This window comes from Paenibacillus sp. FA6, assembly GCF_051550225.1.
Lineage (GTDB): Bacteria > Bacillota > Bacilli > Paenibacillales > Paenibacillaceae > Paenibacillus_AQ.
In genome coordinates this window covers 2,133,841-2,249,183 of the sequence record NZ_CP188820.1, presented here as the reverse complement: position 1 = coordinate 2,249,183, position 115,343 = coordinate 2,133,841, and the positions used below count along the sequence as shown (strand labels likewise).

The 115,343-nt window shown below is 40.9% G+C and carries 110 protein-coding genes and 4 pseudogenes (2 of these 114 only partly in view); 96 read left to right on the top strand and 18 right to left on the bottom strand.

What is annotated here, in order from left to right; genetic code table 11:
* The 6 genes and pseudogenes from ACP8HI_RS10490 to ACP8HI_RS10465 form a co-directional block, all read left to right on the top strand.
* Positions 1–473, top strand: partial view of an aminoglycoside phosphotransferase family protein gene (locus tag ACP8HI_RS10490; protein ID WP_438351028.1) — the 3' portion only. 544 nt of this gene lie to the left of the window's left edge; the window shows 473 of its 1,017 coding nt (coding positions 545–1,017); its start codon lies beyond the left edge, outside the window; it ends in the stop codon at positions 471–473.
* Between the two features lie 530 nt (positions 474–1,003).
* Complete coding sequence (locus tag ACP8HI_RS10485) at positions 1,004–1,549, top strand: sigma-70 family RNA polymerase sigma factor (RefSeq protein ID WP_438351027.1); 546 nt, start codon at positions 1,004–1,006, stop codon at positions 1,547–1,549.
* Positions 1,542–2,837: a DUF4179 domain-containing protein gene (locus tag ACP8HI_RS10480; protein ID WP_438351026.1), complete on the top strand. Its 1,296-nt coding sequence runs from the start codon at positions 1,542–1,544 to the stop codon at positions 2,835–2,837. Before ACP8HI_RS10485 ends, ACP8HI_RS10480 begins: the two co-directional genes overlap by 8 nt.
* Before the next feature lie 224 nt (positions 2,838–3,061).
* A complete protein-coding gene (locus tag ACP8HI_RS10475; protein WP_438351025.1) occupies positions 3,062–3,484 on the top strand; it encodes a GNAT family N-acetyltransferase in 423 nt (140 codons plus the stop codon).
* A gap of 108 nt (positions 3,485–3,592) precedes the next feature.
* Entirely contained in the window at positions 3,593–4,477 is an 885-nt protein-coding gene (locus tag ACP8HI_RS10470; protein ID WP_438351024.1) for a GNAT family N-acetyltransferase, read from the top strand.
* Between the two features lie 26 nt (positions 4,478–4,503).
* A pseudogene (locus ACP8HI_RS10465) lies at positions 4,504–4,880 on the top strand (helix-turn-helix transcriptional regulator); the annotation flags it as partial.
* A 369-nt stretch (positions 4,881–5,249) separates the two neighbouring features.
* Here ACP8HI_RS10465 and ACP8HI_RS10460 read toward each other — a convergent pair.
* Positions 5,250–6,335, bottom strand: a complete 1,086-nt coding sequence (locus ACP8HI_RS10460) for a helix-turn-helix transcriptional regulator (RefSeq protein WP_438351023.1) — start codon at positions 6,333–6,335, stop codon at positions 5,250–5,252.
* A 278-nt stretch (positions 6,336–6,613) separates the two neighbouring features.
* Between ACP8HI_RS10460 and ACP8HI_RS10455 the strand changes: the two genes are divergently transcribed.
* The gene (locus ACP8HI_RS10455) at positions 6,614–7,324 is read left to right on the top strand and encodes a class I SAM-dependent methyltransferase (RefSeq protein WP_438351022.1); all 711 of its coding nucleotides are present in this window, start codon (positions 6,614–6,616) and stop codon (positions 7,322–7,324) included.
* A gap of 67 nt (positions 7,325–7,391) precedes the next feature.
* Positions 7,392–8,489, top strand: coding sequence for a saccharopine dehydrogenase family protein (locus tag ACP8HI_RS10450; RefSeq protein WP_438351021.1), 1,098 nt, complete (start codon positions 7,392–7,394; stop codon positions 8,487–8,489).
* Positions 8,490–8,824: 335 nt separating this feature from the next.
* On the opposite strand, the gene ACP8HI_RS10445 is transcribed toward ACP8HI_RS10450, so the two are convergent.
* The 3 genes from ACP8HI_RS10445 to ACP8HI_RS10435 all read right to left on the bottom strand — a co-directional run bounded on the left by ACP8HI_RS10445 (position 8,825) and on the right by ACP8HI_RS10435 (position 11,307).
* Positions 8,825–9,028 carry a YolD-like family protein gene (locus ACP8HI_RS10445; protein WP_438351020.1) on the bottom strand — a complete coding sequence of 68 codons (204 nt, stop codon included), beginning with the start codon at positions 9,026–9,028 and terminating at the stop codon, positions 8,825–8,827.
* A gap of 100 nt (positions 9,029–9,128) precedes the next feature.
* The gene (locus ACP8HI_RS10440) at positions 9,129–9,656 is read right to left on the bottom strand and encodes a hypothetical protein (RefSeq protein WP_438351019.1); all 528 of its coding nucleotides are present in this window, start codon (positions 9,654–9,656) and stop codon (positions 9,129–9,131) included.
* A gap of 388 nt (positions 9,657–10,044) precedes the next feature.
* Positions 10,045–11,307, bottom strand: coding sequence for a glycosyltransferase family 4 protein (locus ACP8HI_RS10435; protein WP_438351018.1), 1,263 nt, complete (start codon positions 11,305–11,307; stop codon positions 10,045–10,047).
* Between the two features lie 158 nt (positions 11,308–11,465).
* Between ACP8HI_RS10435 and ACP8HI_RS10430 the strand changes: the two are divergent.
* Positions 11,466–12,070: pseudogene (locus tag ACP8HI_RS10430) on the top strand (hypothetical protein); the annotation flags it as partial.
* 229 nt (positions 12,071–12,299) lie between these two features.
* Here ACP8HI_RS10430 and ACP8HI_RS10425 read toward each other — a convergent pair.
* Positions 12,300–12,434 (bottom strand): annotated as a pseudogene (locus ACP8HI_RS10425) (LysE family translocator); the annotation flags it as partial.
* 332 nt (positions 12,435–12,766) lie between these two features.
* On the opposite strand from ACP8HI_RS10425, the gene ACP8HI_RS10420 reads away from it, so the two are divergent.
* From ACP8HI_RS10420 to hcp, 13 genes are all read left to right on the top strand, one after another.
* Positions 12,767–13,708, top strand: coding sequence for a ketopantoate reductase family protein (locus ACP8HI_RS10420; protein ID WP_438351017.1), 942 nt, complete (start codon positions 12,767–12,769; stop codon positions 13,706–13,708).
* A 113-nt stretch (positions 13,709–13,821) separates the two neighbouring features.
* The gene (locus tag ACP8HI_RS10415; RefSeq protein WP_438351016.1) at positions 13,822–14,097 is read left to right on the top strand and encodes an ArsR/SmtB family transcription factor; all 276 of its coding nucleotides are present in this window, start codon (positions 13,822–13,824) and stop codon (positions 14,095–14,097) included.
* A 65-nt stretch (positions 14,098–14,162) separates the two neighbouring features.
* Positions 14,163–14,381 (top strand): hypothetical protein, encoded by a 219-nt coding sequence (locus tag ACP8HI_RS10410; RefSeq protein WP_438351015.1) that lies wholly within the window; start codon positions 14,163–14,165, stop codon positions 14,379–14,381.
* A gap of 586 nt (positions 14,382–14,967) precedes the next feature.
* On the top strand, positions 14,968–15,255 hold the full coding sequence (locus ACP8HI_RS10405) for a DUF6809 family protein (protein ID WP_438351014.1): 288 nt from the start codon (positions 14,968–14,970) through the stop codon (positions 15,253–15,255).
* A gap of 854 nt (positions 15,256–16,109) precedes the next feature.
* Positions 16,110–16,325: a hypothetical protein gene (locus ACP8HI_RS10400; protein WP_438351013.1), complete on the top strand. Its 216-nt coding sequence runs from the start codon at positions 16,110–16,112 to the stop codon at positions 16,323–16,325.
* A gap of 465 nt (positions 16,326–16,790) precedes the next feature.
* Positions 16,791–18,245 (top strand): hypothetical protein, encoded by a 1,455-nt coding sequence (locus tag ACP8HI_RS10395; protein ID WP_438351012.1) that lies wholly within the window; start codon positions 16,791–16,793, stop codon positions 18,243–18,245.
* A 410-nt stretch (positions 18,246–18,655) separates the two neighbouring features.
* Complete coding sequence (locus ACP8HI_RS10390; protein WP_438351011.1) at positions 18,656–18,838, top strand: hypothetical protein; 183 nt, start codon at positions 18,656–18,658, stop codon at positions 18,836–18,838.
* Positions 18,839–18,876: 38 nt separating this feature from the next.
* Positions 18,877–19,128, top strand: coding sequence for a hypothetical protein (locus tag ACP8HI_RS10385; RefSeq protein ID WP_438351010.1), 252 nt, complete (start codon positions 18,877–18,879; stop codon positions 19,126–19,128).
* 177 nt (positions 19,129–19,305) lie between these two features.
* Complete coding sequence (locus tag ACP8HI_RS10380; protein ID WP_438351009.1) at positions 19,306–19,551, top strand: hypothetical protein; 246 nt, start codon at positions 19,306–19,308, stop codon at positions 19,549–19,551.
* A gap of 250 nt (positions 19,552–19,801) precedes the next feature.
* Entirely contained in the window at positions 19,802–20,311 is a 510-nt protein-coding gene (locus ACP8HI_RS10375) for a hypothetical protein (protein WP_438351008.1), read from the top strand.
* A gap of 116 nt (positions 20,312–20,427) precedes the next feature.
* The gene (locus ACP8HI_RS10370) at positions 20,428–21,351 is read left to right on the top strand and encodes an NAD(P)-dependent alcohol dehydrogenase (RefSeq protein WP_438351007.1); all 924 of its coding nucleotides are present in this window, start codon (positions 20,428–20,430) and stop codon (positions 21,349–21,351) included.
* Between the two features lie 46 nt (positions 21,352–21,397).
* Complete coding sequence (locus tag ACP8HI_RS10365; RefSeq protein ID WP_438351006.1) at positions 21,398–21,589, top strand: hypothetical protein; 192 nt, start codon at positions 21,398–21,400, stop codon at positions 21,587–21,589.
* A gap of 177 nt (positions 21,590–21,766) precedes the next feature.
* The gene (hcp, locus tag ACP8HI_RS10360) at positions 21,767–23,059 is read left to right on the top strand and encodes a hydroxylamine reductase (RefSeq protein WP_438351005.1); all 1,293 of its coding nucleotides are present in this window, start codon (positions 21,767–21,769) and stop codon (positions 23,057–23,059) included.
* A 447-nt stretch (positions 23,060–23,506) separates the two neighbouring features.
* Here hcp and ACP8HI_RS10355 read toward each other — a convergent pair whose 3' ends face one another.
* Positions 23,507–23,959 carry a VOC family protein gene (locus ACP8HI_RS10355; protein ID WP_438351004.1) on the bottom strand — a complete coding sequence of 151 codons (453 nt, stop codon included), beginning with the start codon at positions 23,957–23,959 and terminating at the stop codon, positions 23,507–23,509.
* 653 nt (positions 23,960–24,612) lie between these two features.
* Here ACP8HI_RS10355 and ACP8HI_RS10350 point away from each other — a divergent pair.
* Both ACP8HI_RS10350 and ACP8HI_RS10345 read left to right on the top strand, forming a co-directional pair.
* Complete coding sequence (locus ACP8HI_RS10350) at positions 24,613–25,815, top strand: IS110 family transposase (protein ID WP_438351776.1); 1,203 nt, start codon at positions 24,613–24,615, stop codon at positions 25,813–25,815.
* Positions 25,816–26,203: 388 nt separating this feature from the next.
* Positions 26,204–27,421: an IS110 family transposase gene (locus ACP8HI_RS10345; protein ID WP_438351003.1), complete on the top strand. Its 1,218-nt coding sequence runs from the start codon at positions 26,204–26,206 to the stop codon at positions 27,419–27,421.
* Positions 27,422–27,554: 133 nt separating this feature from the next.
* Here the strand turns inward: ACP8HI_RS10345 and ACP8HI_RS10340 are convergent, their stop codons facing one another.
* Positions 27,555–28,112, bottom strand: a complete 558-nt coding sequence (locus ACP8HI_RS10340) for an AAA family ATPase (protein ID WP_438351002.1) — start codon at positions 28,110–28,112, stop codon at positions 27,555–27,557.
* Positions 28,113–28,767: 655 nt separating this feature from the next.
* Between ACP8HI_RS10340 and ACP8HI_RS10335 the strand changes: the two genes are divergently transcribed.
* The 4 genes and pseudogenes from ACP8HI_RS10335 to ACP8HI_RS10320 all read left to right on the top strand — a co-directional run bounded on the left by ACP8HI_RS10335 (position 28,768) and on the right by ACP8HI_RS10320 (position 34,882).
* The gene (locus tag ACP8HI_RS10335; RefSeq protein ID WP_438351775.1) at positions 28,768–30,006 is read left to right on the top strand and encodes an RICIN domain-containing protein; all 1,239 of its coding nucleotides are present in this window, start codon (positions 28,768–28,770) and stop codon (positions 30,004–30,006) included.
* Positions 30,007–30,353: 347 nt separating this feature from the next.
* Positions 30,354–30,437, top strand: a pseudogene (locus ACP8HI_RS10330) (DUF255 domain-containing protein); the annotation flags it as partial.
* 412 nt (positions 30,438–30,849) lie between these two features.
* On the top strand, positions 30,850–34,020 hold the full coding sequence (locus tag ACP8HI_RS10325) for a GNAT family N-acetyltransferase (RefSeq protein ID WP_438351001.1): 3,171 nt from the start codon (positions 30,850–30,852) through the stop codon (positions 34,018–34,020).
* Entirely contained in the window at positions 34,007–34,882 is an 876-nt protein-coding gene (locus ACP8HI_RS10320) for an amidohydrolase family protein (protein ID WP_438351000.1), read from the top strand. Before ACP8HI_RS10325 ends, ACP8HI_RS10320 begins: the two co-directional genes overlap by 14 nt.
* A 162-nt stretch (positions 34,883–35,044) precedes the next feature.
* Here ACP8HI_RS10320 and ACP8HI_RS10315 read toward each other — a convergent pair whose 3' ends face one another.
* Positions 35,045–35,491 carry an Rrf2 family transcriptional regulator gene (locus ACP8HI_RS10315; protein WP_438350999.1) on the bottom strand — a complete coding sequence of 149 codons (447 nt, stop codon included), beginning with the start codon at positions 35,489–35,491 and terminating at the stop codon, positions 35,045–35,047.
* Between the two features lie 216 nt (positions 35,492–35,707).
* Between ACP8HI_RS10315 and ACP8HI_RS10310 the strand changes: the two genes are divergently transcribed.
* The 16 genes from ACP8HI_RS10310 (at position 35,708) to ACP8HI_RS10235 (ending at position 50,811) form a co-directional block, all read left to right on the top strand.
* Positions 35,708–36,574, top strand: a complete 867-nt coding sequence (locus ACP8HI_RS10310; RefSeq protein WP_438350998.1) for an SDR family oxidoreductase — start codon at positions 35,708–35,710, stop codon at positions 36,572–36,574.
* 199 nt (positions 36,575–36,773) lie between these two features.
* Positions 36,774–37,514, top strand: coding sequence for an AAA family ATPase (locus ACP8HI_RS10305; protein ID WP_438350997.1), 741 nt, complete (start codon positions 36,774–36,776; stop codon positions 37,512–37,514).
* A gap of 711 nt (positions 37,515–38,225) precedes the next feature.
* A complete protein-coding gene (locus tag ACP8HI_RS10300; protein WP_438350996.1) occupies positions 38,226–39,233 on the top strand; it encodes a zinc-dependent alcohol dehydrogenase in 1,008 nt (335 codons plus the stop codon).
* 13 nt (positions 39,234–39,246) lie between these two features.
* Positions 39,247–40,074, top strand: a complete 828-nt coding sequence (locus ACP8HI_RS10295) for a sugar phosphate isomerase/epimerase family protein (RefSeq protein WP_438350995.1) — start codon at positions 39,247–39,249, stop codon at positions 40,072–40,074.
* A gap of 72 nt (positions 40,075–40,146) precedes the next feature.
* Positions 40,147–41,007 carry a sugar phosphate isomerase/epimerase family protein gene (locus ACP8HI_RS10290; RefSeq protein ID WP_438350994.1) on the top strand — a complete coding sequence of 287 codons (861 nt, stop codon included), beginning with the start codon at positions 40,147–40,149 and terminating at the stop codon, positions 41,005–41,007.
* A 46-nt stretch (positions 41,008–41,053) separates the two neighbouring features.
* Positions 41,054–41,956: an AraC family transcriptional regulator gene (locus ACP8HI_RS10285; protein WP_438350993.1), complete on the top strand. Its 903-nt coding sequence runs from the start codon at positions 41,054–41,056 to the stop codon at positions 41,954–41,956.
* Positions 41,957–42,299: 343 nt separating this feature from the next.
* Positions 42,300–43,304, top strand: coding sequence for a phosphotransferase enzyme family protein (locus ACP8HI_RS10280; protein ID WP_438351774.1), 1,005 nt, complete (start codon positions 42,300–42,302; stop codon positions 43,302–43,304).
* Positions 43,305–43,415: 111 nt separating this feature from the next.
* Positions 43,416–43,874, top strand: a complete 459-nt coding sequence (gene nikR, locus ACP8HI_RS10275; RefSeq protein ID WP_438350992.1) for a nickel-responsive transcriptional regulator NikR — start codon at positions 43,416–43,418, stop codon at positions 43,872–43,874.
* Between the two features lie 147 nt (positions 43,875–44,021).
* The gene (locus tag ACP8HI_RS10270) at positions 44,022–45,641 is read left to right on the top strand and encodes an ABC transporter substrate-binding protein (protein WP_438351773.1); all 1,620 of its coding nucleotides are present in this window, start codon (positions 44,022–44,024) and stop codon (positions 45,639–45,641) included.
* A gap of 15 nt (positions 45,642–45,656) precedes the next feature.
* Positions 45,657–46,652: an ABC transporter permease gene (locus ACP8HI_RS10265; protein WP_438351772.1), complete on the top strand. Its 996-nt coding sequence runs from the start codon at positions 45,657–45,659 to the stop codon at positions 46,650–46,652.
* Complete coding sequence (locus ACP8HI_RS10260) at positions 46,649–47,473, top strand: ABC transporter permease (RefSeq protein WP_438350991.1); 825 nt, start codon at positions 46,649–46,651, stop codon at positions 47,471–47,473. The genes ACP8HI_RS10265 and ACP8HI_RS10260 overlap by 4 nt, the downstream gene beginning before the upstream one ends.
* 280 nt (positions 47,474–47,753) lie before the next feature.
* Entirely contained in the window at positions 47,754–48,677 is a 924-nt protein-coding gene (locus ACP8HI_RS10255; RefSeq protein ID WP_438350990.1) for an ABC transporter ATP-binding protein, read from the top strand.
* Positions 48,667–49,275 carry an ABC transporter ATP-binding protein gene (locus ACP8HI_RS10250; RefSeq protein WP_438350989.1) on the top strand — a complete coding sequence of 203 codons (609 nt, stop codon included), beginning with the start codon at positions 48,667–48,669 and terminating at the stop codon, positions 49,273–49,275. The genes ACP8HI_RS10255 and ACP8HI_RS10250 overlap by 11 nt, the downstream gene beginning before the upstream one ends.
* A gap of 78 nt (positions 49,276–49,353) precedes the next feature.
* On the top strand, positions 49,354–49,938 hold the full coding sequence (locus tag ACP8HI_RS10245) for a CGNR zinc finger domain-containing protein (RefSeq protein WP_438351771.1): 585 nt from the start codon (positions 49,354–49,356) through the stop codon (positions 49,936–49,938).
* 121 nt (positions 49,939–50,059) lie between these two features.
* Complete coding sequence (locus ACP8HI_RS10240; protein WP_438350988.1) at positions 50,060–50,614, top strand: HPP family protein; 555 nt, start codon at positions 50,060–50,062, stop codon at positions 50,612–50,614.
* A 26-nt stretch (positions 50,615–50,640) separates the two neighbouring features.
* Entirely contained in the window at positions 50,641–50,811 is a 171-nt protein-coding gene (locus ACP8HI_RS10235) for a hypothetical protein (RefSeq protein ID WP_438350987.1), read from the top strand.
* An 84-nt stretch (positions 50,812–50,895) separates the two neighbouring features.
* Here ACP8HI_RS10235 and ACP8HI_RS10230 read toward each other — a convergent pair whose 3' ends face one another.
* The 3 genes from ACP8HI_RS10230 to ACP8HI_RS10220 all read right to left on the bottom strand — a co-directional run bounded on the left by ACP8HI_RS10230 (position 50,896) and on the right by ACP8HI_RS10220 (position 52,408).
* Positions 50,896–51,177, bottom strand: a complete 282-nt coding sequence (locus ACP8HI_RS10230; RefSeq protein WP_438350986.1) for a YxcD family protein — start codon at positions 51,175–51,177, stop codon at positions 50,896–50,898.
* A gap of 5 nt (positions 51,178–51,182) precedes the next feature.
* The gene (locus ACP8HI_RS10225) at positions 51,183–51,617 is read right to left on the bottom strand and encodes a hypothetical protein (protein ID WP_438350985.1); all 435 of its coding nucleotides are present in this window, start codon (positions 51,615–51,617) and stop codon (positions 51,183–51,185) included.
* Between the two features lie 224 nt (positions 51,618–51,841).
* Positions 51,842–52,408, bottom strand: a complete 567-nt coding sequence (locus ACP8HI_RS10220) for a beta-class carbonic anhydrase (protein ID WP_438350984.1) — start codon at positions 52,406–52,408, stop codon at positions 51,842–51,844.
* 116 nt (positions 52,409–52,524) lie between these two features.
* On the opposite strand from ACP8HI_RS10220, the gene ACP8HI_RS10215 reads away from it, so the two are divergent.
* The 20 genes from ACP8HI_RS10215 (at position 52,525) to glnA (ending at position 77,026) form a co-directional block, all read left to right on the top strand.
* The gene (locus tag ACP8HI_RS10215; RefSeq protein ID WP_438350983.1) at positions 52,525–54,042 is read left to right on the top strand and encodes a carboxypeptidase M32; all 1,518 of its coding nucleotides are present in this window, start codon (positions 52,525–52,527) and stop codon (positions 54,040–54,042) included.
* A gap of 181 nt (positions 54,043–54,223) precedes the next feature.
* Entirely contained in the window at positions 54,224–55,234 is a 1,011-nt protein-coding gene (locus ACP8HI_RS10210) for an ABC transporter substrate-binding protein (RefSeq protein WP_438350982.1), read from the top strand.
* A 30-nt stretch (positions 55,235–55,264) separates the two neighbouring features.
* The gene (locus ACP8HI_RS10205) at positions 55,265–56,038 is read left to right on the top strand and encodes an ABC transporter ATP-binding protein (protein ID WP_438350981.1); all 774 of its coding nucleotides are present in this window, start codon (positions 55,265–55,267) and stop codon (positions 56,036–56,038) included.
* 19 nt (positions 56,039–56,057) lie between these two features.
* Entirely contained in the window at positions 56,058–56,900 is an 843-nt protein-coding gene (locus ACP8HI_RS10200) for an ABC transporter permease (protein WP_438350980.1), read from the top strand.
* 109 nt (positions 56,901–57,009) lie between these two features.
* The gene (locus ACP8HI_RS10195; protein WP_438350979.1) at positions 57,010–57,972 is read left to right on the top strand and encodes an aromatic acid exporter family protein; all 963 of its coding nucleotides are present in this window, start codon (positions 57,010–57,012) and stop codon (positions 57,970–57,972) included.
* A gap of 135 nt (positions 57,973–58,107) precedes the next feature.
* The gene (locus ACP8HI_RS10190; RefSeq protein ID WP_438350978.1) at positions 58,108–58,659 is read left to right on the top strand and encodes an outer spore coat protein CotE; all 552 of its coding nucleotides are present in this window, start codon (positions 58,108–58,110) and stop codon (positions 58,657–58,659) included.
* Between the two features lie 137 nt (positions 58,660–58,796).
* Positions 58,797–60,035, top strand: a complete 1,239-nt coding sequence (locus ACP8HI_RS10185; protein WP_438350977.1) for a putative amidoligase domain-containing protein — start codon at positions 58,797–58,799, stop codon at positions 60,033–60,035.
* Between the two features lie 36 nt (positions 60,036–60,071).
* Entirely contained in the window at positions 60,072–62,792 is a 2,721-nt protein-coding gene (gene mutS, locus ACP8HI_RS10180; protein WP_438350976.1) for a DNA mismatch repair protein MutS, read from the top strand.
* Positions 62,793–63,083: 291 nt separating this feature from the next.
* A complete protein-coding gene (gene mutL / locus ACP8HI_RS10175; RefSeq protein WP_438350975.1) occupies positions 63,084–64,985 on the top strand; it encodes a DNA mismatch repair endonuclease MutL in 1,902 nt (633 codons plus the stop codon).
* A gap of 49 nt (positions 64,986–65,034) precedes the next feature.
* The gene (locus tag ACP8HI_RS10170) at positions 65,035–65,814 is read left to right on the top strand and encodes a class I SAM-dependent methyltransferase (protein WP_438350974.1); all 780 of its coding nucleotides are present in this window, start codon (positions 65,035–65,037) and stop codon (positions 65,812–65,814) included.
* Entirely contained in the window at positions 65,804–66,763 is a 960-nt protein-coding gene (gene miaA / locus ACP8HI_RS10165; protein WP_438350973.1) for a tRNA (adenosine(37)-N6)-dimethylallyltransferase MiaA, read from the top strand. The genes ACP8HI_RS10170 and miaA overlap by 11 nt, the downstream gene beginning before the upstream one ends.
* Positions 66,764–66,803: 40 nt before the next feature.
* Positions 66,804–67,043 carry an RNA chaperone Hfq gene (gene hfq / locus ACP8HI_RS10160; RefSeq protein ID WP_438350972.1) on the top strand — a complete coding sequence of 80 codons (240 nt, stop codon included), beginning with the start codon at positions 66,804–66,806 and terminating at the stop codon, positions 67,041–67,043.
* Between the two features lie 122 nt (positions 67,044–67,165).
* The gene (locus ACP8HI_RS10155; protein ID WP_438350971.1) at positions 67,166–69,724 is read left to right on the top strand and encodes a PBP1A family penicillin-binding protein; all 2,559 of its coding nucleotides are present in this window, start codon (positions 67,166–67,168) and stop codon (positions 69,722–69,724) included.
* Positions 69,725–70,163: 439 nt separating this feature from the next.
* Positions 70,164–70,721 carry a DUF402 domain-containing protein gene (locus tag ACP8HI_RS10150; RefSeq protein WP_438350970.1) on the top strand — a complete coding sequence of 186 codons (558 nt, stop codon included), beginning with the start codon at positions 70,164–70,166 and terminating at the stop codon, positions 70,719–70,721.
* Positions 70,718–71,377: a YdcF family protein gene (locus ACP8HI_RS10145; RefSeq protein ID WP_438350969.1), complete on the top strand. Its 660-nt coding sequence runs from the start codon at positions 70,718–70,720 to the stop codon at positions 71,375–71,377. The genes ACP8HI_RS10150 and ACP8HI_RS10145 overlap by 4 nt, the downstream gene beginning before the upstream one ends.
* A 55-nt stretch (positions 71,378–71,432) precedes the next feature.
* Positions 71,433–72,407: an AAA family ATPase gene (locus tag ACP8HI_RS10140; RefSeq protein WP_438350968.1), complete on the top strand. Its 975-nt coding sequence runs from the start codon at positions 71,433–71,435 to the stop codon at positions 72,405–72,407.
* A gap of 28 nt (positions 72,408–72,435) precedes the next feature.
* On the top strand, positions 72,436–73,731 hold the full coding sequence (gene hflX, locus ACP8HI_RS10135; RefSeq protein ID WP_438350967.1) for a GTPase HflX: 1,296 nt from the start codon (positions 72,436–72,438) through the stop codon (positions 73,729–73,731).
* A gap of 45 nt (positions 73,732–73,776) precedes the next feature.
* The gene (locus tag ACP8HI_RS10130; RefSeq protein WP_438350966.1) at positions 73,777–75,030 is read left to right on the top strand and encodes an aminotransferase class I/II-fold pyridoxal phosphate-dependent enzyme; all 1,254 of its coding nucleotides are present in this window, start codon (positions 73,777–73,779) and stop codon (positions 75,028–75,030) included.
* Between the two features lie 80 nt (positions 75,031–75,110).
* Complete coding sequence (locus tag ACP8HI_RS10125; RefSeq protein ID WP_438350965.1) at positions 75,111–75,521, top strand: MerR family transcriptional regulator; 411 nt, start codon at positions 75,111–75,113, stop codon at positions 75,519–75,521.
* A 176-nt stretch (positions 75,522–75,697) separates the two neighbouring features.
* Positions 75,698–77,026 (top strand): type I glutamate--ammonia ligase, encoded by a 1,329-nt coding sequence (gene glnA, locus ACP8HI_RS10120; RefSeq protein ID WP_438351770.1) that lies wholly within the window; start codon positions 75,698–75,700, stop codon positions 77,024–77,026.
* Between the two features lie 153 nt (positions 77,027–77,179).
* Here the strand turns inward: glnA and ACP8HI_RS10115 are convergent, their stop codons facing one another.
* From ACP8HI_RS10115 to lexA, 3 genes are all read right to left on the bottom strand, one after another.
* Positions 77,180–77,554: a hypothetical protein gene (locus tag ACP8HI_RS10115; protein ID WP_438350964.1), complete on the bottom strand. Its 375-nt coding sequence runs from the start codon at positions 77,552–77,554 to the stop codon at positions 77,180–77,182.
* Positions 77,555–77,953: 399 nt separating this feature from the next.
* The gene (locus ACP8HI_RS10110; RefSeq protein WP_438350963.1) at positions 77,954–78,643 is read right to left on the bottom strand and encodes a pentapeptide repeat-containing protein; all 690 of its coding nucleotides are present in this window, start codon (positions 78,641–78,643) and stop codon (positions 77,954–77,956) included.
* Positions 78,644–78,744: 101 nt separating this feature from the next.
* Positions 78,745–79,371, bottom strand: a complete 627-nt coding sequence (gene lexA / locus ACP8HI_RS10105; protein ID WP_438350962.1) for a transcriptional repressor LexA — start codon at positions 79,369–79,371, stop codon at positions 78,745–78,747.
* A gap of 255 nt (positions 79,372–79,626) precedes the next feature.
* On the opposite strand from lexA, the gene ACP8HI_RS10100 reads away from it, so the two are divergent.
* From ACP8HI_RS10100 to ACP8HI_RS09975, 26 genes are all read left to right on the top strand, one after another.
* A complete protein-coding gene (locus ACP8HI_RS10100; protein ID WP_438350961.1) occupies positions 79,627–79,914 on the top strand; it encodes a LysM peptidoglycan-binding domain-containing protein in 288 nt (95 codons plus the stop codon).
* Between the two features lie 100 nt (positions 79,915–80,014).
* Positions 80,015–80,215, top strand: coding sequence for a DUF896 domain-containing protein (locus tag ACP8HI_RS10095; protein ID WP_438350960.1), 201 nt, complete (start codon positions 80,015–80,017; stop codon positions 80,213–80,215).
* Positions 80,216–80,242: 27 nt separating this feature from the next.
* Positions 80,243–80,773 carry a hypothetical protein gene (locus ACP8HI_RS10090; protein ID WP_438350959.1) on the top strand — a complete coding sequence of 177 codons (531 nt, stop codon included), beginning with the start codon at positions 80,243–80,245 and terminating at the stop codon, positions 80,771–80,773.
* 23 nt (positions 80,774–80,796) lie between these two features.
* The gene (locus ACP8HI_RS10085; protein WP_438350958.1) at positions 80,797–81,591 is read left to right on the top strand and encodes an HAD family hydrolase; all 795 of its coding nucleotides are present in this window, start codon (positions 80,797–80,799) and stop codon (positions 81,589–81,591) included.
* 141 nt (positions 81,592–81,732) lie between these two features.
* On the top strand, positions 81,733–82,149 hold the full coding sequence (locus ACP8HI_RS10080; protein WP_438350957.1) for a FixH family protein: 417 nt from the start codon (positions 81,733–81,735) through the stop codon (positions 82,147–82,149).
* A gap of 350 nt (positions 82,150–82,499) precedes the next feature.
* On the top strand, positions 82,500–85,892 hold the full coding sequence (gene metH / locus ACP8HI_RS10075; protein WP_438351769.1) for a methionine synthase: 3,393 nt from the start codon (positions 82,500–82,502) through the stop codon (positions 85,890–85,892).
* A gap of 279 nt (positions 85,893–86,171) precedes the next feature.
* The gene (gene rnz, locus ACP8HI_RS10070) at positions 86,172–87,101 is read left to right on the top strand and encodes a ribonuclease Z (protein WP_438350956.1); all 930 of its coding nucleotides are present in this window, start codon (positions 86,172–86,174) and stop codon (positions 87,099–87,101) included.
* A gap of 236 nt (positions 87,102–87,337) precedes the next feature.
* Entirely contained in the window at positions 87,338–88,141 is an 804-nt protein-coding gene (locus tag ACP8HI_RS10065; protein WP_438350955.1) for a TIGR01457 family HAD-type hydrolase, read from the top strand.
* 17 nt (positions 88,142–88,158) lie between these two features.
* Positions 88,159–88,968 (top strand): Fpg/Nei family DNA glycosylase, encoded by an 810-nt coding sequence (locus tag ACP8HI_RS10060; protein ID WP_438350954.1) that lies wholly within the window; start codon positions 88,159–88,161, stop codon positions 88,966–88,968.
* A complete protein-coding gene (locus ACP8HI_RS10055) occupies positions 88,958–89,320 on the top strand; it encodes a cyclic-phosphate processing receiver domain-containing protein (RefSeq protein WP_438350953.1) in 363 nt (120 codons plus the stop codon). The genes ACP8HI_RS10060 and ACP8HI_RS10055 overlap by 11 nt, the downstream gene beginning before the upstream one ends.
* A complete protein-coding gene (locus ACP8HI_RS10050; RefSeq protein ID WP_438350952.1) occupies positions 89,317–89,637 on the top strand; it encodes a thioredoxin domain-containing protein in 321 nt (106 codons plus the stop codon). The genes ACP8HI_RS10055 and ACP8HI_RS10050 overlap by 4 nt, the downstream gene beginning before the upstream one ends.
* Positions 89,634–90,407, top strand: coding sequence for an ABC transporter ATP-binding protein (locus ACP8HI_RS10045; RefSeq protein WP_438350951.1), 774 nt, complete (start codon positions 89,634–89,636; stop codon positions 90,405–90,407). The genes ACP8HI_RS10050 and ACP8HI_RS10045 overlap by 4 nt, the downstream gene beginning before the upstream one ends.
* Before the next feature lie 6 nt (positions 90,408–90,413).
* Entirely contained in the window at positions 90,414–91,472 is a 1,059-nt protein-coding gene (locus ACP8HI_RS10040) for an SAM-dependent methyltransferase (RefSeq protein ID WP_438350950.1), read from the top strand.
* Positions 91,473–91,718: 246 nt separating this feature from the next.
* A complete protein-coding gene (locus ACP8HI_RS10035; protein ID WP_438350949.1) occupies positions 91,719–93,215 on the top strand; it encodes a protein kinase domain-containing protein in 1,497 nt (498 codons plus the stop codon).
* 78 nt (positions 93,216–93,293) lie between these two features.
* A complete protein-coding gene (locus tag ACP8HI_RS10030) occupies positions 93,294–94,142 on the top strand; it encodes a hypothetical protein (protein ID WP_438350948.1) in 849 nt (282 codons plus the stop codon).
* A 62-nt stretch (positions 94,143–94,204) separates the two neighbouring features.
* Positions 94,205–95,161, top strand: a complete 957-nt coding sequence (locus ACP8HI_RS10025; protein ID WP_438350947.1) for an SAF domain-containing protein — start codon at positions 94,205–94,207, stop codon at positions 95,159–95,161.
* Between the two features lie 16 nt (positions 95,162–95,177).
* The gene (locus ACP8HI_RS10020; protein ID WP_438350946.1) at positions 95,178–95,876 is read left to right on the top strand and encodes a hypothetical protein; all 699 of its coding nucleotides are present in this window, start codon (positions 95,178–95,180) and stop codon (positions 95,874–95,876) included.
* Positions 95,877–95,878: 2 nt separating this feature from the next.
* Entirely contained in the window at positions 95,879–96,709 is an 831-nt protein-coding gene (locus ACP8HI_RS10015) for a chromosome partitioning protein ParA (protein WP_438350945.1), read from the top strand.
* A gap of 7 nt (positions 96,710–96,716) precedes the next feature.
* Entirely contained in the window at positions 96,717–98,600 is a 1,884-nt protein-coding gene (locus tag ACP8HI_RS10010) for a pilus assembly protein CpaF (RefSeq protein ID WP_438350944.1), read from the top strand.
* Positions 98,601–98,606: 6 nt separating this feature from the next.
* The gene (locus ACP8HI_RS10005) at positions 98,607–100,700 is read left to right on the top strand and encodes a hypothetical protein (RefSeq protein WP_438350943.1); all 2,094 of its coding nucleotides are present in this window, start codon (positions 98,607–98,609) and stop codon (positions 100,698–100,700) included.
* Positions 100,701–100,739: 39 nt separating this feature from the next.
* Positions 100,740–101,222: an ABC transporter permease gene (locus ACP8HI_RS10000; RefSeq protein WP_438350942.1), complete on the top strand. Its 483-nt coding sequence runs from the start codon at positions 100,740–100,742 to the stop codon at positions 101,220–101,222.
* A 66-nt stretch (positions 101,223–101,288) separates the two neighbouring features.
* Positions 101,289–101,684, top strand: a complete 396-nt coding sequence (locus ACP8HI_RS09995; protein WP_438350941.1) for a hypothetical protein — start codon at positions 101,289–101,291, stop codon at positions 101,682–101,684.
* A gap of 15 nt (positions 101,685–101,699) precedes the next feature.
* Entirely contained in the window at positions 101,700–102,251 is a 552-nt protein-coding gene (locus tag ACP8HI_RS09990; RefSeq protein WP_438350940.1) for a hypothetical protein, read from the top strand.
* A complete protein-coding gene (locus ACP8HI_RS09985; protein ID WP_438350939.1) occupies positions 102,235–103,227 on the top strand; it encodes a hypothetical protein in 993 nt (330 codons plus the stop codon). The genes ACP8HI_RS09990 and ACP8HI_RS09985 overlap by 17 nt, the downstream gene beginning before the upstream one ends.
* A gap of 80 nt (positions 103,228–103,307) precedes the next feature.
* Positions 103,308–104,579, top strand: coding sequence for an S-layer homology domain-containing protein (locus tag ACP8HI_RS09980; RefSeq protein WP_438350938.1), 1,272 nt, complete (start codon positions 103,308–103,310; stop codon positions 104,577–104,579).
* A 19-nt stretch (positions 104,580–104,598) separates the two neighbouring features.
* On the top strand, positions 104,599–107,946 hold the full coding sequence (locus ACP8HI_RS09975; RefSeq protein WP_438350937.1) for a DUF5704 domain-containing protein: 3,348 nt from the start codon (positions 104,599–104,601) through the stop codon (positions 107,944–107,946).
* Between the two features lie 303 nt (positions 107,947–108,249).
* Here ACP8HI_RS09975 and ACP8HI_RS09970 read toward each other — a convergent pair whose 3' ends face one another.
* Positions 108,250–108,453, bottom strand: a complete 204-nt coding sequence (locus ACP8HI_RS09970; RefSeq protein ID WP_438350936.1) for a hypothetical protein — start codon at positions 108,451–108,453, stop codon at positions 108,250–108,252.
* A gap of 197 nt (positions 108,454–108,650) precedes the next feature.
* Between ACP8HI_RS09970 and ACP8HI_RS09965 the strand changes: the two genes are divergently transcribed.
* From ACP8HI_RS09965 to ACP8HI_RS09950, 4 genes are all read left to right on the top strand, one after another.
* Positions 108,651–109,301 (top strand): hypothetical protein, encoded by a 651-nt coding sequence (locus ACP8HI_RS09965; protein WP_438350935.1) that lies wholly within the window; start codon positions 108,651–108,653, stop codon positions 109,299–109,301.
* A 1-nt stretch (position 109,302) separates the two neighbouring features.
* Positions 109,303–109,476, top strand: a complete 174-nt coding sequence (locus ACP8HI_RS09960) for a YvrJ family protein (protein ID WP_438350934.1) — start codon at positions 109,303–109,305, stop codon at positions 109,474–109,476.
* On the top strand, positions 109,473–109,712 hold the full coding sequence (locus ACP8HI_RS09955; RefSeq protein WP_438350933.1) for a helix-turn-helix domain-containing protein: 240 nt from the start codon (positions 109,473–109,475) through the stop codon (positions 109,710–109,712). The genes ACP8HI_RS09960 and ACP8HI_RS09955 overlap by 4 nt, the downstream gene beginning before the upstream one ends.
* Before the next feature lie 400 nt (positions 109,713–110,112).
* On the top strand, positions 110,113–110,592 hold the full coding sequence (locus ACP8HI_RS09950) for a cell wall hydrolase (protein ID WP_438350932.1): 480 nt from the start codon (positions 110,113–110,115) through the stop codon (positions 110,590–110,592).
* A gap of 71 nt (positions 110,593–110,663) precedes the next feature.
* Here the strand turns inward: ACP8HI_RS09950 and ACP8HI_RS09945 are convergent, their stop codons facing one another.
* Positions 110,664–111,368, bottom strand: coding sequence for a hypothetical protein (locus ACP8HI_RS09945; protein WP_438350931.1), 705 nt, complete (start codon positions 111,366–111,368; stop codon positions 110,664–110,666).
* 484 nt (positions 111,369–111,852) lie between these two features.
* Here ACP8HI_RS09945 and ACP8HI_RS09940 point away from each other — a divergent pair, with 484 nt between their 5' ends.
* Together ACP8HI_RS09940 and ACP8HI_RS09935 are read left to right on the top strand one after the other, a co-directional pair.
* Positions 111,853–113,406, top strand: coding sequence for an ABC-F family ATP-binding cassette domain-containing protein (locus ACP8HI_RS09940; protein ID WP_438350930.1), 1,554 nt, complete (start codon positions 111,853–111,855; stop codon positions 113,404–113,406).
* Between the two features lie 136 nt (positions 113,407–113,542).
* Complete coding sequence (locus tag ACP8HI_RS09935; RefSeq protein WP_438350929.1) at positions 113,543–114,226, top strand: response regulator transcription factor; 684 nt, start codon at positions 113,543–113,545, stop codon at positions 114,224–114,226.
* 85 nt (positions 114,227–114,311) lie between these two features.
* Here the strand turns inward: ACP8HI_RS09935 and ACP8HI_RS09930 are convergent, their stop codons facing one another.
* Positions 114,312–114,821 (bottom strand): C40 family peptidase, encoded by a 510-nt coding sequence (locus ACP8HI_RS09930; protein WP_438350928.1) that lies wholly within the window; start codon positions 114,819–114,821, stop codon positions 114,312–114,314.
* Positions 114,822–115,090: 269 nt separating this feature from the next.
* A protein-coding gene (locus ACP8HI_RS09925; protein WP_438350927.1) for a thiamine diphosphokinase crosses the window boundary here: on the bottom strand, positions 115,091–115,343 show its final stretch. 389 nt of this gene lie beyond the right edge of the window; only the last 253 of its 642 coding nucleotides appear in the window; its start codon lies beyond the right edge, outside the window — the gene reads right to left on this strand; the stop codon is at positions 115,091–115,093.

Sequence of the window (115,343 nt, the reverse complement as noted above, 5' to 3'; positions counted from 1 at the left end):
ATGATTACATACGCTCCGATGACTGCGACATTCCGAAGCACCTGTGTAAAATGCTCATAGACATAGATAACAATGCGGACGAAATATTCAGTCGCATTGAAAAGCTACCAATAGTGCTTTGCCACAGAGATTTTTGGGTGGCAAACATATTCTATTCGGACGGTAAAATCGTACTTATCGATTGGGATACCGCCGGATGGGGGTACATGGGAGAGGATATTGCGAGTTTATTAACGGATGAAGCGGACGTCTGTCATATGATTGAATACTACCAAAAATGCATTCCGGCGTATTACAGGGGTTTTTCGGAATATGCTGATGTATCCCATATCTCAGATCATTGTATCTATGAACTAATCCTTGTTATGTTCGGATACAGGCTTGTGGAGTGGTATAAATTCGCTGAGTCGCCCGAAGATAAATCAATGCACCTTAATACCTTGCAAAAAATCCATGAGATGAGAAATATGTAGATGAATATAACTATTGATCCATTAGATGTAAACAGAGATTAGCTGATATACTTAAGGCTGATGAAGATACAAAGTTGACGCTGACCATACAACACATGTGGAGTGCGTTATAAGGATATATTGGGGGATTGAATAATGAGAAATTTAAATCCACCTATATTGCGTTGCAGGACTTTCTCTATAATTTCACTACCATTACTAGGAGGAACACAAATGTCTAGAACGTATTCACGTACGTATATTGAGAATGTCAAGCTTAATTTTTGAAGCGGTGGGATTTGATAGAAGAACACAACATCGATTTTGTGTTAGACCGAAAACGGGGACGATTGATGAATTTGTTTCAGGAAAATGGATGAAGCTACGTAATTTTATAATAAAAGGTTGAGTCTGGAGAAATGAAGTGTACTGGAATAATGAAGGTGTAATTCATAAGAATTATGCCTTTTTCCCATGTTGAAATAAAGTTATTGTAGGGAAATGAACTTTTTGCCATGATCATTACTCTTATAGGGGAGAGAGGTGAAGGAATGAATGTAGCAAGATTGGTGAGAAAGGCGAAAAAGGGAAATAAAGAAGCATTACTTCAGTTAATTATGGCTGAGAAAGATGTCTTCTATAAGCTTGCTCTCACCTATATGGGGAATACGCATGATGCGATGGATGCAATGGAGGACATGATTGTCATACTGTATGACAAGATCGATCAACTCAAGAAAGAAGAATCCTTTTATAGCTGGAGTAAAACCATTCTGGTGAATAATTGTAAAAGCTTACTTCTAAAGCGAAAAAAACTGGTGTTATTAGATGATTGGCATGCTGTTGATGAAGGGGAATTAGGTCATGCGTTGACTGGTGATCCTTATCGCAATGTGGATCAACAAATGGATATCCAAGCCTTATTAGTACACGTAAATGAGCATCAGAAAGAAGCGATCCAATTAAAATATTTGCATGATCTCGATTACCAAACGATAGCTGACATGACAAATGTTTCGATTGGGACCGTTAAATCAAGGGTTTTTCAAGGCTTGAAAAGGCTAAGAGATCATGATAGGGGTGATGTTGATGAATAACGATAATGTCGAGAAACGGTTATATGAAGAAAAGATGTGTATGGAATCCATAACGGCACCAGAAGAATTAGAAATGAGATTAAGAAATGCTCTACATTCGGCTGCACCTAAAAGAGCGAAACGAATAGCGCCGATGTGGAAAGTTGCAGCGGTCGCCTTATTGTTCATGGTCGTCGTTGGGAATAATTATTATGCCTTCGCCTATTATAGCAAGAAGATACTTGGATTTGACGAAGTGATTCAGGGTACTTTACAACAACTAAATGATAAAGGTATGGGACAAATCGTTGACAAGAGGACTACGCTAGTGGACGGAACAGAACTTATCATTGAAGGAATGATGTCAGATGCTAATCAGTTGATCATGTATTACACATTAACGAATCCCAATGGACTAGAAGAGCGCAATGGTGACCTTTTTAGACCTTCAAGAATAAGCGGGTTTTTAACGAACACTAATGTAAAATCCGGTACGACGATAATAGATGAGGATCATACCGAGATCAAAGGAACGATATCTTTTGGGCCCGTGAGTCCTTTTGCCAAAAAAATAACGTTATTCTATTGGCAGCAACTAGAGAACAAGCAGATGAGCGAAGAAAGTATTTCTCTTCCTTATCATCCAGATGAAGTGATGCAAACTCAGATTAAACAGTCGATCAATAAGAAGGTTAAAGTCGATAAAGGCACCATAACATTCAAGTCAATAACAGCTACACCAACAATGACGATGATCAAAGGTTCGCTCAATGTTGAGAACTTTGATAGAGTCCCTTCAGCGTTACAAGGAATAGAATTAATTGCAAATGGGACTCCTATTGAGATAATAGGCAGCGGAAGTCAATCCTCATCGAGTGGGAGAACATTTGACATTCGTTATGATTCATTGCCAGAGCAGCTTGATTCACTGGAACTAGTCATCAAAGAGTTGGTCGGATATCAAAAGCTAGATGAAAAGATTTCACTCGCTTCCATTGGTGATGAGCCGTTTGCGCTTGAGGGTAAAGAATTATGGGTGAAGAATGTATCAACAACTTCAGAGGGAGTTGAAATAACGATCGCTACAGATGATGATGTCATGCTTGATGGTGTGTCTATAGAAGCGGGACACGAGATAACACCTTTAAATACGACAGTAAAACAAAATAATGTGAAGCAAGCAGATGGTAGATTAGTGAAGGAACGTACCATGCTATTTGATAGCACTGTGGAGCCTGAGTATCTTATAATAGAAGGTATGCATTATATGAAAGCATATAATGAAAGGATTGAGATAGCTGTTGATTAGTAGATTATGCAAGAGCTTTCAAGGTAAGGTACATTATAGCCTTAAGGGGATTTATATTACTTTCTATGAGCTTGGGGATCGAGAATTCAACAAATAAGCAGGCGTTAAGCTAACGGGCAGGATAGTAAAATTGGTACAATAAATTTTTATATAATTGGACCTTTATTTAGTCCATTTTTGGGGCTAAAGTATATATAAGAACACAAGTAAAGGTGAGGATCTATATGCCTGTAATAATTACTAAGACAGATGAAGAAATACTTACAACCTATACTTTAATGAAACAGTTACGCCCCCATCTTGAAGAAGAAACTTATTTGAGCAAAATCAGGAAGTTACAGTTAGAATACGGTTATAAGTTAATCGTTATTTTTGAAAGTGGAAAAGCAAAGGCAGCAGCTGGTTACAGAATTTGTGATTCCTTAGCTTGGGGAAAGTATTTGTATGTTGATGATCTAATCACCGATCAAGAAAGTCGTTCAAGTGGATATGCGAAACAATTGTTCGACTGGTTAGATGAGGAATTGAAAAAGAATCAATGTGTTGGAATGCACTTGGATTCAGGGGTTCAAAGACATGATGCTCATCGCTTTTATCTAAATAGGAAAATGAACATCATTTGCCATCATTTTGAAAAATCCTATTGATCAGTTACGTGTTCAGCTAACGAGCAGGATAACGTAATAAATGTGCTTAGAAATTGCGGTGAAATATCACAAGTGACTTGCCTTTAAAAATTGAAAGGGAGAATACCAGTGGAAAAACTGTTAATAGAACCCTATATACCCGAAAGGGATAAAGTTGGGATCAGAGCCATGCTGTGTGGAAAGGAACAGTTTGACGAAATGTTTCAAAAGAGCGAAAGAATGTTCTCTGACGGTATATTTGTTGTTCGTTATAACGGCGTAACAGTAGCCTTTCTCTCAATTGATGGTTTTAAGAGAAAAGCTGAGACAACGATATTCGTTAGCAAGGAATACAGAAGAATGGGTATTGGTACTGCACTTATTGCAAAGGCGGATAAATTACTTTCTCAAAACGAGGCAGTAGAACGTTCGATGGGTGCATGTTTAGATGGCGACCGTTCTTCTCTGCAATTTTTATATAAGAACGGTTTTTATATAAGTTATTCATCTTACATCATGGAGCGTGAAGGTGAACCTCTTCCTGAAAGTCATACTTCTATCAGGCAATATGAAGATGATGATTATCTTATATTTCATAGTATTAGCGAAATAGCTTTTTACAAAATGCACGAACGTGTAGGTATTCTTCCGTCTTACTATTTCCCACCCAATGAAAGGGAGCGGAAGAGTTTTGTGGAAGACAGAAACAATAGATTCGTGATGCTTATCGACAGTGAAATAGTGGGAGTCGGAGTTATTGACGGCAGTGAACTAAGTCATATATCAGTTCACCCAGATATTCAATCACGTGGATACGGTAGAGCTTTTGTTTCATTTCTTGTAAATGAAATTATGCGTAGGGGTGAAAAAATCGTAAACCTCGGGGTTGTCAAAGGCAATCCTGCGAAAAAATTGTATGAGAGTCTTGGCTTCAAAGAAAAGTCTTTATACCATTGGCTAACAAAATATTATAAACCGGACACCCGATTGAGCAGACCACCAAGTGATATATGATGAAATAACTCGCTGAACGGGACGCGATAGTGCTTGAACTACAGCGTGAAAAAGTGTTGCGACCCGAGGATTTGGCCGCTACATTTGAAACAAGCGTTAGAACAATCTATAGGGATATTCAGGCTTTGAGTGAAGCAGGCGTATCCGTGATAGGGGCACCGGGACAGGGTTACTCCTTAATGGAGAGGTTTTCCTACCACCAGTTAGTCTCACGGTGGAAGAAGCTGTGACGTTACTCATTGGGACAGATTTTATCGAGCAATGGTTTGATGCCGACTATGGCAATAAGTCTCGAACTTCTAGAGGGAAGATAGAAGCTATCCTGCCGGAACCGATTCGCAGTGAATCATCACGGATTTGCAAGAGCTTTCGTTTGTTTACATCCGCTGAAGATGTAGAACGAATACTAGTGAAGGCAGCCTGAGGAATTGCTGCATCGGGTTAGAAACGAACTGGAAAAAACGTTGAAACGCTACTGACATGATGGTGTCAGTAGCGTTTTTGTATACTTAGATAAAAAGATGAGTAAGGGCGATGATAAATGATGCCTACAGCTCGCTACGGTCATTTTGAGATTGGCAGGGAGGACTTTCTGACGATTGCCAGTGCGATGCTGAACAATGAGCAGATAAAATGTTTTTAAAATAGATAGCACGGTGAATCGTACCACGAATCTTTACCGATAAGGATCAGATCCCCGGACGGTCACTCCCACCGATACATACCGTGAGCCGATCAGAGATGGCTACCATTGTTCCATTTCCGCACTCTATTAAAAAATAGGCGTCTTGTTGAATCGAGAGAATAAATGCCAAATGAGCTCTCTTCGACTCGTTACTCCTGTTTTAGAAAAAATTGATTTTAGATGGTCCTGAACGGTATAGGCAGTAATATGGAGCGAAAGAGCGAGCTCTCGAGTAGAAAATCCCCCTACGATTCCGGCGAGAATTTGCTTTTCGCGTTCTGACAGCCCATAGGCTTCTGAGATGAGAGGCAACGTATCAGACGGTTTGGACGGCTCGAACCAGACGGCTAACTGCACATTAGCGGATGCACCCTTAAGCTGGCTGGCTTGAATCGTCAGAAAAGGACCATCTGGAATACGAATACATACCTTGGCCATGAAGGCTGGCTCCTTCGCTGCATCTGTATTCGACAATGCACGGGAGCATACGGCTCGAATCGGTCTTGGTAGAGTATGGCTCTCAATGCACTCCCATTTCTGTAGCAAGTTTACCCAGTAATTCGCGGCTGCATTGGAAGAAAGCGTAATAAACTGGTCGGAGAGAACCAATATTCCAGACTCTACCTCCCTAAATAATGACTTCTCAATAGGTAATGCCAAGCTCCTTTTACGTAAATTAAAGGCTATCGATGGGACAAGGGACGAAATAAATTTGCGCTCATCCTCATTGAATAAAGGACCGTCATAGTAGCGGAATAACGTCAAATATCCCCAACACGCCCCCTGGTACATTAAAGCAGCCCGCATTTCATCTTTAAATCCAGCTGGTTGCAGCACATTCCGATAGCGAGGGCTTCGCTCCAAATGGCCTTCTGTCGCTCCACTTAATGTAGCTACCGAATCGACTGCTTTTACCAATTGTTCGTAATGATTGAAATCCTCATGCAGGTATTCATATTCGAACAAGCTGTGATGTATCGCCTCTATGCCTTCTTCCGTGATAGCACCTGTTGAGAGCAGTGTCTGCGGATCCACAGCAGTACAGCATGCACCATCAAACGGCACAGCCTTGCGCAGATTTTCAATTAATACGGATCTGTAATCCCATGATGTGATAACATCCTGCTCGACTGTCACCATTTTTTGTTTGATGACATTCATATGTGTGTTCATATTCAGTCGGTCTCCTAGTGTTTCATCTATGTATTATCGCTAAGAATCCCATATTTGTGGGATGGTCATTACGTACCTAATCTTTATAATTGAGAATGATTCTTAATACAGTTTACAAGATCGCTCGACTTTTTGGAAGAGGCAGGCGGGACATGCAAACTCTGTTACTTCTTTTATGGCGTAAGAAGAAACCAACCGTGCTGCTGATTGTAACGCACGATCAGGCTGCAGCAAATGACAGATGCTTAAGTATTCCATAAAGATGAGGAGCCAGGAGAATGAATGACATAAATCACCCCATGAGCTGGGATCACCCGGATGTATACCGGTACGAAGAAACCATTTCTTTAAAAATACCTGGCTATCATAATCTGTACGATATGACGGATCGTCTGATGACTGCACAGCTGCAAAGTACTCATCATCCTGCTGAGTTACTCGTTATCGGGGCAGGCGGAGGACAAGAGATAATGACATTAGGCAGCAGACACGAAGGATGGATATTCACAGGCATCGATCCTTCTGCACGTATGCTGGAAATCGCTGAGCTGCGGGTAGAGAAAGAAGCGCTCAGTCAACAAGTGTCGTTCATCAATGGAACGATTGAACAGCTTCCACTAGACCATTTGTTTGATGGTGCAACCTGTTTGCTAGTGCTTCATTTTGTAAAAGGGCTGCGGCAAAAAAGGGGTTTACTCCATCAAATAGCCCAGCGCCTAAAACCTGGATCGCCCCTATTTCTGGCTTCGATAAACGGGGAACCGAGCACATCCGCTTTTGCGGTCCAAATGGAAGCGTGGAAAATCCATATGATGGAGAAAGGTATCTCACTTCAGGAATGGGAGCGTTTTGCGGCTTCCATCGATAACGAATCTGATCCAATTCCGGCTGAGACTGTAATGGAACTGTTGGCCGAAGTGGGATTCACCCAAGCAACGAGATATTTCGGTGCCTATTTAATTGATGCCTATTTTGCCGTGAAAAGTTAGCGAATATGAATAAATCGATGAATTTTGTTTTTTCCAACCGAACAATGTGAGAAGGAGGCTTAAATGGATGAAAAATAAAATAATTGTAGTAGGCGGATATGGCCATGTGGGAAAAAAAATATGTAAGGAATTGGGCGATAAATATGCTGGATACGTGTATGCAGCGGGCAGAAATCTAAAACATGCAGAGCAGTTTAGCCGAGAGATTAATGGCAAAGTCAAACCATTGCAATTGGATATCCAGCAAGGATTCGATACAGGCTTTCTGAATCAAGTGAAGCTCGTCATCATGTGTCTGGATCAGTCAGACACCGCTTTCGTCCGGAGTTGCCTTCAGAGCGGGACGCATTATGTGGATATCTCAGCGAACGGTCTATTTCTGGATCAAGTGGAACAATGGCGGACAGAAGCTGAGGTGAACTTCGCAACAGCCGTTCTGAGCGTCGGGCTTGCTCCGGGATTGACAAATTTGCTGGCACTCCAAGCGCGTACGCTGTTGGATCAAGTTAATGCCATTGAACTATCTATTATGCTTGGTTTGGGGGATCAACACGGAAAAGCAGCTATTGAATGGACCGTCGATAATCTAAGCTCTAGTTTCCAAGTCACTGAGAACAACCGCATGGTGACCGTTGACAGTTTTACAGACGGTAGGAATGTCGACTTCGGTGCAGATTTGGGGCGTAAAAAGGCATACCGGTTTCCTTTTTCGGATCAACAAACGATTGCCCGGACACTTAATGTGCCATCTGTTTCCACGCGCCTCTGCTTTGACTCGGCAATAGCGACCGGATTCATGGGGGGGATGCGGGTAACAGGAGCATTCCGCTGTTTAAAGGTAAATTGGATCCGCAATGTTATTGTCCAAGGCTTTGGTAAGCTTCATTTCGGTGTAGACAAGTTTGCCGTAAAAGTCGAGGCACGGGGAAGAAAGGGAGGAAAGGGAGGAAAGGAGGCAATTGTCGAGTGCTTGCTACAAGGAAAAGATCAATCGAAGATGACAGCCAAAGTCGCTGTAGCTGTAGCGGATGCCCTTTACCGCGAAGTGTTCAAACATGGTGTTTATCATATTGACCAGTTGTTTGATCTGAGAAGTATGCAAGACTGGTTGCAGCATGAAGCTTCTATTGAAATACGCATTAATGGTATTCCTTATATTTCATAGGTAAGCGGATGCCAATATATTAAAGGATTAATGTTGACTTGATGATTCATTGGAAGCTATGCAGAGGTACAAAGAACTCTGGATATGAGTCTGTTCATGAGCCAGTATATATGAAAGTCAGAAGTAAGATTAATTGATTTATTGGATTAGAAAAAAAAAGGATCTTAATCACCTTTTTTTTGGATTAATCTATATGAGCTTTTTGAACAGGCTCTATTTATAGAGATGGTATTTAATTATATTCCAAAATGGTAGATTAATGTTGTAGAATAAAGGCTAAATTGAGTATTTTTAACTATTATAAACATAGCCTGTGGCGCATATCTGGCCACAGGCTATATTTGTTGTTTAACAGTGCCACAAATGTTATTAAATCGCTTGTTGTTGTAGTAATCTACTTGTATTGGTCTATGATCGTTCCAGGAACACATGAGAATTGTATTCAACTCTTCAAGACGATCATCTTCTAAAACTGGCTGCTTTATATCAACTTGTTCAGAAACCCCTTGTTGTAACATTTCTTTGTATTCTGGCATCATAAGGGAAGTCCATTTTTTATGGGCACGATCATGTATCAATTGCTATCCCAGATCTTATCCTATTCAGAACAAACAATTTAAAAAGTTAACATAATCGAGATTAGATAATTGTTTGTACTGTAATTTCACCAAGGTATCGCCCTGTGTTTGGTGGTGTATATGGCAATGTTACAGGCGCTATTGCTATTGCATCTACTGTGATACGTGCAGTGGTTGCTAATAGAGCAACCGCAATTAAGGCGTCTCCTGAAGCAATTTCAACATTTTGGGGATTTCCACCATTTGAATCAGCAAATAATGGAACAGTCAGTACAACAATCCCTAATACATTTAGGGCTTCTAGAGTAGCAGTTACAGTGACAGTCTGATTACCTGCAAATGCATAATTAACAGAAATTGGCAAAATTAATGAGACAACTGGAAGTGGGACGTTAAAAATACTTCGAAATGTAACTATTTGTCCAGATGCATTATTGGGTGACCATATATAAGCGTCATTTCCATCAATCAATGGTGTTGATGGAGTTGTTAAAACTGCAGGTGTAGGAAGAGTACCCGGTGCTGCTGCAGTATCTGTTATTACCTGAGTATTAGCAGGGGTTGTAAAGGCTTGTAAAGCAATTGGCATTTGTATTACCTCCTATTAAATGTGTTATGTCAACTGGCAACATTCCATATACTATGCACTCAATCATCCTTTGATTGGACAAAATAATTAAAGATTAAAAAAAATCGGAAGAAACATAAAGTCAAAAATAGATAACAAATAATTTTCTTGCGTTAACATGCTCGTTTAATGGTCAGCCTAACCTATATTTATAATGTCTAACACTATATTATTTCTAAAACATGAGTAATTCAGATTTAGAACTTTAGGCAGCGATATGCTTCAAGTCACATTTTGCGACAGGTCCGATTTTCGATTCTCTCTAGGTTGCTTGAATTATCTCACCGATCCATGTGAAAAAGGGTTCTAATAATCTTAGAAAACCGTGTGTGCAAAAAAAAAGAAATATTTACTGAATGTAATCAGTTAAGACATTCTCCTCGACCATTCTTTTTTTAGAAATAGCGTTTTTGTAAACATTCACCACTTTTTTAACTCCTGAATCTAGAGACCAATGAGTCATACCCCAGTTTTTAGCATTGGAACCCAGCTCTTTTCTGTATGTTTTATTTTCTAGCAATATATCTAAATTGTTACATAATTTTTTTATATCTCCCGCTGGTGATATTAACCCTGTAACTCCATGCTCCACCATCTCAGGCAATCCCCCTGCATCACTAACAATCACAGGCTTTCCAGTAATTTGTGCTTCTATTACAGATAAAGGTTGGTTTTCGAGGAGGCTCGGAAGGACAAAAATATCCGAATTAGACAACATTTGAGGTATATCATCCCGTTTTCCAAAGAAGAAAATGTCGTCTCCTAACCCTAATTCCTTACTTTGGACTTGTAACTCTGCTTGCTTTTCGCCCTCTCCAACAATCCAACACACCCAGTCATTGCGAATTTCTTTTAATTGGATGAGAGCGGATATTAGATGGTGAACACCTTTAAGCTCAACAAGTCTCCCTGTATAAAGGATGACTTTCTTATCGACTGGACGGTCAACTGGACGTTGAAGTTGAATAGAGGATTTCTCGTTCATTCGTTTCAGGAAAGTCTTCGTGTCGTATCCATAGTGTAATACTTTGAGCTGTTCAGCAGGAACATGAAACTCATTCGTTAAAATATTTTTTAACCATTCATTTGCTACGATCGTAAAATTAGCGGATGTAGCTCCGACATATTCAAGTTTATCAAAATATGCCTGTGACATATAAGAAGTAGGGGACGTATTTAATTGAAGCCGCATCTCATGAGCTACACACCCATGAAGGGTAGCTACTAATGCGGGTCCTTTAGGTTTAATTCGATTCAGGCATGCAGTTGAAATGACATCTTGTGTATGGATCACATCATACTTTTCCAAGCCTAAATAGGAAGCAGCTAACTCATAAATACGACTTTCAATTTCACAATATTTCACCACTGGATCTGCATAATTCGCCGGAAAGGGTTGTTCGTTTAGTTTTTCGTTTACTAGAGGAAGCAGTTGACCTCTTTCTACCTTACGATGTTCATTTACAATGTAAACATAATTATTACCCTCACCGTAACCAAGTAAATCCACTTCGTGACCTAGAGACTCAAGTTTTTTTTTGAGTTGCCCCATATAATTCCATACTCCACCTACATGTGGAATAATCCAAAACGTAGCAAGCAGGATTTTCATATATATCTCCCTCTGTTATTACTTAGATATTTTCGATCCTATGTTCTCTTTACATAAGTATTAAGGCCACACAACTATGGTATAGACGGCTATCTTTAATGAAAAGAAATATTTTTAGCTATTGTTTGGGATTACATCATAATCTTTCAATTGACAGGACCAATTCCAACTTTAATACGCAGGAGGAACTGCTACGGCAGACAGAGGGAAGGGTCATTAATATCTATACCTACTCGCAAATGCTACCTGCTCACGGTTATCCGGCGCTCAAGAAGTACGGGCATATTCACCGCTTTTTCGTCATTGCAGGCTGCGACGCACCGGGCTCAGGTGGCAATTATTACAGTGAGTTAGCGACATCCTTGCCGAACGATACAGTCATTTTAACCACTTCTTGTGGGGAATTTCGCTTTAACGATGTAGATTATGGCACCGTGGGAGACACGGACATTCCGCGTTATATTGACCTTGGACAATGCAATAATTCCGGTTCTACTGTAAAAATTGCTCTGGTCTTGGCTGATACTTTTGAATGTACCGTGAACGAACTGCCCGTCAGCATCGTACTGTCATGGTTTGAGCAAAAAGCGGTCGCCATCCTGTTGGGCTTGTTCAGCCTCGGCATTCAGGACATCCGCATCGACCGAAGCCGCCTAAGTTCATTTCGTCCGGTGTGCTGGATGTTCTGGAACCCCTCGTTAGTGTCTTTTTACCTTCCAATAAGGATATATACCAGATTCGTTTATCTGAATATCGAAACTAATCGATTTGAAGTTATGATAATATCTGCCCAATTGGCTGGTAAATTTCAACACGGGGTAATCAGGATCTATCACACCTAGCGGATAATACATTGTATCACCCTCACGCCAAATCATTTCTTTGGAGGTCGTATCTTCGAGCACTTCCATCGTTCTAGTCAGAATAACGCCTAAGAAATGCTTTGGGTTATTTTCCTTGAACTGCGTCACACTCATTGAAGACGTATTCGTTATCGTGGATCCGCATACATACTCCATTGCCTTTTTTGCACCAAAATGATGCATGGAAGATAAAATAACAATATTGGTAGGCCCGGGTGTAAATGTAACAACAACGCAATAGATGAAAAAGGATGTTAAATTCATAATGACCTCCTGTAAAAGCAGTCACATGAATATCCACCTAATATCTTAAATGCTTATAGTATATTATTGCAGCGAGGGAAAAACAGGTTTGATGGGATGTTCACGTGAATCAAAGATATAGAAACTCCTCCGGAGTAATGCTGATAGGAGTTTTTTTGTTGTGTATTTTAAAGTTTACAATAATAAATTGACAATAAAGACCTTATAATATAAAATACAATTCGAAGGTTATCGAAACGTGATATTAACAATGAATTAGGTTTTGATAGTTGGTTAACGAGGAGATCGCGGAAACAGCAACATTCAAAAAAGTGAAAACAGGAGGCAATCGAATGAGAGTATTGGTTTATGGTGCCGGGGTCTTGGGAAGTTATCTTGCCCATGTGTTGGTGCAGGGCGGCAATGACGTGACTATGCTGGCAAGAGGACGGCGGGTGGATGAATTGCAGAATGACGGACTTGTGATTCGTCATTATTTTCAGCTTCGTACTACGGTTGATAAGGTGAATGTGATCAGTGAGTTGCAGCCGGAGGACATCTTTGACCTTATTTTTGTAGTGATGAAATATCCGGATTTCCAAGCAGTACTACCTGCTCTTGCGGCGAATCACAGCAGACATGTGGTTATTGCGGGAAATAATGCGAGTCCCGCTGAGATGTTAAGTTATTTGGAGGGTAACAGTCCTGTGGAGAAAAAGGTAGCGTTCGCTTTTCAGAACAGCGCTGGATGGAGGGAGAATGGCCGGATAATCAGTGTGCGTGCTCCAAAGGTGCAAATGGCAGTCGGTGGTCTGGGCGAAGAGCTATCCTGGCGATCGGTGATCGACCAAGCTTTTGTTAAGACCAAATATAAACTGACTTATTATAAGGATATGGATGAGTGGCTGAAAAGTCATATGATTATGATTTTGCCTTTGAATCTCATCACTCCTGCCAGTGGCGGCAATCTGCGCCAAGCCGCAGGTAACAAGAAGCTGCTGAATCAAGTCATTGATGCTATAGATGAAGGACATCGGGTATTAGAATCACTTGGATATACGGTTACGCCTGCAAGTCAATCCCAATTGGCCCGGGATAAGCGGAAGCTGCTCTACATAGGGCTGAAAGTTATATTGGCAACCCCTCCTGGTAGAATTCTACTCAGTGATAAGGCGGTGTCCGCTGAAGAGATGTCGGCGCTGCACCATGCGTTTAATGAGTTGAAACAGCGTGCGAATATTTCGACACCTAACTGGGATAAGCTTGCAAGTTATGCCTCGTATTTGCAGATCTGATTGCAGTGGCTTTTTCCAATTGACATGAACTCCTCAGTAAGCTAAAATTATTTGATAATTATCGAATAATGATATTGTTTGATTGGGGTTGCTCAATAGTGGATATCAAAAAAATGGCAAAAATCTTCAAAGCTCTTTCGAATGAGAATCGGTTAGAATTATATTTGAAAATCGCGGAGTCCCATGAGGCCAGCTTTGAAGCGGGTGGTGGACTTTGTGTGGCTGATATCGTGTCCTGCCTGAATATTGGTGCACCAACCGTTTCGCATCATATCAAAGAATTGGTCAATGCAGAACTCGTGACCACAGAGAAAAAAGGGAAGTTCTTGATATGTAAAGTTAATGAACACCTTGTTGCTGAAATTACGGAAATATTGGCTTTGCAGTAGTGTGAATAATAATTAATTTAGGCGGTTTTTCGGTTGTATAATTCGATAATTTGCAAAGTGTGGAAGTGAACGAATCAAAACCGAAAACCAAAAAGGGATTTGGAGATCACTTTCGGGTGTTAGATCGTCTAATCTCCGGTACCCCCTATGGAGCGAACTACACTCTTGTGACATTAGATACGGGTACGGGAGATATTTTTCAGGCAATCTCGGTTAGTTTGATATTTATGTGTGTAGTGCTTGCTTCCGCGTACAGTGTATTTAGAAGATCTGAGATTAAGTAGATGAAGGGCTGGTGAGCGCGTTGATCATTGCAGTTAGCATGTGGGCTTTTTTGGTTATTGTGCTCGGCCAGTATATCACCTTTCTCCAGCTGTAATTTCGCAATATTAACCGGATTTTTGAGCGTTTCTATACTGCCAATAAAGCAAAGAGCAGAACAACAGATCTGAGTTTGGACATTGTCAGGCTTTAGTCGAGCAGTTAGGCGGAAGCACAAGTGGCTACATAGAAGACGGATTCCTAGAGATAAGAGTTGAACTCCCGGAAGCTAGTTCCGATTTTAATCCAGCAGCCAATGAACACTAATAATGTATGGTCATTATAATATGAGAATTGTGAAATTCAAAAAGCCAATATATCCGAGCCCTTTAACAAAATGGGTTTGAGTATTTTGGCTTTCATTGTTTATAAATAAGATTAAAAGGGATTTGCGATAAGCGCTCTTATATATTGATATCTTCTGAGTATAAAAGTCCTATGCGAAAATCGCATAAATATCAATATGCGCTATTATATGGAGTAAACTAGGTATGAGTTTAGGAATACTTTTGAAAAAAATCGCTATTCATACGTGAAATGGGAGATCTTATGAAAAGTATCTTGGAGGAAATATATTACGGGAACTGGCGCCCAGATGAATCTATAAAGTCTACCGATCACAGATCCCGACAGATTATTCAGAAAATCAGTGACTCCATGACAGAATACAATAAGAATTTATCGAAACATGATTTTGAACAACTTGAAAAGTTGTTAGACTGCGTAGGCGAGTTGAATTCCATGCACGCTGCAGCAGCGTTCGCCAACGGCTATCGAACGGGGGCTTTAATGATGATCGAAGTATTTAGTGGAGAGAAGGAATCTACTGACGAGTAGGTGGTAAAACCTGTGGTGGATAGAAACTCGTTGGAGGAATAAAACCAATACAGATTGTCATCAAGGTGAAATGAAGGAAGAGGTGTATGAAGCTCCTATAGATTAGATTGAAGTGGAAACGGAAAATGAGCGGAGACTAATGATTGATGAGATCTTAGAGTTAAGGAATATTCTAAAGGGTTGCCTTATTGCTATGAAATTCATTGATTAGGAGAAACGCAATAAATTTATTATCTGATTTTAATGGAAATAAACAGAAGATATACTCTAAAAGTGTATTATTTGAAGGATATCATCTACCAGGTTATTAGACCGAACTTGTCAATTTTCGCAGGAAGATATGAGTGTTTTGTAGAAATATATCACTATGAAGTTGAGAGGCCTATATAGACGAATAGACCAATATTCTTAGTTATTAAACTACTATAGTACTAGTGAATTTATTTTAAAGAAATGAAGAGGGGGGGATTTGCGAATAATGAGGCTACGTATAAAAATTTTCCTTGCACAAAGAAGCAGTATATTAAAAGTTGAAGAAACAAATATTCGTGCTGGCTAATCGTTATATCTCTTAGATCCGACATTCATCGACGTAAGATATTTAAGTGATATAGTAATACATTCAAAAGGAAGTGCTTTAATTAATAATAATATCTTTTTAAGTAATAACGTACATGGTAAGCATGTTATAGATTATTTCAGTGGTGAGCTAAAAGAAAGTCTGACTATTACTGTCAAGAAGAGAAAGATAATTGGTCTTGTTGAAGAGGTAGATTTCTTTAATTCGAGTAGCCACTTTATTTGTAATTTCATTTAGGGCTATATTCGAATAATTGATAAAAAAATACATCTCAATGAAACCCATGCTTAGTTTGACTGGAAACTTTAGAGATAATATGGTTGCAATGATAAATGACTTGCAGATTGTTCTGAAAATATCAAGAGCCGATCCATTATTAAATGAAAAGACTGAAGTAAAACAAATATTTAAAGGTAATGGATTTAAAGACAAAAATAATATAATTTATTCGGATTTTTTGTGTAAATTTTCACAGATAGGAGTATTTTAAATGCTCATGGGGGGGCTGACAATTACAACGTCGAATTGTTAAACGACAATTTACAACCCAATCATTTGATATTAATTAATTTGAAAGTGGTAATTTCCTATTACTCGTTGAAAATATTAATCATGATTTAAAGGAAAATATTGATGTCATTCCATATCGGATTATTTACAAAATAGAATAAAGTTCTTAAGCGGAACTTAGGAACAGATAGTACCACCACTGGTTATGCATGCTTCAGCGATTGAACTCGACTCGGTTACCCAACTCGTTCTTCTGGATGGGCTGGAGGCCTTGTTCTGTGTAATATCCATTTGTCAGGATTAACCAATAATATCCGTGCATGCATCGGTCATTATTGGTATAGTTAATAAAACTACTGAAAATAAACATTTGAAGTTTTGAAGTGAGTATCATAGATCTTTGAATGATCAAATTGAATGAAAAACAACAAGTAGAGGTGTCTTAATGGCAGAACAAATATTACAACCTGACAAAATTACAAATGGTATTATTACTGCGATGTTGGAGAACAGTTGGCACAAAAATACTGGAAATAGTATCGTAAGTATTCAGGAATTAAGAGGGCTTCATGAATCTTTATTATCATACAAGAACAAGATCAATTTTGGTGAAGTCGCTGAAAATATTTATGTGCCCTCCATCAATGAACCAGCATTAGAAGTGAAGTTAGTTGAAGGTATAAATGATTTTATAGCAAATAATAAGAAATCGAATGAAAGTAAGCGGGAGTATGTAACCCTGTTTGATAAGCAAGGCTTTATTATAGATGACGGTATTCATGGGTCGGCATTCGGAAAATATAAATATATTTATCGTTCCAAGGGACATCGGATCATCTGGTTTGAAACAGGAGAAATTGAGTATTACTCAGTATATTCCACATTAGATGGTACCGGGTTTTCTTATGTATGTGAGAGTGTTGGCGAGAGAATTAATCTTAATAAACAAGTTAGCAATCTCAAAGCTGGGGGAGCTATTGATCCGGTAATTCAGTGTCATGATTTAATTCGTTTGTTAACCTGTTTTTCAGCTCAATACAATAGAGATTATACCTTGGAATACTTATTAGATCCACCCGATGTGAGGAAAATATCTGACTTTTCCTTACAACTTCAAGAGGAAATTTGGAATTCGATTTTGGCTCTTGCTAAGGAAGCGATAACGATTAAAGAAGGTTCCCAACGTAGAATGTCGCTTCTCAGATATTGTATTGCACTAATGGATTCAATGGAAATTGAACCGAAAGCCAATCAAGTATTAGGTTTGTTTGAGTTTTATATTGAACGGAAATCCCCAATCGATGAACTAAATCTTTCGGAGTTTATGAGGATGATGAATGGGATGGAAACTTCTAAAACGGTATCGATAAAAGCAGATACATATATACAGAGATTGCAGAATATTAACCCAGGTAAACAGCAAGCTTATGAGTATGAAGAATGTATTTCCGATTCAATTACTGTGATTTTTGATGGATTTCTGCGTAATGGAAAGAATCAAACCAATATAAATGATGGACAGAAGCGAGTGGATATGGTTTTTGAAAATGTCGGAGGACCTGGTTTTTTCCAGGAGCTGCGAGAAGTCTATGATATATATTGTCCAAAGATTATAGTTGAATTTAAAAATTATAACAAGGATCCATCAAATATAGATATAGATCAGTTGGCCGGTAGATTTAATAAACGTATCGGAGAGTTCGGAATCTTAATATGTCGACATGTGAACAATAAAGAAGCGCTTTGGAATAGATGTATCGAATTGTCCAAAAATGGAAGAGGGTGGATTGTTGTTCTTGAAGACGTGGATATTATTAATTTACTGCAACTTAGAGAAGCAAATAAAAACAACGAAATAAGCGCATTTATGAACATTCTATTTGATAAACTTGTTTACTAACTAGACGGAAAATGAATGGTAAATTACGACCAGCTTTACTCTATTCTCATTTGACAGACCCGGACCTTATTAAAGAAGATCATGATATTGGGTAAGGGTAGTGTCTAACGGGATATTACAAGGCTGGGGTAAAGTCAGAATAAATTCAAAGGATAGCGAGATATACCAGAAGATCAACCTTTATCCTCTTTTTAATTATTAGGTAATTCCACCTGATTATGAGTTTAGCATTACATCCCGAATAAGCATTCCTAACCTCATACAAGGTACCTTGGATACGTATGTAAAAGAACGAAATTTAAACCCTCTAGGCCTGAAGATGCGTCTTGAAGAAATCAGACGATCTTTATTTGATTATCGGGAGCAACGTGTACATCCACTGAAGGATGACAAAGTGCTAACGGCATGGAATGGACATTGAAGATTATGCATACCTGATGTGGGGATTGATTGAGCTGTATGAAGCGACAGGAGATGCAAAGTACTTGCAGCGGTCACTACAATTAAAGGATATCTTGGTGCAAGATATCTGGGATGAAGAACAAGGAGGATTCTTCTTCAGTAGTAAGCATGGTGAAGAGATGCCGACCTGAAATAAGGAAATTTATGATGTGGCCTTGCCGTCTGGCAATTGAGTTGGAGCATTACAACTCATAAAATAGCAGGAATTACACAAGATGAAAAGTTACAAGCCATCGCTGATCGTCAATTTCAAGTTTTTGCCGGAGTTGTTGAACAGTATCCGGTAGGCCATGCAATGTTTCTACTGGCTGCATTACAACCTTTCCAATGTGGGAAGCAAATCGTACTAAGTGGAAAGGCTAATGATGCACTCTATGATTGCATCTACCCAACAGGCTTATCTCCCATGGTTCATCTTTGATTATTAACTGGAAAAGACAAGAAAGGAACGCTCTCCAGACATTGTTGCCACATCTAGAGGGTAAAGGGGCTATTAACGGAATGGATGTAATCCCTTGAAATGAAAGATGTTTAATCTTTTCTTGACTTCTAGTTTAATAATTCTATAATTTTACTAACACTACTAGGAGGAACACATATGTCTAGAACTTATTCACGTACGTATATTGAGAATGTGAAACTTGAAATGATGAATAGATTGGGATTAAAGCAGGTGTTTTATAAGGAACAAATAGGTGATAGCTTAATTTTTGAAGCGGTGGGATTTGATAGAGGAACAGAACATCGATTTTGTGTTAGACCGAAAACAGGAACGATTGATGAATTTGTTTCAGGTAAATGGATGAATGTACGCAATTTTATAATTAAAAGTAGAAAAAATTAGTCTTTCTGTATTACTAATCTCAAAAATAAATACAGAACCACCAAACTGGTTAGAGCGTATTACGATCTAATGAAGGTGTAATTCATAAGAATTACGCCTTTTTTCCATTTTAAAATATAATTATTTTAGGGAAAATGAACCTTTTACTATGAACATTACTCTTATAGGGGAGAGAGGTAAAGGGATGAATGTAGTTCGATTGGTAAAAAAAGAAAAAAGGTGAAATAAAGAAGCATTACTTCAATTAATAATGGCTGAGAAAGATGCCTTCTATAAGCTTGCTCTCACCTATATGGGGAATACGCATGATGCGATGGAGGACATGATTGTCATACCATATGAGAAGGTCGATCGGCTCAAGGTCATGGTTCTACAAGCGGTTGCAATGCATATGCATAGTGAAAAGTTCAAGACTGTTCAAATCCTAGTTGAAACGCTGGCGATGATCGAGTCTGGAGGCTTCATCCGGATCTTCGTAGATGAGGGGATTCCAATGTATAGGTTATTGATCGAAGCAGTTAATCATGGAACTAGGCAGGATTATCTAAGTAAATTGCTAGCTGTAATTGAAACTGAGGCGCGGAAAAGTGAATCCAAATCTGATCAGCGCTTAGCTACTCCCCTTATTGAGCCACTGAGCGAGCGGCATTTCCTAGCACTCAGTACGGTTAAAGGGCACAACCGAATGATCTTTGATAAACTGCAGGTCGGACGACGCACTGAAGCTGTAGCAAGTGCCCGAAAGTTAGCCCTGTTGTAAACCCTCTTTCCTCATAAAAAGCATAATCATTTCTAAAACAACAATACTTTAGTATCTATATTTCAATGACATGATAAAGGTAAACTAATTGTAAATTGGAGTTTAGGAGGCAACTTATGAAAGCGATGGTATGTACAAAATACGGATCAGCGGATGTTCTTCAACTCAAAGAGATTGAAAAACCTACTCCCAAGGCCAATGAATTGCTGGTAAAGGTCCATGCCACGACCGTATCAGCGGGGGATTTAAGAGTTCGAAGTTTCAATAGTCCTATCTTATTATGGATACCTATGCGATTAGTTTTAGGCCTTCGAAAACCTAGAAAACCTATTCTTGGAGTGGAGTTAGCAGGAGAAGTTGAAGCCATTGGTAAAGAAGTGAAACGATTCAAGAAAGGGGACCAGATTATTTCATTAACCGGGATGAATTTTGGTGCTCATGCCGAGTATACATGTCTACCTGAAGATGGATTGATGGCAATCAAACCGGCCAATGTATCCTATGAGGCAGCCGCTTCCATTCTTTACGGGGCAACTACTGCATTGTATTTTCTTAGAAAAGGAAATATCCAGAAGCGACAAAAAATTCTTATCTATGGAGCTTCAGGAACGGTAGGGACTTTCGCTATACAGCTTGCCAAGTACTTTGAGGCAGAAGTTACCGGGGTATGCAGTACCACAAATTTAGAATTGGTGAAATCTCTGGGGGCCGACAAGGTAATTGATTATACGAAAGAGGATTTTACAAATAAAGGAGAAAATTATGATATCATCTTTGATGCTGTTGGGAAAAACTCGAAATCAAATTGCAAGAAAGCACTAACTCCGAACGGATCCTACGTGACAGTTGATGGGCAAGGAATTGCAAAGGTACGTATTGAAGATATCATTTTCCTTAAAGAGCTTATGGAGACAGGGGAAATAACATCAGTCATTGATAGATGCTATTTGTTAGAACAAATTGCCGAGGCTCACAAGTATGTCGAAAAAGGACACAAAAAGGGAAGTGTAGTCATAACGATGGGACATGATCGTTGTTAACCTCGATTGTTTAGGATTGTAAATGAAAATACACGAGGATCATCTCATGTCATTAATAGATGTTACAAACCTATCGTTTCCGTCAAAGAATATCTCGGATTATGGATGGTATAACGGGACTGGACAGATTGAAGAGCAATTGAAACAACAGGCAAATGCGATTGATGCAATCCAAGGAGGAAGTGAAACGGATCGCAACATTGCAAATGTGACCAATCGCGATGTGGATATTCGTTGATTCCATCGTTAGTGTTGTTGTAGATGTATTAACCATACCAATCTTTCAAGCTTAGATCAGGGGGCGCAATGGTTAAATGACAATTCATAGTTTGTGATTGTAAACACAATCTTATATTTGTACCTCTGTTACGCTGTGAATAACAACAAAAATACCTGTTATATGGAGGATATGGATATGTTTTGTTACCAGTGTGAACAGACACCGAATGGTGGGTGTACCATAGTTGGCGTGTGTGGCAAGAATGAAACGATAGCGAGCTTGCAGGATACGATGATTTTTGCGTTAAAAGGGATTGCAGCCTATGCTACACATGCTAGGCAGTTAGGATATAGCGATCCGGAAGTGGATCGGATCACCCACGAAGCCTTGTACATGACCTTGACCAATTCCAACTTTAATACGCAAGAGCATCTGGAGATGGCCATGAAGGTCGGAGATGCAGCGGTTCGGATCATGGATGTGCTAGATCGTGCGCATACAAATCGTTTTGGTATTCCGCAGCCGATTACAGTCAGTCAGAACAAAATTGAAGGTCAATGTATTGTGGTGACAGGACATAATTTGTATGCGTTGGAGGAATTGCTACGGCAGACAGAGGGAAAGGGCATCAACGTCTATACCCACTCGGAAATGCTACCTGCCCACGGTTATCCGGCGTTGAAGAAGTATGAGCATTTGAAAGGCAACATCGGCAAAGCATGGTATGATCAGCGCAGACTGTTCGAGCGGTTTCCCGGTGCGATTCTTGCAACGACGAACTGTGTAATGCCGATTAAAGGAACGTATGCAGATCGCTTTTTCTCTTATGAAGTAGCGGGGCTAGAAGGTGTCGCGAAGATTATGGATGACGATTTCTCTCCACTAATTGATCGTGCTTTATCGCTACCTGCGGCAGATGTAGAGTCAGGGGAGGTACTCACGACTGGGTACCACCATGAGACCGTGATCGGACTCGCTCCTGAGATCATTCAGGCCGTCAAAGCCGGGCATATCCGTCGCTTTTTCGTCATTGCAGGGTGTGACGCACCGGGCCCAGGCGGCAATTATTACCGTGAGTTAGCGACATCCTTGCCGAACGATACTGTCATTTTAACCACTTCTTGTGGGAAATTCCGCTTTAATGACGTAGATTATGGCACGGTGGGAGATACGGGCATTCCGCGTTATATTGACCTTGGACAATGCAACAATTCCGGTTCTACTGTAAAAATTGCTCTGGCCTTGGCTGATGCTTTTGAATGTACCGTGAACGAACTGCCCATCAGCATCGTGTTGTCTTGGTTCGAGCAAAAAGCAGTTGCAATCTTGCTAGGCTTGTTCAGCCTCGGTATTCAGGACATCCGCATTGGACCGAAGCCACCTGAGTTCATCTCGCCCGGCGTGCTGGATGTTCTGGTAGAGACTTTTGGATTGAAGTTGATTACTACAGCCGAAGAGGATATGAACGCGATATTGGGGCTGTCCTAAGGGGGTACAGTATTTGAACGTGAAGCATAATAATCAATAATAACTAGGTACTGGATATAATGATACACATTTTATCTATTATAAAAAAGGATAGAGAATCAGATGTTATCTGATGACTCTATCCCTTTTTTTCTCTTGATTTATAATTACATTATGAATTGGTAATATTGTCTTCGAAGAAAACAATGTCTTAAGCTGTCACTCTTTTGAACTATCGTTCACCGTTAGCTTAATCATCGTTGCAATCGAGTTTAACTCCACCAGCCAGGGTCCGAGTTCCATTTCTCGAAAAGTTTCTGGGACCGAGGGTCGCCCAGAAGACCCGGAGCGTGAATGCGGTGCTTATATGATGCACCCGACTTCTTCGAGATACTTTCACACTGCTTTTCTGTTTCTATTTTTACTCTAGTAATGTATATTTCACTTATGTCTTCTTTTAAACTTCACTTATTTATTACCGAGTTGTTCCGCCAAACCGATTAGAAGTCCTTCATTTCCACGAATGTAGCAGAGCCGATACGAGTCCTCGTACTGAACCACTTCGCCAACGAGCTGAGCACCATACTTAGTGAGTCTAGATACCATTTCGTCAATGTCTTCAACGGTGAACATGACGCGTAGATAACCGAGGGAATTTACAGGAGCAGTTCGGTGATCTGATATTGTAGGTGGGGTGAGAAATCGCGAAAGTTCAAGTCGGCTGTGGCCATCTGGGGTAACCATCATAGCAATCTCTACACACTGTGAACCCAGCCCGGTTACGCGATCAGCCCATTCACCTTCGACAGTAGCTCGCCCTTCGAGCTTCAAGCCAATCTCCTCGAAGAAAGAGATTGCGTCATCAAGGGATTCTACAACGATGCCAACATTGTCCATTCTTAGTAATTTGCTTTTTGCCATAGTTTTATCTCCTTATGTGTACAAATTTATTACCTGATCATCTTCATATTTATTCTATCAAGAATTACTAACTCCTTCCAAACGATTAACATCTTGTCACAGTTCATGATAACAAAGATAAGTCACAGTATAGTAAAATGTGGAATTTGGTTTTCGGATATGTCATATTAACTTGTATTCTACGAAATTCAATTCGTAATTACCGTAATAAGATCGTTTTACGCAATGAAATTACGTAGATACCCCTTTTCTAAACTCCTAATATTTTTATACTTTAACAATTCGGAGTTACGATATTATCTCCTGCTTATTATTTTTGATCATTAAACTAACCTGCCCGTTTGTTCAATTGAAAAGAGGAGCTACCAAATAGGAAGCTCCTCCGCTATCGTGTCCCGTCGTATTATGAGGTTAGCCAGTTTTTACTGGTTGACCTCTTTTTGTTAAGTGGTGTAATAAAATAGTAGCCGGGGTTGAACGTTCGTGTCCCTGGGAACACATCCCGTCGCTAAAACTGTTCACCCCCTACTTGTAGAAACCATGTTTTGGCTGGTTGAGACCTAGATCTCGCATCACGTGCGATGCTGTGGAACTGCAAGCAGATGTCATAGGGGTTACCGGCAACCATACAATCAGAGAGGATGAAGAATATGATGCATCCAGTCATTGGTCTGGATATTTCAAAAGGTCAAAGCGAAGGTCAAGCATTCTTAAATAAAGGGCAACCTTACGGTAAAAGCTTCTCCTTTCTTCATACGCAGGAAGGGCTAGAGGAGTTATTCAACATGGTCAAGACCCTTCAAACGGATACTGGGGTTTCTCCTGCTGTCATTTTAGAATCAACAGGACATTATCACGAAGCAGTCATTCAGTTCCTTAAAGAACAAGAAATCCAATTCATTGTTGTGAATCCACTCATTTCTCATCAAGCGAAGAAATCTAGTCTACGCAAGGTGAAAACAGACGCGGTAGATGCCTACCAGCTCTGTGAACTGTATTACAAAGAGGAGTTCGAGGTTCACAAACAGAGGGACATTCAGCTCTTAGATCTTCGTCATTTAACGAGGCAGTTTGAGTCCATCACGGATATGTATGTTCAAGCTAAATTGCAATTCCAAGCCGTCTTAGATCAAGTCTTTCCGGAATATCGAGGTATCTTCGGTGATCTCTATTCTAGAATTTCACTGCTTCTGTTAAAGGAATTTCCCACGTCCGAGATCATTATAAAATCTGGAGAAGCCAAGCTCACGGATCGAATTGCATGTCTTTGCCCAAGCCGTTCTGACCGTTGGGCAGAAGAAAAGGCATCGCTCATTATGGTTGCAGCGATTAGCAATCCCTTTCAGAAAATAACGTATCAGAGCCACCTCATTAGCCTTAATTTATACGTGGATTTACTGCTTCAGTATCAAGTGCATCTAGCCTATTTGGAAGAGCAGATTGATGCCCTTGCTACTGTAGTAGAAGAATATTCAATTATCCAATCGATTCCCGGTATTGGCAATAAAATCGCGGCAACGGTTTTATCTGAAATCGGGGAAATCCATCGGTTTAATCATCCGAAGAAGCTAGTCGCCTTTGCAGGTATTGATCCGAGTGTATATTCATCCGGAAAATTTACGGCAACGACAAATCGAATCACGAAACGTGGCTCCAAACGACTACGGCATACCTTGTATCTTGCTGTTTTGTGCGGGATTAGACGTTCTGGAAGCAAGAAGTTAAGAGCATTCTATGATAAGAAACGTAGTGAGGGAAAACCCTACCGAGTAGCAATCATTGCTTGCATGAACAAGCTACTCCATTGGATTTTTGCCGTTTTGACACGTAAAGAACCTTTTTTAGATATTGTCTAGAATCCAAAACAATCATCTAGAAGAAAAGCCTTCCAGCAAAAATAGGAAGGTTATTACGCATGCCCTTTTAGTATAACGCTAGAGCTAAAAAAATTTAAGAGAAATATATTGACAAGATATTAGCTGGTTTTAGTCATACATGCAGCGCAAGCGCCGCACCACAGATGATGAAAATGGTTATATCTGTCAATACTGCTACTATGGCTGGGAGAGGAAGGTCGATGAACTATGGTGCCTTAGAGCCCATCCGTTAGTCTGACTCCAACGATCACGGTGCATCACAGATTGTCGCTCCCTATCTATTGGGAAGCACTCATGGGAGATTAATCCTACTCTGATTGTTGCACCAGCCTCTTTCTAATTTAGCCATAGAGAGGATATTTTTAAGATGGAAATCGTTATTGAACGAGCATGTGGTATGGATATTCATAAGGATAACATTACAGCATGTATTCTAACGTCGAAGGGAAAGGAGATTCAAACGTTTTCAACTAAAACGGTGTTTCTATTACAATTAATTGATTGGATTAAACAGCATGAGTGTACTCACGTTGCTATGGAAAGCACCGGCGTATTTTGGAAACCTATTGTTAATTTACTTGAAGCTGAAGGTATTGAATTTCTAGTGGTAAATGCTCAGCATATGAAAGCTTTGCCTGGACGTAAAACAGATGTCAAAGATTCAGAATGGATTGCAAAGCTTCTACGTCATGGGCTACTTAAAGCAAGTTTCATTCCAGATCGAAATCAACGGGAGCTTCGAGAACTTGTTCGATATCGTCGTAGTATCATTGAAGAAAGGGCTAGACAACACAACCGAATTCAAAAAGTGTTAGAAGGAGCCAATATTAAGCTCAGCTCTGTTGTGTCAGATATTATGGGTGTCTCCTCTCGTGATATGCTCCGTGCCATTGCTGATGGTGAAGATGATCCTGAGAAACTAGCGAACTTCGCTAGACGTACCATGAAACGAAAGAAGGATGAACTTGAACTTGCTCTACAAGGCTATGTAAACCCTCACCAACGGCTGATGATTAGGACCATTTTAACTCACATTGATTTTTTAAGTGAACAGATCGTAATATTAGATCAGGAAGTCGCTACGAGGGTAGTCCCTTTTCATGACAATGTCGAACGTTTAGATTCAATTCCTGGAATAGCTACTCGAATGGCAGAACAAATCTTAGCGGAAATTGGGACCAATATTAAGAAGCAGTTTCCCAGTGCTGCGCATTTATGCTCATGGGCTGGACTTGTACCTGGGCATAACGAAAGTGCAGGAAAGAGGAAATCTGCTAAAGCTAAAAATGGAAATAAATATCTGAAGTCCGCCTTAGTTGAAGCAGCTCATTCTGTTGCAGCGTCAAAGAACTATCTTGGTGCCATGTATAGACGAACGGCAGCGCGAAAAGGAAGGAAACGGGCAGCGATCTCTGTCGCGCATGCTATGTTAAGAATAGCCTACTATCTTTTAACACGTGAAGAAATGTATGTAGATCTAGGCGAAGATTATTTTGACAAACAGAAGCAACAATCTATTGTGAAATACGCAGTTCGACGACTAGAAAACTTAGGTTATTCTGTAACTATTGCAGAAGTCTCTTAATTCATTAATATACCAATATTCCTTATCTCGGGTGCTGTGACCTTCAAAAAAAATGAATGAACCGCGTCTTATTTACGTTTGCCTTTTTACAGTAACTGCAGATTTAATTTTCATGGGAGTTCAACAAGAATCGTTATAAAGCGAATCTATTTTTTATGATTTCAGCAACTTCACGAGCGTTGATTTTCGTATTGTTTATTTTCAAATAGTTTTCTTTTTTAATTTCTCCCTCTAACGAGTTCAATCGGTGTTGCTCCATTGTCTGTGTTAGATCCTGTTCAGAGCGTGTGATATCTCTCTTTGTTGGTTTATGTTCAAGTCTATGGGGAGTCTTGTTACGCTCTATTCTCTCCTCAAGATCGGCTTCAAGCTCAACAAAATAGACATCCGCACCTTGATCCTCAAATATTTTACAAATTTTATCGACGTAATCCCAATCGCACTGCAAATCGAATCCCCATACATATGTGAATATCATTCCATACATATTACTGGCGGCGGTCGCTTCAAATATATCCTGACGGAATTTATTCGCTAATCCCCACATTTCACGACTGAAGCCAAAATAAGGAGCCAGCAATTCTATCGTCATATGGTTGTGGAACAATTTTAAATCAGATATCATTTCCAGTTCATGCCCCACTGTCATTTTACCTACTGCCTGCGGACCAAATATCAAAACAAATTTCATGAAATCACCACTTTTGGAAGTTATTTTAATAATAGTACCACAATTGATCAAGTTTTATTACACTAACCTGCCCGTTAGCTTAACAAAGTCTATAACTTTACAATAGCATTCGTTAGACTTTTTGGAGAGGGGGGGCTTCTTCGTTTGCTTTTGCTTGTACATTTTACTGTTTTGCTTGTAATACTCGTATAATAGTTCATTTGAACATACTGTATTCGGATGGATCCCTTACCTGTAGTATCAAGCTCTTTGGATTTTTCCGTGATGATCATGTAACCATTCTATAGCATTTCTGTGGGAAAATAATCGTGTTCTTTGCGACTAAGGAACAATAAAAACGATACTTATATTGAAAAATAACCAATTTTAGGTGTGAAAAGGAAGTGAACAAGTATATAATTAGGTAAAAAAGGAAATGACAGCGCTATCAAATATAAATATAACTGTTAAGGGAAATGATCAGTGTGGAAAACCTTCTCTGCAAACCATAAGTTTCGGTTACATATCAATCCGGTTTCAAATGCGCGACCGCGCGGCGTGCATTGAAATAATCATGAAATATGAGAGGTGATGTCTAAAGGGCTCATCATGGGCAAAATATTGTCTTATGCATTCCTAAGTTATTAAAATATCATTTGAAAAGGAGAGGAAAATGATGTTGAAAAGAGGAAAAGTGCTAAGTCTATTTTTGGTGTTCATACTCGTGATAACTGTTCTACCCACTACCAAATCAAGTGCAGATTCAAGCTGGAATTTGGCATGGAGCGACGAATTCGATGGAACTTCCCTGAATACTGCAAATTGGAAGGCCGAAGTTGGTACTGGAAGCGGTGGCTGGGGAAACAATGAGCTACAATATTATACCAACCGTACGCAGAATCTGCAGGTTACAGGTGGGAATCTCGTCATTACGGCGCAAAAGGAATCCTATGGGGGTATGAATTATACCTCCGCACGGATAAAGACACAGGGATTGAAAAGTTTTACCTATGGAAAAATCGAAGCAAGAATCAAGCTGCCCTCAGGACAGGGACTATGGCCGGCGTTTTGGATGCTGGGAACGAATATTGATTCGGTGGGTTGGCCCAAAAGCGGGGAAACGGACATTATGGAACGTGTAAACAATAATTCCAATGTCAATGGCACTGTGCACTGGGATGCTAATGGGCACGCCGAATACGGACAAGTTTCCGGAAATCTTGATTTTTCCCAGTACCATGTGTACAGCATTGAGTGGGATGCGAATTATATAAAGTGGTTTGTGGACGGCACCCAGTTTAATGCTTTCTATATCGAGAATGGAACTGGAAACACGGAGGAATTCCAAAAGCCATTCTTCATTCTGCTAAATCTAGCCGTGGGTGGAAATTGGCCCGGAAGTCCCAATAGTTCAACCTCATTCCCGGCGCAAATGCTGGTTGACTATGTACGTGTGTATCAGGCCGCCTCTTCGTCCAGCATCGTTAGCGGAGGTATTTACACCTTAGGTGCCAAGACCAGCGACAAGGTGCTAGATGTAGTGGATATTTCCACGGCGAGCGGAGCTAAAATTCAGCAGTGGACCAATTACAGTGCCAATAATCAGAAATTCAAGGTGGAGAGTACGGGGGATGGATACTATAAGCTTACGGCAGTACACAGTGGAAAAGTGTTGGATGTGCCAAACTCCTCAACTTCCAGCGGCGTACAGCTGCAGCAATGGGATGACAATGGTACCAATGCCCAAAGGTGGAGTATAGTTGATGTGGGAGGCGGTTATTACAAGCTTGTTTCCAAAGTGAGTGGATTAGTAGTGGACATAGCCGGATCTTCAAAGGCAGATGGAGCAGCGATCCAGCAATGGACAGACAACGGAACGGATGCGCAGAAATGGTTATTTACCAAAGTTAACTAATACGGTTTCATCTTTATAAGCGGTTGCAAAAGTGGATTGAACCCAAATCCCCGGTGAACGGAAGACTTCAATATATTTGTCTGGATACCGTGTCCCCGTTTCTGGAAATTAATTCTTGCGACGGGGTGCAGTATTTATAGGAATGAAGGCATATAAAATGTTCATTAAAATGATGACATCTTTTTTAGATCGCTACCTTGGATGAGGGCGGTCTATTCTTTTTGATTTTTCGGAGGTTGTCAAATCTTTTGTGTAAATTATATTAATAAATGCCTGTCCCCGAGTGGAGACAGATCATCTGAGATTTTGCCCAATACGTTCCGTAAAATACGGAAAGCTATGCAAACAATCCAGTGAACTGGTATCGATGGGGTGAAGAGGCATTTGCCAAAGCAGTAGAAGTGAATAAACCTGTGTTCTTATCTATCTAGGGAATAATTCATAGTGCGCAGTATTTTGAATATGTATAAGACTTTAAATAAGACTTTATTAAAGGCTCAAGTATTTAGTAATGATAGTAATGTAGCGGTGGTAGATTTTATTTTAAAGTATTTAATCCGTAGTTAAATACTTCCATTTTATAGTATGATAAGTGTACTGCTTATAGAGTCTATCAGAATAACCTATGGCATGAAACAGCACTCTATTTTTGAGGGAGGTTTAAAGATGAAGTTTTGTCTTCATCGTGGTGACACTATAGAAGTAACATCAAATCTTGGAGTTAATGCAGATAAAGTGATTTGGTGTAGCTATTTTTAAATGTTAGGTTTAGCCATTGAAGAGGCTTTTGTGTATAACACTGTAAGAGTACATACCTTTAGATGAAGATCAGGAGATGAGAGCATGACCACAAATGATACCGCAGAACAAATCCGAATTATCGAATACGATCCTTCCTACGCTGGAGCGGTCGCTGATATGTGGAATCTTAGCAACGAAAGTTGGGGAGGCGGCACCAAGCAGAGGACGGAGGAGACTGTGCGCCGGGAGATGGAGACTTCGTCCAATCTTCATGAGTTTCTCGCCGTCGATGGCAAAGAGGTTATTGGCTTCTGCAGTTTCGCCCATTACCGTCAAGATGAAGGGGCTTTGTATGTACCGCTGTTGAATGTTCGACCCGATTATCACGGTTACAAGGTCGGTCGTAATCTAATCTTGAATGCTGTCCGCAAGACAGTGGAAGCGGAGTGGCCACGGCTGGATCTATTTACTTGGGCAGGCAACACCAAAGCCGTGCCCATGTATAAGAAGTGCGGGTTCTTCTGGGAAAAAAATGAAGATTACGTCCACCTGATGAACTTCATTCCGACCGTATTGCAAACCGAAGTACTTACTCCTTATTTTGAGGTGCTGGATTGGTATGCAGACAGCACTCGCGAGCTCCTTATCGAGCCGGATGGTCGCCGGGTGCGCGGCTTCGATTACTTTGATTACACCTGGAGTAAGGGAGATCTCTCCGTGCGAGCGGAATTCGAAAAGACTGGTCGCGGGCTGACAGCTCTCGACACTCCTGATTATACAATTTCCACCGAAATCGACGATCACGATCTTGTGTTCGGTTGTGGCTACAATGTTCGCTATCGCATCAAGAACTGCTCGGCTTCCGAGCTGGCGATTGAGATCAAGGGGGAGGACGACAAGAGTATCCGTTTTGCGCTGAACGCTGTCAAAAAGATCGCTCCGGGAGAAACGGTCATCGTGGAGGGGGAATTCGAGCTTGACCCGATCCGTGAGGAGCAGAATGATATGAAGACCCATCCCGTTGTCAAGAGCCAATGGGTTATCGGTGGCAAGCGGGCCGAGTTCCATATAGGTATCGCTCCTAAATTCCCGGTAAAGATGAAGATGGTGTTGCCAGTCAGTGAGCTTTATCCGGGTATTCCGGCCGAGCTCTATCTGAACGTGGAGAATAATTTTGACTCGGAAGCGGAGTTCGCTTTTGTATGGCCAGAGGATGGATCTGTGGAATGGGCCGAGCCTGTAGTACGATTCACAGTTCCAGCTAAATGCAAAGCATCTATCCCGGTATCATTCACCTTGCGGTCCTACGGACTCTACTCACGGGAGGTTGAGGTGACGGCCGTTCCGGCGGATAGGAAGGGGGTTGCCTTCACAAGCAAGCTGTCCGTCCTGATGAAGGGAAGGCATGGTCGCTTCGGTGGGGAAAACGGGGACCAGTGGGTCGCCGTGAACGGCGCATTCTCCCTCCATCTCAACAAGCTCGATAATAACATGTGGATCGAATATCCTGGCTCGCACCACAGTTTCTGGTGGAACTATCCGAAGCTGGGCAAACCGTTTGCAGAAGAATTCTCCAAGAAGCAGGCCAAAGAAGTGAAAATTTACTCGGAAGGGGAGAGCCAAGTTCTTGAAGCCCTCTACGAGTCGGATGACTTCCCAGGTCTGCAAATAAAGTCGGTGGCCAAGTTGTTCGCAAGTGGCATCGCCGAATTTCATCATGAAATCTGCAACACTAGTAGCAAAGAGCTGGAAGAGAACATGTATCTCCTGACGAATTTCGGTTTCTTCGGCAACCGACTCATCTTGCCATATCAGGGCCAGTATGTGGATATGGCCGACGAATATTCTAGCGATCCGAACCTTTGGGACTATGCGCAGATCACGGAGAACTGGCTGTTTAGCAAGGAAAAGGACTTTGCTTGCGGTATTTGTTGGGACCCTTCCCTGAAGCTACTTCGCCCGGAATACCCGCTTGGGCTGGAGCATGATCTTGGCCGAATTTCCGCTGGAGCCGTCGTGCGGACGAAGGCGACCGTGTTTGCACTGAACACCTTTGCCAAGTGGTGGGATTTCCGCACCTTCGCCCGGAAGCAGCGTAACCCGGTCGTACCGGTGCTGGACGATCATCTCGAACTGGTGCTTGGCGGCGGAAATCCCTTCGTGGCGGGGATTTTGAACGTTGAACTTATCGAAAGAAAGATGGTTCCGCTCGCTGGTAGCTTGGAACTTTATGTGCAAAACGGTGAGGGAACGGATCGAAAGGTTGCCGACATGAAGTTGCTAAGGGAGCGGGACCTTCGTTCTGCGAACTTTGAGTTCTCCTCCGAGGAAAAGCAAGATCTGGGAAATGGCGAATCCGGTTGTAAGGTCCGGGCCATCTATCACGGTGAGGATCGGGTTCAAGAGCGGTCGGCTCTTTGGTTTCCTCAAACGGAAGCAAGCGTTGTTTGCGAGATAGAGGAGGATGCGGCAGGTCCCGTATATACGGTGAACAACGGAGTCCTCTCCATAGCGGCAGCCCCCGGCTTCGGTAGCGTCGTGCATTCCCTGAAGCATCAAGGCGAAGAATGGCTGGACAGTTCATATCCGGAAGCGGCCCCTCGTTCCTGGTGGAATCCCTGGTATGGCGGACTTGGCGTGGGTATCCCCGGCATGAGTGGCTTCAGCCGACAGCAGGAGCCAAGAAATGCGACTTGGGCCGAGCGGGCGGATATGCACGGTAACATCTGGAAGGGACTCCGAATGACCACTGTCATCGAGAAGCAGGAAGCGAATCGAGGGATCACGATAAACCAGCATTACCTCATGCTGCCCGGTGTCCCTGTTCTTTGTGTGCTGCATTCGGTGACCAACGAAAGTGGCGTGGTTCTACCGCATTATTCGCTCTCGGACGATAATTTCTTCAAACCTTCGCCTGTCTTCTCCGAAGGATGGATGGAGATCCCAGGAGAGGGAAAGTTCCTTCTCGGGAAGCTGGAAGTCCATCTTCAGTCCAAGGGGCTCTTACGAATCGGCGCGCTTTCTCGTCAGAACATGCTGCATGTAGTGAATAGTTATTCCAATCAGAACTCATCAGCGTATGTGAACAACAAGGTGTTCTGTCATGGCGTGAATCACCATCTTTCCCTTAAGAATGGGGAAACCATCTGGACACAGCCGACTTTTCTGGTCTTGGGTCGAATGACTCTGAATCCGGAGGATGTCTATGACCTTCTGAAGCTAACCTTTGCCAGTCCTACCGACAATAAGGAGTCCACACATGCCGATTATTGATATTCATATTCATCTCTCAGACATCGATAGCTTTCATCAAACAGCGATAGATCTATCCAAAGTCGATTACACTGCTACAGGACTCAAAGCGGAGTTTGACAAGAACAACGTCATTCTCGGCATTGGAATGGGTGTCACCGAGCAGACGAAGGGGGCGTTTCCCGATTCCAGTTCACCCAACCCGATGGGTCTAGATTTGCAAGACAGTGTTCCGCCATTCCTAATGGAATGTGTTGGCATCAATCCGAACATGCTCGCTGGCAAGCACGCTCTGGAGGAGCTGGAACGGATCGAAGCGCGGCTGCAAGCTCCTGAGGTAGCGGGGATCAAGCTGTATGCTGGTTACTACCATTATTACGTCTATGACAAAATCTACACGCCGATTTATGAATTGGCTGCTAAGTACGGCATGCCAGTGGTAATCCATACTGGCGATACCTACTCGATGAACGGATTGCTCAAGTACTCGCATCCGCTTACCGTAGATGAATTGGCCTACCAGCAGCGTGGCGTGAATTTCATGATCTGCCATCTGGGTGATCCCTGGGTGATGGACGCCGCCGAAGTGGTGGCCAAAAATCCTAACGTCTATGCGGATTTGTCCGGCCTTGTCGTCGGTGATCGTCCCCATTTCGAACGGTTCATGAACGAACCGCTGTTCATGGACCATTTCCGCCGGGCGCTCGTGTACTCGGATCATTACGAGAAAATGCTGTTCGGAACCGACTGGCCGCTCGCGCCGATCGACCTATATGCGGAATTCATCCGCCGGCTCGTGCCGGAGCAGCATCATGAGAAGGTATTCTACGAGAATGCCATTAGGCTGTTTCCGCGTATCCAGGAGCGAATCGCGGTGCTATGATAGCGTCAGTGACGGCTGAGTCAGAGCGTGGTGAAGTGCGAGAGACTTAAAGCATAAGAAAACAAGCCATTCCCTGAGATAGAGCTAAGGGGATGGCTTGTTTTTTGTTCAATGAATAACGGTCACTGTTTGCTGATAAAAAAAGAAGAATGTCTTTTTATATTAATTCATTATTTTATTAAATTTCTCTTTTTCAGTAATATCCTTAACAATATCTTCAATTGTCACATTTCCTAGTACCTTTTCTAAAGCTAATTGAGCCGCTGACAACACAGGAGTAATCGAATCTTGTATGTTCCTGCCCACAGGGCAATCAGGGGAAGGATGTTCATGCACACTAAACAATTCATTATCCTGCACAACATCGACTGCCTTATAAACGTCAAGTAATTTTATATTTGATGGTTCCTTGGCTAGTTTTGCCCCTGCAATACCCGGTTGTACTTCTATTAACTTCGCTTTTTTAAGCATCCCCATAATTTTTCGTATTAAGGAAGGGTTTGTGTTTACACTCCCTGCTAAATACTCTGATGAACTTATCCCGTCTTTATTCAATTCTATAAGAGCTAATATATGAACACCAACGGTAAAACGGGTACTGATGGACATATCATTCACCTACCTTATATTTTCATTTTAAATGTAACTCACATTATAATCATGTATCTAATTTGATTACAACGTATTATACCTTATCTTCTGTAAAAAATAAAAAAGGTGTAATAAATCTGTTGACAAATTTTCATGATGTATTTAAGATGAATACAGGTATTAGAAATGAATACATGTAAAAATTAATTAAATATAAATTGGAGGAATAGACAAATGAAAATATTAGTAACAGGAGCAACTGGGAAATTAGGTTCGAAAGTCGTGGAAACTTTATTGAAAACTCTATCAGCAGAACAACTAGCTGTAAGTGTTCGCAACCCTGAGAAGGCGGAAGGTTTAAGGGCTCGTGGCGTGGATGTGCGTCAGGGAGATTTTGATCGCCCAGAAACATTGGATACTGCATTTGCAGGAATCGAACGCTTATTAATTATATCTGCCGATGGGGACAATGAAACAAGAATTCGACAACATTCCAATGCTGTCAAAGCAGCTGAACGTGCAGGAGTTAAATTTATTGCTTATACAAGCTTAGCCAATGCAACAGAAAGTACAAATTTGATGGCTCCACCTCATGTTGCGACGGAAGCAGCCATCATTAAGACGGGTATCCCATATGCATTCTTGCGAAATAATTGGTATTTGGAAAACGAAATTGGAAGCATTCAAGGTGCTTTGGCAGGTGCTCCATGGGTATCTTCTGCTGGAGTAGGAAAAGTAGGCTGGGCACTGCAACAAGATTATGCAGAAGTAGCAGCAGCGGTTCTTGTAGGACATGGTCACGACAATAAAGTGTATGAACTTTCTGGTCCTCTTCTAACTCAAGAAGAATTCGTGTCTATTCTCGGTGTTGTATTGGGTAAAGAAATTCCTGTACAACAAGTGAATGACGAGAAATATGAAGAAATCATGAAAGGTTTGGGTTTACCTGATTTTGTAATTCCAATTGTAGTAGGGATTCAAGAAAGCATTCGAAACGGTTCATTAGAAGTTGAAAGCAATGATTTTGAGAAAGTTCTCGGTCGTCCAGTTACCCCGATCAGCGAAGCACTAACGCAAATGGTTAAAGAAATCTCTCTATAATACAATGAACTGAACAAAAAACCGACTTTTCTGGATCCAACAGAAAGGTCGGTTTTTTAATGTCAAATTGTACAATGAATATCGAGGACGATGACTTTGCAACCGCATTGTAGAAGGGGACTATGGTAACATAAGAAGGTCAGTATATTACAATTATTATATTTTCTGAATTGTAGAAAAGTGGTTGGGAGAGGGTACCTTGTTCTTACGAAGTCTAGAGATTATGAGGAAAAATGAAATTAACCATAGCAACTATCCGTTTTCTATTTTAGCTATAAAGAATCTGGACACTCTTGAATTCAAGACAAATATTACCTTCCTTGTTGGAGAAAATGGTTCAGGAAAATCAACAATCCTGGAAGCCATAGCTTACCAATGTGGGTTTAATACGGCAGGTGGAGGTAGGAACAACACCTATGAGGTAGATGCTTCCCAATCTGTCCTGGGTGATCATATTCGATTGTCTTGGATGCCCAAGATTACAAACGGCTTTTTTCTGAGGGCAGAAACTTTTTATCACTTTGCATCTCATCTAGATACTTTGCCGGAGAGTTTGAAGTATTATGGAGGTAAATCCTTACATGAGCAATCACATGGCGAGGCTTTTCTATCTCTCTTTCATAATCGTTTCGGGAAAAAGGCGATCTATTTACTCGATGAGCCAGAGGCAGCTCTTTCACCAGCACGGCAATTAGCATTATTACGTATCATTAAGGATTTAGAAAATGAAGCCCAGTTCATCATAGCAACTCATTCTCCGATCCTTCTCGGTTACCCAGATGCACAGATACTTAACTTCGATGAACACCCCGTTGGGGAAATTCGGTATGAAGACACGTTACACTACATCATCACTAGACGTTTTCTCGAAAATAGGAAGACAGTACTTCATGAGCTATTCAGTGATTCAGATGATCCAAGTGATGATGAAAAACTATAACTTTCATTTATTTCGTACTAGATAAAGCTAACCATACGAGAATAGATTAAACGACACTAACTCCGCGTTAGTGTCGTCGCTGTCGTCATTAGAATCAACTTACCCATTCTCCATTTGCTAAAATATTTTTAGCTATATACTCGGTAAAAAGTGTTTTAGAATTGAATACATAGCCGATCAACAGTAGCCGAAGGAGTCTCATTGATATGGCGGATAAAGCTTGGTAGTCACGGATATGGATTCGTCTTCAAATAATACGCGATTGATTTCCTCATTCAAGAGTTTGTTTATCCCTTTAAACTCCCATTTTCACGGTAAGCCTTACTATGATTGTATAGCGTTGAAAGTGCGTGCCCTGTCACTTTGAGGATCGTTTCATAGGATTCACTAGATTTATTCAATAGTGCGCCTTTGAATGTGTGCCATCCACGATATCCACATCTGATAAATTAAAGATCTACGAGCTCATTCATTTGACGAAGCATATTATCTTTAGGCACGACTATATCGTAAATGTCCATATATGGGAGTTAGCTTCGGAGCCGGAATAGTCCTGATGAATCGGCTTTTTTATTTAGGTTTTTTAATGTAAAGGATAACTGCCAAAATCGTATTTTTAGACAAAAAATCATTTTTGCAGTCAAAGACAAATCTCTTGAAAAGCCATACATTTAAAAGGACAGTTGACTGAATATGAGGAGTGAAAGTACTGTGAAAAATAGAAAGATCATGTTTATGAGCCCATTGCAGGTCGAGACGGTAGAAGAGACGTTGGTTCTCGAGGACTTAGGTGAAAATGAGGTACTCGTTAAATTGGTATATTCCCTTATCAGTCCTGGAACAGAGCTGGCCATGCTCTCAGGCAAAGAAGAATGGGCCCAGCTTCCGCTTTGTCCGGGCTATGCAAGCGTTAGCCGAATTATTGAGACTGGCAAAGGGGTCAAGGATTTCCAGGTTGGAGATATTGTCTTTCATTATGGCGGACATTGTGAATATCAAGTCGTGAATACCACAGATGTTATCATTCAAGTACCAGATGGGCTTGATTTGAGATGGGTCCCATTTACTCGAATGGCAACAGTAGCTTTTACTTCTGTCCGTGTGTCGGACATTGAGCTTGGAGATAAGGTAAGTGTGACAGGTCTTGGACTTGTGGGAAATCTCGCTGCTCAATTGGCACGCCTGCAGGGCGCTACTGTAATAGGAGTGGATATATCCAGTGAAAGGATGCGGACTGCGCATCTATGCGGTGTAGATTACACATTGGATGGTAGCGGGAACACGGTGAAAGAGCAGATTATGGCGATTACAAATGGCAAAGGTGTCTCATGCCATATTGAGGCTACTGGTGTATCTAAAGTTGGGATTGAAAGCCTCAATTATATCGGCACACAGGGCGAGATCATTTTTTTGGGTAGTCCGCGGGGGGAGTATAATACGGATATTACGGAGGTACTGAATTATTGCCATCTTTATAACCGGGGTTGTATCACATTTAAAGGTGCCCATGAATGGCGTTATCCAACGGAGCCCAATCCGTTCGTGAAGCACTCCCTGGTGCGAAATTCGCGTATTGTATTTGAGCTTATGGAACAAAAGAGGCTGGAGATCGAACCTTTGATTAGCCATGTTATCAAGCCAGAGCAATCCAAGGAAGCTTATGAGGGATTAAGAACGAATAAAGACCAGTACAATGGCGTGCTGTTCGACTGGTCATAGGAGGAGAATAGAAATGATTAGAGGATTAACGAAAGCAGGTTTGGGAGAAATCAGTTCAAATGAAGAATATATCAGAACGGCGAGCCAATTCGGCTTTCAATCGGTAGATCTGAATCCATTGGAATTGGTACAAGAGTACGGGAAGGAAGGGGCTATTGAGCTACTGGAAAACCATGGGGTTATGATAGGCTCATTCGGTTTAGAGGTCGATTGGCGAACTACAGAGGCAAGTTTCCTAGAGGGGATGAAATCGCTTATCGAGATGGCGGAGGCAGCAGCTGCACTGAATTGCACCACATGCTGCACTTACATTTTACCTTCTACGGATCTTCCAGTAGCACCGTTCATGATTGCAGCGACGAGAAGATTAAGGTTATGCGCGGATATATTAGGAGCTTATGGCATCTCTTTGGCTCTGGAGTTTGTGGGCCCTCATCATTTGCGTACGCAGTGGGCTAATCCGACAATTTGGACGATGGAAGATACGCTGGAGTGGATGGAAGCTATCAAGGTGAGAAATGTCGGCCTTTTATTGGATTCCTATCATTTCCACACAAATGGGCTGAACCCTGAAGATCTGCTGAAATTAAAACCCGAACAAATTACGTATGTCCACATTAATGATGCCAAGCCGCTGCCGATTGAGAAACTGCTGGATTCTGATCGGTTGTATCCTGGCGAAGGCACGATTGATCTGATCGGATTTTTGAGAAGTTTGAAAAAGATCGGCTACACTGGAGTAGTTGCCCAAGAGGTGTTGGCACCAGCCTCATCCGAGAGTTCACTCGAATTATTTGTCCGATCACAGACTGGTTTTGATAAAGTTTTTGCATCGCTGTAAAGTTGACTCGGCAACAAAAAAGTGACTTAATTCCATAAGATTGTATTGATGGACTTCAAAGGGGAATTATGGATGACTAATTTCAAAGGTAAAATAGCTGCACACACGATCACTTGGGGACAAGAGCACGTCAAGGCGTTGGAGGAAGTTTCAATGCTGGGTTACAGAGGGATTGAACCGTGGGCGTCTTTTGCACTTCAATACGAAGAAAATCCGGAACAATTAAAAGAGATCTTGGCCGATTACGGGCTTGTGATGACCGCTTTATACGGCGGTGCTTCCGGAGGTCAGAATCAAAGCTTTGGAAGCCTGACTGACCGTGACAACATCATAGATTACAATGTACGCTTAGCCAAAGTCATAGCAAAATGTGGTGCAGATATCCTCGTGTTGGGTCCAGGTGGCATCCGTAATCATCCAACAACGCTGGAAGAACTGAAGATTGCCGCGGTTACGATTAATGAAGTGGCCAAGAGAACCTATGAATTAGGGGTGAAGGCCTGCATCCATCCACATTTGTGGACGGAACTGCAGGATGAGGGCGAGTTGGAAGTTGTGATGAGTATGGCAGATTCGGAAGTTGTATTTTTTGCGCCGGATTCGGCTCATTTACTTGGAGCGGGCATGGACCCAGCAGTAATAATAAGACAATATCAAGACAGAATAGCATATGTTCATCTCAAAGATCTGACCTCAAAAGATGCAACCAGGGCTGATTTCCCAATGTTGGCGGAACATGAACAGCTTCCTTTTTTTTGTGAGTTGGGAAGAGGTTCTGTCGATTTCTCGAGTATAATAGAAACATTGAAGGAAATCTGCTATACCGGCTGGGTTACGCTCGAAGTAGACGAATCGACGAATACACCGTATCATAGCATGGAAATATGCCGTGATTTTATAGAGGAGCAACTAAAGATTTCGGTTAAAGGCTGAATAGCTCTCACGGACGGGCAAGCTGTGAAGTGAGGAGGGAATTTGGGTGAATGAGTCATGGATGAACTGTATTTCCCCATATGTCAGGGCAGGTAGAATCATGAAATCGTTCTCCCTAACCGGGGAGTGGATGGATTATGATCATGTCTACACCTATATCGAGCAAGGAGAGGCCGAGTTTTTCTTGAATGGTGTGAGGTATTTGGCTAAAGAAGGGGATGTGCTGCTGATGCATCCATTTATGCCTCATATTATTAAATCCACTTCAACGCTTCCGTTGATACAATACATTTTTCATTTTGACTTGTATTATGATGAGCTTAGAAGCTCATCGAGGAACGTAAGTGTATCCAAGGAGATAGCACACAATATTGTAGAAAGAGAAATGCAACTTGCATATATTCATCCATTATCTCACTTACAGTTAGTGGATAGAATCGAATTGAAAAAAAGATTTTTGCAAATGCATAAAGAAATCTCGGACCAAGCGTCGAGGAACTCCTTAATGATGAAGTCAATCTGCCTGGAGTTATTATATTTGTTCTTCAAGAATCAAACCCAGTCCCAAGAAACAGAAGGGAAGATGACTAAGGGGTGGCCTATGATTGAAAAGGCCATTCACTTCATCCATGAGTGCTATCCAGACCCACATTTAAGCAATGAGTCCATAAGCAGACATGTCGGTGTTACTCCTAACCATCTGTCGTACTTGTTTAAGACCCAGTTGGGGATAACCATTCATAATTTTCTTAAGCATATCAGAATCGAGCAGGCCAAAATCAGGATCATTCAGGGGGAGCAGACCTTGACTGAGATTGCAGAAGAGACTGGCTTCTCAAGCATTCATTTGTTCAGCAGAACATTTAAAGCCAAGGTTGGTATCATGCCCAGCAAGTTTGCGGCGATGCAATCAGCGCAAGGTCAAAAGGAATACCTCACCTTCCGTTAATGTGAGCGTATTGAATTCACATCACCCAAAAAGGTAATTCGGGATTACGATGAGGTGTTTGTGTAAATGAACAAATAAGCTCGTGGATATTCTCTTGAGCTTATTTGTTGTAGCTTATTCTTTCTATCAGCGTAACGTTCAGGGCTCTCTGACAAAGGGGAGATAGTCGATCCTTACTTTATACATTGTTTGGTTCTTATCACATCGGCTATTGGAAAAACTTTAACGACCCATTCAATTATTATTCATTCAAGCGCTTATTTAAGGTGTTTAGTCTCTTTACTGTGCAAGTTTTTTCAGGAATAATGGATAATATAGTGAGCATGAAAGGGTTGAGTCAATGATAGAAGCCATGCTGAGGATGTATTGGCCCATGTGGAGTGGTTCCATCCGTGAGGGAGTAGGGGGCTGGAACAACACCACTTATTTTATTGAGAATAAAGAACGGAGCTCTGTGCTTCGTTGTTATGATACGCATAGGGACTCTGAAAAGATTGAATTTGAGCATGCTGTGTTAGAGTTGCTTCAACATGAATCGCTGGGTTTTAAGATTCCTGTTCCTATCAAAACGTTGACTGGTGAGACGATTGTAAAGGTGGAGGATGGTAGTGAACGGTTCGCATGTCTCTTCGAATATATTGAAGGCGTATCTCCGAAGGAGAGTAGTGCGATCATAGCTTATTCATTCGGTGAAGTGGCGGGAGAGCTGTCAGCTACACTTGCGACGATCACTCCGGGGATATCGCCTGCTTATCGACCGTATTATGAGTTGCAGAATTCGTATCCAATATGTACTCGTGAGATCGTCTTTGATTTTTGTGAAAATCCGTCGGAAGCATTTGATGATCTGCGCCAGGAGCTGCACACACTAGGAGTAGCTTACAAGGAAATCTGTGATTCGCTTGCAGGTCTGGAGAAGCTGCCGCAGCAACTTGTACACGGTGATCTTAATGAATCCAATCTGCTGGTCCATGGGGATGATACCGATGAGGTTATTGCATTGCTTGATTTTGAATTCTGCACGCTCGATGTTAGGGCTATGGAACCAGCGGTCATTATCTCGGGACTTCTAGGTCATAAAGAAGAAATAGAAGCCGTGCGGCAATTCTGTACTGGCTTTGGCAACAAAGTTAGTCTGTTCCCAGAAGAAATTGCTGCGATTCCTGTACTTATGCGTCTGCGCAAAATAGATGTGTTCCTTCATTTTATGAGTCGCTTCTTTGAGGGGACGGATAAACCAGAGGTGCTACGTGAACAGGTGCAATCACTGGTCGCTGATCTTAACGAATTGGAAATGAGTCGGACGTGGATGGAAGAGGATTTAAGCTTGTTAAGAGGCACGTTGTGAAGTATTGGTGGATTCTAGTTACTAGCAAACATATCGTATTGTAGTATACTTATCTATGTCAACAATTCATGAATATAGATAGTCCGATCATAGATAAGGCAGGGTGGTAGCATGGCAGAAAGAGATGAGTTAATCCGATTCGGTGTGTCATTTCCAGCACCGTTAATTGAACAGTTCGATCAATACATTGAAGATCAGGGCTATACTAATCGCTCAGCGGCCATTCGAGATTTGGTGCGACGATCCTTACTGGAGCCGTCTCGGCTGAGTTCTGATGAATTAGTAGCAGGTACGATTGTTATGGTATATGACCATCATATAAGTGAGCTCCCTATGGTACTCATGGAATTGCAACATCAGTTCCACCACGACATTATCTCTACGATGCACGTACATTTAAACCATGCACAGTGTTTAGAAGTTATCGTTGTCCGGGGGAATGTATCCAATCTTCGATCGCTTCATCAGCAAATTCAAGTACAGAATGGCGTGTTCTACGCCGAACTCTCGGTAACTTATGCCGATGATCAAGGTTCATCTGAGCATGGCCATGTTCACGATCATACATAGAATCTATTGAACAACCTTCATATTCTTGAAGGTTGTTTTTTTAGGGAGTTAAATGAATAACCCCCAAAAAAATGATGGATTTCCTATCCGTTAGTGTTACAATAACACCAAAACGTGTTACAAACATGGGTGGAGGGAATGGAATTTATGTTAAAAGGGCCTTTGAAATTATCTTTAGTCTCGGTGATCGTGTTATGTCTGCTGTTGACGGGGTGTTCTAAGTCTACATCTCCGAAAGATGAAGATAAGGGCAATACGGTGCAATCGAATAAGGATGAATTAATTCTGGCTGTTGGTGCTGAACCAGAGGATGGATTTGATCCAACAACAGGTTGGGGACGCTATGGTTCTCCGTTATTCCAGAGTACCTTACTCAAGAGAGATCAAGACTTAAAGATTGTAAACGATTTAGCAGAAAGTTATGTAGTTAGTGATAATGCTAAAGTATGGACAGTTAAAATGCGTAACGATGTGAAGTTCTCTGATGGGAAGGCTTTGACTGCAGCAGATGTTGTCTTTACCTTCGAGAAGGCAGCACAGAACGTTTCAGCTATAGATTTAACAAATTTGACAAGTGTGGAATCTCAAGGTGACGACACGGTGATTTTTACATTACAAGAGCCACAGTCTACCTTCATATCGATGTTAATATCGACGGGTATTGTTCCAAAACATGCTTATGGAGAGGGGTATGCAGAGAATCCAATAGGGTCCGGCCCTTATAAGATGGTCCAGTGGGACAAAGGACAACAGGTCATTGTTGAATTGAACCCAGAATATTACGGTAAAGTTCCTTTTTTCAAAAAACTGACCTATGTATTCTTAAATGAAGACGCTGCCTTCGCTAGTGCTAAGAGTGGTCAATTGGATGTTGCCTATATTGTATCATCCTTAAGTAATCAGACGGTTGATGGAATGCGGATTGAGGATGTGAAGACCGTTGATAATCGCGGGATTATGTTTCCCTATATCCCTTCGGGTGGAACGACCGCGGAGGGATATCCGATTGGAAATGATGTTACTTCAGATATCGCCATTCGCCAAGCCATTAATATCGCGATCGATCGCCAGAAGTTAGTGGATGGGTTATTGAATGGTTATGGAACTCCTGCCTATTCAGTGAGTGATCATCTTCCTTGGTGGAATTCAGACACCGTGTTTAAAGATGGAAATATCGAAAAGGCTAAGCAGCTTCTAACAGATGCGGGTTGGATTGACAATAACAATGACGGTATTGTTGAGAAGGGAGAACTCACAGCTGAGTTCACTTTAGTGTATCCTTCGGGTGATATGATTCGCCAATCTCTCGCATTGACGACCGCTGATATGGTGAAGGCTATCGGAATTCGAATGAATGTAGAAGGTAAGAGTTGGGATGAGATTGAGAAGATGATGCATTCGAGTGCTGTTCTAATGGGTTTTGGTAGTCATGATCCATTGGAAATGTACAATATTTATAGTACTGACTTTCAAGGTGTAGAATATTATAATCCCGGTTATTACAGCAATTCAGTTGTTGATGATTGGATGCAACAAGCTTTGAGAGCGTTGACTGAAGAAGAGGCGCTACAATATTGGAAGAATGCGCAATGGGATGGACAGACAGGATTCAGTGGACTTGGAGATACGCCATGGACTTGGCTCGTCAATATTGATCACTTGTATCTTGTGAATGATAAGCTTGATATCGGTATCCAACGTATTCAGCCTCATACGCATGGATGGTTGGTCACTGACAACATTGAGGACTGGAAATGGAAGGAATAGATAGAAGGGGGAATGATGATGGTCCGCGATGGTGTTTTCTTTATAGGGCGGAAGGCTTTTCGGTTAGTCACCCTATTGATTATGGTCAGTATCGTCTCATTCACCTTAGTTCATTTATCACCTGTTGACCCCGTACAAGCTTACATTGGTGCAGATATGATGAAGGTAAGTGCAGAGCAAAGACAGGAAATAGCTACCTATTGGGGGCTAGATCAATCCCCGATAGAGCAATTCACACGTTGGGCATCTGCGCTGCTTCATGGAGATTTCGGTACATCGATGATATATCGTAAACCTGTAACCGCTGTCATTAGTGATCGATTTGTAAATTCTTTAGTACTTATGGCATCCGCATGGATATTATCGGGTCTCATCGGGTTTACGATAGGCGTCATTGCGGCGATCAAGAAGAATACATGGTTGGATCGTTGGATCAAATGGTATTGCTATACTTTAGCATCTACACCTACATACTGGATGGGCTTGCTACTCTTGATGGTGTTCGCAGTATGGTTGGGTTGGTTCCCCGTTGGATTAGCTGTACCCGTAGGAGTACTTGCGGATCAAGTGACGCTGGGAGATCGAATCATGCATATGATTCTGCCTACACTAACACTCAGTATTGTTGGTGTATCGTCTATCGCCCTTCATACGAGGCAGAAATTAATCGATGTGCTGGAAAGTGAGTATGTGTTATTTGCTAGAGCTAGAGGGGAAAAGGGTCTCACCTTATTTCGTCGACATGGTCTGAGGAACATTGCTCTGCCAGCGATTACATTACAGTTCGCTTCTTTCAGCGAATTATTCGGTGGAGCGGTTCTAGCGGAGCAGGTTTTCTCTTATCCAGGTCTTGGGCAAGCGACGGTAGAGGCTGGACTAAGGGGAGATGTCCCATTGCTATTAGGACTCGTTCTATGTAGTGCGTTATTTGTATTTACTGGTAATGGCATTGCAGATGTCCTCTATCACTTGGTAGATCCGCGAATTAGGGAAGAAGGTAAGGCAGCATGAAGGTAATCAATAGGCGACAACGTACATTCATAGCTACTGTTGGTGCTGTGTTGTTGTTATGTTCGATAGGGTTTGGCAGTATGCTGTTTGGTTCAAATTCATCCGGAACACAATTAGATGCTCGTAATCTTCCTCCAGGGCTAAGTCATTTGTTCGGTACAGATTGGTTAGGCCGGGACATGTTTACTCGGACTGTACAAGGACTTTCTCTTAGTATTCGAGTTGGCTTACTGGGTTCAATCAGTAGTGTGATTATAGCAGCTATATTAGGATTGATGTCTGCAACGATGGGAAAAGTCGTAGATCAGATCATTTCTTGGCTCATCGATTTGTTCCTAAGTGTTCCCCATTTAGTGATGCTCATTCTGATTGCTTTTGTGTGTGGAGGGGGAATGAAAGGGGTTATTATCGGCGTCTCATTAACGCATTGGCCCAGTCTTGCACGTGTCATTCGCGCTGAAGCGATGCAATTGAAATCGGCTGAATTTGTACAGGTATCCAGGAGTCTAGGGAAATCTAGGTGGTGGATTGCTTCAAGACATTTATGGCCACATCTCGTTCCGCAGTTGCTTGTTGGATTACTGCTCATGTTCCCACATGCTATTTTACATGAATCATCGATTACATTTCTTGGCTTAGGATTGTCTCCACATCAACCGGCAATCGGTATTATTCTGTCTGAATCCATGCGATATTTGTCAACGGGGATGTGGTGGCTTGCTATCTTTCCTGGACTAGGTCTTCTTATTGTAGTGCGTTCTTTCGAATGGCTTGGTGAATATTTACGCTTGAGAGTCGATCCACATGGGTCACGTGAGTGATACATTCAAGTGCAAGTTCAAAAAGTCAGCTTTTCAGCACCGAGAAGATTGAATGAAGCAAGGGAGTGAGGAGCGTAGCGTAGCAAGTACCTACGTGAGCACCTGAAATGTTTCCGAAGGAAACATACTTCGAAAGCATATGCTAGGACCGGCTGAATTCAATATTCGATGTCGAATGGTCCTCTCGGTATACTTCGTGATCAAAAGATGACTTTTTGAACAACCTCTTCAAAGATTATTGTAACGGCATGATTGATGTATAAGGAGGTTCATGTTAGATATGCCCATTCTGGAAGTACATGATTTATCTATCTCTTTTACGGAGTACACAGCGAGAATGCGTCATCGGACTACGAAGGTATTAGATGGAATTAATCTGTCAGCTGAAGCAGGGGAGATCGTGGCGGTTGTCGGGTCAAGTGGCTCTGGTAAAAGTCTGCTTGCCCACGCCATACTAGGTATACTCCCTGATCATGCTGTACTGTCTGGAACGATACGTTACCAGGGCGAGATATTGGATGCGAAGAGAAAAGCTACACTTAGAGGTCGTGAGATTGCACTTGTACCTCAATCCGTCAACTATCTAGATCCCCTGATCAGAGTAGGTACGCAGGTACGCACGTCGGTGAGAGATAAAGATCCCGTGACAGAGCAGCGGAAAATATTCAAGCGATATAGACTAGCGGAACATGTTGAGCGATTATTTCCATTCCAATTGTCTGGAGGTATGGCGCGGAAGGTGTTGGTCTCAACGGCAACGGTCAGTGGCGCAAGTCTGATTGTGGCCGATGAGCCTACACCCGGTATGCACGCAGATGATGTGAAGGAAGCGCTACAGCGATTCAAAGAATTGGCAGATGATGGCTGTGCCGTATTGTTCATTACACATGATATTGAATCGGCTCTTCAGATTGCTGATCGGGTTGTAGTTTTCTATGCTGGAACAACGGTTGAAATTGCCTCTGCTCAAGACTTTACAGATCGTGGAGAGCAGCTTCGACATCCATACAGTCGTGCTCTGTGGCAGGCTTTACCGCATAATGATTTCATCCCACTAGCAGGTACGCAGCCAAGTCCCAACCATCTGCCAACAGGATGTTTATTCGCACCACGTTGTCCATGGGTTATGCCTGAGTGTAATAGTGAACGACCAAGCATTCGAGAGGTTCGTGGCGGAAGTGTGAGGTGTATACGTGCAACTTGAAGGGAACCATTTAAGCTTTCGATATGGGCAAGGACCGTTGCTTTTTCGGGATATCCATATATCTGTTCAGTCTGGTGAAGTTGTTGGAATAGTTGGACCTAGTGGCTGTGGCAAAACGACATTAGGGCGTATATTAGCTGGGTATACGAAGCCGGATGAGGGAGAGGTCACAATCAATAAGTCTGCGATACCTCGAAGAGGTTATCATCCTGTCCAAATGGTTCTTCAGCATCCAGATCGAGCTGTTAATCCACGGTGGAGAATGAAAAGAACGCTAACCGAGGGTTGGACTCCGGAAGCTTCTTTTATTCAAGAGATGGGGATTGAGGAAGGGTGGCTAGAACGATGGCCAAATGAACTATCCGGCGGTGAGCTTCAGCGGATTTGTATTGCTCGTGCGTTAGGGCCAGATACCCGCTTTTTGATTGCAGATGAGATGACAACGATGTTAGATGCGATTACTCAGGCACAGATATGGCATACAGTGCTTGAAATAGCGAAGGCTCGTCAATTAGGACTACTCGTCATTAGCCATGATTGGCATTTGATTAAACGGTTCTGCGATACGATTATACCTTGGAATAACAATATAGATTAAATAGAGTATAATTATTAAATAACCTATTGTTGATTGCCTTAGAGGTTAGAAGTTAATAATGAAATGAGCGATGAACCTATGCAAGAAACAAAACAATTCCCACTTATATCGGGAAATCTTTCGCTAGACTTAGTAAATACCGAGATAGTAAGACGTGGTCAACGGCATGATTTACTCATGAATGATGAAGATGTGCTGGATTGGCTTTATGTGATAAAAGGAGATAATCCATTTTGGAATGAGCAACTATTTGTAAAAATGGAAGAGCGTATGAGCCAAGTCACATCAAATATTTTAGAATTGCGGGCGGTTTTAAGAAAAGAATTTGAAGCCATTGCAGATCAACATCAGATTTCTGATGATTTTATTGCTTATTTAGAAAATAAAATTGAAAGAGCATCGTTTACGTATAAACTAATAGATCAAAGTCTAATTCCTTTTCCGATTGGAGAGATTGAGGATATGCTTCTATCGTTGATTGCTTTTGATGCATTAACGTTAATAGCAGAAAATAAGCTTATCACTCTTAAGAGATGCACGAATCCAGAATGTGTCCTTTTATTTATAGATGAGAGTGGAAGACGCAAATGGTGTTCCATGAAAATATGTGGAAATCGAAAAAAAGCAGCAAAATTTCAACATCAAAAGTCAGAAGATAAATGAAGAATCAACTTTTCAGAGTTGGTTCTTTTATTTTGGTTTTTATAACTAACCCCTAAACTTTAATTTGACAGGTTAGTTTATCCTGTGTAAAATGAATTTTAAATATAAGGGACGGTGAACAATGAATAGTACAACAACAGTCAATCAGGAAGATAAACATTTAATTGGTGTACGGTACTTATCGAAAATGAAAGGAAAGGGGAAAAGTCCATTACAGGTTAATGTAAAAGACTCTTTAACAGGATTAACGGGTGGATTTCTAACCGTTTTCACTTTAATCTGGTTAACAAATATGACCTCTACTGAGTGGTTAATGGCTCCATTTGGAGCAAGTTGTGTGCTGGCATTTGGTGTTTGGAACGCACCATTATCACAGCCTCGAAATATAATTGGTGGTCATTTTGTATCAACATTCATTGGTACAGCAGCATATCATCTATTTGGTAATGAGCCGTGGGCGATTGCTTTTGCTGTTGGCTTAGCGATTGCAATGATGATGTTAACGAAAACAACACATCCGCCAGCAGGGGCAGATCCACTCGTTGTTATGCTAGGGGCGTACAATTGGAGTTACTTAATTTCACCGGTTTTAATCGGCTCTATCGTTATTGTGATCTTTGCGTTATTAATTAATAATCTGCGTAGTAACAGAAATTACCCAACTTTTTGGATATGATTTATTAATATATGAGGGGGAGGCGAATGAAACATGATATTTTAAAGACCGATCAAGATGCCTTTGAACGTGGAATGGATGAGACAATTAAAATTCAGCGATTAGTAGAGGAAGTTTTTGAATTTAAACACAGGGTGTTAGAATTAGAAAAGAAAAATAGCGAGTTAAAACTTCAACTCGGAGAAATGCCATTCTAAATTTCTAAATACAAATGAGAGCCACCTATTCATTAGGTTGGCTCTCTCTTTTGTCTCAAGTGGCTCTATTCGATGGCAATATTGTTAAGTCGTCACAACGTTCGCTGTAATCTCTTCATCGATATCTAACGTTACCTGTTCACGGAAGGCACGAATATCGTATTCACTCTGCAAGTAGCGAAGAATCGCTTCGATCATGTTCGATTCAACGAGATATTGGCTCCGACCTTGTGTCCACACTTCGGCAGAATACCCATGTTCTTCATCCCAACTTAATTCTACTTGTACATCTGTAGGACGTACGCCTTTGCGTTCGGCCATGTGTAGGCAAATAGCATTAATAATCTCATCCATGGAAAGTTCCATATCTATTAGTACCTTCCATCACGTGGATCTGGTTTACGACGGTTCTTGTAAGCACGATATCCAGCAATTGCTAAGGAGATTAGTACATAGATTGCTAGCGCGTTGATGGCTAGTCCTATAAGGTCGCCCATGAAGCCCATATTACCAAACATGCCTCCGAATAACATTCCAGCTAATCCACCAATCATCAAGCCTTTCATTAAGCTTCCGCCACTGAAAAACCCACGTTTACCAGTCGATCCTGCAGCTGTTCCTGCTGTGGATTTGTTATTCGTTGTAGATTTATTTACATTACTATTTGTTGTAGATTTCTTAGGTGTGTTCGTGAAAGACTTCGTTCCAGATTTGAACCCACCGCCACGTCTTGCATCGACACTAGCTGGGGAAATTGTAACAAAGATAAGCGTTAGAGCCATGACAACCATAATCCATTTTTTCATACGAAATTGAATCCTCCTGAAGTATAATATTGTTGTGTATCTAGTGGTATACGTTGTTAACAATTAAAAGTTACAACAGAGAGAAGTGTACACTGAAACTGTACGGTTTGGCAAATAAACAGACATGAGTTACGAAAAAGACACGAATCTGATAGATTCGTGTTCGTACATCTAATAGTGAGCGTTCAAAAGATGAATTTTTGAATAACCTCTTAATAGCTATGTTACAAATTTTTGTACCCGTCTACAACAAGTTCTAATGCCCCATTCTCTGGATCAATAAGCATTCCGTGTACAGGAAGATTAGGTGGAAGCAAAGGGTGGTTGTTGATAATATTTACCGAATATATTACCCCGGCGCGCTCATTCTCAAGCCCGCGTAGCCATTTAGATAATCTAATACCTGAATGTTCTAAAGTGCTTAATACGATGTCTGAGACACCACGTTCTTTAATCATTTCGATCATATGATCTGCATTCAATGAGGCCATGCCACAATCTAAGTGACCTACGACAAAGACTTCATCTGCTTGCAGTTCGTAAATGGCAATCAATACGCTCCGCATAACGCTCCCAAAAGGTTGGGAAATGACCGCTCCTGCGTTTTTTATGAGTTTGACATCCCCATTTTTAAAATTCATTGCTTTGGGCAGTAATTCTGTTAGGCGAGTATCCATACAAGTGATGACTACAATTTTTTTGTCAGGGAATTTACTTGTCCGGTAGGCTTCGTATTGTTTGTCCTCAACAAAATGCTTATTATACTCTAATATTTCAGAAATGTGATTCATAGGGAAGATCTCCCTCCTCTGTTAGGATAAATTCGTTCTTAACAGTTGATTATACTTTTTGTAATAAGTATCATCAAGAGGAAACTAGAAAAAAATATGATGAGGTGAACTATGAAATGGAAAATGAAGTAAAAGTCAAGTTAGATCAATTTCGCGAACTAGTTCGTAAAATAAGAGGTTATTATGAGGCTGTGGCCTTATTGCACTGGGATCTACGGACAGGCGCTCCCCGCAAAGGCGCTGAATTCCGATCAGAGACAATTGGTATACTAGATACTGAAATGTTCAAACTACAAATTTCAGAAGATATGGCGAAATACTTGGAATATTTTACAAATGAAAATGTTATTTCGCAGCTTGATGATCTAGATCGAAAAATCATTCTGGATTGTAAAAAGGAGTATGAACTGAACAAGCTCATTCCTGCGGATCAATTTCAAGAGTATTCTGTCTTAACGGCACATGCTCAGACATTGTGGGAAGAAGCGAAGGAAAAAAGTGATTTTGCAGGATTTGAACCTTATTTAAGTAAAATCGTTGCTATGAAGAAAGTGTTCATCGATTATTGGGGTGTTAAGGGAACTCGCTACGATACACTCATCGACATGTATGAGCCTGATATGACAGTAGAGAAACTGGATCAGATTTTCAGCCAACTGCGTAGTCGTTTAGTGCCATTAGTCGAAGCGATTCAAGCCTCTCCTCATCAACCGGAAAAAGGCTTCCTCCAGCAAATATTTAAGAAAGAACAACAAGAGAAATTCGGACTTTTTATTCTTGAACAAATGGGATATGACTTTGAGGCAGGACGTCAAGATGAAAGTGTACATCCATTTGCTACGAGTCTCAACGTTGGTGATGTACGAATCACGACGCATTATGTGGAAGAGGATGTGACGAATGCGTTATTCAGCTCGTTACATGAAGGTGGACATGCGCTTTACGAGCAAAATATTGATGTGAAATTTGCTGGGAGTCCACTAGCTGAAGGTACCTCAATGGGAATTCATGAATCACAGTCTCGCTTATGGGAGAATATGATTGGACGTAGTCGAGCATTCTGGGAAAGATATTACGGTGATCTACAGGAGCACTTCGCTCCACAGCTTCAAGATGTGGCCGTTGAGGACTTCTATCGTGCTATTAACAGCGTAGAGAACTCACTTATACGAATTGATGCAGACGAATTAACATATAATCTTCATATCATTATTCGTTATGAGATCGAGAAGATGCTGTTTAATGAAGACTTATCAGTGAAAGATTTGCCGAAAGTATGGAATTCGAAGTACCAACAGTACCTTGGTGTTCAACCTCCAAATGATGGACTCGGCGTCCTTCAAGATGTGCATTGGTCTGGTGGAGATTTCGGATATTTCGCATCGTACTCACTTGGGAACATGTATGCCGCACAATTCTTAAATACGATACGTAAAGAGCTACCACAATATGATGAATGGATTGCTGCTGGGAATTTACTTCCTATCAAGGAATGGCTTACAGCCAAAATTTATCAATATGGAAAGAGTCTCACACCATCAGAGATTATAGTTCAAGTAACAGGTGAAGAGTTGAACCCGAACTACTTGGCAGACTACTTGGAAGCGAAATATAAAGAGATATACAAATTATAAGATTGAAATATCATTTGATTATATTTATTGAGTTAGTATTTAATGCCATGAATTCCTTCGTGTTCTGAGGAATCATGGCTTTTTTTGCGCTTGTGCATCTGAATTATGCCGTCAAGGATAACCTTTTCTAGGCTGTAGCATATGATGCAATATGTTTACTCGAAAGAATGGAGGGATACCCATGTGGAAAGAAAAAAGAACTATTGTGGCGGCTATAGCTGTTCTTCTGCTCTGTAGTACAGTTGCTGTCGGGTGCGGAGGGAAGAATGCTACAACGAAGGTGAAGATTGGGGAAGTGACCCGTTCCGTATTTTACGCACCAGAATATGTGGCCCTAGAGAAAGGATTCTTTAAAGAAGAGGGGCTGGATGTAGAGTTACAGACGATTCCTGGTGGAGATAAGACGATGACTGCCTTATTGTCGAACGCTATAGATGTGGCATTAGTTGGATCGGAGACGTCCATTTATGTGTATCAGCAAGGATCTGATGATCCTGTGATTAATTTCGCACAGTTGACTCAGACGGATGGAACATTCCTAGTTGCTCGAGACGACAGTGGCACTTTTAACTGGGATCAGTTGAGGGGAGAAGTATTCTTAGGGCAACGTAAAGGCGGTATGCCGCAAATGGCCGGAGAGTTCACGTTTCATAAGCAGGGCATTGATCCGCATAAAGATCTGGAATTGATTCAGAATATTGATTTCGCTAATATTGCATCTGCCTTTGCTTCAGGAACTGGACAATATGTTCAGTTGTTCGAGCCACAAGCTTCTATTTTTGAAAAAGAGGGCAAAGGTCATGTGGTTGCTTCATTTGGTGTAGAAAGCGGATTACTTCCATATACGGTGTTCATGAGTAAGCAAAGTTATATCAAGGATAACGCTAATACGGTGCAGAAGTTTACGAATGCTGTACAGAAGGCTCAAACTTGGGTAGCCGAGCATAGTCCTGAGGAGATTGCGGATGCGATCATTCCTTATTTCAAAGATACTGATCGTGAAATTATTATCTCTGCAGTGAAACGCTATCAAGAACAAGGGACTTATGCAACAGATCCTCAACTAGACGATGCGGAATGGAACAATCTCCTAGACGTGATGGAGAACGCTGGTGAATTGAAAGAACGGGTGGCAAGAGAAGCGATTGTCGATAATTCGTTTGCTGAGAAGGCTAAATCGACAGTGAAGTAACCTATTCCCCCGGCCAAAAGGAGAGTGCATATGGTACCTGTTGTAGAGTTAAATAATGTTGCCCATATTTATATCACCGATCGCGAAGCCTCTCTGGCTGTGGATCGTCTTCAACTGACTGTATTTCCGGGAGAATTTGTAAGTCTTGTTGGGCCAAGTGGCTGTGGGAAAACAACGATTCTTTCGATTATTGCAGGACTGATTACGCCAAGCCAAGGTGAGGTACTTGTGTATGGACGTAAACTTGTGGGCCCATCATCCGAAGTGGGATATATGTTGCAGCAGGATTATCTATTTCCATGGCGGACCATTCTAAATAATGCCCTTCTCGGTTTGGAACTAACGGGGGGGGTCACATTAGAGAATAAAGCGATGACCTCGGCATTGCTTGAAGAAATGGGGCTACAAGGTAAAGAGAATATTTATCCGCAACATCTTTCAGGTGGGATGCGCCAACGCGTAGCGCTTGTACGAACATTAGCTACAGATCCAGGCTTATTGTTGTTGGATGAACCGTTCTCTGCACTGGATTATCAGACGAAATTACAATTAGAAGATCTTATATCTCGTACTTTACGTGAACGTAACAAAACGGCCGTGTTGGTCACTCATGATCTATCAGAAGCGATCGCCATGAGTGATCGAATTATTCTGCTCGGTAGCAATCCGGGTAGGATAAGAAGAATATTTGAGGTGCCGAGAAATATCCGTGACGTATTGCCTTTTCATGCTCGTGATCAGGAGGGCTTTCAAATTCTCTTTCATGAGATCTGGAGCGCGATGGAAATGACGAGTGATCTGTAAATGAGGAGGTGTGATCAGTATGAACAGGTCGAATCAAACAGAGGATGAATCTTCTGCAGCGAGAGGGAGCTTGCTTACAGAACGATATGAGGAATATCTTGCACACAAGAACAAACTACGCAGAAATGTATTAGCTGTTCAACTGGGTTTGCTGTTGTTCATTTTAATTTTGTGGGAAATCGCAGGGAAGTTCAAGTGGATTGATGTTTTGTTATTTAGCTACCCTACTAAGATATTTAATCATATTTGGCAAGATATCGTCAGTGGAGAGGTTTGGAAGCATATAGGAACGACGGTTGGTGAGACTGTTGTGGGATTTGTACTTGGTACGTTGCTTGGGACTGGGATTGCCGTCTTGCTCTGGTGGTCCCCCTTCGTATCGAGGGTGCTGGATCCTTATATGGTTGTATTCAACAGTATGCCTAAGGTAGCATTAGGTCCGCTCTTTATCGTTGTATTTGGTGCGGGGTTTACGGCTATCGTTGTGACTACTTTGTCGGTCATCGTCATTATTACGACACTTGTCGTGTACAATAGTTTCTCAGAGGTAGATGCGAACCTAGTCAAAGTTGTGAGGACATTTGGAGGGTCGCGTTCGGATGTATTTCGTAAAGTGATCTTTCCAGCATCATTTCCTGCCATTATTTCAACCTTGAAAGTGAATGTGGGTTTGGCTTGGGTGGGTGTCATTGTAGGTGAGTTTCTAGTGGCACGGATGGGTCTAGGATATTTAATCATCTATGGTTTTCAAGTGTTTAACTTTACATTAGTCATGTCCAGTCTGTTTATTATTGCGGTTGTAGCCACAGTGATGTATCAGGCGGTTGTTTATATGGAGCGAAAACTGTTAATCCATAAGTAAAAGTTGAGAACCTTCATAATCAAAGCGTATGACAAGTCACATTGTGTTGATTTATTAAATAAAGTACCATGAGACTACAGTCACAATCGTAGAAAAGAGAGGCGATCTCATGGGTATTCGAGTTATAAAGACAGCGATAGCTACACTTATGTCCATTCTGATCGCTGATATGGTTGGTATACCAAGTCCTCAGGGTGCGGGTTTATTAGCCATTCTAGGTGTGGAGGTTACTCGTAAAAGGAGTCTTCGCACGATTTCAGCTCGTTTTTTCGCCTCTATCGTGGGGCTTCTTTTTGCATGTATGTTATTTGCCGTCTTTGGTTTCCATTACTGGGTACTTGGGTTATTTGTATTGTTCGGCTTTCCATTAATCGTTAAAACGAGCTTTAAGGAAGGGATTGTTACAAGCTCAGTCGTTGTGTTTCGTATATTTGGCGGCGAAGATTTATCGTTCCCTGTGCTATTAACACAAGTTGAATTGCTAGTCATTGGTCTGGGTTCGGCCATGGTAGTTAATATGATTTATATGCCTAAAGTAAGTGAGCAGATGATCGAGATTCGTCACAAAGTGGACGGGCTGTTCGCTGTGATATTTAAACATATTAGTCGTACTTTACATGATCCCAGTTATATTTGGGATGGAAGCGAATTAATCGAAGCGAGTAAAGCCATTGCAGAAGGATCTCAAGCAGCAAACCGGGCGATGGAGAACCAAATGCTTCATCCAGACGCAGCATGGAATATTTATTTCTATATGCGTAAGGAACAGCTGGATTTGATTCTGGTTATGGTGCAGCGAATTGCTGATGTATACCAGAAGCTTCCTCAGGGAGAGCTTGTAGCTGAATTGATGGAACAACTTAGCCATGATGTAACGGAAACGGAATACACTGGTCGTACTGAGATGCTGCTGGAGAAGTTGGAACAAGATTTCAAAGAAATGGATCTTCCAACCAATAGGGAGGAGTTTGAGATTAGGTCTTCTATATTGCAGCTATGCCGCGAATTATCCTTATATCTGAAAATTGCTAAGAAGAGCAAAGCTCCTATTCCTGAAAAGCTAACTTTTTGAACTCGAACTAGTAGATTTCTACTCAAGCGTCGTTGCTTTAATAGAAAATTTTATTTATTTGTACTAGGCTAATCAACTTTTGCCTAGTCCCTGCATACACTTAGTAGTGAATGATTGTATGGAGGAGGTTCGAAGATGTCATTAAGTCGTAAACAACAAAGTAGAGAGATCATAACGAAAGCGATCTGTGGCAAAGGTCGTAAGTTCTCTACCGTAACACATACCGTAACTCCGCCGCATAATCCAACCAGTATTTTAGGTGCCTGGATTATTAATCATCAGTATGAGGCTGTTGCGGCGGGGGACGGAATTGAAGTTATTGGTACTTACGATATCAATATCTGGTATTCCTATGACAAGAACTCTCAAACCGATGTAGCCAAAGAGACCGTACCTTATGTAGAATTTGTCTCGCTATCGTATGTAGACCCGAGACACCGAGCTTCGACAGTCGAAGTCTCTGCGGAGGCAACGCAGGAACCTAGTTGTGTTGAAGCAAGTGTGTCGTCGGGAGGTGGAAGTGTCATCATCCGTGTCGAACGGGAATTCACTGTAGAACTTATTGCGGAGACGAAAGTGTTTGTACTCGTCGGTAACGAGACCTTTGATGACAAGGAATTTGAGTTTGCCGAGGATAGCGGTGACTACGAAGATTTGGATCCCGACTTATTGGATGATGATCTGTAACGCATGCGGTTAATTTGTGAGGTATAACGTAGTATATGTTGCGAGGGCGTCTGTGTAGAGGGCGGATGCCCTCCTTTTTTGTTTTTATTTTTAGAGGTTGTTCGAACTCTCATCTTTTGAAAAGGAGGCGTATTGAAGTGGATCAAGGGTTGGGATTCTTTGAATCAATGTCATTCTCTGTCCGTCAAGCTCGTCTTATTCGTTCGGGGGTATCGTCTCAATTAGCTGAAGGCAGAGAAAATCGTCATCAGGAATCAACATATCGCAGTAGATACGCTATACAAGTGTGTGATTTACGTGGGTTCAACGTCTCAAAGCTAGCGAGCGGAGGAATAAGGACGGGATTAACGATGACGTCTGGATTGGAACAGGAACAAAGTTCATTAATGAAGAGATTGGCGAAGGTGGCCGTTCGAAGTTTGTATACACTAGGATTAGATTCAGGTGAAGCTATAGTCTCAACCTATGGTGAACGACGCTATGTGTTGGAGAAGATCACACCGTTCTCGAGATTACAAGAACCGAAGTTGTTAGGGTTGTATCATCAGCATCAAGCTAATCTACATAACGCATTGCGAATGGAAAAAAGAAATGGCATTCAGCTTATGATGGGCATGGATCCTGAATTTCTGCTCATTGATTCTTATTCAATGGAAGTAGTTCCAGCATCAGACTTTCTAGAACGTGCAGGGGAGGTAGGATGTGATGCCGTTCATATGGGAGGAATCACTAGCTTCCCCGTAGCTGAATTGCGTCCAGAACCGAGTCTGCAACCGCGAGGATTACTTGTCGAGCTAATGCATGCGATGAGTTCCGCTTCTCAAATGATCAGAGACAGATCCTTAATGTGGAAAGCCGGGGGAATGCCAGTACCTGGTTTACCGTTGGGGGGGCACTTGCATTTCAGTGGCATTGTGCTGACTTCGGACCTTTTACAAGTATTGGATAATTATCTCACTCTCCCAGTAATGTTACTTGAGGATCAATCAAGTTTGGCAAGGAGACCTCACTATGGGTATCTTGGGGACTTCAGAAGACAGCCTCATGGGGGCTTTGAATATCGTACGCTGCCTAGTTTCTTAGTATCCCCATTGGTCACAAAGGGTGTCGTTTGTCTTGCCTATATCATTGTTCGTAATTATAAAAAGTTAATGTTACGGCCATTGGAACAAGAGAGAATTCATAGCGCCTTTTATGAGGGAATGAAGCAGCCAATTCGAGATTGTATAGAGCCCTTGTTCCGAGATATGAGGTCACTTAGTGACTATTCAAAGTATTCAAAGTACATCGATCCTCTATTAGATCATATGACTAGCGGAAGATCATGGGATGAATCACGGGATATCCGTCCGCTCTGGAATGTTCCTGTGTTATAATCAGGATTAGCATAATTAGATTTATGGAGGTAACTCATGTCCCAATATACGCCAATGATTGAACAATATTTGAATGTGAAGAAACAAGCCCAAGATGCATTTTTATTCTTTCGTCTAGGGGATTTCTATGAAATGTTCTTTGAAGATGCTATCCGTGCATCTCGCGAGCTTGAGATTACGCTTACGAGTCGAGGTGGTGGAGGAGACGGGAAAATACCGATGTGTGGTGTGCCTTACCATGCAGCAGAGGGTTATATCCAGCGTCTCATTGAAAAGGGATTTAAGGTTGCCATCTGTGAGCAACTTGAGGATGCTGCTACGACTAAAGGAATGGTACATCGAGATATTGTTCGTGTTGTGACACCAGGAACCAATATGGACGGTAAGAACATTGCGGACAAATCAAATAATTATTTAGTCTGTGTGACAACTTCAGGTGGGATGATGAGCTTATCTGCCTGTGATTTGTCTACAGGAGAATTGTACGTGACATCTGTCCCATCCTCACTGGAATGGTTGCGTGATGAGATTAACATATATGAACCATCTGAGATTATTGGAGATGAAGGGATGCTGGAGAGCATTCGATCATTACAGCTTCAAGGGAATAGACCTGTTGTTTATACGCCTTGGGACAAGAAGGAAGAGAAGATGGTCAGAAGTCAATTCGGTGAAGCCGCTTGGACTCGACTAGACCAAGAGCGTGGAACTTGTATTTCTGTGTTGATCTCCTATCTTAGTGAGACGCAGAGACGTTCGCTAGGTCAATTAACACAGATCTCATCGTATGAACCTGGACACTATATGATTTTGGATCCTTTTACCCGCCGTAATCTAGAGTTGGTAGAGACAGTCCGTGACAGATCTAAGAAAGGCTCATTATTATGGCTTCTAGATAAAACAGAGACATCCATGGGAGCTCGCCTATTACGACGTAGAATCGATAAACCGTTATTACATCGAAGTCGAATTGAGGAAAGACTTGAAGCCGTTGAATTGTTGTACAATCAGCTTATATTACGTGAAGATTTACGTCATTCTCTTAGTGATATATATGATTTGGAGCGGCTTGTAGGCAGAATTGCCTTTGGAAATGCCACGGGTCGGGATCTGATAGCTCTCAAGTTATCTCTAAGACAGATTCCAGCGCTTAAAGAGCTATGTGCAGCTTCCTCATCGGTGACACTTGGCAAGATTGCAAGCGAGCTGGATCCTTGTGGTGATCTGCATGACGCGATTGAGCAAGCTATTGTCGATGAACCCCCTATTTCAGTTCGAGATGGAGGATTAATTAAGGCAGGGTACCATCATCATTTGGACGAGCTTAAAGAGGCTAGCACTAACGGTAAAAAGTGGATCGCGGATCTAGAAGCTCGAGAACGTGTGGCAACGGGAATTAAGTCATTGAAGATTGGATTCAATAAAGTGTTTGGATATTATATCGAATTAACAAAGGCTAATATTGGAGCATTGCCGGAAGGAAGATATGAACGGAAGCAGACCCTTGCGAATGCGGAACGCTATGTCACACCTGAACTGAAAGAGAAAGAAGGATTGATTCTCGAGGCTCAGGAGAAGATGGTGGACTTGGAATATGGTCTCTTCACAGAGTTAAGAGAGAAATTGAGTAATCAAATCCAACGGTTGCAGTCCCTTGCGGAAAAAGTTGCGGAATTGGACGTATACCAATCTCTCGCTGCGATTAGTGTAGAACATGGTTTTGTGAAACCGGTATTGACGGATAATTACGACCTTATCATTGAAGGGGGACGTCATCCAGTTGTTGAGGCTGTGATGAAGGATGCTGATTTCATTGCTAACTCAACGGAGTTGTCTAAGGAATCGGCCAATATTTTACTCATCACGGGTCCTAATATGGCAGGGAAAAGTACGTATATGCGTCAAGTGGCTCTTATATCCATACTGGCTCAAATGGGCTGCTACGTACCTGCAAATAGGGCGGAAATTCCTATGGTAGATCGTATATTTACGAGAATTGGTGCAGCTGATGATTTAATTGGGGGCCAAAGTACTTTCATGGTTGAAATGGCTGACATCCAAGTGATGACAGAGAAAGCCACCTCGCGGAGTCTGATCATTATTGATGAGCTTGGACGAGGGACGTCAACTAGTGAAGGAATGGCTATCGCTCAAGCCGTTATTGAATTTGTACATGATCAAATTGGCTGTAAAGCATTAGTCTCAACTCACTTCCACGAATTGTCCCATATGGAAGAAAGCTTGAAGGGCTTACGTAATTACTCCATGTCAGTGCAGGAGAGTGGCGATAAGGTCCACTTCTTGCGTAAATTAATTCCGGGTGCTGCAGGAAGTAGTTATGGCGTTTATTGTGCTCGCTTAGCGGGCTTGCCAGATTCCATTATTGACCGAGCAAATACTCTTCTGGAAGGTCTGGAACAAGCACCTTCGCAAGTGGCAGTTAGTGTTGAGCAAGTTAAAGATGTGAAGATACAGGCAGAGAAGATAAACGTCGTGAATCCCGTTGAGGATAGTAAAGTAGTTAAAGGCGATAGCTATGATCATAGAAACGAGATAAAGGAAGCTAGCGCTGTTGTACAGCTATCTATATTTGGTGAAGAGGACATACAACCTAAGAAGAAGGAAACACCGGCTCCATTGAACCCTTCTGTCACTCATATTATTGAATCAGTTAAGAATGTGGATCTCATGAACATGACGCCGTTACAAGCGATGCAAATGTTACTTGAGCTTAGCATTAAGGCGAAAGGGATATGAATTAGAGGCTTTAAACACATAATTTATGCTTATTGAAAAAAGTGGTTTATGAAAAGAACGTAGCGCAGGTGACGGAATTGTTCTGAAGAAGCGATAGCGTTCGCCTACAAGCTTTCCATAGGAAAGCTACTTCGGAAGCATATGCTTTGCCATCGGATTTCTACCGCTATGCGGTATATAATCAAGGAATCGGAGGGCAACAGCGATCGTAAGGACAATCCGTCAGCGAAGCGGTCATTCTACACTTCTGTTTTTCAAGAACTATATTTTTGTACGAGAGAGGGAATAGCCATGGCCAAAATTCATGTATTGGACGAGCACATTGCCAATCAGATTGCCGCAGGTGAAGTTGTGGAGCGACCTGCCTCCGTTGTTAAAGAGCTAGTGGAGAATGCTATTGATGCAGGAAGCACCAAGATTGAGGTTGTTATAGAAGAAGGTGGACTTCAAAGCATTCGCGTGATGGATAACGGGTCAGGTATTGAACCAGATGATTGTGAAGCAGCCTTTTATCGCCATGCGACAAGCAAAATATCAAATGGACGCGATCTTTTTAACATTACTAGTCTAGGATTCAGAGGTGAAGCATTGGCGAGTATCGCAGCCGTATCTAAGTTGACGCTAACCACTTCGAGCAATGAGGATGGACTGGGCCGCAAGCTAGTTATTGAAGGCGGAAAGCTAATAGGAAACGAAGATACAGCCTCATCTCGGGGGACTTCTTTTGTCGTGAAAGAATTATTCTATAACACACCGGCAAGGCTTAAATATATGAAAACCATTCAGACAGAACTAGGTCATATTTCTGACTATATGTACCGCATCGCCTTATCTCATCCTGAGATCGGTATTATATTGAGACATAATGAGAATACATTATTACAAACCGTAGGCAATGGGGATCTGTTACAGGTGATTGCCGCAATATACGGAACACAGGCTGCGAAGGCGATGCTTCCGTTGCAAGTAGAAGATAATGATTTCAGTTTGCAAGGATATGTTAGTCGTCCGGAATGGACGCGATCGAATCGGAACGGGATTTCAACAATTGTGAATGGTCGATATATTCGTAGTTATGGACTGAACCAAGCAATCATGAGAGCCTATCATACGTTATTACCGATCAACCGCTACCCACTAGCTATTCTTTCTCTAACGATGCATCCTTCCATCGTGGATGTGAATGTACATCCAGCGAAGTTAGAGGTGCGTTTCAGTAAAGAAAATGAATTGTACCCTTTCGTAGAACAAGCAATTTATGCTGTGTTACGTCAACAGGTGCTCATTCCACAGCCTGTGAAGCACCCTATTGGTAATACGGGCTCATCCTTTATTCAAGAGCAGTTCCGGTTCATGAAGGATCAGTCTAGTGCGAGTGCGGGGCAAGGTTTAAGTGGTCAAGTGGAACGACTACCTGCTAAGCCTCTTGCATCTATGAATTCTGGATCTGAATGGGCTGTTCGCCCAGATGTGAGCTCCCCTATGAGAGAACGTAATGATCAGAATTATGGAGCAAATAAGGAAATGGGTTACCGACCTTCAGAGGTGAAGAATAAGCCCTTCAACCCGGAAGTCTATGCTGCACCTGCAGGTGGTTCGCCAGAACTTCCTCCATTTCCTGAATTAACTCTTATTGGTCAGCATCATGGAACCTACTTAATCGCTCAGAATGAAGATGGGCTTTATTTGATCGATCAACATGCAGCACATGAACGAATTAATTATGAATTTTATTATGAACAATTTGGTCGTCCTGACGATGCTTCGCAGGAGCTATTACTACCGATAACGTTAGAATTTACGCCCTCGGAGTCTGAGCAATTGAAACAAAAGCTGAATTGGTTCGAACAGGTAGGGGTTTATTTAGAACCTTTCGGAGGGCAAACCTTTCGGGTGAGATCACATCCCTACTGGTTCCCTAAGGGAGAAGAGCAGGAAATTATTGAAGAGATGGCAGAGTGGGTTCTTAGTGAACGCATGATTGATCTGGCCAAGTTAAGAGAGAAATCATCTGTTCTATGCTCTTGTAAGGCTTCGATTAAAGCGAATCAGAGGCTGACAGCATTAGAGTCCGATACTCTCTTAGAGCGATTGGCTGCTTGCAAGCAACCTTACACTTGCCCTCATGGACGACCTATTGTTATTTCGTTCTCCACTTATGATCTAGAGAAGTTATTTAAACGTGTAATGTAGCCAATATAGGGTGTTGAAGGATTATTTTTACAGAAGATAGGAGAACATAATGATTATTACGACAGGAAACGCGGCCGCACAACAATGGGTCAAACGTGCAGAGACTATAGCGGTGGATACAGGTTTTACATATGTGCCGCGTGAGTCAACCTCGTTAACTAAACTGATGGAAAGATCAGGTGAAGCTGTAGCATTAGTAGTGTTAGAGGGTGGAGCGAGATTAGTTAGACCAGATGGTTCTTCGATAGAGTATCATCCGAGTATGGGTTATGTACGGGCGAAGCGGGTACTAAAGGGAGACCCTGATCCCATGTTAGATGCGGCAGGGATGCAAGCAGGCGATTCGGTCCTTGATTGCACAGCTGGGCTTGGAAGCGATTCGCTCGTATTTGCAGTGAAGGCTGGATCCGAGGGTCATGTGACAGCAATAGAGAGCTCGATCGATATGGCTGTATTGTTGAAAGAAGGATTCGGTCATTATGTAACAGGTCTGGAGACGGTCAACCAGGCGATGCGCAGGATAGAAGTGAAACATGGACATCATCTGGATATTCTGCGGGAAATGCCAGATGATAGTGTAGATATCGTATACTTTGATCCTATGTTTCGTGAACCACTGATGGATTCGGCAGCGATCAATCCTTTACGAGAATTTGCAAATGGGGACGCACTGAGTTTAGATAGTATACAAGAAGCTGTCCGAGTGGCTAGAAAGACTGTCATGCTTAAAGAGAAATGGGGCAGTCCTGAATTTGCACGACTCGGCTTCCGAATGTTAGAGCGTAACCATTCAAAAATCACGTATGGAGTGATATTCCTTGACAACTGAAACTAAACCATCTTTAATGGTGCTGCTAGGCCCAACCGCTGTCGGCAAGACAAAGATGAGTATTGAATTAGCTAAATTATTCGGATGTGAGATTATATCGGGTGATTCAATGCAGGTATATCGTCAGATGGATATAGGTACTGCCAAAATATCCGTAGAAGAAATGGAAGGCATTCCGCATCATTTAATAGATATCCACGATCCAGATAAGGCTTATTCGGTCGCGGAATTTCAAGAGCAGTGCCATCGTCTCATTGGAGAAATCCATGGTCGGGGGCGTATTCCTTTTATCGTTGGAGGTACGGGCCTGTATATAGAGTCTGTCTGTTATGGGTTTCAGTTTACTGACGTTGGCGCTGACGAGGTATTTCGTAGTGAGCAGCTTAAATATGCAGAAAGCTACGGTGCGGAGGCATTACATGATCGATTAAAGCTTGTAGATCCCATCAGTGCTCAAAGATTGCATATGAATGATCAACGTAGAGTTATTCGTGCATTGGAAATTCATCATTTAACAAATACGACACTATCTGCGCAAATGGCCGCCCAAACGAAAGAGTCTCCCTATGATTTAAGCATCATTGGTTTGACAATGGATAGGCAAATACTATATAAACGAATTGAAGCGCGCATCGACCAGATGATCGAACAAGGTTTGGTAGCCGAAGTGACTGACTTAATGAATAAAGGTTATGACAAGAGTCTGATCTCCATGCAAGGACTGGGCTATAAAGAAATCATTTCTTTCCTAGAGGGTGAGTTGACATGGGAAGAAACGATCACGTTATTGAAACGGGATACGCGGAGGTTTGCTAAGAGGCAGTTGTCTTGGTTCCGGCATATGAAGGATATATCCTGGGTAGATGTGACGGACAAAGAAAACTTTTCCGAGAACTTCGCTCAGATCCATGATATAATAGCAGGAAAGCTTCTTTCAAATACAGAATAGTTAACAAAGAAAAATAAATGAAACATTGGGGGAACGTTTTATGAACAAATCCATCAACATCCAAGATACTTTTCTAAATCAACTACGTAAAGAGAGCATTTCTGTTACCATATTTTTGGTTAACGGTTTTCAAATCAGAGGTACGATCAAAGCATTCGATAATTTCACGGTTGTTGTGGATAGTGAAGGTCGTCAACAAATGCTGTTCAAACATGCGATATCAACGATTACACCGCAACGTAATGTTTCATTGATGCAAGAACCTCCCACGGTGGGATAAGTCATTGTGAAACCTTTTGGAGTGTTATTACGTTTAAATGAATAGGAAATAGACATGAACAACCTATTAAGGGTTGTTCTTTTCATTCCGGTTCTATATTGAAGGAGTCAGGGGGGATTACAATGGTTCATAAACGACCTACTAGGGCGAATACAAATACAGATCAGCCCAAGAAGAACAAGAACAAGAGAAAGATATCTAAGAAGAAGATTTTTTGGAGTTTGTTTTTTACGATAGCCATTGCAGTGTTTTGCGCATTGGCAGGATTTCTATATATCACCTTAAGTGGTGAAAAGTTATATATGGAAAATAAGGATAAGCTTATCCCGAATGAAAGCTCGAAATTGTATGATCGTAACGGGAACTTGATGTATGAATTATCTATTCAGCAAAGCGATCCTGTTGAGAGTGATCAAATACCTCAGCTATTGAAGGATGCCTTTATCGCGACGGAGGATAAACGTTTCATGGAGCATAGTGGAGTGGACATTTGGTCCATTGGCCGTGCAGCAGTGAAAGATATTATGGCAAGATCTATGGTTGAGGGTGGTAGTACGATTACTCAGCAGCTCGCCAAAAATATATTTCTGACACGTGAGAAGACATTCTTTCGTAAAGCAACCGAAATGTCGATTGCGATGACGCTAGAACGTAAAATGTCTAAAGATGAGATTATTACGATGTATCTAAATCGGATCAATTTCGGTGGGCAAAGATATGGTATCAAGGCTGCATCAGAGTACTATTTCGGTCAGAAGGATTTAAATAAATTAGAGATCTGGCAGATGGCAACATTGGCGGCCATGCCAAAAGGACCTACGAAATATAATCCTTTACGAAATCCAGAATTCTCTATGGAGCGTCGTTCTGTAGTGTTACAGTTGATGGAGGAGCAAGGATTTATTACGAGTGCAGAGCGAGAAGAAGCGAAGGTAGTAGTCTATGACTATACTCCTCCTGCGAAGAAGCAACAGTATTTAGCCTTCATTGATTATGTGATGAGTGAGGCTGAAGAAATGACGGGATTAACACAAGATGACCTGAACGTCGGTGGATATAAGATTTATACGACAATGGACACGAATTCGCAGAAGGTTATTGAAAAGGAATTCGCCGATAATGATAATTTCGAGAAGAGTTCGGATGATATTCAGGTGCAGGCTTCTATGGTTATTATGAATAATCAGAGTGGGGCTATCGTGGCTCTCATGGGTGGTAGAGATTATGAACGAAAGGGATTTAGTCGGGTTACTGGTAGCCGAAGACAGCCAGGATCAGCATTTAAACCGATAGTCTCTTATGCACCAGCGTTAGAATCAGGGTTTAAGAGTTCTTCACTTCTGAGCAATAAGAAGCAATGTTTCGGCAAGTATTGTCCGGGTAACTTACATGGATATTCAGATACCATTAGTATGCCAGATGCGATTCAGAAATCTGAGAATATTCCAGCAGTGTGGTTATTGAATGAAATTGGTGTGAATACCGGATTTAAGTTCGCACAGAAATTAGGTATTAAGTTAGAGCCAGAAGATAAGAACTTGTCATTAGCACTGGGTGGTCTTAATTCAGGTACCAATACGCTAGAAATGACTCAGGCTTTTAGCGCATTCGCAAATGGTGGTATTTTGAATGAAGCTTATTCAATCAAAGTGATTAAGGATAGTAATGATAAAGTTAAATATGAGCGTAAGCAGAATGGTAAAGAAGTGATGAGTAAGGATACTTCTTATCAAATGACAGAAATGATGCAGAATGTTGTAGTTAGTGGTACGGGTAAAAAAGCAGCAATAAGTAGACCGGTTGCAGGAAAAACAGGCACAACTCAGAGTGGTATTAAGGGGAATAGTGGTAACCGTGATGTGTGGTTTGTAGGTTACACACCTGAACTCACTGCAGCAGTGTGGATGGGATATGACCAACCTAATGCAACACACATGCTCAAGAAGAGCAGTTCGCTTGCTGCAACTTTCTGGGGTAAGGTGATGGAGCAGGCGGTACAAGGGTTTGATCCGTTAAGCTTCCCGGCTCCTGAAAAGGTGGAACAGCCAATACCCGAACCTGAACCAGAGTTGGCTCCGGTGGTTACAGGATTAAATGGCTCATATGATCCGAATATACAGATTGTATCGCTAAATTGGAATGGTGTAGAAGGTAGTAATATTCAATATCGTTTGTACCGTAAAGAATCTTCTGAGACAGAATTTAGAATTGTAGTGGATGCCACTTCTTTAACTAATGTAGAGGATATGGATACGATAGAAGGGCTTTCTTACGAATATTACGTTACAGCATATCTCACAGATGAGAACATAGAATCAGAAAAATCTAATGTTGTTCAGATCATGACAACACCTGAAGAACCTGTCGAGGAGCTGCCAGAGCTGCCAGACGTTGATCAACAACCAGATAACGGTAATGGCAACGGTAATGGCAATGGCAATGGCAATGGTAACGGTAATGGTAACAACGGTAATGGTAACGGTAATGGTAACAACGGTAATGGTAACGGTGGTCCTGGCGGCATAACGCCACCTGGGAATGGGGGGGAGATAACTCCGCCCGTTGAGGACGTAACTCCTGTCGAACCGGAAGGTGGAGGGCCGGATGAAACGATACCTCAAGATCCGGAAAGTGATACCACCATAGGTGATAACGTGATTCCAGAGACTACAACTCCATAAGAGGAAGTTCAAAAAGTCATCTTTTGATCACGAAGTATACCAAGAGGCCTAATCGGCATCGAAGATTGAATTCAGCCGGCCCTTCCGGTGCTCACGTAGGTATTGCCTACGCTCCGCTCCTCAGTACCTAGCTTCATCCAATCTTCTCGGTGCTGAAAACCTGACTTTTTGAACTCGCACTGAATGTAAAGTCATATGAAAATAGTGACACATGATCCTGACGGTAAGGTTTCCGTCAGGATTTTTTCTTTTCAGAGTGGGATATATGATGTTATGCTGTATAATTAAGTTATTACTGTCGGAATATCTAACTAAATGTGACTGGATTTGGCTTGATATTCCGTGAATAAAAGAGGTATTTTGAACAGTGTTGTTCTTTTTGAGTGTGATTCACAAATGTGTTAAGCTGTAGCTAACATAGTTGGAGAGGGTAATTTCCATGAAACGTAAATTTGGAGATCGTGCGAACTGGCGAAGAATCTCACGCCGCCGCTTTACCTGCCGGTATGTAGAATCCGACAGGTTTACAGGCTATATTACGTTGTATACAATTTATAATCTAAAAGAACCGCTATGGAAAACGTATGGCAATCACACGTATCGGATTGCGGATAAGGGATATTCTTGGTTACAATACTATCCCAAGAACAGCCATTACATCGTCACTGCTATGTTTGATGAGCGGGAAGAAATTATTCAATGGTATATTGATACATGCAAAATACAGGGAGTGACAGATCAAGGCGTACCTTGGTTTGATGATTTGTATTTAGATGTTGTCGTGCTTCGAAATGGTGAAGTGTTTCTTCTAGATGAAGATGAGTTGGATGATGCAATACATCGAAATGTTATTACGCAAGAGGACTATCAATTAGCTGTGTCAACTGCGAATAATCTGATGGATAATATTAACAACAAGAAGTTTCCTTACTTCTTGATGTCATTAGAACATCGTAAACAATTGTTTGAGAACGATGAGTTCAGGAGGAATTCATGATTCGGAATCATAGTAGAAATGTTAATGTGCTTAAGAGGATCTTAGTCATGATTGTGATAATCTTCCTCTTGATTCTAATGTGGTCAGGCTATGTATTGTGGAAGATTAATTCTGTGCATTCATCTGATGCGAGTCAACCTGCGGAAGTCGGAATCATTCTTGGGTCTTCCATGTGGGGCGATGTGCCGAGCCCTAGTCTTAAGGAAAGATTGGATCATGGACTGAAACAGTATAATGAAGGAAAGTTTGAGCAGTTTATTGTAAGTGGGGGACTGGACCAACCTGAGTTCAATTTCACTGAAGCTGAAGGTATGCGCCAGTATTTACTGGATCATGGCGTATCCGATGAAGTCATTGTCATGGAAAATGAGGCAACGAGTACATTGGAGAATTTGCAGTTCAGCCAACTTATTATGGAACAGCGTGGATGGACCTCCGCTATCATTATTACACATACATATCATGGGATGCGTTCGCTAGAAATAGCGAAGTTTTTGGATTACGCTCATCCATTGCTGTCAACGACTGATTCGAAGGTTCTTTCGATGCCTTATCATAAGAGCAGAGAAATTCTGGCATATTCGAAGTGGAAGTTAGACGAATGTTTGCTGAGACTTGGGTTTAAATCGCTCGAAACTGTTAATAACCCCACGTAAAGTAGAATACATTGAATAGAGATATCATCCCAGTAGATAATGAGGTGATGGATGCATGAGCGGGCGTGTCGTCGCTTCAAACGGCAAGGCTGATGGCAGACCATCTAGACAAATCAATGTTGTTTTACGTAGCCAGGATGCACCTGTGCTGTCCAAAGTGGTGTCTGAACATGAGAACCCCAAGGTTCTTAAAGGGACTCCTGAGCAGGGGTTATTCCAAGAGATTCAGCGAGATCTGGAACAACTTGTGGGCTTGGATAACATCAAAGAGCTGGTTTTTGAAATTTATGCGTTGCTTCAGGTCGCGGTAATGCGTGCAGATGCAGGATTGGCAAGTGGTTCTCAAGTCTATCATATGATATTTAAAGGTAACCCCGGAACAGGAAAGACAACAGTTGCGAGAATTATTGCTAAACTATTTCAGAAGATGGGTGTGCTAACCAAGGGGCATTTAATCGAAGTCGAGCGTGCGGATTTAGTGGGTGAATACATTGGTCATACGGCTCAGAAGACGAGAGATCTTGTGAAAAAAGCATTAGGCGGCATTCTTTTCATTGATGAGGCGTATAGCTTGGCTCGTGGTGGGGAAAAAGATTTCGGTAAAGAGGCCATTGATACATTGGTGAAAGCGATGGAGGATCATAAGAATCAGTTCATATTGATACTCGCTGGTTATTGCGATGAGATGGATTATTTTCTTCAGACCAATCCTGGGCTTCCTTCAAGATTCCCAATTCAGGTCGATTTCTCCGATTATTCGGTTGATCAACTCATTCAGATCTCGGAGCTTATGGCAAAAGATAGAGACTATATTTTAATGCCGCAGGCGATACTTAAATTAAGGCAACATATTGTACAAGAGAAGACGGAAGGCTTACATGCGTTTAGTAATGCAAGATATGTACGAAATATGATTGAGAAGTCGATTCGAAATCATGCCGTAAGGCTGCTGAATCAATATGAGAACAGCAACCCAGGCAAGCAAGAACTGATGACTCTACGTACGGAAGATTTCAGGTTCAATATATGATTTAGCAGATAAAGGGGCAATTGAATTTATGGCAAACTCCATCACGTTTGATACAGAAGCGGAAATACAAGATCGTGCAGTCCTAGTAAGTCTAGTGACAGATGAGGTAAAAAGAAAAGGAATCGACCCAGACCATTCTCTACATGAATTAATTCAATTAGCTGAAACAGCAGGTGTAGAAGTTGTGGATTCCCTAAGGCAGAATCTTGCCAAAAAGGATCCTAAATTTTTTATCGGTAAAGGTAAAGTAGAAGAACTTCGAATGATTATGGAGGAAAATGAAGCGAATACGGCTATATTTGACCATGAGCTATCGGGAGCACAGGTTCGGCATTTAGAAGAAATGTTAGATGCTAAGATTATCGATAGGACGCAGTTGATACTTGATATTTTTGCCCAAAGAGCGAATACGCGTGAGGGTATTATTCAAGTTGAACTGGCACAGTTAACTTATCTACTGCCACGTCTATCTGGACAGGGGCAGAATCTTTCACGTCTGGGTGGCGGTATTGGGACTAGAGGACCGGGAGAAAGCAAGCTAGAAACGGATAGACGCCATATTCGAGGTCGTGTAGATGATCTGAAGCATCAATTAGATGAGATTACTCGTCATCGCAAGCTGTATCGCGAACGTAGAAAGAAAAGCGAAGTGGTTCAAGTCGCGCTTGTTGGTTATACCAACGCGGGTAAATCTACCTTGCTCAAACAATTAACGGACGCTGACGTATATATTCAAGACCAACTGTTCGCTACGTTAGATCCTACCTCACGTGTATTAGAACTACCTACAGGTAAGGAAGTCGTACTTACGGATACCGTGGGATTCATTCAGAATTTACCCCATGATCTCATTGCGGCGTTTCGATCTACGTTGGAGGAAGTGAATGAGGCTACTTTGATCCTTCATGTGGTGGACGCATCATCCGAGATGAGAGAAGATCAGATGGCTGTCGTTCAATCTATACTCGTAGAATTAGGCGCTTCGAACAAACCACAGATCGTTCTCTATAATAAGAAGGATGCTTGTACACCGGAACAACTGCAAATGCTGAATTCGGGTGAAGGCTATTTGAAGATTAGTGCGTTCGATGAAGCGGACTTATTAGCGATACGCGATGCGATCCAGACGACTCTGAAGGGGGATACCTTAACTTTCCGTATTCCTGCAAATCGCGGAGATTTAGTATCTCTGTTATACCGTGTTGGTGAGATTACTAATCAGGAGTTCGACGGTAGTGATTCCCTCTACACGGTTCTGCTTCATAAGGCAGATTATGAGAAAGAAGGCTATTTGCTACAAGAATATACAGAGTCTTTAGAATAATGTAACTAGAGTAACTGAAGACAGCAAGGGAGAATTGAAAAAGAAATGGCAAGATTTACGGAAGAATTGGAACAGTATATGATTTCGGTGGAAGATCAGATTAAAGATCAGATACAGGCAGTTGACCGCATAGTAGATCTTAATCAGTGGAAAGTCATTGATGCATTCCAAACTCATAAAGTCAGCGACTTTCATTTCGCTGGCTCTACGGGTTATGGCTATAATGATCGTGGCCGCGAAGTTCTAGATTTAGTATATGCGGATGTATTTGGGGCTGAAGCAGCACTTGTTCGGCCTCATTTTGCATCGGGTACTCATACTATTTCGACAGCTTTATTTGGTGTGTTGCGCCCAGGTGATGAATTGTTTTATATTACAGGACGGCCCTATGATACGCTTCATAAGGTCATAGGCGCAGCCGGAGATGGCTTGGGTTCGTTATTGGATTTCGGAATCACCTATCGGGAAGCTGCATTACTAGAGGACGAAAATGTGGATTGGGAAGCTGTTGAGAAAGGGATAACAGCATCAACAAAAGTGATTGGAATCCAACGTTCTAGAGGATATGATTGGCGTGCCTCATTCTCGGTGGATCAGATCGGGGAAATGGTTCGGCGTGTTAAGGCTATTAAGCCAGAAGTGATCGTATTCGTTGATAACTGCTATGGAGAATTTACAGAAGAATACGAACCAACAGATGTGGGTGCCGACCTTATAGCAGGATCTTTAATCAAGAACCCTGGTGGTGGCATAGCGGAGACAGGTGGATATATTTGTGGCAAGAGGAAATATGTTGAACAAGCATCCTATCGTCTGACCGCACCGGGAATTGGTAGTGAGGTAGGGGCTATGCTGGGTACGACACGAGGGATTTTTCAAGGTCTATTCCTTGCTCCCACCATCGTAGGACAGGCTATCAAAGGCAGTGTTTTTGCCGCGGCTATGTTTGAAAAGTTTGGATTTGTGACGAAGCCGGCTTGGAATGAGAAGCGAACGGACCTCATTCAGGCGATATCTTTTACAGGACCAGAGCATTTAATTGCATTTGTTCAAGGTATTCAGCGTGCTGCAGCGGTAGATAGTTACGTTGTTCCTGAACCATGGGAGATGCCTGGGTATGAACATCCTGTTATCATGGCTGCGGGTACCTTTATTCAAGGTGGAAGCTTAGAATTATCAGCAGATGCACCTATTAGAGAGCCTTATATCGCTTATATGCAGGGCGGATTAACTTATTCCCATGTGAAATACGGGGTGCTCAAAGCACTCCAAACGATGATCGATAAAAAATTGGTGTGAGCTTACCTGACATTCTATTGACACTATAAAATGCGGTATGTACAATGATAGATATTAGATCACTGGAAGGTTGATGGATCATGGGTGATGATATTCGTAGGAATATGGCATTATTCCCAATAGGTATCGTAATGAAACTGACTGATTTATCTGCACGACAGATTCGTTACTATGAACAACATGAGTTGATCGTTCCAGCTCGTACATCTGGTAATCAACGGTTGTTTTCTTTTAATGACGTGGAAAGATTGCTTGAGATTAAGGCGCTTATTGAGAAAGGTGTTAATATCGCTGGCATGAAGCAAGTCATGAGACCATTTACGAAGGAATCTGATGAGGCTACAGTTATTACACTCGATACTGGAATTAAACGTGGGGGATTATATGATTCACAACTTCATCGTGATCTTAAGCAAGAACTTTCGGAAAATAGGAGACCGGCTCGAGGGTCCTTAATTAAAGGAGAATTATCCCGATTTTTTAAAACATAAGAAAGTATTAGTTTCACTTGATACTCTAATTCTTATATTTCGGCAGAGACGGATAGCTCAAAGTGATACGAAGTATCGCTAGCATCGGAAGCCTAGACTCCTTGAAAAAGGATGACATAGCCGTCTCTGCTTGATAAATAATGTATAAAATTCTATTTTTGAAGGGCGAGGGTACTGTGGGTTATACAAAAGAAGCAATCCTTAAAATGGCTAAGGAAGAGAATGTGAGATTTATTCGTTTACAATTTACTGATCTACTAGGATCAATTAAGAATGTAGAAATTCCTGTGAGTCAGTTGCAGAAGGCTGTAGATAACCTAATGATGTTCGACGGATCTTCCATTGAAGGTTATGCGCGGATTGAAGAATCAGATATGTATTTATATCCGGATCTTGATACTTGGGTGGTATTCCCGTGGGTAGCAGAAGAGCGTGTAGCTCGTTTAATTTGTGATATCTATATGCCTGACGGAACTCCATTTGCTGGGGATCCACGTGGTATCTTGAAACGTTGTTTGAGAGAAGCGGAAGAAATGGGTTATTCGTCCATGAAAGTGGGTCCTGAACCTGAATTTTTCTTGTTCAAAACAGATGCACAAGGGAACCCAACAATGGAGCTAAATGACAAAGCAGGATATTTCGATCTTGCACCTTTGGATCTTGGTGAGAACTGCCGACGTGAGATTGTTCTGACTCTTGAAGAAATGGGCTTCGAAGTTGAGGCGTCACATCATGAAGTTGCACCTGGACAACATGAGATTGACTTTAAATACGAAGATGCCATTAAAGCGGCTGATCAGATTCAGACGTTTAAATTGGTTGTCAAAACGATCGCACGTGAACACGGGCTTCATGCAACCTTTATGCCTAAGCCGCTTTATGGAGTAAGTGGTTCAGGTATGCACTGTCACCAATCTCTATTCAAAGGCAAAGAGAATGCATTCTACGATGAGAGTGATGAATTAGGATTGAGCAGTACGGCACGTTTCTATATGGCTGGTATTCTGAAGCATGCACGTGCTTTTGCAGCCATTACAAACTCAACTGTGAACTCATATAAACGCCTTGTGCCTGGATACGAAGCTCCATGTTATGTAGCTTGGTCTGGTAGCAATCGTAGCCCAATGATTCGTATTCCTGCATCTCGTGGTCTTAGTACACGTGTGGAAGTGCGTAACCCGGATCCAGCAGCTAACCCATATCTAGCTCTTGCTGTTATGTTGAAAGCTGGACTGGACGGAATCAAGAATGAGCTTGAATTGCCGGCTCCTGTTGACCGCAATATATACGTTATGTCAGAAGAAGAGCGGATTGAAGCGGGAATTCCAAGCCTGCCTGCAGATTTGAAGGAAGCTTTGAATGAGATGCTCCGCAGTGAAGTAATTACCTCGGCGCTCGGAGATCATGCCCTCGCTTACTTCTATGAGTTGAAAGAAATTGAGTGGGATATGTACCGCACGCGAGTTCACCAGTGGGAACTTGATCAATATATGACGATGTACTAGAACATCCAAACCCTTGACGCTATAGGCGTCGGGGGTTTTCTTTGTTATGGTATAACCTTCCGGGAATTCCTCTTGTACAGTCTTTTTATGGTGAAAAAAAAGCCCATAAGGGCGAAATTTCATTTGAACGTGGTTAATCTCAGGTTTAACTACTTATCTATTCTTTAGGTTCTCCAGATCGGCTTCAAGTTTGAGCTGCCGGCGATTCAGAATATCGATGCTATGAGAATGAGTATTTAGATCTACAGTAGCTTTCCGCTCAAAACTATTCTGAGATGAATCAATTTGCTTCGTCATATTCAATGTATCAAGCACGGCTTGTCTGATCATCGGGATATCTGCAGTATAGGATTTAATGAATTCCATATCTGTTCCAAGAGATTGCTGGTTTTTCTCAATGCTACCTACCCGAGAATTCATTTGTTTAAATTCTGCATCAAGAGATTGTTGGCCTTTCTCAATACTTCCTATTTGTGAATTCATTTGTTGGAGTTCCTCTAATACTTGAGTTAAAATTTGATCGCTCATTGTGTACCTCCTGAAATAAGTGATCCCCATCGGCTAGGGTATTTGCTAGCTCATGCTAAATAGCTTATTAATATAGTATCATATTATAGATTTATAAAGTTATTAAATGGACAGTGAGGGTGTGAACAAATTGAGAATTTGACTTCAAAGGAACTCGTGAGGTAACAAAAAAATCGCCTTTATTTATGTTCTCCTCTTTCTCTTATACTTCATAAGCGTCAATATTCATTTGAGATTGACAGTGAATATGCTTATCGCACCTTGCAATTGGATTTCAACCTCTATAGCGGAATCAAATCAAGAAATCGGAGGGCAACAGTGATCGTAAGGACAATCCGTCATCGTACACCAATGTGTGTGGACTTTTTCTACGGTCTCATCTGATCTTACCGCCTAATCTCACTCCTTAATCACCAATCCCAATAAACCTGCAAATACATAAGCTTGCTCTTTAGAAATAATGCAACTCTTTAAATCCTCTAGGTTAATACTTAAGGAAGAAAATTCACAGGTACTGAAGTCTATACCTTTATGCTTCGAGCCAGAGAATTGAGATTGATCGAGATTAGATCTGAGGAAATTCACATGGTCCAAAGTGGAATAACAATAATCTGAGCTAGAAAGGGAGCAGTCTTCCATGTTAACTAGTTTCATATTAGAAAATCGAAAATTTGTGAAGTCCCCTAAACAGTGATGAAACAGAACATTTCTAAGTGTAGCTTCTGATAAATCCAACCCAATAAGTTTACAATTCCGAAATTCTGTTCTGTGTATGCTTGCATTGCTGAAATCCGTATTCGAAAGATCACATTTATCAAAGATGACATCGGTAAGTTCAAGATTCAGGAATGTCGATTGAGAAAAGTCTACATTTCTAAAAACAACCTCATCGAAGGTGACGCGTTCCAGCGTTCTACTATCTATCGAGCAATCTTGAAATAATCCCCGCTCAATACAATCCTCTGATTGGATATCCAAAGTTGAAGAAGAGTTATCTGTCATCGCTTGAGAGATTTTAGGTGATTCGATTTTTATAGTTTTCTTCTTAGACTTCAGAAGTTCAGCCTCTTTCTTAAGCATCTTACTCATATGTTAAATTCTCCTTATACAAAGAAAAGGATACAGTTCATAGTAAGCAACCGTATCCTTTTCTAAATAGTTATCATAATTAATAATGGCAATAAATGAGTCTAGTGAATGTCACGGAAGAGACCAACGACTTTACCAAGGATCGTAACATGATTCAATCGTAAAGGTGGATATGTCGGATTCTCTGGTTGTAGCCTGATATGGTCTTTCTCTTTGTAAAAGGTCTTGACCGTTGCTTCATCCTCTTCTGTCATGGCAACGACGATATCACCATTATTAGCCGTCTGTTGTTGGCGAACAATGACCATGTCTCCGTCATGTATTCCGACTTCAATCATGCTATCTCCCATCACGTTGAGCATGAATACCTTCTCATCGCCTACAAAATGTTGTGGTAGAGGGAAATAATCTTCTATATTCTCTGTTGCGGTAATCGGTACGCCAGCAGTAACCTTTCCAACAATGGGAACACGAGCTACTGTATGACTGAATTGATGTTGATTCTCTGAATCATCATGACCTAATATCTCAATTGCGCGTGGTTTAGTCGGATCTCTTCGAATGAGACCCTTCTTCTCAAGACGATCCAAGTGTCCATGAACAGTTGAACTAGAAGCTAATCCAACCGCTTCGCCGATCTCCCGCACAGATGGTGGATATCCCTTAGTGCGTACTTCGCTACGTATGAATTCTAATATTGCTTGTTGTCGGCTAGATACCTTAGACATATTGTACCACCTCATTAAAGTTACTTTGTGAAATTATAACATAGAACTACCGTTCGTACAAACATGAGTTCTAAACATTTCAGAACGTTTGTTCTAAAAACTGTTGAACAAAACAAGTGTTCGTGTTATAGTGAATTCAATAACAAGAACAAACGTTTGGGAGATGAGGTTATTATGTTGAGATACAGTACTTATGAGAGTATTTACAAAACTACGAGCGAGAGAAACACATATACATACTTATGGAGAGATCGAGTGAAATCGATGGTACCGCGTTCATTTGTCAAGATATCTATTTGGATGTTCTTATTAATAATTATAGGTTCTTCTGGAATGCTTCACGCCATTGCTAATTCTGCTGGGGAAGAGCGAGTCGAGAAGAATGTTATCGTACTGTATGGAGATACACTTTGGAGTATTGCTGTTCAAGAGAAGCCTACTAATGTAGATACCCGAGTTTATATTAAGAAACTGAAACAATTAAATGGATTAACGAGTGGTAATATTATGGCTGGAGAGGTACTAAAGCTACCCGTAAATTAAATATCAATACATCTATAGAGCTTGATGGGGTGAACTCCTTGACAAGCTCTTTTTATCATGTCAAAGTTAGTACTGATATTTATGATTGGAGGACAGTTTTATGGATATTGACAACGTGATAGAACGTATTAACGAACTTGCCCGTAAAAAGAAAATCGAGGCTTTAACGGAGGATGAAATACAAGAACGTGTTACTCTTCGTGAAATGTACCTTAAGAACATTCGTAGAAATGTTCGTGATCAATTGGATTCCATTGAATTCATAGACGAAGATACGGAATCTGTAAAGGATAGAATTTAATAATCCACATTATTAGGAGGCTAAAGCATGTCACGTTCTTGGGAAAGAATGGTTCAAAAGAATCGAACAGATCTAAATAAGCAACGTAAAAAACAAGGTCAATCAGGTATAATAAAACATGGTGTAATCGTGAATGGTGATACATATAAGGGGCGTAAATATGTGTTTCCTATTGTTCTGATCATGTTAGCGGTATTATACGGACTTCTTGGATGGGCTTCGAGTACGATACCAGATCAAGAGAGTCCAACGAGTCCTGTAATGACATGGGTTGTTACGATCGCTTATATTGCACTCGCGGTCATGCTGTTTTTGCGACGTCCATACTTACAAGTAAATAAAGATAATGTACAAACGACGAAGCTAAGTCGGGTTCGTACATTAACTGCTTCCAATATAGCTAAAATTAAAGTTAATAGTGGGTCGGTGGTCATTGAACCGAAGGCCAAGGGTGCTAATTGGGTGTTTACTCGTCTGATTAACCGGTACGATATTACAGCAATGGGTGAAGGTTTAGAACGATTTGCGAAGAATAACAATATTCCTATTGAAAAGTAATGGGTGAGGGAGAGAGCTAGGATATGTCGATAAAAGCTGTCATTTTTGATTTGGATGATACCCTACTGTGGGATGAACGCAGTGTGTTGGAGTCCTTTGAAGCTACATGCAAGAGAGCTGCTGAAGTTACGGGAATAGATCATGTTGCACTTGAAGAAGCAGTTAGAAGTGAAGCGCGGGCATTATATGAATCGTATGATACATTTCCGTTCACAACGAAGATTGGTATCAATCCTTTTGAAGGTTTGTGGGCAAATTTTACTGCAGGTGAACAATCGGAATTTCGTCAGTTAGAACAGATCGCTAAGGTGTACCGTAAAGACGCATGGCAACATGGTCTAATGAAAATGGGTATAGATGATGTGAATTTAGCTCTTGAACTATCTGAACAATTCGCTGCAGAAAGACGTTCTCGTCCGCATCTGTATGATGAAACGTTTCTTGTGCTTAAGGAATTACAGGGACATGTGAAATTGCTTCTACTAACGAATGGTTGTCCGGCATTACAACAAGAGAAGTTAGATGGAGTTCCGGAATTGGCTCCATATTTCGATGGAATCGTGATTTCTGGAAGCTTTGGTATAGGTAAACCCGATGTTTCTATATTTAATCACGCACTATCCATACTTGATGTTAACAATGACGAGGCACTCATGGTTGGCGATAAGTTAACGACAGATATCCGTGGTGGCCTTGCAGCTGGAATCCAGACAGTGTGGATCAATCGAACAGAGAAACCGACTAATCCTGAAATTACACCAGATTTTGAGATTGAACATTTATCACAGTTACACGATATTATAGCGAGACTTTCATAAATCGACACGAAAAGCCTATTCACTGCTTGAAGAGCAGACGAAGAGGCTTTTTTGTGCTAGTATGATTAATGTCACAGTATCCAAGAATACAGTGAAATGAACTTATTTAATTGTATTTAGAAAGGTTGGGAGAATATGAGATTGAGAAATCAAATCGGATTGGTGTTGGTGATGATATCTTTATTTGTCATGATTGGCTGCAATAATGATCAAAGTACTCATAAGGGAATGAATATGGGGAATGAGGAATCATTTATGCCTATTATGGTTGAATTAAGCATTCAAGCTGAACAAGTTAAAGTGAATGATAAGGTTATGATTGAGGTTCTAGTGACGCAAAACAATAAAAATGTAACGGATGCAAATAAAGTGTTAATTGAGTTTGTTCCTTCAACTGAGGGTGGTAAACATGTTGAACTCGAAGCTGCACATGCGGGTGAAGGTAAATATGTATTGGAGACAAGCTTAGATCAAGCGGATACATATAACGTCATCTCTCATGTCACTGTTGGGGCGATGCATTCGATGCCAAAGAAAGAATTAGTGGTTACCGAATAAAGTAGCAATACTTTAAATCGATATTAAATAACCCTGTTCTCCATCATTGGGGAATGGGGTTTTGCATAAATTATAGTGATCAATTATGGTTAGGTAAAGCGGCATGAATCGATGTGTGAACACGGACGTTATTGGTAGTTCTGATACATTCATTCGTGTTTAGATAAATGATGATGTTTGATAAGGATGATAGTTTTATTAGATTTTTTGTCGATAACATAGGCTAATACTCTGTGTTTTCCTTTTATAATGATAGGTATTCTGTTAAACTAATAATTAATGTTTTAGTGGGGGGATTCGAGTTGAATATAAAGAACTTAGAAGAATCATTGAAAGAACGGATATTCATTATGGACGGTGCTATGGGAACCATGATCCAGCAACTTGATCTTTCACCACAGGATTTCGGTGGAGAAGAGTTGGATGGTTGTAACGAGATGCTGGTTCTTACAAGACCGGATGCCATTCAAGAAATCCATGAATCATATTTAGATGCCGGTGCGGATATGATCTCTACCAATACATTTGGTGCAACATCGGTTGTACTTGCTGATTATGATATACCTGAGAAGTCTCGTGAGATCAATTTAAAGGCAGCTGAACTCGCTCGCCGAGCAGCTGATAAATATAGTACAGATCTTAAACCACGCTATGTCATAGGGGCTATGGGTCCTACAACGAAGACGTTGTCTGTCACAGGTGGAGTTACATTTAAGGAATTGGTAGCAACGTATGAGGAACAAGCACTCGCCTTGATTGAAGGTGGTGTGGACTTACTTCTATTGGAGACGAGTCAAGACACATTGAACGTGAAGGCAGGGAGTATTGGTATCCGCCAAGCTTTTGAACAGAGTGGTGTGACACTTCCTATCATGATTTCAGGTACGATTGAACCTATGGGAACGACATTAGCTGGACAGAATATTGAGTCGTTCTACATATCATTGGAGCATCTAAAACCGATATCGGTTGGACTTAATTGTGCGACTGGACCAGAATTTATGAGAGATCATATTCGATCATTAGCTGCAATCTCTAAGTCAGCTGTTAGCTGTTATCCAAATGCTGGACTGCCAGATGAAGATGGGAATTATCATGAATCACCAGAATCCCTATCCAAGAAAATGGTAGCTTTTGCTGAACAGGGATGGTTAAATATCGCAGGCGGATGCTGTGGTACGACACCGGAACATATTCGCGTTATGGCGGAGGCCCTTTCAAAGTATGAGCCTCGTCGTGAATATGGAGATCACCCACCTGCAATATCTGGGGTTGATGCTGTATTTATAGAACCAGAAAACCGTCCAATCATGATTGGAGAGCGTACCAATATTTCTGGATCGCGTAAATTCAAACGTTTAATTAAAGAAGGGAAATTTGATGAGGCATCTGAAATCGCTCGTTCTCAGGTCAAGGGAGCGGCTCAGATTATTGACATTAACCTTCAAGATACGGATATCGATGAAGAGTATGCTGTGCATAACTTCTTACCTATGGTTGCTAAGAAAGTCAAAGTCCCTCTAATGATTGACTCAACGTATGATCATATTATCGAGTTGGGACTTCAATATTCTCAGGGTAAAGCGATAATTAACTCTATTAACCTTGAAGATGGTGAATCAAAATTCGAGAGCATAGTGCCACTTATACATCGTTATGGTGCCGCTGTGGTGTGTATCCTAATTGATGAGACTGGTCAAGCGGTCACTCGTGAAGCCAAGCTTGAAGTGGCTAGCCGTTCTTATGATCTTCTTGTAAATAAATATGGTTTAAATCCAGAAGATATTATATTCGACCCTAATATGTTCCCAGTCGGTTCGGGTGATCCTCAGTATATTGGTTCCGCGGTGGAGACGCTTGAAGGGATCAAGTTGATTAAGGAAAAGTTCCCCAAGGCGAAAACCATTCTAGGGCTTAGTAATATTTCCTTCGGATTGCCTGAGTCGGGCCGAGAAGTGCTAAATTCAGTTTATTTATATGAATGTACGAAAGCTGGGCTTGATTACGCCATCGTGAATACGGAAAAGCTAGAGAGATATGCATCCATCCCAGCGGAAGAGCGTCGCCTTGCTGAAGCCCTTATATTTAATACAAATGATCAGACGCTGGCTGAATTTGTAGCGGCTTTTCGTGAGAAGAAAGTTGTAAAGAAGGAGTACCTATCTAGTCTATCACTAGAAGAACGTCTCTCTTCTTATGTAGTTGAAGGAACCAAAGAAGGACTCATTCCTGATCTTGTTGAGGCTCTGAAGAAATACTCCGCACTTGAGGTCATCAATGGTCCGCTAATGGTAGGTATGGCTGAGGTCGGTAGGCTCTTTAATAATAATGAGCTCATCGTAGCGGAGGTGCTACAGAGTGCTGAAGTTATGAAAGCCTCCGTCACCTATCTTGAAGGTTTCATGGAGAAGAACGAGAGCAGTATAAAAGGGAAAATCCTGTTAGCAACCGTAAAAGGTGATGTACATGACATCGGAAAGAACTTAGTAGAGATTATACTGTCTAACAATGGCTACCAGATTATTAACTTAGGAATAAAGGTGCCGCCAGAAAAAATTATTGAAGCTTTCCGTGAAGAGAAGGCAGATATCATTGGTTTGTCAGGTCTTCTCGTGAAATCCGCGCAGCAAATGGTCATCACTGCACAGGATTTGAAAACATCAGGAATTGATGTTCCAATCATGGTGGGAGGGGCAGCACTTACTCGTAAATTTACGAAGACACGAATCAAACCAGAGTATGAAGGTATGGTTGTGTATGCTAAGGATGCCATGGATGGACTTGATATAGCGAATAGGCTCATGGATCCAATACAACGTGAAGAAATGCGAGTGAAAATGGAAGAAGAGCTTGAGGCTTTTCTTGAATCCAAACTCGTGGAGAAGGCTTTACCAGTTTTGACACGGGCTATGAAGTCGAACATTGCGACCGATAATCCAGTGTTACTTCCGCCAGATACCGATCGACACGTTCTACGTAACTATCCAATATCTCATATCATGCCTTATGTGAATATGCAGATGTTGATGGGTCACCATCTAGGATTGCGCGGATCAGTGGAACAATTACTTTCTGAGGGTAATGAGAAGGCGGTCGCATTAAAAGAAACAGTGGATACGATAATGAATGAAGCCATTCAAGATGCTATTATTCAGGCACATGCGATATACCGCTTCTTCCCAGCACAATCTCAAGGAGATGATATCTTAATCTATGATCCAAAGGATCACACAAAGGTGCTACAAAAATTCTCATTCCCTCGTCAGAGAGTGGAACCATATTTATGTCTCGCGGATTTCCTTAAATCGGTGGATAGTGGTGTTATGGATTATGTAGGCTTCCTTATTGTAACCGCGGGGCATGGAGTGTCGGAATTATCTTCACAATGGAAGGATAATGGGGACTATCTAAGATCGCATGTGTTGCAGTCGGTTGCTCTTGAGACAGCTGAAGGATTAGCTGAACGTATTCACCATATGATGCGTGATTCATGGGGATTCCCTGATCCAGATGATATGACAATGAAAAAGAGACATGGTGCTCGATATCAAGGAATCAGAGTATCATTTGGTTACCCTGCTTGCCCTGACCTAGAAGACCAAGGACCATTATTTAAACTATTACAACCTGAGGATATTGGAATTGAATTGACAGAAGGCTTTATGATGGAACCAGAAGCGTCTGTATCAGCGATGGTATTTAGTCATCCACAAGCCCAATACTTCAATGTTGAAAAAGCTTAGAATGCGAGTTTGAAAAGTCGACTTTTCAGCACCGAGAAGATTGGATGAAGGTAGGGAGTGAGGAGCGTAGCGTAGGCAGTATCTACGAGAGCACCGGAAAGACCGGCTGAATTCAATATTCGATGTCGAGTAAGCTTCTTGATATACATCGTGATCAAAAGTTGACTTTTTAACACCCCCTTAGAGTTGGATTAGATACCCCAGCTCATACTAGTAATAAGATCCTTCGATGTTACGAAGGATCTTATGCTGAGTTGTTGGAAGGAGATCGTGGGCAGTATGGAATTATTATTTCTAGGTACGAATGCGGGGGTCCCAACACTGCAGCGGAATGTGACTTCGATTGCCCTACGTCTATTCGAGGAAAGAGGTTGCTTCTGGCTATTTGATTGTGGTGAGGCTACCCAGCATCAGATTCTGAGATCATCGTTAAAGCTCAGTAAGCTTGAGAAAATTTTTATTACTCATTTACATGGTGATCATATATTCGGTCTGCCTGGACTGCTCGCAAGTCGGAGTAATCAAGGTGGAGTATCTCCTTTAACGGTGTATGGGCCTCGTGGAATAAAGGAGTTTATTGAAACCACGATGAAGCTGAGTCAATCTCGGATGGATTATATATTAGAAGTCGTGGAGCATGATGGTGGGTTGATCTTTGAAGATGAGACCTTTGCTGTTAATTCTGAACTATTAGCGCATCGGATTGATAGCTACGGATACAGAGTGACTGAGAAGGATCGAACAGGTACACTTAATCTGGCCTTACTTAAATCATACGGAGTCAGACCAGGACCTATATATGGTAAGATTAAACGTGGAGAGAGTATTGAACTTGAGAATGGTCAAGTTATTAGATCAGAAGATGTGTTGGGACTTCCTAAAAAGGGTAGGATTGTAACCATTCTAGGAGACACGAGACCTTGTTCTGCCGTTGTTACTCTTGCTAAGGATGCGGATATGCTTGTTCATGAATCTACATACCTGCATGAGATGGCAGAGACTGCTTATGATTATTACCATAGCACCGCAGTTCAAGCTGCTGAAGCTGCACAGCAAGCGTTAGCGAAGCGGATGATTCTAACGCATTTCAGCTCACGTTATAAAGATATGGAGCAGTTGGGTCAGTTGCTAGATGAGGCCCGGTCTATTTTTCCAAATACGTTATTGGCAGAGGAATTTACCATTGTTCCTATCCATCATGTTCAATAATTTCGGTGAGGAAATAAGCGATTAGAATCAAATTATTTTCCGGGAAAGCGCAGGAAATGACACAGGGTTCCATAATAATGTTAAAATATTTAACGTCCCTTCGATCAAATGTGACGAATGACGAGTGGATATGATTACAAATGATGGTTTGTAAAGCGAAGTGCGACAGGGCTAGACAAACCGTCATATGATATAAAATGAATTTACTCTCTGTTTTGAAAGGAAGTGCATGGGCAATGACAATCTCTAAAGGTCTATTAATAGATTTAGATGGGACGTTGTATCATGGACAACATATGATCTCGGGTGCTGACGTTCTAATTAGTCAATTAAAAGCCAACCATATTCCTTATTTGTTTGTAACCAATAACTCGACTCGTACACCAGAAGATGTGGCGGCCTTATTAAATGGCATGGGTATTCAAGCTGAGCCTAGCGAAGTATGTACGTCATCACAAGCTACCGCGAAGTATATAGCTGAACGATCTCCAGGTGCGAGAGTTGCTGTTATAGGAGAAGATGGATTGCGTCAGGCAATCAGGCAGGCGGGGTTACTTGAAGTTGATCAGAATCCAGAATATGTGGTGCAAGGCATAGATAGAGCTTTCTCGTATGCGACCTTGTCATCAGCGGTTCAATGGATTAGTGATGGTGCCCAGTTTATCCTAACGAACCCAGATCTACTTCTACCTTCCGATTCTGGAGTTATTCCAGGTGCAGGAACGATTGCCGCCGCTATTGAGGCAGGAACGGGTGTGAAGCCACTTGTTATTGGCAAGCCAGCTAGTCATTTGATGACCTATGCGATGGATATACTGGATATGGAACCTTCTGAAGTTGCAGTGATTGGTGACAGTATGCGCACTGATATTTCCGCTGGAGCAGCAGCTGGTTGTGAAACGATACTTGTTTTAACAGGGATTACAACAGAAGCGAGCTTACAGGCGGATATTCGTATGGCCGGAATCGAACCTAATATGATATGTAAAGATCTTCATGAACTTCTTCATCAATTATGTAGTGTACACAATTCTCATTAGAAAGAGGCGAATGTCAGATGCCTGAAATGCCTGAATTAGAAAACTATCGGAAGTTAATTTCTGAAAAAATATTGGATGCTCCTATCACTAATGTGAAAGTGAATAAGGAGAATACTGTTAATCTGGATGGAGATACTCTTGCTTCGGAACTCGAGAATATTAAGGTTATTTTTGTGGAACGACGTGGGAAATTTTTGAACTTTCATTTGGATAATGGCCGGAGATTGTTAGTTAATCTTATGGTAGGTGGATATATACAGTATGGTAAGCAAGAGGATTACCCAGATCACAATGCGCAGGTAGAAATAAGTTTTGGTGAATTCACACTGTATTTCATGTTACCTCGCTCAGGTTATGTTCATTTGTTATGTGCGAAGGAAGCAGGCGAAGTGTTGAGTCAACTCGGTCGTGAGCTGAGTGATCGTAGAATGGGAATGGATCGCTTCGTCAACATGGTAAAAGTTCGTCGTGGAGCTTTGAAAACATTATTGGTGAACCAAAGTGTGATTGCAGGAATCGGCAATCGTTATGCAGATGAGATTTCTTTTGAAGCGAAATTACTTCCATCAACTAAAGTTCAAGATCTTGAGACAGAGGCAATCGAGAGATTGTACCACAGTATGAAATTAATATTGAATCAAGCTGCGGAATCTGGTGGATCTATAAACAAGCCATTTACGAATGAAGATTTACACACGGGAAGTTACAAACTACAGGTATACGACCGTGAAGGCGAACGATGCGTACAATGTAATGGAGTCATAGATAAAGTGGAGTTGAATGGACGAAGAGCTTTCTTTTGTCCGACTTGTCAGCATGAACAATGACGGTGAAATTCACTTGTTCTTAGATGATGTTCGTCGCTGTCCCAAAGGATTCTCATTAGCTCGTACTGGTGAAGATTGTTTGGTGATGCTTCGTGAATGTAAAGTCAATATTCTGTCTCTTGACTATGAACTTGGGTTACATAGTAAGATGTGCGGTAAAGATGTAGTGACGGCTATGATTCGTGAAGGGTTGTTTCCGCGGGAAGTTTATTTACATACATCGAGTATCATCGGAAAACGTGAGATGTATCACTTACTATATGAACATAAACCTGCTGAAATGATTCTTCATAATGGTCCTATGAGCGAAGAGACGCTACACGATATAGCAATGGATGCTGACCGGGTATGAGAGAGCTTAATGAACAAGAAGTACGCTCACAAATGGACAGTGGAGGTAAGCCCGTCGCTTTGTTCCTATACACACCTTTATGTGGAACCTGTGCAGCAACCAAGCGAATGCTTACGGTTGCAGAACATTTACTTCCTGAGGGTACGATATCAGCGGCGAATGTGAATATGATGCCTTTATTGGCTCAAGATTACAAGATAAGAAGTGTACCTGCCATGCTACTGATGGATGCAGATCGTAACGATCCGCCCAATATCCTTTACCGTATGGGTTCAGTGGAAGAATTGTTAGTAGCTATTAGGAGTGTGATGAAATGATATCTATGCAGCATATTTCGCTACGAAGAGAGAATGATATCATTCTGAATGATGTATCTCTCGAGATAAAAAGTGGTGAGAACTGGGTTATCCTAGGTCGCAACGGCTCTGGAAAGACTACATTACTTGAGATGATGACGGGTTATCTTTTTCCTAGTCAAGGTCGAGTTGAAGTTATGGGAAATGTATATGGACAGTGTGATATTCGTGAAATACGGAAAAGTATTGGCTATATAAGCCCATCACTGTTGGAAAGAATGTCTCTGACAGATCCTGTATGGGAAGTTGTGGCAACGGGTGCGTATGCTTACTTGCGTTTCTATGAAGCGATACCTCAAGCGGTAAAAGAGAAAGCTTATCGTCTATTAGAAGAGATGAATATAGCTCGGTTAGCAGAGCATACACTAGGAACCTTATCTCAAGGCGAACGTAAGAAGGTGTTGCTGGCACGTTGTTTAATGGGTGATCCAAAGCTTCTCGTTATGGACGAGCCTTGTGCAGGTCTAGATCTATATGAACGGGAAAAGATGTTAGTAGAAGTGGATAGATTACGGCAACGTGATATAACGGTCGTCTACGTCACTCATCATGTGGAGGAAATTGTTCCACTGTTCACCCATGTTGCGCTCATAAAAGATGGCAAGTTGGTTGGAGCAGGACCCAAAGAACAAGTTCTAAATAAAGAAATGATTATGCGTACCTATGAAATTCCAGTTGAACTGGAATGGGATGATGGACGTCCCTGGATCAAGGTAACTTCTGGAGGTTAATCCAACTTGGATGAATTTAATGTAAATGAAGAAGAAATACAAGAACAACAAACACGGTTTATTTGTACGGCTAATCATGGATTTGCCCCATTTGCGCAGGAAGAATTACGACGTTTATTCGGTAGCGTCAAGAGTACCGTCCTCGTTTCGGGTGAGGTATTTCTAGTTAGCGTAGCCTATACATGGAATGAAGTTGCAGCCATGATCGCCAAACAACCTCCAATCTTCGTGCGTCATATACAGCCTGTTGATATCGAGATATCTGCCGAAGAATTGAGTAGTGGGCTGAATGAGTTGAAGCTCTATGTATTGGATAAGAAAGAGCTTCAGGGTGCAACTGTTTCACTACAAGTTCGTAAATCTGAACAAAGTTTAAGTGAAGTAAGTGCAGGTGCTCTACGAGAACAAATTTTGGTGGAGTTACAAGACCTTCAGGCTGAGTTCATAGTTCAGAATGCGGATTGGATTCTTTCAGTGTTTGTATCGTCAGATCATATCTATGCAGGGGTATCTCTTCCTCAGGATAATCTTTCTGATTGGAGTGGTGGAGCGGTTCGCTTTCAGCGGGAAGAAGGACAGATTTCTCGTGCTAAATTCAAATTGCTGGAGGCGGAGAAGTCCTTCGGGATTGATTTCACTGCTTTTCGTCATGCGCTTGATATTGGGGCTGCACCTGGGGGCTGGACTTCGTTCTTGCTTCAACGTGGTATCCATGTGACCGCTGTGGATCCAGCGAAGATGCATGAATCATTAGTCGGTCATCCGCAACTCAAGATTATGCGCAAGAATGCTTCAGGAGTACGTTTTCGTGATAACCAATTCGATCTGTTAGTATGTGATATGAGCTGGAGCCCTAAACAAATGGTCAAGCTAGTAAAAGACCTGCTGTATTGTCTGTCCCCAGGAGGTACGGCAATAGTAACCGTTAAGCTGATGCATAAAAAGCCGATGGCTTTAATCAAGGAAGTGATTGCTTCGCTTGAAGAAGATCAGATGCAATTACAATATGCTAAGCAACTGTTTCATAATCGTGATGAAATAACACTTCATATGATTAAATATTAATGATGTGAATTCGTAGAAATTAGCTCAGGATGATGGAGAATAAATGAATCGAAATGCTAATTCCTACGTAATGTAAAAATAGCGCTTTACAAGTCTATATGATTTATATTATGCTAGTTCCAAATTTAACCATGCAATATGAATAGGGAAAGTATCCCGAAGAGTTCAAAGATAATCGGTTTTGACCGAGTCTTTACTTTTCTGGGTGCTTTCCTTTTTTTGTTGCGGTTGCGAAATGGAGGTGAAATGATGAATGAGCGATCCGTACTACGTCAGGGTCATATTATTGGAGGAAGATATCTAATCCAGCAGATTATCGGATCTGGAGGAATGAGCCATGTTTATTTGGCTGATGATCTAAAACTATCAGGTAAGCAATGGGCAGTGAAAGAGTGCTTCTCATCACCACAACAATATAGCAACATCGGGGACGAGGCAGAGCTACTGACCACCTTGGGTCATCCTCGACTCCCGCGAATTGTAGACTTTTTCGCACCTAATGAACAAGGAAATGCCTATTTGGTAATGGATTATATTCACGGGGTGACATTAGAGAAATATTTCAGTAGTCATAATAGAAAACTGAAGAGTGACTTCATTCTACAATTAGCTGATCAAGCTCTGGATGTACTGGAATATCTACATAATCATCAACCACCCATTGTATTCCGTGATCTAAAGCCATCTAATATTATGCTGACATCGCAACTGGAATTACGTCTGATTGATTTTGGAATAGCTAGAAATTACAAACAGGAACAAGATCAGGATACTGTGAAACTGGGGACCGTTGGTTTTGCAGCTCCAGAACAATATGGTAGTGGTCAAAGTGATGCAAGATCTGATTTATATGGATTAGGAGCGTTGCTCTTATATCTGGCAACAGAAGGAGTTCGAAGTGAATGGACTGACGGGGTAGAGTCTTGTATACGATCTGACTTCCCTAGGGAAAAGATTCCGGTATTACGTAAATTGCTGCAAACATATCCTGAGGATCGTTATCCATCCGTAAGTGAAGTCAGAAAGGCACTGATGGTACAAGATCCATCACGAAATGAAGAGCAAAGGCATAAATCACAAGTGATGGGTAGTGAGCATATGGGAACCTATGTTATCGCTGTAATGGGAGCAAGTAGCGGTGCAGGGACCACGCATACAGCGATCAGCATCGTTCATTATTTGGCTAGAAACTTCAATAAGGTTGCTATTGTTGAGCTGAATAGATATGCATCTACATTTGGTAGAATCCAGCAAATTGTTGAAGGAAAGATTCATTTCGAGAATAAGAAGGAACATCGATTCTCCGTAGAAGGTGTTGATTATTATCGGCAGAGTACAAGCATTAATATCATTGAATTACTTGGTGGAAATTATAATTATATAATTTTAGATTTGGGATCTTTTCAAGAGAATGATGGATTGGAAGAATTTCTACGCGCTGATATCCCTATTCTTGTTGGTTGGGGTTCAGAGTGGCGAATGCAGGATATGGAGGTGGCTATTAGCAGTCTAAGACGACATCAACAGAACAAATGGATTTATTGCATGCCTCTAGCTTCATTAGATGCAGTGAAACGTCTTCGTAAACAGATGGGTTCCATGAAAGTATATAGTTTGCCATTGCATATTGATCCCTTTGATGTACATGATGAAATGGATGAGATGCTATCTCAAATATTACATGGGTACGTTCCCAAGTTAAAGAAACATAAAAGATTTCGTTTTGGGGTACGGTCCCGGTGACGTTGGTAACATGCATCTTGTTTGTAGAACATCCAATACAATATAAGGCGTGCGTCGTAGGCGCGGAAAGGAAACAATATGGGTACAGTTGCATTTTGGAGTCCTCTTCAGGGAGGAAGTGGGAGCACAGCACATACCGTTTCTGTTACTTCAATGATTGGTTTGGAATATCGAGCAAGATTATTACTCGGTCATGGAGGGGCAGCAGGAGAACGTATTGAGGGAGCATTCCAGACAGGGAAAGAAGCGTTAAATTGTTCATTCGTATCAAGACAAGATTATGGGATGGATGCATTAGAACGATTAAGTTTGAATCGGCGGCTGAATAAGGAGAATATTCGTGATTATACCGTTCCTTTAATGTTTGATAGATTGGATTTTGTTGCTGGAAATGAGAAGAGGGAAGGGACTCTACCTGGTTATCGATCTTCATTATTACCATCTATCTTATCCTGTGCTAATGAATATTATGATCTAGTCCTTATGGATGCTGGATGTGGATGCGAAGAACTGGATCTGAGAGGAGATGGAGCACTGTTGTCTGCTGCCGACCTAATTGTTGTCAGTCTTACACAAAACATTCAATCATTGGAGAACTTTTTCTCAGGTAGCCAACTTCCAGTAGCATTACAGCATAAACCTTACATTGTTGTGATAGGAAGATATGACAGTGATTCTTATTGTACGATTCAGAATGTTAAGAAAAGATTTGGATTTAACGGATCGATTCATGGTATTCCGTACTCCACTGATTTTCTTGATGCGTGGAACATGAAGTCCGTATTGTCATTTATTCATAGAAGTCGACATATGAACAAACATCATCCGGCATTCTCTTTCTATGAAAGTGTTAGATCCTTATCTGGAGATATTATAGGGCAACTAAATCTGAGTGCTTCAGTCAAAAAGATGGATTGGGGTGCTTAAATATTCATGGGAATAACTTAGTTAGTTGCGAAAGTTGAATCATTAAGTAAGGGGGCATATCAGTGTCGAAGATAAGGCAGCGTACAAAGAATCTTATAGTTGCCGGGCTTGTCGGGGCAATCTCTATGGGGATTGTAGCTTCCGGTGGCGCAATTTACATGATCAATCAACAAGCAAACGATCAAAGGTTACTGAGGGTAGACTATGAAAGTAAATTGAAGGAGGCTGAGAAGTTACTTCAGGATCAACAAGCGATAATGGAAAAAGTAGTAGTCACTTCGAAAGAGTTACCTGCTGGCGTGGAGTTGACTGAAGAGGATTTGAAGATTATTCAAATACCTGAAACAGAAGCGCCAGCAAACATGGTGCATTCAAAGAATGACTTGATCGGTAAAATATTGAAAATAGATGTTGGAGTAAATACACCTGTCATGAACTCCATCGTATTTGAAGAAGGTGTAACTCCAAATGATCTACGTGCACAAGAATACAACGTAATGGAATTACCAACACAAATACGAAAAGGACAGTTTGTAGATGTACGTATATCTTTTCCTACAGGCGAGGACTTCATTGTGTTATCGAAGAAAAAAGTTAATGACGTGTCTGTAACAACCGTATGGTATAACGTCAACGAGTCCGAAATATTAGCCATGTCCAGTGCAACGGTAGACGCCTACCTCAATAGTGCAAAGATTTATGCGACCACTTACGTTGACCCATTTATGCAGGATAAGGCAATTGAGAATTATCCAGTGAATTTACAAGTGATTGACTTGATTGAATCAGATCCTAACGTGTTGGTAAAAGCAAGTGAGCAACTGAAAAAATCAGTTAGAAGAAACTTAGAATTAAACCTTTCTGAAATGAATGAAACTGACAAAGTCAGGATTGAAAATGGCGATGTGATATTACAGCAAAGGGTCGCTAACAACCAATTAACGAACCAAAAGAACAATAATACTAATCAGGTTCCAATAGAAGAGATCGATGTATTTGAGCAATCATTAGTTAAATAGGGAAAGGAGACTTTAGGTGAAATATGCTTTATTTGTAGGTGTCTCAGATATTAGTGACTTACTTCAATATATTAGTAAAGTCATTACGAGTTCAGGTCGAAAGACTCTCCTTGTCGATGCAACGGTTGAAAGATTCATCTATTACGGTACACCAATCCCAGACCCGAAGATGAAATTAATCGAGTTCGAAGGGTTTGATGTAACTGGGGACTATTCAATTCTTAGTGATTTAGAAACATCGATTTCTGCTAACAACCGATACGATCATGTCATTATACATTGTAGCACTCCTAATTTTCTAAATAGAGATGATCTTACAAAGATTGAGAACAAATATGTTGCTGCAACTACTGAGAAATGGAGCATTGAGAAAACTGTTGAGGTATTGGAATCATTTTTTAATGAAGAGGGAAAATCAAGTATCGAGTTTTTTTCAAAAATCATTGTGAATAGTGTTGATTCCAATATCGCAGATGACTACTTAGAAACTGTGTTATCTAATTTACCATTAGGATGGTCTGACGAACCTTTCGAACTTATTTTTGACGAAATAGATTATGCGATGAAAATCAATAACCAACATAACGGTACAATAAACATTCGAAAACTCTCTAAGAATTATAAACGTGTTGTACATCGTATTAGTAAAGAAATTACTGGTCTTGATGATAAGGACATGAAAACAGCTATGAAGCTTGCAATGAGGAGGTCATAGGTATGGGACAAGTAGCATTTTGGAGCAATCGTCACGGTCAAACAGGAAACACTGCAAATATGATCGCTGTGTCCATGTTGATAGGCATCGAATATTTAACAAAAATATTGATAAGTCATACTCATTGGGAAATGTCTACATTAGAAAGTACGCTATTAAAGGAAAGAAAGCTACACTATGGTTTTAACCAGAATTATACCAATATAGGAATGGATGCTCTTGAGAGATTAGCTAAGAGTAATCGACTTGATCCTACTAATGTAAAAGACTATGCTATTCCAATTCTAAGAGACAGATTGGATCTAATCGTAGGAACATCAAAACCTTACGAGGAGATGTATGTTGCTGTAAATGGGGTCTTAGGTTCTATTCTTAATGCTGCTAAATCGTACTACGACATATCTTTTATTGACGTGAACAGCGGGACGAAAAACATATTGACCAATTCAGTTTTGTCTACGTCAGATCTGGTGGTAGTAAACCTTAACCAGAATATCAATGTATTGAACGAGTTCTTCAATGAAACCCCTGATTGTCTAACAGATAAGAAATATCTGATCGTTCTTGGGCAATATGATGGGCATTCCAAATACACTGCAGCAAACATCCAAAGAATGTTTAAATGTGAAGTGCCGATCTTCACGATTCCTCATTCTGCCGGCTTCATGGATGCTTGTAATGACAAATCGGTAGTCGAGTTCTTCTTGAGAAATAAGAACGTGAGAACCAATCATGACAATAACTTATTTATGGTTGAAGTGAGAAAACTGGCTAAGGGAATCATGGAAGCTGTCGATATTGATACGAGGATTTTTAGCGAGAAGGGGGCCTAAACAAGAAATGAGTCTAGGCTATTTAATCAACATTGCTTTCATAGTCATTATTGTGCTTCTTGTAGGGATTGTCGTGTTTTTTAAGCTTACGGATAAACGACAATTACGAATTGATCCCCACCAGCTAGACAAGAAATACACGATTGGTGGAATGATAGACTACATGAGAGCAGCCTTTGACGATCTGACAAAGACGAACCTCGAACATTTAGGTTTATCTGAGGAAGAGTATATCCGTCGTACTAACCAAATGCTACTACTCAAAAAGTCACTAAAAGGAAGTACGCACGGCGACCTACAGGACAAGCTCTACGTGAAAGAAACAATGTTTGATTTATTTCTTAAAAACTATAGCTTAAATGATGAGAATATTAACTGGGTTATTCCCTTTGATAATAAAAGGGATTTGTCTCACCAAGACAAATTCGAGATTATGTTGTATCACTACAAGAAAAAACATAGATTTAATGCACTTACCGAATGGATTGACACACATAGACTGGCGGAACTTAAAAGAGTCATTGAAGATGTTGAGTCGGAATCATACATCATTACTCGTGAGGAGATTGATGAGGTATTCAAAAAGGAATCTATTCTTCTTAATTTCGAAGACAAGCTCTATATTATCGTTCAAAGGATATATCAGCAATTCAAAGGATTTAGTGTGATTGATGAGATTCGTGATATGCGGATTGATGGTGTTTCTGGAGGAGTATCAGGAACGCCAATGAATCAACTTGAGCCTGATGATGGCATGATCCATTTTGCAAATCAGATCAATAATAATGTGAATTTGATGGCACATGATAGTGTTTGGATATTTTTCAAAGGAAAGTCTATTCATCTATCCTTCCTAACCTTTGGTTCTGAAAGTGAATTAATCCGTGTATGTCAGAATATTTACAAGTACAAAAACCCTGGTCAACTTTCTGAACATAACGGATTTAAGGTGAATGAAATGAAAGATGGTTCTAGAATTGTCGTTGTTCGTCCACCATTCTCTGAGTCATGGGCCTTCTTTGTCAGAAAGTTCGATACTCAAAGTGCGACATTAGATCAATTGATTAACAATAACATCAGAAATCGGAAACTGGTCATCAACCTGCTTACCTTTCTGATCAAAGGTGGGAGAGTAACTGCGATTACGGGATCTCAGGGTAGCGGGAAAACGACCTTATTAATGGCTCTCGTCAAGTATATTAACGCAACTTACACATTGCGCGTTCAAGAAATGTCCTTTGAATTACATCTTCGGAAGATTTATAAGCGGCGAAATATTCTGACCTTTAGAGAAACGGATACGATCTCTGGTCAAGAAGGGCTTGATCTTCAAAAGAAAACGGATGGAACTGTAAATATACTAGGGGAAGTTGCAACAGATCGAGTGGCTGCTTGGATGATTCAAATGACTCAAGTAGCAAGCTTATTTACAATCTTCACTCATCACGCGAAGACTTTCCAGAATCTGATTTATTCTCTACGTAATTCATTGTTAAAAACGAATGTGTTTAATGATGAGAAGATTGCGGAGGAGGAAGTCGTACGAGTGATCAACTTTAACGTTCATCTATCCAAAGAACTGGACGGAAGCAGATATATTTCTCGCATCACAGAGTGTATTCCTTTAGAACAAGAGAAGAAACCAATCAACTTTGCCAAAATCAACAATGCTGAAGAACGAATTCAAGCTTTTTTTCAAGCCACAACCGAATATTATGACCGTAGTACGGATCGTAAAGTATTTGATGAATCCAATATCATCGAGTACAAGAACGGTGAGTATATCGCTGGAAATTCTATTTCAGAGAGAAATAGGAACGAAATGATGGAACTGATGTCATCCACAGATCAAGCAGAATTTCAACAGTTTATTGAAGAATTCTGGGGGTAAGCAGATATGGATATTAAAGCTATCGCGTTAATCATATTAATGGTTTCTTTTTCCCTCAGTCTCATTTTGTTTATCGTTATAAAAATTTTAGCGAGAAGAGCAGAAAGAAATGGGTCTAGTGAAGTTTTTAAAAGTTATGAGGATCTTGTCGGTTCAAATAAACTGAATTGGAAAAACAAGTATAACAATGTAATGCAAGATTCTTATTTTGCCTACTATAAGGTACCCATACTCCGTGCATATGTCCTAAAAATAAGACGCAGATTGCAATCCATTCATTCCTACGATGAAATGACTATGCGCAGAGAGACAATGAAAATCGTTTTCTTCACATTAGGTATTATGTCAACATCAGTATTGGTTCTATTATTTCTGAATCAAGACCTTACTTTTGTCTTTATGTTGTTATTGAGTGCCTTAGTTGTAAACGGCATGTTGATTGATACCTTTATTCATAGAGTAGAGGACCGTTTGCTTGTGCAGCTGAGAGATCTTAATAAAGATATTAGATACCATTATCACCAATACGGGATGATCGAGGAAGCTCTGATTGAAGTAGCTGATGCGACAAACTCCGAAGCTGGTCTGCATGCAAGGAAAGTCCATGAGATCATAAAAGATGATGGTGAAAACCCTGAGGAAAAACTTGAAAAGTACTATCAAGCCGCACCGAACCGATTCTTGAAATCTTTCGCTGGTTTATCCTACTTGGTTAAAGAGTTTGGAGATAAAGAAGTTGATGGTGGTTCTCTTTATTTGAATAATTTAAACAAACTAAACGAAGAAATTAATTTAGAAATTCTAAAACGATCAAAGCTGAATTACCTGTTTTCGGGTCTCACGATGATTGCCCTAGTGCCGATCATTTTTACTAAGCCGATCCAATTATGGGCAGGTAAAATGTTCCCAGCGATGCAAGAGTTCTATATAAGTAAAGCGGGATTTGTTATCCAGATCACTTGTTTCACAGTAGTATTTCTCTCTTATATTTTACTTAAAAAAATGCAAGATCAACAAGAAGGTACATATGTTGCAGTGGTGAGAAAGCGACCTTGGGAGAAGGTGATTCTACGAATACCTGTTGTTGATTGGTTAGTATTTCGACTAACACCTACTAGGAGTTCATCAGAACATTTCAAAATAAGTAGGCTATTGAAAGATGCAAATGCTGGGTATCCGATGAACTGGCATATTCTTCACCGTATGTTACTTAGCCTTGTGCTCACGCTTGGGTTACTCATTTCATTTGTAACTATGCACTCGATCGCAGTCAGAAACGTAATGGAGGCACCCACTACGAACGGTACCTTATTCGGTAAAATGTCAGATAAAGATCTACTGGATGCTCAATCTCTCACTGAATTTGATAGAAATATCATTGTGCAGGTGAAGGGGGTAAACAAAGATCAGTTACAGGAACGTATTGTGCAGGGAGTTAAGTATGATGAGAATGTTGCATCGAACGACACACTTCTAAATTCTTCGGTGGAGAGAATATCTCAAAAGATTCATAAGATTGATTCCGAGTTCTTGAAGTGGTGGGAGATTCTGATTTGTGTATTGATGGGTTGGGTTGGATACCAGATACCTTATTGGATACTACTCTTCCAAAAGAAAATGAGAGCCATGGATATGCAGAACGAAGTGGATCAGTTCCATACGATTATTGCGATGTTGTCTGAAATTGACCGCGTATCCGTTGAGATCATTCTGGAATGGATGGAGCGATTCTCGTCCATATTCAAGGGACCGCTTCACACTTGCGTTATTAACTTCGAGAGTGGTGCTGATGTTGCTCTTGAAAAATTGAAGATGGATGCACCCTTTATACCTTTGGTAAGGACTGTGGAAAGTCTTCAGTTAGCTGTTGAACGAATTCCAATTAAACTAGCGTTCGATGATCTCGAATCCGAGAGAAATTATAATTATGAGCAACGCAAGCAGAATTACGAACGCATATTGGACTCAAAAGCTAACTGGGGTAGGATGATTGGATTTGCACCCATGTATTCTGTTATTTTTCTATACTTAGTAATACCTTTGATTTACATGAGTTTCACCCAAATGGGAGTGTACTATGATCAAATCAACAAATTATAAACGGTTATATAAATTTAACAATACTTAGGAGGAAATAGAATGAATAACGCATCAACAGCTTTAAAAGTATCCGCTGGTATCTTTCTAACCATTGCTCTAATCACAATTGTAGTTGTACTGTTTATCTCTGCACAGGAGGCAACCAAATCAGCTCAAAATAACTTTGCTGATATTCAAACTGAGATGTCCCAAGCCTCTTTTACTGTTTATGACAACACCACGGTATCGGGTAGCCAAGTTTTGAATGCTCTTCGGAAGTTCCAAGATAAAGGTGAATTCGGTGTTGAAGTCAGAACTGGAAAAAATACAAATGGTTCTTGGTACTTTAAAACCATTGACACTTTAGTACCAATAGGAACGACTGGATACGGATCTGTTATTGGTACAGTTCCAGCGGGTACCATTGCTAATGCTAGCCTTGAATCCAACAATGAATATGTGAATCCATCAGGTAAGTTTGAAGCAAATGTAGTTAAAGATAACAGCAACGTCATCCGCGCCATAACCTTTAGACAGAAATAATGTAACTCGTTCAATAGCATGAAAGGGGATGCGTACGTTTCATCTCCTTTCTAACCAAAAGAGAAGGTGACGATTATCGCTTTTGAAAATAATGCTTCCGAAGCCATAGGTCTTAGCTTTGCTGTATCTGCGTTTATTGTTTCTCTTTCCTTATCCTTATATTTATTTACAACGACTGGAGATACGATACAGAGGGCCTACGAGATGAATACGCAATCTGATAAAAGTATATATTCTACACTCAAGGTACCTTCGGATTATTCTGTTAGCGGAGCTGAAGTAAGACAGTCACTTTATACAATAAGAGAAATTGGAGTAGATATTGAAGTAGACGGGTTGATTTATTCTAATTTATTAGATCCTACAGCACTGAATGTATCAGCTATTAATCTAAATAAGAAATATACCCCTACATATATAAGAGATACTAACGGCGTATTAACCATGTTACGTTTTAAATAAAGGGGATGTTAAGTATTGTCCAATTCTGTTGCAAAAGTATTTGCTGCGATTATAGCGATTGTTCTCCTCTTAATATGGCCTGTATCTAGTGCGTTGAACAAACAAGATGACATTTCTGAGGTTGTCGTTTTAAACTCAGTCACCCGTTTTGTAGATTCTGTCCGCGATAAGGGATATATCACCCCTACGATGTACAAAGAGTTTGTAGACCAAATTGCTTTGACGGGGAATACCTATGATATCCAAATGGTTCATCGACATAAGAGATATGATCCTCTGTACAGTGATGATGGTGCATTCCAAGATGGATTCAACGTCAATTACGAGGAATTCTTTAATGCTCACATTAATGAGAAAATATTTCCTGGAAATTCAAGTGAGCCTGTAGATTCACCTACCCGAATTTACAAATTAAAAACCGGCGACTTCTTCGATGTAACCGTCAAAAATACGAACCGAACGATGGGAACATTGATGAATGACTTCCTTACAGCGGGTATCAATAGCCCGAATGAAAAAATAGTAATTCCGTATGGAGGCATGGTCCTCAATGAAGACTATTACTAAACTTGCGATATTTTCTGTCCTGATCCTTTTACCTTACTTTGTGTTCAACAATATTAATCTTGACCATTATCGCCAAGACCTTATGATTGAGATGCGATATAACCGGGCTATTGATACGGCTACACAAGATGCTGCAAAAGCTTTGTTAAGCAATGGTAATCATCGAGATGAGACAGAGTATGAAACACTAAAAAACGTGAAGATCAATAAAGATGAAGCAGTACAAACCTTCTTTAACACGCTGTATTTGAATTTCGGTATTTTTAATGATCGAGATGGACAAGGTGTCCTGAAAAACTATGTTCCAGCATTAATGATTGTTGGATACGATGGCTACTATATGTACTCCTGGGATGAATATACGAATGCTTCGGGAGAGAAAGAAATCCAACATGTATGGAGCCCTAAAAAGCCATACTCTTATTCGGACCAAAACGGAAATACATTCGCCTTTACACTCGATGATTATGTCATTGTTAATCGGAATGGGGATCAAAAGTGGTTTGAGGGTTTTCGGAGTGAAATAGCTTCAGAGTCTTCTATATCCCTATTATATGATGCCGATACGTTCGATCAAGTACGGAGAACTTCGATTGTGAACTTGCTTCAACAAGACCTTGAATTTTATATCAATCAATACAACAATTACTCCAAGCGCCTCGGAGTAGCATATACCTTTACTATTCCCCTAATAAGCCAAGAAGAATGGAATAACACGATTGATGATGTAGGTGTGTTGGCATTCGTACAAGGAATTCCAATGGGAGAGAAGTATTATAACAATTACGCTTTAGGAGGTAGCCGTGTCGTGAAGCAACCGATATACAACGGGATTATCGCAAACGGACGTAAATACTATTACTATCGAAATGCTTGTGTTTCTTCTTTTAGAACAGAGGAGATGTTCACCTCTGAAAGGGACGCAGCAGCAAATGGATATATTCCATTGGATTGTACAGTCGGATATCGGAATTAGTAGATTCCAAATTACCCCAAATGCAACAGGTTAATCTATAATGAATATTAGGTTAATTCTAATACTTTTAGGAGGAATACATGATGAAAAAAGGACTTATTGTTATTTTTACTAGTTTGTTAGTTAGCGTAGGAAGTTTCGGTACGTATGCTTCACCAGCTTTGGCAGCGGAAAATGTCAATCCGTCTACTAATGTACAAGTTAGTACGGTGAATACGGTAAGTGGATTCAAGGATGTAAAAGCGGATCACTGGGCTAAAAGTTCGATCGATGCTGCAGTGGGTAAAGGGTATTTCAAAGGTTACTCGGATGGGACTTTCAAACCGAATGTAACAGTAAGTCGTTCAGAGTTCGCAGCGCTTCTGGCACGCGTATCTAAGGCGGATGTGAAAGAAGAGAAGGATATATTTCAGGATCTCAAAGAGCATTGGAGTGAAGCTGAGGTCAATCGTGCTGTTTCACTTGGGTTCATCGATCCGAATGATTATAAAGGAGGATTTGAACCGAAGACAGCCATTACCCGTGCAGAAATCGCTAAATGGATGACATCCGGATTGGCAGCTGCTGATACGGATTATAAACAGGCATTGGAGGATACCAAGAAAACTGTTATTCCTGTAAAGGAGTATTTCAATCCAGGCATTCCAGAATCGAAATCATCACATATTGCCGTGGCACTCGGCACTAAGCTAATGAATGGTTATCCTGACGGATCCTTTGGTTTGGACAAACATGCTACCCGTGCTGAAGCATCAGCCATTCTACTCAACTTGGAACGTGTTAGTGAGAAGACAGCGGATAGTTTTATCGGTTTAAGGGAACTACGCGAAGTCGGTACGAAACGTACCAATATGGAGGTAATCAGTCCCTTTACGACAGGGGGAACGAGTTTAAACGATGTCGCGGAAAAAACGCTAACGTTTCGAAATTATGCTGGAAGTGTGCAGTTACATCATTATATTGTCGTAGACACGCAGGATTTGAAAAATATAAAAGGAATTTATGCGCCATTGTTTGTTGATGAAAGTGAATATAAAAACAGGTTAAACGAACCTGGAATCTATAGAGCCTTTATTCAAATAACAATCTATCCGAAGGCGAAAGATTTTGCAGTAGCTCATTATAAGAATGGTCTTAACGCAGGCGTGGTTTCAGGGAGTGCAATTATCAATGATTTGCCACAAAAGTTTGGCTATATTGGCTTACCGAATCTTGAAACAAAGAAATTTTTCGAAAAGTATAATAATGAAAAGGGAGTTACATTGTGGGTTTTGAGATTAGTGAATGTAGCTCATCCCCAAGCTCAAATAACAACAGATGATGGTTCTTTTGCCAGCATACGAAATAATTAATCATTAGGGGAGATATAGAATGAGAAAGTGGTCTAAAGTATCGATACTTACCATTTTACTGTTTGTTAACCTTTCTAGTCTCTCATATGCAGACTTTTCAAAAGGATATCCTACGGAAAATATTACTGTTACACCTGCAGGTCCAGCTAATATTCAAACGATTAAAGTACAAGTTAATGGTTCAGCAGATGCCCAACCCAAGGTGGTATGGGTACAATCGGATACAGAAATATGGAAGGCGACCTTCGATGGTGGGCATAGTGAGGAGACGGGGACATATAGAAGTGGAGGGGATCCAAAAAGTGCCTTACCATTGAAGAAGCGAACGGACTTTTCACTAGATATGGGAGTATATGCCCCCGCCTCAATGCAAGATAAGTTAGGAAATCGTTTCGAAAAACAATTTATTAAAGAACTTGGAATTGAGGATATGGATTGGACAGATGATTATAGCTATGAAAAGGTCGGATCAAAGCCTGGATTTGTAAAGGGTGCATTAAATGCAAACATAAAGGTCAGTACCGGATATGGAAAGCTCAGTAATGGAAATGACTTGATAGTGAGTGAAAAATATAAATACGGTACTCGATATGATGGCGCAGATAAGCATATGGCGGAATATTATATTCCCATGCTTGTGAACTATAGCGGATACGTTACAGAAAAAAAGCAGATGCGTGTGCTTGAAAATGCTAATTTAGCGGTGAATGTAACGAAAAGCATGAAAGCGGAAATACGAACGATGTATTACAATATGGCGGATTTCAACAATACATGGTTCGATGTGAGCACCAATCCAGAAACGACATGGTCCTCTGATAATAGTGCTGTTGCAGTGGTAGATCCATCCACAGGTAAAGTTACAGCGAAAAAAGAAGGTACTGCAACTATCACGGCAAAGTGGGACAAGGATCCTTACTGGTTGTATGCGACAGCGAAGATTACAGTCGGAAGTGGAACGGGAACACCGGATCCTGACCCTGACCCAGATCCTGATCCGGGCGAACCGGGCGAACCCAACTCAGTAGAATGTACTGCGCCATCGCCCGGATCCAATATGAACGGCGTTGATCTTAACCCTAGCGTGAGTGCAGTCATTAAAGCGGATTCCCGTGGCAATGAACCATTCGATGTTCTACAAGGGATTCCAACGTCAGAAAGTCTCTACGGCAATGTATGGTCTAAAGATTATCTACATAAATATGGGTATCAACAAATGACTGGAACATGTACGTACACGGTGAACGTTACGATGCCCGCAGAAGAGCCGGACCCTGATGCGCCAGCATTACCAGAACCACCGGCACCCGATCCTGACGCACCACCGGAAGAACCTTCGGCACCTTCTTCAGAACAAGTTACGGTAGTACGTGAATATTCATTCTGGACGATCATCAACGTGGAAGTTCATAAGATCGATGAAGCTACACTCATGAATTATGCCTTTAATGGCAATGGGATTCGGATATCACCGAGTGGATATCATTCACCATATTATGCTACAGCTCAGAGTAGTGGATATGAACCGGCATCGGTTCCTGAAACCGTTGAAGCCATGCCAAATCAAGATTCTCAAGACGCTGCAGAAATGGCCGTTGGCGAGGTTCGGGTGAAGAATGATACATTTACTTTCTATACGCAGACATTGATGAATGGATCTGAAACAGGTGGGCATGGCTCAACCCCTTCAGCAATTCCAATAGCACCCATGACCGGTGATAATGTGCTATATAGTCCTGGGAATATGATACCTAGTAGTAAGACGAACAAGGCGAACCAACCCAGTTCAGGAACGATTTATTATAGCCAGGTTAATGGATCCGCGAAGTTGAATTACCCGATCAATGGTATCAATACGGTGACTGTGCATACGCCGACCGTTATTTATGCGAATGCTTCGGATGATGCAGCACATAACCAGAAAACGACTCCAAATTATAGCCGTAGAGCTTTTATACTTGATCGTAATATTAAAGTCTATATGCCTACGAGTGGGCAACACCGGAATATTCCTGGGTATGGAGACCGTGATTACGCAAAGTATATTAAGACCAAGCAGGTGCGCTTTGAATTTGATGTCTATACGGCTGATAAATCCATATTCCATCCGAAAGATACTTGGATTACCGTACCTGTTTCAGAATTAGAAACGACGTTTTTCTTACCCGTCTGGGTAGATGAGGGAAATTATACCGTTTACTTCAGATCCTTTGCTGAAAATTCACCTTCATCCGGATTCACGACCGAATCGGAAGCGAATCTGAACTTAGTCAACCATGTAGCAACGGATACCGTACCTGTAGAAGTGATTGGGAGATTATATAACTTTCGTATAACGGATATCGCTGATCCGAACTGGGAAACGGTGTTTCGAACAGCTGTAGGTAGCCCTACACCAAGAGGTAATTCATACTGGGTAGGAACGAAAGGGATCGATGGAAGCGCAAATGGTTCATATGCCCCGTATGTCCTTCCTATACTCAGAGGAAGTCATCCTGTAGCTGCTTTCAAGACAATGTCTGTTAAGACAGGTTATCATTTCAAATTCGATCTGAAGAGTAAGGGCAATATGTTCGAAGATAAGGATGCCGTTCGTATCACTCCAACTTTTTACTTCCAGGATAACGTTGCTTCAACGCCTGCGAAACGAGTGGAAGTTGATCTTTACTATCATTCGGACACTGCAAAGTTCGTGAAGATCGGATCGCCTTCAGATCTAGATCGTCGAAATATCATTCTTGATAAACGCTTACGGAATGTTCCCGTTGCAGACATCGTGAACACTGCAGAATCGATATACGATATGAATACAGGTTGGTCGATCACAAGACCACAGTATCTAGCAGCATTCCAAAAAAGAGCAAAAGAACCGACGTATGTAGGTGGATATGGATTTGAAATACTTCCATCCCCATTACGTACATTCATTAACACATTTAACAGACCAGACAATGCAAGCGCAAGTCCAGCTCGAACGAACGCTTCCATTCAACAGTGGTACGGTGAATACAGCTTGCCGGCTGCCGTCTATGTCGTTGCCAAAGGCACAGACTTACCTGCGTATGGCAGATCGAATAGACTAGATGAAGCTTCACCCATCTTTTTACGTAACGGATATATCTCTGTCAATTTCAATATTGAAACGATTCGAAACGCAGATTTAAAGAAACCCCATCTGCAATATATCCATGGACCATTAAATAACCAATGGTGGGACATGGAAGGTTTTGATGGTGCAGATGGAGTGCGAGACCGAATCATGACTGATCCATATGGTGTTCAATTCATCTTGCGAGATGGCGATGTCATTTTCTATGATGCCAATCAATCTTCTTATGATGATTACGCGCCAAACGGAACACATTAATAAGGTGTTGAAACGGAAAGGGGCCTTTAAATGGCCTCTTTCTCTTCCTGAACAGTAAGGTAGTGGTCAAATTGATAAGAGGTCATTGTCTAGGTGCCTTACTCTGATATCTTGCACAGAAGGTTTACGAAGCGAATAGACATAATAACGATATCGTCTCATATCGGTCTCTTACGCATAAGTGGAAGATTGGATCGACCCGTTATGGGAATCCTAAGTTCACACAGTCAGTAGATCTATAAAGGTACTATTATTAACAAACCTAAACTAACGGTCATCCCACTATAGGGATGACCTTTTTTTCTATTCTATTAGACAGTCTTTCTTTTCCTTCTTGGACATTATACATCGATACTGAATGGCTTTTAAATGCGTAGCAAATTGCTCGGCTATACCACCATAAAACTCCTTATCTTGTGAATCACAGTTTGTCATACGATTAGCCAATTCATATAGATCCTTCTTGATTAACAGTATTCTTTCCATATATCCACTAATATCTGACATACTAAAAGACTCCTCTCGACTAATTCATATAGTTATTAAAGTGAGTAAAAGAGATATGGACACAACCATAAAAATTGAGATATTAATTAAGTTCCTAACTTTGTAAAAAAATCCGATAATTATTAAAAATGGTTGTGCTATGGTTAATATAAATCACTTTAATAGGTAGAAGATGAAAAATAAAGGAGTGATATAAATTGACCGCTTTATTACTAAATCAAGCAACTTACATCGATAGAGAACATGAAGCATTTCAAGACTATCGTTTAAGGAATAAGAGACTTTTTGAGAACAAAGTGATTAGCAGTTTTTTCGGAAATCCCTACCACGTATATTTGTTTGTGAATATGATTTGTGAACCATCAATTGATAAAAAAATGGAACTTGAAATGACCTTTCGCAAATTTTACTTCTGTATACGGTTCACAAAATATCTATGCTCTCTAATTAAATTTGCTGATGTTGACTATCACAGAAAGCGTAAAAAGCAAGAGGATAGGAACCCATTGGTTTTTGATACTCCAATGGGCGAAGAGGGGGACATGACTCTTGGGGAGCTTTTATTATTTATATCTGTTCAGCCAGAGTTAGGATTGCCGCAGCGCAATCCTGACATCTTCCAGTCTGCTATTGAAGATCCTAAACTATTCACAGTTTTTAGTAGGCTAACATCGAAACAAAAACAAGTTATTACCCTTGCTTATGATGCTGGTGTGTTAGATACCGAGATTGCAAGTGTCTTAATGGTCTCGCAACAAGCGATTACTAAAACTAGAAGGACTGCACTAGAAAAGATGAAGAGAGAGTTAGTAGTATTGTTAAATCTAAACTGTCAGGGGGATGGTTGATATGGATACTCCGACATTGATTTCAATCGTGACTACATCAATTTCAACGCTAGGGTTTCCAATCGTGCTAACAGGTTACCTCCTACTTCGGTTTGAAAAGAAAATTGAAAAGCTGAACAATACAATTATGGAAATGCTTCAGATCATTCGAGATGAGGTGCTAAAAAAGAAATGACTGATATAGACTTGTTCATTCTAGTTCAAAGGGCAAAGGCAGGGGATAAAGAAGCGATGAATCAAATTATCGTCATGTTTCGCCCTCTAATCATTAAGGTTAGTCAACGCGCGAAACCTAATGAACGAAGTGATCTGCAACAGGATATTATTGAAAAGGTCATTCGATCTGTTCTTAGCTATGACATGAATTCCCTCCCAGACTACACTGAGTACATTGAGCAAATTAAACTATAGCGATTTGAGTTTTATATCGTACTCTTCATAGCTATTTCTAATATACTTCTATTTTACTAGGAAGATTTGGCCGGCGATGTATGCTGGCCTTTTTTCTGCCTGTTAAAGGTGGCATCATGTTGCAAAGGTTTAAAGATCGTATATTACATAAATAAAAACATGTATTCAATAGAAACTAGCATTATTCTATATTTACCCCATTTTCTTGTCACAAGATGGGTGCTATTTGATACTTACAACTTTATTAATTTATTTTATGGGGAAGGTTGTATTTTCATTAAGTAGTGACACTTTACTTAGTATGAGAACGAGAGATCGAAGATGATCAGTACGGGATGAACTGATTACAACGACATCCACTAGTCTCTGTGCTCATAGAAAAATAATTGGAGGAATTACAATGGCAGGAGCATGTTTGACAGACCAAACAGGTTTTACTGAATTTGATGGGCTTGATAGTGTTGATATTTTGGCACGTCTTATCTATTCTGAGGCTAGAGGGGAATCTGTTGAAGGTAAGAGAGGGGTTTACCACGTTGTAGTAAACCGAAAGGCAAAGAATACAACTGAATTCGGTGGTAATACGATTGTGGGGATCGCTCTTAAAACTGGAGCATTCGATGGAATGACGAATAACAATGCGCGTTGCCCAGATACTTCCGCCAGTAGTGGTTGGACAGAATCTTTGAGTGTGGCGACCAACGGAGGGACAAATCCAATTGGTAAGTGCCTGTGGTTTAACGGAACAAGCACGTATACAAGTAAAACGAAGGTTATAGATGGTGTACTAAAGTATACCTTTAATGGCTCTACTTATACGGAAGTCGTGGAAAGCGTAGTCCTCGGTAAACATACTTTCTTCCGGTTGAGTGGGTATTAAAAAAATCGGATAAAACACCTACGAAAAATAAGAATCAGCCTCTAAGGAAGCTGATTCTTATTTTTTATATTTCATTCCTTAATATCTGATATTACGAGGTCAATCGCTTTTAAATTTTGGTCATAATCGACTTTGACGGAAACTACAACTAGAGATGGAGATGCTGTCCCTAAAAGAGTAGCTGTTATTTTATTTTCTACGAGTTCATATTTTATATGGTTATTAAAACTTACTTCGTCAAACCATAAACCGGCATCTTCCTCCTTGAATACTTTATCCAGTTTTTGTGAATTTGTCTGAATAAGGATTTTCACTGTTCCATGTGATTTAGATATACTTGATTTAATGTTTTTATTTATATAAGTAAGTGGATCATCAATTTGCAACTCCATTAAATCCTTAGAACGTAGTACATGTAATTCTTGTATATTTATATCGCTTCCTGTGCTAGGGGTGGTAATAATAACAATCTCTTTAGTACCATCACCATTAATGTCAGCTGTTTTGATAGTCGGATAGTATGTGGGATTGGAGTCCGTTATCCAAGAGAATGTCTTATTTTGATCTAATGTTTTTACGGTGACTTCGTTAAAGACCCCATCCTTTTCATCTTTAGCAAGCAAAAATATATCATCAAAATTTGCTATTTCAATACCTTGGTTGTTATTCGCATCTTCCACATTGTACGCTTTAGATAAATTTGTTTCTACGACTCCGCTTCCGCACCTAGATAATGCCAATACCATTAACAGAATAAATAGACTGTTTTTAACCATTAATCCTTCACCTCTTATATATATTTTTATGACAAATTATCAAGCCAAGTGCGACAGGTTTTTTTGTGAATGTTTCGTGAGGGATTTTTCAACCGAGGCAGTTCCTTGGTTATCTGTGATGTGGTGCCAGGGCTATTCTTAGCTCATCATCGGAGATAAGCTATTTTCATTTCTTAGCAACTGTCGCACTTAATATTTGCAATCCGTTATATATTAAACGGAACATATCCTATTTAGTTACATATTAATTAATTTTTATAGCATAAAGAGGTTGGTGTAATCTTGTAGTAACAGCGATCGTAAGAACAATCCGTCAACGTAGCGGTCATTTTATTAGTTGATTGATAAAGTGAAATAAATAAAGGGGAAGTTTATAGGAAATGATAGTTTCGTCACACCTCCTATTTATGTTATAATGAAATCTTGACGGTCAAACATATGAGATCAAATGATTTTTAATATAGATAGGGGTTAAAGAGTAGAAATGAGTTTATTAACTGTAGAGGATTTATCCCATAATTTTGGTGGGCGTACGTTGTTTAAAGATGTTTCTTTTCGTTTGTTAGATGGGGAGCATGTAGGTTTTGTTGGTGCCAATGGGGTAGGTAAATCTACTTTGATGAATATTCTAACGGGTACACTGCTCAAAGATAGCGGAAAAGTTGAATGGACTCCGCGAGTTCAATTTGGTTATTTGGATCAACATACGAAGTTAACACCAGGTAAAACGGTTCGTGATGTTCTCAAAGATGCTTTCTTACCTCTTTTGGTGCTTGAAGAGGAAATGATAGAGATTACGAACAAAATGGGTGATGCTACTCCAGAAGAGCTGGAAATACTTCTAGAGCAAATGGGTGACATTCAAGAACAGTTAGAAATTGGCGATTTCTATTTGCTTGACGTTAAAGTTGAAGAAATGAGCCAAGGTCTTGGGCTTACCGCCATTGGTTTGGATCGGGATGTAGCTTCTTTAAGTGGTGGACAGCGGACGAAGGTATTACTTGCAAAGTTATTGCTTGAGAAACCGACAGTGCTACTGCTTGATGAGCCTACGAACTATTTGGACGTGGAGCATATTGAATGGTTGACACAGTATTTGAAGAACTACCCGCATGCCTTTATGCTGATTTCACATGATACAGACTTCATGAATCAAATTGTGGATATTATTTATCATTTGGAATTTACCAAATTAACAAGATACACTGCGAATTATGAGAAATTCCTTGAGATGGCTGATATGAATAAGAATCAACATTTCGATGCTTATGAGAAACAGCAGGATTACATTAAGAAACAGGAAGATTTTATTAATCGTAATAAGGCGCGTGCTTCAACTTCCACTCGGGCGAAGAGTCGTGAGAAACAATTGGACCGGATGGATCGCATTGAGAAACCAGAGGAAGCTACTAAGCCGACATTCCATTTTAAAGAATCTAGAGCAAGTGCTAAAACCGTATTCGAAGGTATTGATTTCGAGATTGGATATAGTCACGCTCTACTTCCTAAGATGAGTATGTTGATCGAACGTGGAGATAAGATAGCTATCGTTGGTTGTAATGGTGTAGGTAAGTCTACATTACTCAAAACAATTCTCGGTAAAATACCTACTCTAAGCGGTAGAACATACCTAGGTGAATATCTGCAACCAGCATACTTCGAGCAGGAAGCGATTGCTGGCAAAATCACGCCTCTTGATGACGTGTGGAATGAATTTTCATCACTCACTCAAAGTGAAGTGCGTTCACATCTAGCGCGTGTTGGTCTCAAGAATGACCATATTACACGTCCATTAGCTATGTTGAGTGGTGGAGAGCAAGCTAAAGTTCGGATATGTAAGTTAATGATGCGTGAAGCGAACTGGATTCTATTCGATGAGCCTACGAACCATTTAGATATCCTTGCTAAAGCTGAACTGAAGCGGGCGCTTACGGAATTTAAAGGAACAGTAGTTCTAGTATCCCATGAACCCGAATTTTATGCAGACTGGGTAACGAAAGAATGGAATGTAGAAGAGTGGGCATCCAAGACGGTATAATATTGATCGGCTAATGAAATGAATATATTCGTTATGATCCATCCCTCATGTTGAGGGATGGATTTTTATTTTTGGAGAAAGCTAAAGGAATAGTGTCATATACATTGTCATTTTAGTGGGAAATGGGTGGGAGTCTGTGAATAAAACGATCCTTTATGTGAATTATGAAGGCGAATCTGCTGTACCCATAATTGAAGCGTTGAGAATAGAGGAATATGAAGTGATCGAGGTTGGTCATGACATAGAGGCAGTAGAATATGTTGAAAGCCATAAGATTGATATGTTAATACTGGATTATGGAAGTAAAGGGAATGAGTTTGAGGTGATAAGCCAGTTGCGAACAAGGATGGGATTTTTCCTAATCCTGATCCTGTCCGATATCATGATGAGCGAGAAGATTATTAAGGGGTTCGCTGCAGGAGCAAATGAATATATCACGAAGCCTGTTCAGATCGAGATCGTATTAGTTCGAATACGTAACCTATTCAACCTGATAGAGATTGAAAATACTGAGAATAATCTTCCTATCACGATAGGGGAACTCTATATCGATCCTAGAAGTCGTATGGTTAGGCGTAATACTCAGAGTATTGAGTTAACGCCCAAAGAGTACGATCTATTGTTGTATTTAGCAAGACATGTGAATCAGGTATGTAGTAGAGAGCGGATTCTGAAATTAGTATGGAAATATGATTATTCGCTTGGTACGAATGTGGTTGATGTGTATATACGTTATTTAAGATTAAAGATTGATAAGGGCCATCGTCATAAAATGATTCATACCTCACGTGGGGTTGGCTATATATTAATAGGGGAGTAAAGATTGGAAGATAACAAAACTGACAGTTTACTAAACTGTCAGCATGTGAGAATACTTATAAAGTTTTGAGAGATTCAACGACGTACTAAAGAACGCGACGTGCTTTTAGATACGTATTCTTCCAATGTGCTTTATTAATATCTGTGTACATTACACCAGGTGATCCATAAGTATGAAGCATTTTACCATTTCCGACATACATACCAACATGAGTTACATTCTTTCCATTCGCTCTACTTCCAGTTGAGAAGAATAATAAATCTCCCGTTTTAAGATTAGCTTTGGAAACGGCAACCCCCATCTTGGATTGAGCAACAGATGTGCGAGGTAGATTCACTCCGAATTTACCGTAAATACGTTTCATTAAAGATGAGCAATCAAAGTATCTAGTTGTTGTAGTAGCAGCGCCGAACTTGTATGGAGTTTTCAAAAAGGTTTTACCGTAGTTAGCGATTTTGTTCGCTTTGGATATTGATGCCGTTGATGTGGTTGCTGCTTCGGCTACTGGACTAGCGACCGTTGCCGCTGCTGTGAGAGCTAATGATGAGCAAATTCCTACGACTGCGAATCTATGAGTCCATGTTTGTTTTTTCATATTGTAATACCTCCGTTAGTTGGTTTCTAATGTTGTAATGTTCTGGGCTTGTGACCAAGTATAACAGTTTTGTAACCACCTAAAAGTTGGTATTTGATATAAGAGTCTACTATAGCAGTAGTTAGAGCCCCTTTATTAAAATTCAATTAGAATTTAATATACGAAATCAAAAAGTCATTTAAAAACAAAAAAAAGCCGATATACCCAGTTGTAGTAGGTGTTATCGGCTTTTATTTCATAAGTTGAAACTAGTTACAAAAATGTAGTTGTTAATCTTTACTTTGAATAACAAGTAGCGATCCAGATTCGACAGTAATGTTTCCTATATTGCTAGAAAGCCGATTGCTGATCCCGAGGGATTGCCCCTGACGTAAAGTGGCGTGATCTAAAGGATAGACAAAACCCTGTAATGTAATTCCTGTTACTTCGGATGTCATGGGTAGTAGAGATACAAAGGTATAACCTAGATCTTTGACTTCAAGTGTAGAATCGGTCATTGTAATATAATTATGGTTGTCTAAT

What these genes read in the sequence shown, in the direction of transcription:
- ACP8HI_RS10485 (WP_438351027.1), top strand. Translation starts at nt 1,004, where the DNA reads ATGAATGTAGCAAGATTGGTGAGAAAGGCGAAAAAGGGAAATAAAGAA.
- ACP8HI_RS10480 (WP_438351026.1), top strand. Translation starts at nt 1,542, where the DNA reads ATGAATAACGATAATGTCGAGAAACGGTTATATGAAGAAAAGATGTGT.
- ACP8HI_RS10475 (WP_438351025.1), top strand. Translation starts at nt 3,062, where the DNA reads ATGCCTGTAATAATTACTAAGACAGATGAAGAAATACTTACAACCTAT.
- ACP8HI_RS10460 (WP_438351023.1), bottom strand. Translation starts at nt 6,335, where the DNA reads ATGAACACACATATGAATGTCATCAAACAAAAAATGGTGACAGTCGAG.
- ACP8HI_RS10455 (WP_438351022.1), top strand. Translation starts at nt 6,614, where the DNA reads ATGAATGACATAAATCACCCCATGAGCTGGGATCACCCGGATGTATAC.
- ACP8HI_RS10450 (WP_438351021.1), top strand. Translation starts at nt 7,392, where the DNA reads ATGAAAAATAAAATAATTGTAGTAGGCGGATATGGCCATGTGGGAAAA.
- ACP8HI_RS10445 (WP_438351020.1), bottom strand. Translation starts at nt 9,028, where the DNA reads ATGATGCCAGAATACAAAGAAATGTTACAACAAGGGGTTTCTGAACAA.
- ACP8HI_RS10440 (WP_438351019.1), bottom strand. Translation starts at nt 9,656, where the DNA reads ATGCCAATTGCTTTACAAGCCTTTACAACCCCTGCTAATACTCAGGTA.
- ACP8HI_RS10435 (WP_438351018.1), bottom strand. Translation starts at nt 11,307, where the DNA reads ATGAAAATCCTGCTTGCTACGTTTTGGATTATTCCACATGTAGGTGGA.
- ACP8HI_RS10420 (WP_438351017.1), top strand. Translation starts at nt 12,767, where the DNA reads ATGAGAGTATTGGTTTATGGTGCCGGGGTCTTGGGAAGTTATCTTGCC.
- ACP8HI_RS10415 (WP_438351016.1), top strand. Translation starts at nt 13,822, where the DNA reads ATGGCAAAAATCTTCAAAGCTCTTTCGAATGAGAATCGGTTAGAATTA.
- ACP8HI_RS10405 (WP_438351014.1), top strand. Translation starts at nt 14,968, where the DNA reads ATGAAAAGTATCTTGGAGGAAATATATTACGGGAACTGGCGCCCAGAT.
- ACP8HI_RS10400 (WP_438351013.1), top strand. Translation starts at nt 16,110, where the DNA reads ATGAAACCCATGCTTAGTTTGACTGGAAACTTTAGAGATAATATGGTT.
- ACP8HI_RS10395 (WP_438351012.1), top strand. Translation starts at nt 16,791, where the DNA reads ATGGCAGAACAAATATTACAACCTGACAAAATTACAAATGGTATTATT.
- ACP8HI_RS10390 (WP_438351011.1), top strand. Translation starts at nt 18,656, where the DNA reads ATGGACATTGAAGATTATGCATACCTGATGTGGGGATTGATTGAGCTG.
- ACP8HI_RS10380 (WP_438351009.1), top strand. Translation starts at nt 19,306, where the DNA reads ATGTCTAGAACTTATTCACGTACGTATATTGAGAATGTGAAACTTGAA.
- ACP8HI_RS10375 (WP_438351008.1), top strand. Translation starts at nt 19,802, where the DNA reads ATGGCTGAGAAAGATGCCTTCTATAAGCTTGCTCTCACCTATATGGGG.
- ACP8HI_RS10370 (WP_438351007.1), top strand. Translation starts at nt 20,428, where the DNA reads ATGAAAGCGATGGTATGTACAAAATACGGATCAGCGGATGTTCTTCAA.
- ACP8HI_RS10365 (WP_438351006.1), top strand. Translation starts at nt 21,398, where the DNA reads ATGTCATTAATAGATGTTACAAACCTATCGTTTCCGTCAAAGAATATC.
- hcp (WP_438351005.1), top strand. Translation starts at nt 21,767, where the DNA reads ATGTTTTGTTACCAGTGTGAACAGACACCGAATGGTGGGTGTACCATA.
- ACP8HI_RS10355 (WP_438351004.1), bottom strand. Translation starts at nt 23,959, where the DNA reads ATGGCAAAAAGCAAATTACTAAGAATGGACAATGTTGGCATCGTTGTA.
- ACP8HI_RS10350 (WP_438351776.1), top strand. Translation starts at nt 24,613, where the DNA reads ATGCATCCAGTCATTGGTCTGGATATTTCAAAAGGTCAAAGCGAAGGT.
- ACP8HI_RS10345 (WP_438351003.1), top strand. Translation starts at nt 26,204, where the DNA reads ATGGAAATCGTTATTGAACGAGCATGTGGTATGGATATTCATAAGGAT.
- ACP8HI_RS10340 (WP_438351002.1), bottom strand. Translation starts at nt 28,112, where the DNA reads ATGAAATTTGTTTTGATATTTGGTCCGCAGGCAGTAGGTAAAATGACA.
- ACP8HI_RS10335 (WP_438351775.1), top strand. Translation starts at nt 28,768, where the DNA reads ATGTTGAAAAGAGGAAAAGTGCTAAGTCTATTTTTGGTGTTCATACTC.
- ACP8HI_RS10325 (WP_438351001.1), top strand. Translation starts at nt 30,850, where the DNA reads ATGACCACAAATGATACCGCAGAACAAATCCGAATTATCGAATACGAT.
- ACP8HI_RS10320 (WP_438351000.1), top strand. Translation starts at nt 34,007, where the DNA reads ATGCCGATTATTGATATTCATATTCATCTCTCAGACATCGATAGCTTT.
- ACP8HI_RS10315 (WP_438350999.1), bottom strand. Translation starts at nt 35,491, where the DNA reads ATGTCCATCAGTACCCGTTTTACCGTTGGTGTTCATATATTAGCTCTT.
- ACP8HI_RS10310 (WP_438350998.1), top strand. Translation starts at nt 35,708, where the DNA reads ATGAAAATATTAGTAACAGGAGCAACTGGGAAATTAGGTTCGAAAGTC.
- ACP8HI_RS10295 (WP_438350995.1), top strand. Translation starts at nt 39,247, where the DNA reads ATGATTAGAGGATTAACGAAAGCAGGTTTGGGAGAAATCAGTTCAAAT.
- ACP8HI_RS10290 (WP_438350994.1), top strand. Translation starts at nt 40,147, where the DNA reads ATGACTAATTTCAAAGGTAAAATAGCTGCACACACGATCACTTGGGGA.
- nikR (WP_438350992.1), top strand. Translation starts at nt 43,416, where the DNA reads ATGGCAGAAAGAGATGAGTTAATCCGATTCGGTGTGTCATTTCCAGCA.
- ACP8HI_RS10270 (WP_438351773.1), top strand. Translation starts at nt 44,022, where the DNA reads ATGTTAAAAGGGCCTTTGAAATTATCTTTAGTCTCGGTGATCGTGTTA.
- ACP8HI_RS10265 (WP_438351772.1), top strand. Translation starts at nt 45,657, where the DNA reads ATGATGGTCCGCGATGGTGTTTTCTTTATAGGGCGGAAGGCTTTTCGG.
- ACP8HI_RS10260 (WP_438350991.1), top strand. Translation starts at nt 46,649, where the DNA reads ATGAAGGTAATCAATAGGCGACAACGTACATTCATAGCTACTGTTGGT.
- ACP8HI_RS10255 (WP_438350990.1), top strand. Translation starts at nt 47,754, where the DNA reads ATGCCCATTCTGGAAGTACATGATTTATCTATCTCTTTTACGGAGTAC.
- ACP8HI_RS10245 (WP_438351771.1), top strand. Translation starts at nt 49,354, where the DNA reads ATGCAAGAAACAAAACAATTCCCACTTATATCGGGAAATCTTTCGCTA.
- ACP8HI_RS10240 (WP_438350988.1), top strand. Translation starts at nt 50,060, where the DNA reads ATGAATAGTACAACAACAGTCAATCAGGAAGATAAACATTTAATTGGT.
- ACP8HI_RS10235 (WP_438350987.1), top strand. Translation starts at nt 50,641, where the DNA reads ATGAAACATGATATTTTAAAGACCGATCAAGATGCCTTTGAACGTGGA.
- ACP8HI_RS10230 (WP_438350986.1), bottom strand. Translation starts at nt 51,177, where the DNA reads ATGGAACTTTCCATGGATGAGATTATTAATGCTATTTGCCTACACATG.
- ACP8HI_RS10225 (WP_438350985.1), bottom strand. Translation starts at nt 51,617, where the DNA reads ATGAAAAAATGGATTATGGTTGTCATGGCTCTAACGCTTATCTTTGTT.
- ACP8HI_RS10220 (WP_438350984.1), bottom strand. Translation starts at nt 52,408, where the DNA reads ATGAATCACATTTCTGAAATATTAGAGTATAATAAGCATTTTGTTGAG.
- ACP8HI_RS10215 (WP_438350983.1), top strand. Translation starts at nt 52,525, where the DNA reads ATGGAAAATGAAGTAAAAGTCAAGTTAGATCAATTTCGCGAACTAGTT.
- ACP8HI_RS10210 (WP_438350982.1), top strand. Translation starts at nt 54,224, where the DNA reads ATGTGGAAAGAAAAAAGAACTATTGTGGCGGCTATAGCTGTTCTTCTG.
- ACP8HI_RS10205 (WP_438350981.1), top strand. Translation starts at nt 55,265, where the DNA reads ATGGTACCTGTTGTAGAGTTAAATAATGTTGCCCATATTTATATCACC.
- ACP8HI_RS10200 (WP_438350980.1), top strand. Translation starts at nt 56,058, where the DNA reads ATGAACAGGTCGAATCAAACAGAGGATGAATCTTCTGCAGCGAGAGGG.
- ACP8HI_RS10195 (WP_438350979.1), top strand. Translation starts at nt 57,010, where the DNA reads ATGGGTATTCGAGTTATAAAGACAGCGATAGCTACACTTATGTCCATT.
- ACP8HI_RS10190 (WP_438350978.1), top strand. Translation starts at nt 58,108, where the DNA reads ATGTCATTAAGTCGTAAACAACAAAGTAGAGAGATCATAACGAAAGCG.
- mutS (WP_438350976.1), top strand. Translation starts at nt 60,072, where the DNA reads ATGTCCCAATATACGCCAATGATTGAACAATATTTGAATGTGAAGAAA.
- mutL (WP_438350975.1), top strand. Translation starts at nt 63,084, where the DNA reads ATGGCCAAAATTCATGTATTGGACGAGCACATTGCCAATCAGATTGCC.
- ACP8HI_RS10170 (WP_438350974.1), top strand. Translation starts at nt 65,035, where the DNA reads ATGATTATTACGACAGGAAACGCGGCCGCACAACAATGGGTCAAACGT.
- hfq (WP_438350972.1), top strand. Translation starts at nt 66,804, where the DNA reads ATGAACAAATCCATCAACATCCAAGATACTTTTCTAAATCAACTACGT.
- ACP8HI_RS10155 (WP_438350971.1), top strand. Translation starts at nt 67,166, where the DNA reads ATGGTTCATAAACGACCTACTAGGGCGAATACAAATACAGATCAGCCC.
- ACP8HI_RS10150 (WP_438350970.1), top strand. Translation starts at nt 70,164, where the DNA reads ATGAAACGTAAATTTGGAGATCGTGCGAACTGGCGAAGAATCTCACGC.
- ACP8HI_RS10145 (WP_438350969.1), top strand. Translation starts at nt 70,718, where the DNA reads ATGATTCGGAATCATAGTAGAAATGTTAATGTGCTTAAGAGGATCTTA.
- ACP8HI_RS10140 (WP_438350968.1), top strand. Translation starts at nt 71,433, where the DNA reads ATGAGCGGGCGTGTCGTCGCTTCAAACGGCAAGGCTGATGGCAGACCA.
- hflX (WP_438350967.1), top strand. Translation starts at nt 72,436, where the DNA reads ATGGCAAACTCCATCACGTTTGATACAGAAGCGGAAATACAAGATCGT.
- ACP8HI_RS10130 (WP_438350966.1), top strand. Translation starts at nt 73,777, where the DNA reads ATGGCAAGATTTACGGAAGAATTGGAACAGTATATGATTTCGGTGGAA.
- ACP8HI_RS10125 (WP_438350965.1), top strand. Translation starts at nt 75,111, where the DNA reads ATGGGTGATGATATTCGTAGGAATATGGCATTATTCCCAATAGGTATC.
- ACP8HI_RS10115 (WP_438350964.1), bottom strand. Translation starts at nt 77,554, where the DNA reads ATGAGCGATCAAATTTTAACTCAAGTATTAGAGGAACTCCAACAAATG.
- ACP8HI_RS10110 (WP_438350963.1), bottom strand. Translation starts at nt 78,643, where the DNA reads ATGAGTAAGATGCTTAAGAAAGAGGCTGAACTTCTGAAGTCTAAGAAG.
- lexA (WP_438350962.1), bottom strand. Translation starts at nt 79,371, where the DNA reads ATGTCTAAGGTATCTAGCCGACAACAAGCAATATTAGAATTCATACGT.
- ACP8HI_RS10095 (WP_438350960.1), top strand. Translation starts at nt 80,015, where the DNA reads ATGGATATTGACAACGTGATAGAACGTATTAACGAACTTGCCCGTAAA.
- ACP8HI_RS10090 (WP_438350959.1), top strand. Translation starts at nt 80,243, where the DNA reads ATGTCACGTTCTTGGGAAAGAATGGTTCAAAAGAATCGAACAGATCTA.
- ACP8HI_RS10085 (WP_438350958.1), top strand. Translation starts at nt 80,797, where the DNA reads ATGTCGATAAAAGCTGTCATTTTTGATTTGGATGATACCCTACTGTGG.
- metH (WP_438351769.1), top strand. Translation starts at nt 82,500, where the DNA reads ATGGACGGTGCTATGGGAACCATGATCCAGCAACTTGATCTTTCACCA.
- rnz (WP_438350956.1), top strand. Translation starts at nt 86,172, where the DNA reads ATGGAATTATTATTTCTAGGTACGAATGCGGGGGTCCCAACACTGCAG.
- ACP8HI_RS10065 (WP_438350955.1), top strand. Translation starts at nt 87,338, where the DNA reads ATGACAATCTCTAAAGGTCTATTAATAGATTTAGATGGGACGTTGTAT.
- ACP8HI_RS10060 (WP_438350954.1), top strand. Translation starts at nt 88,159, where the DNA reads ATGCCTGAAATGCCTGAATTAGAAAACTATCGGAAGTTAATTTCTGAA.
- ACP8HI_RS10055 (WP_438350953.1), top strand. Translation starts at nt 88,958, where the DNA reads ATGAACAATGACGGTGAAATTCACTTGTTCTTAGATGATGTTCGTCGC.
- ACP8HI_RS10050 (WP_438350952.1), top strand. Translation starts at nt 89,317, where the DNA reads ATGAGAGAGCTTAATGAACAAGAAGTACGCTCACAAATGGACAGTGGA.
- ACP8HI_RS10045 (WP_438350951.1), top strand. Translation starts at nt 89,634, where the DNA reads ATGATATCTATGCAGCATATTTCGCTACGAAGAGAGAATGATATCATT.
- ACP8HI_RS10035 (WP_438350949.1), top strand. Translation starts at nt 91,719, where the DNA reads ATGATGAATGAGCGATCCGTACTACGTCAGGGTCATATTATTGGAGGA.
- ACP8HI_RS10030 (WP_438350948.1), top strand. Translation starts at nt 93,294, where the DNA reads ATGGGTACAGTTGCATTTTGGAGTCCTCTTCAGGGAGGAAGTGGGAGC.
- ACP8HI_RS10015 (WP_438350945.1), top strand. Translation starts at nt 95,879, where the DNA reads ATGGGACAAGTAGCATTTTGGAGCAATCGTCACGGTCAAACAGGAAAC.
- ACP8HI_RS10010 (WP_438350944.1), top strand. Translation starts at nt 96,717, where the DNA reads ATGAGTCTAGGCTATTTAATCAACATTGCTTTCATAGTCATTATTGTG.
- ACP8HI_RS10005 (WP_438350943.1), top strand. Translation starts at nt 98,607, where the DNA reads ATGGATATTAAAGCTATCGCGTTAATCATATTAATGGTTTCTTTTTCC.
- ACP8HI_RS10000 (WP_438350942.1), top strand. Translation starts at nt 100,740, where the DNA reads ATGAATAACGCATCAACAGCTTTAAAAGTATCCGCTGGTATCTTTCTA.
- ACP8HI_RS09985 (WP_438350939.1), top strand. Translation starts at nt 102,235, where the DNA reads ATGAAGACTATTACTAAACTTGCGATATTTTCTGTCCTGATCCTTTTA.
- ACP8HI_RS09980 (WP_438350938.1), top strand. Translation starts at nt 103,308, where the DNA reads ATGATGAAAAAAGGACTTATTGTTATTTTTACTAGTTTGTTAGTTAGC.
- ACP8HI_RS09975 (WP_438350937.1), top strand. Translation starts at nt 104,599, where the DNA reads ATGAGAAAGTGGTCTAAAGTATCGATACTTACCATTTTACTGTTTGTT.
- ACP8HI_RS09970 (WP_438350936.1), bottom strand. Translation starts at nt 108,453, where the DNA reads ATGTCAGATATTAGTGGATATATGGAAAGAATACTGTTAATCAAGAAG.
- ACP8HI_RS09960 (WP_438350934.1), top strand. Translation starts at nt 109,303, where the DNA reads ATGGATACTCCGACATTGATTTCAATCGTGACTACATCAATTTCAACG.
- ACP8HI_RS09955 (WP_438350933.1), top strand. Translation starts at nt 109,473, where the DNA reads ATGACTGATATAGACTTGTTCATTCTAGTTCAAAGGGCAAAGGCAGGG.
- ACP8HI_RS09950 (WP_438350932.1), top strand. Translation starts at nt 110,113, where the DNA reads ATGGCAGGAGCATGTTTGACAGACCAAACAGGTTTTACTGAATTTGAT.
- ACP8HI_RS09945 (WP_438350931.1), bottom strand. Translation starts at nt 111,368, where the DNA reads ATGGTTAAAAACAGTCTATTTATTCTGTTAATGGTATTGGCATTATCT.
- ACP8HI_RS09940 (WP_438350930.1), top strand. Translation starts at nt 111,853, where the DNA reads ATGAGTTTATTAACTGTAGAGGATTTATCCCATAATTTTGGTGGGCGT.
- ACP8HI_RS09930 (WP_438350928.1), bottom strand. Translation starts at nt 114,821, where the DNA reads ATGAAAAAACAAACATGGACTCATAGATTCGCAGTCGTAGGAATTTGC.